Raw genomic sequence first — 115,343 nt, forward strand, 5'->3', positions numbered from 1 at the left:
CCCAAGAGTTCACATCGACGGCAAGGTTTGGCACCTCGATGTCGGCTCGTCGCATCCTGGGGCTGGAGTAGGTCCCAAGGGTTGGGCTGTTCGCCCATGAAAGCGGCACGCGAGCTGGGTTCAGAACGTCGCGAGACAGTTCGGTCTCTATCCGTCGTGGGCGTCGGAAAAGTGAGGGGAGTCATCTTCAGTACGAGAGGACCGAGATGGCTTGACCGCTAGTGCGCCAGTTGGGGGGCCTCCTCCAGAGCTGGGTAGCTACGTCAAGAAGGGATAAGCGCTGAAAGCATCTAAGCGCGAAGCCGACCCGAAGATAACTTTTCCCACTCTCAAGAAGAGTCAAGATCCCAGGAAGAAGACCTGGTGGATAGGCTGCGCGTGGACGCCTGGTAACAGGTGGAGCGGAGCAGTACTAATGATCGTACGGCTTGTTTCCCATTCTGTTTCTTCGCGTATGTGGTGAGTCCTTGTGGTGTGAGTGAGAGCGGTCTGAGATCGGACCTGAGCACGAGTGAGAGGACATCGCGGCACGGGGAGCGTGAGCAGGCCAGCGTGGCTCAGCAAAATTGAGGGAGTACTTCTTTGGCAGGTTACATCAGAACGAAAAAGGGTTCGCAGTGGAAGAATGATGCTGCGAACCCTTTTTTTGCTTGTCCTCAAATTCCTGATTCCATGTCATAGAGCTAAAACCATGATTATCGATATTCATACCCATATCTTTCCTCCTCATATTTGCGCTCAGCGAGCTTTGTACTGTGAGCGCGATCCCTGGTTTAATGAGCTGTACGCGAACCCTCGCGCTCGGATGGCCACCGCTGAAGATTTAATCGTTGAGATGAATGCTTCAGGTGTAGATGTCTCAGTTGCCTTCTCCTTTGGCTGGAGTGATCCCGGCTTGATTGAAGAGACAAATAGCTACGTTATCGAGGCTATGCAGCGGTATCCCGGGCGAATCTATGGCATGGCTGTGATACAACCCACCTCTGGCTTACGAGCTGTGCGTGAACTAGAGCGATGCGTGGCGGCTGGCATGCTTGGTTTGGGCGAGCTGATGCCGCATGGACAGGGCTATCGCCTCAGTGATATCACCCTGCTGACTCCTCTGCTTGAGGTCGTGCGCCACTATCAGCTACTGGTGCTCTCGCATTGTAGCGAGCCTGTTGGCCATCTCTACCCTGGGAAGGGTGATGTCTCTGTGCAGGATGTGCTTACTTTTCTCACGGCTTTTCCAGATGTGCGCTTTATTGCCGCTCACTGGGGTGGCGGTTTGCCTTTTTACGCCCTTATGCCAGAAATAGAGCGCGCCACAGCCAATGTATGGTATGATACAGCCGCAACCATCTATCTCTACCGTCCCGCGATTTTTAAGGCGGCGGTTAATATGGTTGGCGCTGAGCGTATTCTCTTTGCCAGCGACTATGGACTTCTGGGCCAGCGGCGAGTGATGAAGCATATTCGGGCGAGTGGCCTGAACGAGGCTGAGTTACAACTTATTCTGGGCGAGAATGCGCGACGCTTGCTGCGCCTACAAGCGGCTGATTAAACTATTTCTTCTGAAGGATAACAAGGTAGCAGATATATGCGTGTGGTTTCGTTAGGTAGTAGTAGTAGTGGAAATTCCCTCTATGTCGAAGCCGGACCAGGAGGGCGTACCAGGCTGCTGGTAGATGCTGGCCTGGGAGTACGTGTACTTCAAGCTCGTTTACGCTTGCTTGGCGTCGACCTCTCTCAGTTGCGTGGTGTACTGGTAACCCATGAGCATAGCGACCACGTGCTGGCTCTTCCTGCGCTGCTTCGCCGCTACCAGGTTCCTGTTATCACAAATGAAGAGACCTTCGCGGCTATTGAGCAAGGCCTGGCGGCTGGTGCGTGGCGCTCAGACTCAGGCAAACTGGTGGTATCTCCAACTGAGGCAGAGGGGGATGTGGTTATTCAAGAACAGAGCGAGACAACACTGGTTCAGGAGCAGTCCGGTGTAGAGATTGTGACCAGGATTCAGGAGTCTACCCTCGTCTATCGCCCGGCGAACAATGTGCCAGCCCTGATCCTGCCCACAGGCAAAACGACTACTGTGGGGGATATCGAGGTGACCTCTTTTCCTATCTTGCACGATGCTGTTGCTCCCTGTGGATATCTCTTGAGCGTGGGCGGTTGTCGTCTCTGTGTCGTGACAGATACGGGTGAGGTGACTCCTGAGATGCTCTCTATGATGGCGCAGGCGGATTTGTTGGTGCTGGAGTCGAATCATGATCGCCAGCGCCTCTTACGCGGCCCCTATCCGCAAAGGCTGAAGCAGCGCATCATCAGTTCAACAGGGCATCTCTCAAATGACCAGGCCGCGAATGCTGTTCTGAAAACGTGGCGTCCAGATAGTATACGCTGGCTCTGGTTAGGCCACTTAAGCAAGACCAACAATACACCCTCACTGGCCCTGACCAGCATGCGCGAACGACTACAAAATGCTGGCGCGAATCTCTCACAACTTCATATCACAGTCCTGCCACCCGGAATGGGAGGCATCTGGGACTCCACCCAGCTCTGGCATGCTCCTTCGCTCTGGGATCTCTAGGGAGCGCTGAAGTCTCTAGACACGTGTCGAAGAGGTCTGCATCAGTACCAGGCGCAGGCGCTCAATTTGTGGCTGGGCCTTGAGAGCCTCGAAAAAGCCCAGAGCGCGTTCGAGATGATAGCGGGCGCGACTCAGATAGCTATTACGTTTCTGAGCTTTATCGTTGTTTTCTTCGGCCCGGCGCGCGTATTGAATGCCGAGATAGTAGAGTGTGAGTCCCTGCTCCCAGGGCAGGTCAAGCGCCTCGCAGCGTGTCAACGCCTGCTTGAAGTAATCTTCAGCCAGTTTCCAGTTCTTCCGCTCCGTATACAGGCGCCCCCAGGCCCTTAGCGCAATTGCCTCACTTTTCCGTGCCCCCGACTCCTGGGCATGCAAGAGCGCGCGCTCACAAAGCTCCTCCTGTTTCTCTGCATCTTCCCCTGTGCTTACGAGTAGTTCCGCTAGTGTGGCGAGTGTCTCGGGTGTTGGTATGGGTTCACTGATGCGCAGCTTCTCTTTATAGTCCGCGGTGGCTAGCGTCCAGTCCTCACGTGCCAGGTGAATGGCATGCAACCGCGTCGCCTGGAGATTGCGTCCCTGTTCCTCTCCACGCTCCATCTGTTGCTCCACCAGGCGCTGGCACTGGCGATAATAGCGGTCTCCTTCTTCTTGCTTCCCCTGGCGATAGGCAATCGTTGCCAGCGTTTCCAGTGCCCAGAACTGCAATTTCTCGTTCTCTAGCTGATACTGGTCGATCAGAGCCAGAATCTCAATGGCGACCTGCCTGGCTTCATCCCAGCGATTCCACTGGCGCCAGGCGCGCATGCGTCCAACCATGCTTTCGAGCAGTAGAATGGGATTCTCCATGGTTTGCGCGTTGCTATAGGCCCGCCCAAACCACATCAAAGCAGCGGAGTAGTCGCCTGTTTCCTCATGTGCCAGTCCAAGCGATCCATAAAGATCGTAGAGTTCTTCGCGCTCGGTAAGCTGGCTTTCAAGCTGGTAACGACGATGTTGCAGTTCATGTGCTTCACGATATTTATTGTATTGCCGGTAGATAAAACTCAGCGCGTCCAGCGTTAGCGAGAGCGCGATGGGTAGGTTGAGCTTTTCTGCCAGATTTAAGGCTTCGTGCCCACTGGCAAGGGCCTGCTCCGCCAGGGCTACCTTCTGCGAAACGGGTGTTGCCTCCAACTGGCGAATATTCCAGAACGCCTGGTAGGTCAGGAAGTATACGCGTTCTTTCGCGAGCTGTTGATTGGTGTCAAGCAGGGCCAGTCCTTGATCGATATAGCTGCGAATTTCTTGTAGCGCGGGCGGGTTGCGAAACATGCCGCGCATGCGCGTACCTAGCTCGCCCAGCCGCTCATAGATATCTACCAGCTCAATGGCTTCAATGGCAATCGGCTCCTGAGCCTCGGTTACCAGGCGTAGGGATTTACGGTACTCCTGCCAGGCCTCATCGGCGTTGCCGCGTTGCCAGTGTGCGTCTCCCAGTTTAAAGTGCATTCGTACAAGCTCAAATGGCTCCGTCTCCCCTTCTTGCTGAAGTTCCAGGGCGTCATTGTAGGCCTGCAAGGCGCGTAGCGTGTAGTAGCTATGCAAGGCCTGGTCGCCCGCCAGTGTCAGGTATCTGATCGCGCGTTTGCGCAGCTCAGGGCGATCTATAATATGTGCCTGAGACCTGGCTCCGCTGCCGAACTCCAGCGGGTTATAGGTCATATTAATAGACCAGTTTACCAGGGCCTGTTGATAGTGATAAGCCAGCAGCTCGATGTAGGTATCGCGATCTTCTTGTGTCTTCTCCTCAAGCCATTGGGCCAGTACGGCGTGCTCACGCGAGCGGCGTGTGCGCGGAATATTGTTGTAGACCACGTCGCGAATGAGAACGTGCTTAAAGGCAAAGGTGCGGTCGTCAGGAATAATGTTGCGTGTATGCTTCTCGATTTCAGTGATAAAGTCGCGTTGGATGAGGGCGTCAAGCGCGCTGGTGAGCACTTCTTGTTGAATATCGGGTGTCAGTTCACGCAGTTGCGAGAGCCAGAAGGTGCGCCCGATAATGGACGCATGCTGGAGCACACGTTTCTCAATAAACTTGAGCAGGTCGATGCGGGCCGCGAGCACGCCCTGAATGGTGTCGGGCAGATGCGACATCGGCAGGAGATAGGGCATATTGAGTAATTCATCGGAATGCTCTAAGGGCGAGGCAAACTCACCAAAATCCATCTCGTTATAGCGCCCCAGCCGCCAGTAGTCCTGCCCTGTATTGGGATCGCTTTCATATATCAGAGTGCCCTGATCAATCAGCATGCGAATGATTTCTTCTACAAAGAAGGGGTTTCCCTCGGTGCGGGCCAGGATCGACTGGCGCAGGAACTCAGGGAACTCTTCCGTATTGAGGTGGGCATCAATGAGCTCACTACTTTCCTCGGGCGAGAGGGCATCCAGCTCAATTGTCGTGAAGTTACGGCGGCCTCCCCCCCATTCACGCCGCCGCTCAAAGAAATCGGGGCGAGCTGGGCAGAGGAAGAGAATCGGCACGTCAGTGACGCGGTCGGTCAGGTATTCCAGCAGGTCGAGAAGCGCCTCATTCGCCCATTGTAGATCGTCGACGACGATTATAAGTGGCTGCTCCTCTGCCAGTGCTTCCAGAAAGATGCGCCAGGCCCGTAGGAGGGGACCTGCCTGGTTGCTGATCTGCTTGGGACTGAGCTCTTTCCCTTTCTCTTTCTCGGGGCTACCCTGCCGCTCATCCAGGCCACGACCAACACTACGGATTATGGTGTTAACGATTTCGTCCGCCGACTCGGTGCGATGTGAACGTTGCAGGGCTTGTTTGATGCGCTCAGAGAGGCGGGCCAGGTATTGTTCATTGCTCTCGCTCTCCTCAATAGGTAGGAGTGAGCGCAGGATCTCGATGAGTGGCCAGTATGTGATGCCTTCGCCATAGGGAGGACAGCGTCCCTTGAGCACGCGGGGAACCACCAGTTTACCATAGGATGAAGCGCTCTTGACCTTTTCCTGCTCGCGCTTAATAAATTCTCTGACGAGTCGTGATTTACCGATGCCGGGGGAACCCAGGATCGTGATGAGATGTGGCTGACGCTCGGCGAGGACGCGCGCATAATTGGCATGAATCAAGGTCAGCTCAAGGGAGCGCCCTACCAGCCTGACCTGGCGGCCCTTGATGCCACGTGGGTGTTGATCTGTGGTTGAAAGGCCCTTGCGCTCATTTAGTACGACGCTGGCTGTGATTGGCTCAGTTTTTCCTTTGAGCTGTAAGGGCGCCATAGGGCGAAACTCGAAGACCTCGCGCGTCGTAAGGTAGGTGCGCTCGCCAACGAGAATTGTATCGGGCGCGGCCGCCTGTTGTAGGCGCGCGGCTACATTGACTGCGTCACCTGTAATGAGAAAATCCTGCCTCTGGTGCGTGTTACTATTTGGAATGGCGACCTCGCCAGTGTTAATGCCGATACGCATTTGCAGGCGCGTGGCCTGTGGATCGAGCCTGCAGCGTTGCTCATTGAATTGGTTGAGCGCTGCTTGCATGTCTAACGCGGCGCGAATAGCCCGGTCGGGATCATCTTCATGCGCGATAGGCGCGCCGAAAACCGCCATGACTGCGTCACCAATATATTTCTCGACGATGCCGCCATGTTTGCGGATTTGCTGCGTCATCAAGTTAAAATAGCCTGTCAGAATGGCACGCATATCTTCGGGGTCCAGGCGATCTGCCAGGGGCGTTGAGCCAGTGATATCGGCGAACATGATGGTGACAACACGCCGCTCCTCAGGTGGTAAAAGGAGAGAGGAAGTCGAGGATGCGGGCGCTGGTAGAGGCGCAGTACGGCCTGCACTTCGCGTCTCCGCCTGTATGGCTGGCATTGGCGCGGTAGGACCGCCCACGTTGGCCTTTGGCTGCGATGGCTGTAACCTGGTGCCGCATTCAATGCAGAACTTGGCGATGGGCAGGTTTACCGTCTGGCAGTTGGGGCAAACGAGCAGGCGATTCCCGCACTCAAGACAGAACTTCGCATTTGCTGGATTGATTGTCTGGCAGTTGGGGCAACGCATAAATTTCTTAACAGTCCGCATCTTCTGATCCGAAAACCCTGAGCGCGGAGCGCTAGTCACGGCAGTGACGTTGGGTTTAGGAATAAGATTATTCTGCTGATCTTGCAACAAGCTGGCGCCCTTCTGGCAAGCAAGGCGCACGTAGTAATATGGGTAGTAAGCAGGGTGTAGAAACACGCGCCAGCACCCATCAGCTTGTATTGTACAACACCAGGCCCCCAGAAGAAAGGCCTGGGATGAGGTGCGGAGACTTGGAAAGGGTTAAAGCTCTATTTGCGGAATAAAAGGTGAGCGCAAAGCGTTTATTCAAACTGCAATGCAACAGACAGAAGTAAGCAAAGTGCCAGGCATAATGGGAAAAAGTATCTTTTATGCTTGACGTTTCAAGATAAGTTCCGTACTATGGGGTCGACGGAAGGGAGTATATGTATGCGGCAAGACTTTTTAGTAGAGTGTCGTAACTATGATAAGACGCTACGTGGCTCGTGGAAGGCACACCAGTTGAGCGCTCAGACGCAAGTGGGGAACGAAGAGGCAGAGGCGGCGCAGGGTTCCTTGCGACTCTGGCTGCCGGCTGGTACACCGATGAATTGGGAGCGAGGGACACGCCCTCTGCGCTCACATTGTCTGCAATTCTTCTGGCCCGAGCGCTGGTACATGTTAAGCGCATTTTATGACGGCGAAAGCCTGATTCATACATACGCCACCATTATTCAGCCCGCTATTCTGGGATATGAGCGCCTTTCCTATGTTGACCTGGATCTGAGCATGCTGGTCAAGCCCGATCTCTCGTACGAAGTCCTGACCCAGGCCGAGTTCGAGCAGGCCGCGGATGCGCTTGGCTATGACGAGGAGACGCGTATCAGCGCCCTTATGGCTCTGCGTACGTTGAGTAGTACCATTCAGCGTAGCCTGGGCGTTTTCTCCGCCGTGCCTCATCGCCTAAAGTCGGACCTTCTTCAATCCCAGCATTCAAAGCATAGCTACAGCTAACGCCTTAAGTAAGTAATTCTAATAGGTGGTGTCGTAGCCGCGTACGCAAGTAGCTGCTACGACACCACACCACCTATCAGGCGAGCGCCGCAGGCGCGAGGAGTCATTGTAAAGAATGTCAGCCGAGAATACCCCTAAGCGGATCGATCATGTGGCTATCATTGTCCGTAACATTGAACAGGCACTAACCTTCTATCGTGATACACTTGGTATTGAGCCGCGCGAGATCAAAGAGGTTCCAAGCGAGCAGGTGCGTATCGCCTTTCTGCCCATGGGCGGTCCCGGCGGTAGCGAGATTGAACTAATTGAGCCTGCCGCGACCAATGCCAGCCTCCTCAAGTTTCTAGAGAAGCGTGGAGAGGGCTTGCACCATATCTGCCTGGAGGTTGAGCATATCGATAAAGCCTTGCAGGAGATGCAGACCCAGGAGGCGCCCGTACTCGATCAGCAGCCACGCCTTGCCGCCGAGGGCCGCGCGGTATTTATCCATCCCAAAGGCACCAATGGTGTCCTCCTCGAACTCCTAGAAAAAAATAAGTAAGAAGATGAGAGTGTGTTCGTTGATACGGGCTTTGCCCGTATCAACGAACACACTCTCATCTTCTTACTTAAAACATTTATAAGGGAATATTGCCGTGTTTCTTGGGTGGGTTGGAGTCGCGCTTATTTTTTAGCATCTCCAGGGCGTTGATCAGCTTCACACGTGTGTTGCGTGGTTCGATAATCTCATCGACATAACCGCGACTGGCGGCGATGTAGGGATTATTAAACTTCTCCGTGTACTCAGCGATCAGCTCTTTACGTCGCTGCTCCGGATCGTCGGCGCGCTCGATCTCATCCTTGAAGAGGATATTGACCGCGCCCTCTGCCCCCATGACCGCGATCTCAGCGGTCGGCCAGGCGTAGTTGATATCGCCCCGGACGTGTTTGCTGCTCATCACATCATACGCGCCGCCGTAGGCCTTGCGTGTAATAACGGTGATCTTAGGCACAGTGGCCTCACAATAGGCGTAGAGCAGTTTGGCGCCATGGCGAATGATGCCCCCATGCTCCTGTCCGACGCCGGGAAGGAAGCCTGGTACGTCAACGAAGGTAATGATGGGGATATTAAAGCAATCGCAGAAGCGAACGAAGCGGGCGGCCTTGTCTGAGGCATTGATATCAAGGACGCCTGCTAGCGCGCGCGGTTGTTGCGCGACGATGCCTACGGAGCGCCCATTCAGGCGAGCGAAGCCGATAAGAATATTCTGGGCGAAATGTTCCTGGACCTCAAAGAAATTGCCTTCGTCAACAATATGTTTGATCACTGCCTTCATATCATAGGGTTTATTTGAGTTATCAGGAATAATGCTGTCCAGGGCTTCCTCGACGCGGGTGGGACTATCGTTGGTGGCGATGCGCGGAGGATCCTCCATATTATTGGATGGCAGATAGCTGAGGAGCTGACGGAGCTGACGAATGCACTCTGGCTCGCTGGGACAGGCAAAGTGCGCGACGCCGCTGGTGCTATTGTGGATCTGTGCGCCACCCAACTGCTCGAAGGTCACATCCTCGTGTGTGACGGATTTGACGACATTAGGGCCAGTGACGAACATATAGCTCGTCTCCTCGACCATAAAGATAAAGTCGGTAATCGCGGGTGAGTAGACGGCACCTCCGGCGCAGGGTCCCATGATGGCCGAGAGCTGGGGGACCACGCCCGAGGCCATAGTATTGCGCAGGAAAATGTCTGCATAGGCGCCCAGGCTTACCACGCCCTCCTGAATGCGTGCACCACCCGAGTCATTGAGTCCGATGACGGGTGCGCCATTCTTCATCGCCATGTCCATGATCTTGCAGATCTTCTCCGCATGCGCCTCGGAGAGCGAACCGCCAAATACGGTGAAATCCTGGGAAAAGACGTAGACGAGACGCCCATCGACATGCCCGTAACCGGTGACAACGCCGTCGCCGGGAATTTTTTGCTCATCCAGACCAAAATCTGAGGCGCGATGGGTCACAAACATATCCAGTTCGTTAAACGTACCGGGATCGAGCAGGAGGTCGATGCGCTCGCGGGCCGTTAACTTGCCCTTCTTATGCTGCACCTCGATGCGCTTAGGGCCACCGCCCAGCTTAGACGCCGCTTTGGCCTCGGCCAGGTCGGCCAGTTTCTCCTGTGTTCCCTTGGTATGTGTTGTTCCCTGTGAGCTACGTTCGCTAGTGGTCATAAAACTCAATCTCCATTGATCTATGGCAAGAACAGTGCGTACGTATGGCAGTATATCACAGCCCTTTTTACAGAGGCTACTTAGCACACACTACGCCCTAACCTCGGATGAGCTACACACCAGTTTGTAGTAAGGAGCTAGTGGCGTGGTTTGCGGCTGACGCCGCAAACCACGCCACTAGCTCCTTATTATCCATCACAAAAAAGAGCGCCCCCGCAGGGGCGCTCTCAATCGGACGCAAGAGGAACTCACCGCTCGATGGGGGAGCGGACCAGGCTACCCCATTCAGTCCAGGAGCCATCGTAGTTACGGACGTTTGTATATCCCAGCAACTGTGTGAGAATGAACCAGCTATAGGCTCCACGCTCACCAATGCGGCAATAGGTAACTACTCGGTTTTCGGGTGTAATGCCCTTGTCTTCGTAGAGCTTGCGCAGTTCATCGGCACTCTTGAATGTACCGTCTTCGCGCGCACCAGTGGCCCAGGGAATATTCTTCGCGCCAGGGATATGCCCACCACGCTGGGCGCCTTCCTGGGGATAGTTCGGCATTGCGATCAGCTCACCGCTGTACTCACCTGGGGAGCGTACATCTACGAGGCGCAGGTCAGAATCCTTCAGTTCGACCAGGACCTGGTCGCGGAAGGCACGAATTTGCTCGTTTTCTTCCTGAGCTTGATAATGGGTGCGCTCGTAGGTGGGAACCTCTTTAGTATAGGCTTTCTCTGCCTTTTCCCAGGCCGCGCGCCCACCGTTGAGGATGCGCAGATCCTCATGCCCATAGAGCTTGAAGAGCCAGAAGGCATAGGCGGCGTACCAGTTGTTCTTATCGCCGTAGAGAACCACGGTGGTGTCGTTGGAGACGCCCCAGCGGCTCAACAACTGCTCAAAGCCCTCTTTATCCACAAAGTCGCGGCTCAAGGGATTCTGGACATCGACATTCCAGTCAAGTTTGACCGCGCCCGGAATATGACCAATTTCGTAAAGCAGGACATCTTCATCCGCCTCGATCAGGCGAACACGGGGATCCTGCAAATGATCCTCAACCCAATTAACGTCAACGAGTACCTCTGGATGTGCATACTCTGACATCGCGCTGGCTCCTTTGAAAAGTTGATTAAATAGATCAACAAAGTATTTTTCTCTTGAGCTAAGTATAAGTTCTGGCATAGGTAAATGTCAACCTTTAAAACGAGGTATTTTTGCGAATGCCCATCTGGAGTGAGGGAATAGCCGTCGGGAGGCCTCAAAGTGTTTACATATTGCTTCGGTTGATGCAGTGAAGCCGGTTTGCAGCCTGCAGGCTACAAACCGGCTTCACTGCATCAACCGAAGCGAGCGCCACAGGCGCGAGAGGTTAACTCAGTAATTTGCTCATAGCATTAATTAGTAGGACATAACCACTGTCATACCAACTGGTGCCCGGCTATAGTACCACTGTCCATCGCTGATGCGTGTATTGATACATCCATATGAGACAGTTGACTGGGTGCCATCTGGCAATGTATGGGGATCCTGCGTTCCAGGACCAAAGTCATTGTACTCTCGCCAGCCCGCGGTATGGATATAGATACTGCCAGTGGTGAGCTTGAGCGCGTAATCAACATGCTCAGGCGAATAGTAGTAAGGCGAACCAACTGGCCAGGGAGAGTAGAACGTCAAATTAGCTCCCTTGCTGAGGACAGTGAAGGTACCGGCTGGCGTGTATAGTTCCGGGCGTCCACTTGTGATCGGGAAGGAGCGTACGACCGCGCCATTCTCATAGGCGTAGAGATACTGAGTTGAGAGATTGACAAAAATGACCTTTCCAGTCGCGATGGGCGCGGCAGGAGCAGGGGAGGAGGAGGAGGAGGTCCCAGGACCTTCCCGCCAGTAGATGTCTGTGTGGGGGCAGGTGTAGTCTTCGTGTTGCTGAGACGACCACCATAAATATATTTAGGGTCGCTATTGCGGTCAGAGACGCGATACCATGTTGAGATGCCATTGACCGTTTCTCCCTGTACATTGCCATAGACAGTAACGGCGGTTGCAGGAGCATAACTGGTCAGGATGGTGCCACCCGTATTGGGGGCATTGCGCACGGTGGCGGTCCCCGTTGCATACATAGTGTAAGGATCTGTCCAACTAACCTGAACGGTCGTCGCGGGCGTCGATGGCTTAGTCAGGGTAACTGGTTTGCTTAATTTGACTGGAACCTCTTTCGCCTTTTGTGCCAGAGATGTGGCGGTTGGAGATGGCGCTATAGTTGCCTGAGGAGGCATTGTCTGCACCACAGCCAGCCAATACAAGAGAGAAGAGAGACAAGAGGATCATACACAAAAGAGGAAGAAAGTATTTTCTTCGCATGGTTATTTCCTCTAATTTCTATAAAAATATAGACGCATATAAATGTATGCAAGTTGTAGGAAAAATACAAACATGCAGATGTTATGAATTTACATACATCAATATTGACGTGGTAAAACCTGAAGTGTTACGTCTACATTACTTCTGGTGCAGATGGCAATCGAAGAGCCGTTGAGGCAAGTGGAGGGACTGATAATGATGAAGAAAAGTTGCACAAAAAGAGAGAGCTGCATAGGAGCAATTCTCTTTTGTGCAACTTTTCTTTTAGACCACGGTTTTGAGATACTGGCAGTTGTTGTGGACGAGGGCCATGATGCTCAGCATGGGGTTGACCCCCGAGGCGGCGGGGAAGAGGCTGCCATCGGCAACGAAGAGTCTCTTGACGCCATAGACCTCGCCGTGTTCGTTGGTAACCGAGGTCTTGGGATCGCTGCCCATGCGGCAGGTACCCATCTGGTGCGCGGTAAAGGTCATGTTGCGGTTGGGTCCCATGCCATGGCGCTCAATGGCGCGATCAAAGGCACGTAAGTCCTGTACGCTGACCGTGCCATCACTGCCTCGCTTCACGCCTGTGCGCTGATTATGCAGCGTCACGATCTCCCTGGCGCCTGCGGCGAAGTGGATGCGCGCGGACTGGCGTAACCCATGCATGAGGTGTTTGCGATCATAGACCGAGACGACATAGTTAATGATCGGCTCTCCATGGCGGTCAAGGGTAACACTGCCCTCGCCTTTGTCCCGCGAAAGCACGATAATGGTCGCGATATGGGCTGCTTGCGCCATCTGCTCGCGATACTCTCGCGCGGAGAACCACGGCGTTGCCAGTCCCAGCAGGCCAGGATGGGTGGGCGGTACCTCAAGCTTATAGCCATAGTTGCCATCGAGATGACCAAACTGATCCGAGTACGCCGACTGCATGACGCCTTGCCAGGGATAGACCTTGTCGGGATAGAGTCCCGCAAGTGTGGTCGTGGGGTGCAGGTGGAGGTGTTGCCCGATATGCTTATTTATCAGGCCTGAGCGCAAGAGAATCGCGGGTGTATTGAGGGTTCCCGCCGCTACCACGACCGTTTTCGCGTGCAGGATAAGCTCATAGGTGCGCCCGCTCTCTTTATTGTGTACTGTAGCCAGGACGCCCCTTACCTGTCCATTCTCCATCAGCACCTTATCGGCCTGGCAGTGGACGATGATGCGCGCACCCTGGTCGAAAGCATCCTGCAAGTAGGTCTTCATGGTCGACTGCTTAGCTCCATAGCGGCAGCCATAGCCACAGGTGCCACAGCGTTGGTCACAGCCAACGGTGTTGCGAGGGATGGCCTCCGTATGATAGTCCAGGGTCTTACAGCCATCATAGAGCAAGCGGTTCTGGCGGTTATGCGCGCTATTCTCTTTGTTAACTTGAATGCGCTGCTCAACGGCGGCGAAGCTCTCCTGGTACTGCGCATTCGTAAAGCGGCCGCGTAAGCCAGAGATGGCCTCCCATTCTTCGAGTACATCTATGGGTGTGCGAAACGAGGTCGTCCAGTTGACGACGGTCCCGCCGCCAAGCGTGCTCCCCGCCAGGACGACCATGCCCAGGTCCTTCGAGGTTAGCAGGCCGCGATTCAAGTAGAGCTCGGGTGTAGCCTGGGCCTCTTGCAGGGTAAAATTCGCCTCGTTGTTATAGCCACCCTTCTCCAGCACGATCACGCTCTTGCCCGCCAGGGCCAGTTCAGCAGCGACGACTCCACCACCCGCGCCTGAGCCGATCACAATGGCGTCGGCGTCCAGCGTTGTGTCTTCTGTAATGGCCAGGGGGCGGATGGGCTGTGGCGCGTCGGTTGGTGGTGATGGTGGCGCCGGAGTATAGTCGAGCGCCTCCCAGTTGGGATTACGGCCCTCTTCAGTTGGCGCGGAGAAGTAGATAAAGCCCGCCAGGCGCTTGATGGCTTGATAGCCCTGGCGCAACTTTCCCAGCGGGCTATTGGCCATCGCCAGGAGGTAGCGTGTGCGCTTTGCGGCAGAGAGCTCTAGAAACGCTTTAGCGCTACCAGCCAGGAGCAGCCCACTTATGGGACTTGCCATCAAGGCCAGCAACTGGCGAAACTCTGTTTGGGCCTCGGGAGGCTCCTGTGCCAGCGTCTCGGCGATCAGGTTAGCGAGATGAAGGTCATGAGCATTACGGCGATAGTAGGCTTGCTCCACCTCCGAACTGCCAGCTGGTGGTTCAAGCGAGGGAAATAAGGTCTCACAAACAGCCTCTAAAATAGCGAACTCTTTGGGTGCGAGCCAGCCCGCGACGCGGCTCTCGCCATGGGTTGTAGAGGAGATAGTCGTGGTCATGAAGTGCCTCCTTCATTGGAGTAGAAAGATGACCGTCGATGTTGACAATGAGCCAAGTATACCATATGACCAGCCAGCATAAATGCGAGCCATTTACCGAATTTTTCCATGATAACTGGAATAGCACCTGTGTATTGTCATATTTTCAGCGTTGTCAGAAAAGCAAAAAGGGAAACACCTATGATTACTGAACCGAAATTGGAGAATCGCAATGAGCAACACTATGTAGCGATTCGCACCCAGGTCACTATGCAAGAATTAGATACCGCGATCCAGCAACTCTGTAGGGAAGTGTTGGCCTGGATCGCGCATCAGGGCATAGTGCCAACTGGCGCGCCTTTCCTGCGCAATCTCGTCATCGATATGAAGGCGCTGCTTGATATTGAGGTGGGCATTCCAACCGTGAGTGTTGAGTCTACCAATGACCGGGTCAGGGCAGGAGTTCTGCCAGCAGGTTTGTATGCCTCGCTCGTCTACACCGGCTGGGATAGTGGCATCGAAGCCAATGCGGCGCTGCTGGACTGGGGAGCGAAGCAGAGCCTGGTGTGGGATGCCTGGGAAACGGAGCAGGGCCGGGCGTTCGGCGCGCGTTTGATGTCCTTCCTCACCGATCCAAACGAGGAGCAAGATCAAGCAAAATGGGAAACAGAAGTGGCGATTCGGCTGGCGGATCCTCACCCCCGATAGCTGGCTGTCACACATGTCAATGCGCAAGCGGGCTGACCTCCGTCTTATAGAGAGGCATCTATGCCTATGCTTGTTTCAGTTACAATACAAAACAATTGTTTGAACCAACCCGAATGGAGGAGCATGTGATGAACGAAAGAGCAAGTATCCAGAAGACGGGATTGTCGCAAGAACGTCTGGGTCGCTTGAGCAGCGTCTTGCACGGCTACGTCGAGCGTGGCGAGATCCCAGGGATGGTTGCCCTCATTCACCGACACGGTGAGGAAGCCTACGTCGAGACCATTGGCTGGCAGGACAGAGAAGCACAGATCCCCATCCAGCGCGATACGCTCTTTCGTATCATGTCCATGACCAAACCAGTGACGACTGTCGCTGCCTTAATGCTGGTAGAAGAAGGCAGGCTTCGCCTCTACGACTCGGTGGATGCCTGGCTTCCAGAACTGGCACACCGCATGGTGATGCGCGATCCGGATGGCTCGCCAGAAGAAGTCTATCCATCTCCCCGCCCGATCACGTTGCACGACCTGCTCACCTATCGTCTCGGCATTGGGTGGGGACCGTCTTCGCTCTGGTCGCACATCTTTGCTTTGTTTCCCTACCCGCCACATCTTGAGCAAACCGAACGCCTGGATCCCGACGCCTGGATGGCCCGTTTGTCCGCTCTCCCTTTGCTCTATGAGCCAGGGATGCGGTGGCTCTACGAGGTGGCCTCTGATCTTCTGGGGGTGCTGATTGCCCGCGTCACGGGCCAGCTGTTGGAAATGGTATTGCGTCAGCGCATCTTCGAGCCGCTGGGGATGGGAGATACAAGCTTTGTGGTACCTCCAGACAAACGCGACAGGCTGGCGGTGCTCTATGCGAAAACGGCCACAGGAGAACTCACCGTAGCGGATCATCCTCGCAGCACGGGTTGGGCTGAGCCATCGCTCTTCCCATCCGGGGGAACTGGCCTGGTTTCCACTGCTGACGATTACCAGCGATTCGGGCGGATGTTGCTGGGCAAGGGGAACCTGGATGGCGTGCGTCTCCTCTCGCGCAAGACCGTCGAAGCGATGACGACCGACTATCTCACGCCTGAGCAACATACCCATCCCTTTTTTGAATTTGATCGCTACGACGCTGACCGATCTGGGATGTGGACCAACCGGGGGTTTGGGTATGGGGTCGCGGTCAGGACCAGGCAGGTCGGTCTCGGACCAAGCATCGGCTCCTTTGGCTGGCCAGGAGCGTTTGGGACGACATGGATCGCGGACCCTAAAGAGGACCTGATGGCAACCCTTCTGCTTCAGGTTGGGAGTGACAACCCGTTCTACACGCAAGTTGGTGAGGATTTTGTCACGCTGACCTATCAGGCAATCTGCGATTGAAGCATACAGAACCTCTGGCTGGCATGGCGCGATCCTCATAATTTGCTCTATTCCACTGCTTTTATCGCCGCTCGATGCCTAAGCCACTTTTGATCGCCGAGAGATCATAAGCTCCGCCGCGTTGCTCATAGCCCCCGGTAAAGGGATCTTCAGCCAGAAGCATAGGAGTATCCAGGTCGATGAAGCGGAAGCCACCCAGGCCAGCCACAAAATGTGCCGAGGCGCTGATCGCCAGGCGTGACTCGATCATCGCTCCGACCATAAGCTGCGTGTTTGTGCTCCGGCAGAGCGCGGCGATGTCCAGCGCCTGCACGAATCCCGACTTCATCAGCTTAATATTGATTACATTTACAGCCCCCATACTGATCAAGCGCCAGGCATCGGCCGGGCTGCTGACGCTCTCATCGGCGGCGATGGGCACCGAGGTGTGGTTGGTAATATAGCGCAGGCCCTCGAAGTCGTCCTTGGCCACTGGCTGCTCCAGGAGCAGGGGGCGAATATCGCGATCATTCAGGGCTTCAAGGCAGAGTAGGGCCTCATTAGGGGTATACCCCTGGTTAGCGTCGAGGGTCAGACCTACATGGGGCGCACCACTGCGAATGGCCTCCACGCGGTCAACATCCTCACGCAGACCTCCACCCACCTTGACCTTAATGCTGCTAATACCCTTCTCGACCGCGTCCTGCGCCAGTTCGTAGCCGTGCTCAGGTGAGACCAGGGGGATACTCAAATCGGTCTCGACCGAGCTTGTGGCCCCACCAAAGAAGGTATAGAGCGGAATGCCATAGGAGCGGGTTAGCGCGTCGAGGATCGCCATCTCCATGCCAGTACAGACAGTGGCCTGGGCGTAGAAGTGGCTACGAATCAGCTTGGCGAGGACACGCCAGTTGGCCACATTCTGTCCACGCAGCAGCTCAGCACAGCCACGAGCTGCTGCCAGGGCTGTCTCTTGTGACTCGCCGGTACTGGGAGGGAAGGGTGCGCATTCACCATAGCCCACGCTGCCGTCCTGTAAGGTAATGGTGATAAGGACGTTGCTTGCGGCATCCACGCTCCCAGTCGCGATAGCGAAGGGTTCGAGAAGGGGAATAGTTAAAGGTTCAACGGTCACAGAGGTAATGGTGGTACGAGTCATGTGGGCTGCTGCCTTTCTGCTTGTCATTGATGCATGTATCCTGGTGTGTAGGTCGCTTGCTCGCCAGAGCATAGCAAGAAATATACTTTTTAGTACGTTGGGGACGGCTTAGATATGCTTGTATTGTATAACATCAGGCAGACTTCCTAATAGCCACCAGGAGCCAGGGGAGCGGGTTACCTATAGTTTATGTGAAGATAAGCGCTTCAGCCTTAAGGCTGAAGCGCTTATCTTCACATAAACTATAGGTAACCCCTACAAACCGAAGCTGGTGCGGTTGCGCTGGCGGTCAGCATGGCGCTCAAGAGCGAGCTCGACCAGGCGGTCAATAAGCTCAGGGTAGGGGATGCCGCTGGCCTCCCAGAGCATGGGGTACATGCTGATCTGGGTGAAGCCGGGAAGAGTGTTAACCTCGTTGATGTAGACCTTGTTGGTCTCTTTCTCCAGGAAGAAGTCGATGCGCGAGAGGCCGCTGAGGTCGAGCGAGGTGAAGGCGATGAGGGCCTGGTGGCGCATCTCTTGCGAGAGCTCCTGGGAGATTTCGGCGGGGATGATGACCTGGGACTTCCCGTCGACATACTTGGCTTTGTAGTCATAGAACTCGTTGTTGGGAACGATCTCGCCCATGACAGAGACGATAGGCTCGTCATTGCCCAGGACTGCGCACTCAAACTCGCGGCAGTTGATGTTGCGCTCAATGATGACCTTGCGGTCGTACTCGGCGGCGACATTGATAGCGTGTACCAGTTCGGCGCGGTCGTGCGCCTTGTTGATGCCCACGCTTGAACCCAGGTTGACGGGTTTGACGAAGCAGGGATAGTTCAACTGCTCCTCAACGGCGTTAAGGATGCTCTCGGGATCCCGCTCCCACTGATTGCGGCGGTAGACGAGATACTCCCCAACTGGCAGTCCCGCGCGCTCGAAGATCATCTTCATCTTCTCTTTATCCATGCCCAGGGCCGATCCCAGGACGCCGCAGCCGACGTAGGGGACGTCCGCCATGTCTAGCATACCCTGCAAGGCGCCATCCTCGCCTGTGGTGCCATGCATGACGGGGAAGATCACGTCGATGGCTCCCTGATTCTCTAGTTGCTCCTGGCTGCCATTGACCGGGATGAGACGGCGCAGGTTGGGGTCGCCAGTAAAGGTAACGGCGGTGCTCTGCTCTAGTTCGGCCTCAGCCTGGGCGCTTTTCTCGGCCTCGATCATGCGTGTTGGTTCGACGCCCAGCAGCCACTTGCCCGTTTTGTTGATGGCGATGGGAACGACCTCGTACTTATCAGAATTGATGTTTGCGATGACCGATTTGGCAGAGTTGAGGGAGACCTCATGCTCGCCGGAGCGGCCGCCGTAGATCAGGCCAATGCGGATTTTCTTCGCGCCTGGCTCATTATGCTGTGTCACGGGTGTGATCCTTTCGTGTGTTGCGCTGGAAATAGCTATATTTTACTCTGAGATCTGCTTGATCAGAGTATCCATGCCGAGGCCGAGGGAGGCCTTGATGAGCACGAGGTCCTCGCCGCGCACCTGCTCCTTGAGGAGGTCGGCGGCGGCACGCTTGGCGGCCTCAACCTCGGCGCTGTTCTCCAGGTCGGCACTATAGAAGTAGGCGTGATCCTGGGGCATGCCAGCTTCCAGGGCACCCTCGATAAAGAAGCGCGCTTGCTCACCTATGGCGACGATGTAGTCGACCAGGGAGGCCAGGGCGGCGCCACAGGTGCAGTGCTCCTCGCGTGCATACTGTCCTAATTCCAGGATATCACCCAGCACCGCCCAGCGTTTGCCGTGGGGCGCGAGCGTTGATCCATGCATGGCCTGGGCGATAGCGAGGATGGACTGGCGATTGGCGTTATAGGAGTCGTCAATCAGGGTGCTGCCATTGGGGCCGGGCTTGATCTCGCCACGGCGTTTGGCTGGTTTGAGTTCTTCGAGCGCCTGCCGAATAACCTCTAGAGGGAGGCCAGCGGCACAGCCTACCGCTGCTGCGGCCAGGGCAATCGCGATGCCATGCTCACCAGGAATATGCAGTTGAACGGGAACCTCCTGGTCCTGGTAGCTGAGCACAAAGCTGCGCCCAAAGAGCTGGTCGCCGCCAGGCTTGCTGGCGCGGACGTCGGCGCCTTCTCCCTGACCGTAGTAGATCACGCGGGCGCTGGTTTTGGTGCTCATGGCGCGCACATTGGGATCATCATAGTTTAGCAGGGCGATCCCATCGGGTGAGAGCACCTGGACCAGCTCACTTTTTGCGATAATGACCTGTTCCTGCGAGCCAAAATATCCTAGATGGGAGGCGCCCACATTGGTGATGACCGACCAGTCCGGGCAGGTGATGCCACTGAGCATCTTTAGCTCGCCCACCCATTGCGCGCCCATCTCCAGGACCGCGTAACGATGCTGGGGCTCCAGGCGTAGTAGCGTAAGGGGATAGCCGATCTCCGTATTATAGGAGGCTAGAGTCTTGAGTGTGGGCGCGTGGCGCTCCAGCACGGCGGCGATGGCCTCTTTGGTGCTGGTCTTGCCGTTGCTACCGGTGATGCCGATATAGGTGGTCTCGGGCTGGCGGCGGGTGCGCGCGCGAGCCGTGGCATGTAGGGCCGCGACTACGTCGGGAACCACGATCTGGAGAAAGCCCCCAGGTACATCCTCGACGGGATGTGTGCAGAGGGCCGCGCTGGCCCCGGCCTGGGCCGCTTTATGAATAAAGGCGTGTCCGTCGACTTTTGCGCCCTTGATGGCAATAAAGAGATCACCGGGCTTGACCTGGCGGCTATCGTGATGCGCCTCGGTAAAGGTCATAGCCAGATCGGGTGTTGTTGTGCTCACAAGCTGCACTTGCGCCTGTGCGTCCTGAGATTGCTGTAGGATGTCAGCGAGGGTGAACATAGAGAAGAAAACCTCCACAGCCCTATGGTTTTGGTGCAATTATATCATGCTCAACTAGTACCTTTGCACCTGCGGTGCTCAGGAATAAGTAAGGAGTAGGCTGTTTGGCAGGCGGAGCCTGCCAAACAGCCTACTCCTTACTTACTCTAAAGAGGTGCAGAAATTGCGAGTGACAATCCAATCAATTAGTATGATGTGGGATGAGGTACCGGGCAGTCACCCGGTACCTCATCCCACATCATACTAATTAAACATAAGCTACTTGACAATGATAAGTCAATGTGATAAAACGTAGTCAAGATATGTTGCTATTCGAAAGTAAGTGGCTTGACAAATGCAAGTTGTACATGCTAGAATGTAACTATCATAAAGAAAGTTGCTAACAAAAGCATATTTGCTTTTTTAGGAGGTATATCTAATGGCCTGGGAAATCGATCCTACACACTCACACGTCAATTTCTCCGTGAAACACATGATGTTCAGCACTGTTCGTGGTAGCTTCAAAGTCTTTAGCGGTAAGCTGCACATCGACGAGCAGAATCCTGCCGCCTCCTGGGTTGAGGCCCAGGCTGATACGACCAGTGTCGATACCAGCGATGCCAATCGTGACGGCCACCTGCGTGGTGCTGACTTCTTTGACGTTGAGAAGTATCCGACGATCTCCTTCAAGAGCACCAATGTTGAGCGCGCGGGCGACGGCTACAAAGTGACCGGTGACCTGACCATCCATGGTGTGACCAAGTCAGTCGTTTTTGATGCCGAGTACCTGGGTCAGGGCAAGAATCCCTGGGGTGCGACCGTGGCCGGCCTGAGCGCGACCACGAAGATCAATCGCCGCGACTTCGGCCTGACCTGGAGCGCCGCTCTGGAGACCGGTGGTGTGCTAGTCGGCGACGATGTCAAGATCGAGATCGACCTGGAGACTCAGAACAAGGGCTAATTCCCTCCTGAGAAGCAGAAAATAAAAAAGAGGCAGCGTGTGTTCTCAAACTTGAGAACACACGCTGCCTCTTTTTTATTTGGGAATCCCTCCTGCAAAAGAGGGCGTCGACATTGTACAATAGTAGCGACATCGGCCTTGAGAGGCGGTCATCAGTGTCAACGTAGACATTTGTAAGGAGAGAGTGGTATGAAAGCGGTCATTATTACCAGGGCGGGCGGCCCTGAGGTATTAGAGGTACAGGAGATCGCCACCCCCGAACCGATTGGGGACCAGGTCCTGGTGCGCGTGAAGGCGGCAGGTCTCAATCGCGCGGACATCTCGCAGCGTATGGGACATTATCCGGCGCCTCCAGGATATCCAACCATTATCCCCGGCCTGGAGTTCGCGGGTGAGGTGGCGGCGGTGGGCCCCATGGTGCGCCGCTGGCGTCCTGGGCAGCGAGTAATGGGGATTACAGGCGGCGGTGGACAGGCTGAATATTTGCTTATCCACGAGGGCCTGCTGGTAGAAATTCCCGAGAATCTGGACTTTATCCAGGCGGCTGCGATTCCTGAGGTATTCATCACTGCCCATGACGCCTTGTTTACCCAGGGTGACTTGAAGATGGGTGAGCGCCTGCTGGTACATGCCGCTGGTAGTGGTGTGGGGACGGCAGCGATCCAACTGGCAAGCGCTATGGGTTGTACGGTGTATGGTACCTCGCGAACCGCTGATAAGCTTGAGCGCGCCAAAGAGCTGGGCCTGGATGTCGGTCTCTCTACAGAGAATTTCGCGCAGGAAGTCAAGGAAATGACGCATGGCGAGGGCGTGCATCTCGTGCTGGACTTTATCGGAGGCCCCTATATGGAGGGGAATCTGGAGGCGCTCGGCCTTTGGGGTCGCCTGGTCTTCCTGGCGACACTGGGCGGGGCCGATGCCAATGTCAACTTGGGCAAGGTCATGGCCAAACGCCTGAGCATTCGTGGTTTTACCCTACGTTCACGCACCCTGGAAGAGAAACTGGCGGCTACGCGCCACTTTGCGGTCCAGGTTGTACCCTTGCTCGCCAGAGGTAGGGTCAGGCCGATTGTGGAAGAGGTCTTCCCCATTGAGCGCATCTCTGAGGCGCACAAGGTGATGCAGGCCAACCGCAACTTCGGCAAGCTAGTGCTGGCCCTGGGCTAAGCAAACGCATAAAACACAGAGAAGGGGAACCAGTCCTGGCTCCCCTCCTCTGTGTTTTATGCGTTTGTGTATTGCTGGATAATGAGCAGGTTGGTGGCCTGGTCGCGACTGGTGACCTGGGGGATTACCTGGCTACGGTTGATCTGCATACACAGGTCCAGGTCGGCTGCCAGGCCGGCGTTACGGACGGAGCGCGCCGATTTACAGTAATCGAGCAGGCGCGGCGGTGCATAGGTCTCGTAGAGAGCGAGAGCCGCGTAGACGCTATCGCCGAGAACAAGGTCGGGTTGTTGGGCGCAAAACTCGCGCACGAGATAGCCTGCGCATGTTGCATCATCCAAAGGGAAGCTGCCGCCTTCGCCAGCACATACAATATTGATTGCGCTATTATGTTGCCGTGCCAGGGCCAGGGCATGGCCTGTGATGGCATGGGCATTATTGAAGGAGCCAGCAAGGCGAAAGCTGGTCTCGGGACAGGCGAAGAAGGCACGGGTACCATTAGTCGTGGTTAGAATCAGCGTTCGCTCATCGAAGCTCTGGCGAAGAAATTGAACAGGCGAATTGCCGTAGTCAAAGTCAGGCAGGGGACGGGCATGGCGCTCACCACAGAGCAGGCTGCCAGGGTGAATACGCGCGGCTTCCCTGGCCTGTTCCAGCGTATCTGCGATGAGTACCCGGCTCGCTCCCTGTTCCAGTATGACGTTAAGAGACGTGGTAGCGCGAATGACATCAATAACGATATAAATGTCGCTGGCTGATTGACTGAGCGCGGTGACCTCCGCAGGGGTAAAGTAGATATGCAGCCTCAAAACTAATTCCTCCTGGCAAAACGAGAACGGGTCTCTCTATCCGCTGTGCTATGCGTGTAATTTTAGAGTGATATGTGTGGCATGAATAATCTGGTCTATGTTATTGTTTTTGTATAGAGAAAGAACTTTTATGTTTCAAGGTTGAAGCAATGGGTTATAAAGAGGTTGCACTATGCATATCAAGTTGTCACGATTGTTGTGGCGTGGTCTCATTCTGCGGTGTCCTATCTGTGGGAAGGGCAAATTGTTCCGCCGTCCTTTCAAAATGTATGATCAGTGTCCATACTGCGAGTTTCCCTATGAACGTGGGGAAGAGGGGTACTTTACCAGTTCTATGGCCATCAACCTTGTACTCAGCGAGTTCATCGTTGTCGGCTTTACCGTGCCTCTATCGGCCATGCGGACCGTGTCTTTAGCTCTAATCTGGGCCATTGGTATTCCTATGACGGTCTTGCTGCCATTCCTCTTCTTCCATCATAGCCGGAGTTTCTGGATGTCGATAGATCACTTCTTCAACCCGGTTTCACGTGAACACCTGGAGACACGCACACGTATCTTCGAGCTTTCGAGTAAAGAATAAGGATGTAGCCAGGGGAGGTATACCTCCCCTGGCTACATCCTTATTCTTTCTCTTTCTCTTCGGTGGCCTTCTTGTGGCGGCGAAGGTGGCGCTTGGCGGCTTCACGCTGTTCCTTGGCCAGTTCGTCCTGGGGATTGAGGCGCAAAGCTTGCTCGGCGCAGGACAGGGCCTCATCATAGTGCTTGAGGCTATTGAGGACATGCGCCTTTTCGCGTAGCGTCCAGGCATCATTGGCGTCTAGTTGCAGGGCCTGGTCGTAGGCCTGAAGGGCTTCTTCATAGCGCTTGAGTTCTTTGAGCGCGAAGCCCCTGCGTCCATGGGCGAAGGCGTTGTGTGGCTCCAGTTTAACGGCCTGGTCGGACTCATGTAATGCCTCCTCATAGCGCTTAAGCTCATTGAGCACAAAAGCTTTTTCACGATAGAACCAGGCATTCTTAGGGTCAAGCGCCTGCGCTTGATTGTATGCTTGTAAGACCTCTTCATAGTGACCGAGATTCTTGAGGGCGAAACCTTTCTGGACATAGGCATACATATCGTGCGCATCGAACTGGATTGCCATATTTGCCGCCTCGACTGCCTCTGGATAGCGCTTAAGAAGATTGAGGACGTGGGCCTTCTCGCGATAGGTCCAGCCATCGTGTGGATCAAGAGTCAGGGCCTGATCATACGCTTGAAGCGCCTCGGCGTGGCGACCGAGATTTTTGAGGGCGAAGCCCCGGCGACCATAGGCGAACTCGCTTTTGGCATCCAGCTCAAGCGAGTGATCAATGCATTTAAGCGCATCATCATAATGCTTGAGTGTGTTAAGGACATGCCCCTTTTCGCGCAGGGTCCAGGCGTTATTGGCGTCGAGCTGGAGCGATTGGTCGTAGGCTTGCAGGGCCTCCTGGTAGCGGTGCAGCTCTTTGAGTGTATAGCCCAGGTAGGCATACATCCAGCCATTATTGGTATAACCGAGCTTAATAGCGTCATTGAGTGCAGTCAGGGCCTCCTCATAGCGCTCAAGGTGATACAGCGCGAAGCCCTTGCCACCATAGAGCCAGCCGTTGGCGGGATCAAAGTGCAAGGCTTGCTCAAAATATGCCAGGGCCTCGCTATAGCGCTCGATGTCATTGAGCTTGTGCGCGGTTTCTCCATAGAGCCTGGCCTTATCTGGATCGAGAATAAGCGTGGGTTGTTGCGGGACCGGCGTAATGGGCGGTGGCGCGGGGGCTATCTCAGGCGTGGATGTTTGCGCCTGGGAATTAGAAGCACTTCCTGTAGCCAAGGCTGCTGGCAGACGGCGCGTCTTTTTAGAGGTGCTTGCGGCCTGGGGCTGGTTTTGTGCGTCGCCCTGCGTCGTATGGAGGGTACTCTCTGTATCCGCATTGGCTGAGACGGTTGGTGTGTAGCCTTGAGCGGGTGTAGAGGAGTCTGGCTGGTCTGCCATGATTGTGGGTGCGATGGCCGGGCCGGTGGGAGACTCTACCACGCGGGTAGGAGCCAGAGGCGGTTGTTGCTGGTTTGCTGGCTCTACCATAACGGTCGGAGTGAGTCCCTGTGGCTGAGCGGGTGTGGTGTAGATCGTCTGCGTCGTATAGCCTGCGTTGAGTGCCAGGAGGAAGTCCGCCACCGAGGGAAAACGCTGTTCGCGATCCTTAGCCAGGGTGCGTAGAATCGCTTGCTCTGTATAGGGTGGAATTGTCGAGTTTATCTGTGTGGGTGGGGTCGGTACCACCTTGGCATGCTGGAACCAGATGGTCTCGATACTGGTATCAGTGAATTGAAATGGCAGGCGCCCGGTGAGGAGTTCATAGGCCATGCAGCCGAGGGCGTACTGATCGCTTTTGATACTGCTTAAGCCTTCAAACTGTTCGGGGGCCATGTAGGCCGGGGTACCACTGCGGTTGGCGAGTTGAGTACGCGTCGAGGTAAGAGTTACGGCGATGCCAAAATCGGCGAGCAGCGCCTCGCCCTGGTCGCCAAAGAGGATATTCTCTGGCTTGAGGTCGCGGTGCACCACCGATTGTTGATGCGCATAGTTTAGACCATCGCCGACCTGGTTGAGGATGCGCAGCGCGTCGGCGATGGGAAGAGGTGTCCCCTGCTGCTTGAGCAGGAGATCGCGTAGCGAGCCGCCCACGGCATAGGCCGCAACGAAATAGGGTACACCTTCATCGAGTCCCGCGTCCTGCACAGGCAGAATATGCGCATGCTTCAGACGGCGTAACAGGCGTGCCTCATCAAAAAACTGCTGCTCGGAGGCTGGATCAGTCAGATTAGTATGCAGAATTTTGAGGGCGACCACAGGTTCATCGGCGAAGATAACATGTTTGGCCTGGAAGACGCTGCCATATGAGCCGCGCTGTACCTCAGCCTGAACAAGGTAGTTTCCAACTTGACGCCCGACGTAGCTCTCCGAATTCGCTTGCGTATTGCTCATAAAGACTTCTACTCCTGGTTAATATATGGCCAGTCTTGCTCAGGTGTGCGAGATACTCAACATATCCAGGTTTATTATAGAGAGGTGTTACTTATCAAGCAAGAGGTCAAGTTTCACGCCTGCGACGCTCATGGGTAAGGGGATGTTGGTGCAGGTAGCGAGCTTGCGAGCCAATGAGAGAGAAAGATTGTCATGTGCTCCATGTGGCGTGATATGATACAGGTCATGATCGGCAACAGCGTTGTTGTTTCTTACGCCAAGTGAGATGTAAGGAGGCATGTATGACGCAGGCGAAAACCCCAAATATGCTAGATTATGAAGCTGAGCGCCGCGCGTTCGCGCTTGAGGTTCCCGAGTATTTTAATTTCGCAACCGATGTGATTGGCAAATGGGCACAGGACCCGCAGAAATTAGCGATGTTATGGCTGGGACAGGATGGGGAGGAGCGACGCCTGACTTTTGTGCACTTCGCGGAGGCATCGAGCCGGGCGGCGAATGCCTTCTCACTGCTGGGGATCCGCAAAGGCGACACCGTGCTGGTCATGTTGCCCCGCGTTCCCGAGTGGTGGGAGAGTGTGCTGGGATTAATGAAATTAGGTGCCATTCCTATCCCCTCGACTACTCTGCTCACAACGAAAGACATCCAGTTTCGCATCAAGGCTGCGGAGGCGCGTGCCATCATCACAGACAGCGAAGGAGCCCAAAAATTTGAGGCGGTGCGTGATCAGTGCCTGACCGTCACCCAGGCAATTCTAGTAGGTAATGATGAGCCTGGTGAAGGCTGGCACAGCTACGCGCATATCACAGGCAAGGCCCTGCCGGATTTTTCAGGCCCCAAGACGCGTAGCGACGACCCCTGCCTGATCTATTTTACCTCCGGAACCGTGGGCAACCCCAAGATGGTGCTGCATACCCAGGCCAGCTATCCCATTGGACATACCATCACAGGGAAATACTGGCTCGACCTGCATGAGGACGACCTGCATCTCAATCTCACTGAAAATGGCTGGGCAAAAGCCGCCTGGTCCAGCTTGTTTGGCCCGTGGAGCATGGGTGCGGCCATCTTTGTCCAGGACGCGCGCGGAAAATTTAACGCGCTGGAGACCCTGGAATTGCTGCATACCTATCCCATTACCACCTTTTGTGCCGCCCCTACGGCCTATCGTATGCTGGTATTGGATGAGCCACTGGCCTACTTACAGTCCCATCCACCAAAGGCGCTACGCCACTGCGTGGGCGCGGGCGAGCCGCTCAATCCCGAGGTCATTCGTCTCTGGGAAGAGAAGACGGGCCTGACTATTCGTGATGGCTATGGCCAGACGGAAACGGTCTTGCTCTGTGGCAATTTTCCTCCTCTCACAGTCAAGCCTGGCTCAATGGGCAAGCCCTCGCCAGGTTTTGAGATCAGCATCATCGATCACGATGGCAGCGAACTTCCACCACATAAAGAGGGCGATATCGCGGTACGTATCAAGCCCGAGCGTCCGCTGTGGATGTTCCAGGAGTACTGGCGCAACCTTGAGGCGACTCAGGCCAGCATTCGAGGCGACTGGTACATTACCGGTGACCGGGCCTATAAGGACGAAGATGGCTACTTCTGGTTTGTTGGACGGGCGGATGATGTGATCATTACTGCCGGTTATCGCGTTGGACCCTTCGAAGTTGAGAGCGCTCTGAAAGAACATCCAGCCGTCGCCGAGTCGGCCGTTGTGTCCAGCCCTGATCAGATGCGAGGCGAGATCGTCAAGGCATTCGTGATCCTGGCCCCAGGCTATGAGCCAGCGGACTCCCTGGCGCGCGAACTACAGGAGCATGTCAAAAACGTCACCGCCCCCTATAAATATCCCCGCGAAATCGAGTTCGTCGAGACACTCCCAAAAACCATCTCCGGCAAGATCCGGCGCGTGGAACTCCGCGAAAGAGAGCGCAACAAAAAGAGCTAGGCTGTATGTAGAGGCATAGAGTCATGCGCGTCGGTCAATATCTCATGGTCCCGGGTAAGTTGGGTGCAGGGATGCCGGAGGCATCCCTGCACCCAACTTTTACTAAATTCTCATGTATCCTGAGTGGGAGAATGCACGTTTATCTTTGCAATAAAGCGCGAATTGTTGAGGAGAGAGGGGAAGCGCACATCTAGAAGGGAAGAGGTGCTATATGTTAACGCGAAGCCTTACGCTTAAGACGCTCCTGCGTTCGCTAGGAGTGATATGTCTTCTTTTAAGTGTGTATTGGACTGTGCGCATTGTCATGGCAAACGCGGGTTTGTTGCGGGTGAGCATTCCTATTGTCGTGCAGGATGTCCTGTGGTGGCGCGACACTATGCTGGGCGATTGGATGACCGGCGTTCCCTTTGGAGGTGTTCTTATTTATCTAGGGATAGGGATTGGCTTATTGGGCATCAGTTCCGAGCGCCCGCGCCTGGCATTCTGGTTGCTCCAGGTCGCCGTCTGGTGTGTCGGGATCAACCTGCTCTACCAAACGCCGGGGAAGCGGGTAACCTACGCATGGGGACATCTACTGGCGCTTGTGGTGCCAGTCAATATATTCTGGGGGATAGTCACCCTGGCAATCTCACTGTTATTGTTCATCGGTTACATTCCTTTGACGCGGTTCTTGCGCCATGTATATGCGCATGCACATGCGCAGGTGTACCTGGAAAGTGGTAGCAACGGCTAGGATTCGGTGAACGTTTCTCCATTGTAGATGTATGCCCTCGTAGATATAATAGGGGAAACAGGTTACAGCTATTTTAGTGTTTTGCGTTTGTATAAGTAAGGAATGCGTATTTCTATGTTACGGCGATTCTTGCGCTATCGGTCTGTGTGGTGTGGTCTAGGGGTGGTCTGCCTGGTGCTGGGAATACTCGGAGCGATAAACGTTGTGCTGGCGCGTTCGGCCCTGCCTTCGGTGAGTTTCTCCTGGATTCTGTCAGATCTCCTCTGGTGGCCGGGATATATCCGTGGCCTGGGCTTTGGAGGCGTGCTGACGTATATCGGTATCGGCATCTTCCTGCTAGGCATAAGCTCTGGACGTGGGCGTGTGGCATACTGGTGCCTCCAGGCTGCGACCTGGTGCGCAGGTCTGAACACCTGGTACCAGCATGCGGGAAGTTGGGGACCCGGCGCCCTGGATATTATCATGCCAACAAATCTGCTCGGATGTGTGATAACCCTTGCCTGCTCGCTTGCGCTCCTGGCTGCATATGTCCCCATAACGCGCCTATTTAGACGTCTCCTGGAGGCAAACTCGGCCGAGAAGGATCTTGAAGCGGCTAAGACCACGGCAGAGGCTTAGCTTTCTGAATTGTCTCGTGATCTTTATGTATCGCTGCTCGCCAGTAGATGCGTCAGGATTGCGGGATTATTTTGGGCGCGCTCGATAAAGGTGTCTACTTGCTGCTGACTTAGGGTCCCATTGTCGACCTCGGGTTGCAGGTTGCTATGGAGTGTATCACTGATCAGTTGTTGTAACTGCGTGCTTGAGACACCATGATTGCTGGCGACCTGCGCGATATCTTCTCCACCTTGCAACTCCTGGATCAGGTCCTCTGGCGAGGTATGCAGGTCGTTGGCCATCTGTGTACGTATGGAAGAGAGATGCTGGCGTAGCACGAGCGGCATGGAGTGGCCTGGAAGAAATGGACTCTGCCCACCTGTATTGTTTGCCGCGTGCGGAAGACCGGGAAATTGTATGATGCCCGGACGTTGTGCCCCGTTGGGATGTGGATAGAGGCTATTGAGCCTCGGTATGAAGGCAAGCGTGACGACCGCTATCAGAATGAGAGCTGCCACCAGGGCCGCCGTGGTGATATAGAGCCATTTGCGTATGTGCTGTTTGGCTCTCCTGGGTTGCGGCTGCCAGTAGGGGTAGCGAGCGTACTCCTGGTAAGGGGGGAACGTGGGGTGAGAGGCATAGGGGTCTTGCGCGGTTACAAAGGAACCTTCCTGGTCTGGGTGAGGATAGACTGTCTGGGTCTGCTCGCTATAGTAATTGCGTTGATAAGGGTCCAGGCTGGCGTGTGGCAGCGTTGAAGCGGGAAACGGCGCCTGGTGGTCCTGGTATATTGCCTCTTCATGTGGCTCAGAAGATCTTTGTGGCTGGTGTGGATTATGACTGTGCGGTTGCTGCTCCATGAGACGACTCTTCTCCTCTAGGTAGATGCCTGTTCTTTTTCAGTATAGATCTGAGCCGTATTGGATTATTTGAGTATATGTAGTCACAAAAAAAGAGACCGGAACAGCTCCGGTCTCTCGCGTGAAAAAGGTTACTAAGGAATGGGTAGCAAAGGAAGTGGGTTATTTGGTCTTTTTGCCCTTCCCAACGTGATTGATTACCATCTTTAGGTAGTTGGGGTGCTTGCCCATGGCGGTTGTGAATTGGTCAACCTCGCTCTGGGTGAGCTGCCTCTGGCTGACACCTTGTTTGAGCACGGTCGTCACGGCATCCTGCACGTCTTTTTGCAGGTCCTGCTCAGAGACACCCTGGGCCTTGGCGATATCGACCAGTGTCTTGCCGGATTTGATATCGTTGGTGAGCTGGTCTGAGGTCAGCTTCAGATCTTTCGCGAGTGCGTTTACCAGGTCAGTGCGATGCTGTACCAGGTACTGGCGAACGGCTGAGGACTGGGCGCCCTTCCCGTTATAGCCGCACCACTGGTGCTTGCCTAGGTTCTGCTTGAGCTTATCTGCCTGGGCCTGGGTGATTTTTCCATCTTTCACCATCTGGTCCAGGATATCCGACACGCTCTGCTGGCGCGCGTTCTTGAGCTGATCAACAGAGATGTTCAGGCGCTTGGCCATATCTTGCTGAAACTGCTGGCAATATGTAGCATCGCTGGTAGTCGTAGTCGCGCCCTGGTTGATAATGCTACTGGCGAATGCCGATAGTGGTGTAAAGAAGAACGCGCCAAAGAGAGCCGCGACTACAAGGGCCAGGCTCCCCATGACGACAAAGATTGTTTTCTTCATAGCGTAAATTTCTCCTCTGGATGATGTATATCTATTTACTTCACTTTTTATTAGGCATTCTCAACGTCGATACATGCATATTCTATGACGCAAAGATGAACGAAAGCTCTTGTGGGTTTCAAGATTTGCTCAAGATTGCACGTGGGCGGATAAAAAGGCCTTTTTTTCTGTTGAGGCTATGCTAAGATACTGTGTAAAGCGAAAGAATTATGGTGGCTATTGCCTGGTGGGTTTTGGAGTAAAGAGCCATGGCGCAGAAGATTCTGATCATTGAAGATGAAGAAGGTATTATCCATTTACTCAACCTCTATCTAAAGGATGCGGGCTACCTGACCATTGTCGCGCGCGATGGCGCCGATGGCCTGGCGTTGCATGCTCGTGAGCACCCGGATCTGGTGGTCCTGGATATTATGTTGCCCGCCATCGATGGCTTTGAGGTCTGTCGGCGCATCCGGGCCTGGTCACAGACTCCCATTCTGATGTTGACCGCGCGTAGCGCCGAGGACGACCGCATCAACGGTCTTGAATTGGGCGCGGACGACTACTTGCTAAAACCATTTAGCCCGCGTGAGCTGGTCAGTCGTGTGCGCGCCATACTACGCCGTATCCCATCGAGTCAGGAGGCTACGCCAGCTTCTAAGGCGACGAAAGAAGATGAGAAGTCGGTTCTGCGCTTCCCAGGACTCTCGGTTGATCTGCTGGCACGGCGAGTGGAGGTGCAGGGGCATGAGGTCGCGTTGACACCAACCGAGTTCGATCTCCTGGCCTTGATGGCCCAATCGCCCGACCGCGTCTTTACACGCGAGATATTGATGAATAAAGTTTGGGGCTATGACTATCTGGGCGATGGACATACCATCGATGTGCATATTAGCGCCTTACGTAAGAAGATTGAGGCGGGAGAGCAGCAGCGCTACATCAAGACGGTGTGGCGTGTAGGCTATCGCTTTGAGATAAAGGGTACGCGTTAGGACGAAGAGCATGCTTGTTTGAGTAGTACCGGGAGAGAGCGATGACGCAGAAACGTATGAGCTGGTGGCAGAGTATTCGCTGGCGCCTGGCCCTGGGATCGGTAGGGGTCACGATGCTGGCGATGATCCTGCTGGTGGCAACGGCGATTCTGGCTATACTTTACTACTATGATAGTGACCAGAAAACGCAGTTGAATGAGCTATCGGAGACCCGTGCCCAACAGATTGGGCGTGAATATAGTCATCAACTCAGTATTGGCGAGACCAGCGCCGCCGCCCTACAAAAAGCTTCTGTGATGACGCTACCAGTCGCGCCCTTGAAGAACTTACAAGACCAGACTTTTGTGAATGTGGTGTTGGGAGCAAACAATCGAATCGCCTATCCTACGCAGTCAAAAGTGTCATCCAAACAACTGATGCGTACCGCGCAGATACGTGCCATCTATGCCTTTATTACCAAGTACCTGGATCCTAGCCAGAAGGGCAGCGATATTACCCGGTTCCGCAATGATCTTGCCCAGGCGCAGAATGGTGACACCGTCACAGATACTCTAGGTAACAAATTGTTGCCACAATCCTTTATTATGCGGCCACTCTTCGCTGATGGGGACTCACACCACGAGGTTGTGGGTGTGCTTTTTGTCGCCCCCCGTTCGACTGTAGAGCAGTCTTTGCCACAATACATCTCAAATGTGGGGAGTGTGATGCTGCTGGCGCTGGTGGTGGTGGCTCTGCTGGCTGCGCTAGGGGCCATCCTCTTCGCGCGTACGATTACGCGCCCCCTGGAAAAAATGACGGTCGCGACACGCCAGATGGCCGTAGGCGACTATAATGTCCGCGTACAGGGGCAGGCGATGGGCGAACTGGGCGAGCTGGCAACTACATTCAATGAAATGGCCTCTCAGTTGCACCAGGACGTGGAGACCCTGCGCGAGCAGGAGCTTTGGCGCCGCGAGCTGATCATGAATATTACCCATGACCTGGCGACGCCGCTCACCGCCATTGCGGGCCTGGGCGAGGCCATGGTCGATGGTATTAACCAGAGCCGCGAGGATTACGAGGCGACGGGGCGTATCATTGTACGCGAAACGCTACGCCTGCGGCGCCTGGTGAAGGACTTGCATGTCATGGCCAAGGTAGAGGCGGGGGCCCTCCACCCACAACGCACCTCGCTACGGATGGCGGCCCTGGTCGATGAGGCGATAGCGGTCCTGGCCCCCGAATTTGAGCGTGTGGATGTGGAACCGTTGAATAATATCTCCTTTGAACTTCCCCAGGTCGAGGCGGATGCGGATATGATCACGCGTGTTGTCTCCAATCTCTGTGACAATGCGCTCCAGCATACGCCGTCGGGAGGGCAGGTCGTGGTCGATGCCCAGGTGCAGGGAGCCGAGTTGCTGATCTCAGTCACCGATACTGGTAAGGGCATCCCCCCTGAGTTGCTTGCGCGCATCTTTGAACGCTTCTATCGCATCGATGGTTCACGCCAGGCACAGGGAGGCGGGGGAAGCGGTCTGGGGCTTTCTATTGTGCGCGCGATTGTCGAGGCCCATGGAGGGCGTGTCTGGGCTGAGAACGCCCCTGGCATGGGGGCGCGCATTATCTTCACCTTGCCCCTGGTAGCCGCTGGCCAGCCCTCCTTTGCCGACGCCACTACGCAACCCCTCCAGAAAATTGGTCTGCTGGCGGCATCCCAACCTGGTGCTCTTCCCCCAGAGAACTAGCTGGCAAAATGCACGTTGATACTTGCCGCACATAGTTCGTGAAGTGTAGTATGGTGCGCTCTGGCAGCCGCAGGCTGCCAGAGCGCACCATACTACACTTCACGGCGAGCGCCACAGGCGCGAGAAGTCAAGCTAAAAATGCGTACATCGAACTCGCTGGACTGATAATGATATACTGTGAAAAACCATGTTATGGCATATGTTTGTATGTCGATTAGTTTCAGGATAAAGTATGACGACGCCTATTTCTACTGAGTATGAGGGGAAACTGTCGGCGGGATTGGCGCGCCTGGCCCGTGTGATCAATACCGAAAGTGAGCCTGAGCCTATCTACGAGGCGATTCTGCGCGAAGCGCAGTCCCTGGTAGCTTGTGAACAGGCTCATTTGTATATCTATGGTTATGGCCTTGATGGACAGGCACACCCTTCGTTTCTGGTGAACCTGGCGGCTGCCGAGAGCACTACCAGCGCCCCATCGGTCAGGGTTGAGGTCTTATCAGCCGAGCGGGCAGCGTGTCTGATGGCTGAAGAAGAGCTTCTGGTACGAGCGGTAGCACTGAGAGAAACCGTGACCGGCCTGGTGAAGGGAAGCCAGGAGAAGACACTCGGCGTCTTCCCTTTAGAGGCACGTGGACGGCTTCAAGGCTTGCTGGCCTTAAGGCAAACTCGGTGCCTGGTAGACGATGAGATCACTGTAGGGGCGCGCCTGGGAGAACTGGCCGCCACGGCGCTCGCGCTTCTCGCCTCGCAGCGACACCAGCAAGAGAGTGAGGTACGCTTCCTTTCCAGGCTCGCGCATGAGTTACGCTCTCCCTTGAACGCGATAAATGGATACCTGGATCTCTCGTTAAGTGGAGTAGGTGGCGAGCTAAGCGAGCAGCAGCGTGAGTTTATGCAACGTGCGCGTGTAGGAAGTGAATATTTATATGCTTTACTTGAGGATCTACTCCTGCTGGGGCGCGCCAACACTGGCCAATTGCGGCTTCGCAAACAGGTAACACACCTTTCCGAGCTAGTGACGAATGCGCTTGAAGATCTGGAGTTGACGCTTGAAGATGCGGAGATCCAGGTTAGCACACAGCTGGCGGACTTGCCGCCTATATATGCCGATCCCATCCGTCTTCAGCAGGTCCTGCGCAACTTTTTCTCCTATCTCGTGGCACAGGCCCGACCCCAAGATCAGTTGCTTCTGCTAGCCTCTGTGGAGGCTGAGGGCGAAACACCAATTGAGGAAGATAGACCAGAGGAAAATGGGCGCTGGCTGCACCTGGAATTAGAGGGCCCACTGGGAGATCACCAGGAGACCCAAGAGAGTGAGAAGGGGGTTCTCGCTTCCGAAACGCTACGTGCCCTCGCCATTGCTCGCCTGATTATAGAGCAGCATGGTGGCGTCTTGGCTCAGGAGGAGCGCGCTGGTGGGCGATGCGCGTTGTTGGCGCGCCTGCCCATCGTCTTATCCTGAGCGAGGATGTGCTTGCCCCCTCACGCCTGCGGCGCTCGTTACGTTTGGTAGTGTGATGCGGATTGGCAGCCACAGGCTGCCAATCCGCATCACACTACCATGCCTAATTGCTATGGGGAGAGGATTTATAATAGAGGTGAAGGGAAATTTGAGGGCGTGAATTGGCACGTTTTCGTTATTGGGTAGACAAAAGGCGAAAGAGGAGAGATTGCTGGAGGAACCCTTGACGCGTGGTATTTCGCGTGTTATTCTCAAGTTATCCCATCGTGTTTCTTGGCAGCAGCAAATGCCAGGAAAAATGCGCGGTACTGTACTTGCTTTTCATCAGGAGAAGGAGACCGACTGTGGGTATGCTAAGGATCATGTCTCGTCGTGGTGATGATCGCATCATGTGGGACCCCAAAAAAGTTGAAGCGAATGATCCCGAAGCGTTGGCTGCCGTACATGAGGCGGAACGCATCTTCGAAGAAGCGCGTGTACGTGGCGCAACTGCATTCAAAGTTGTCGAGTCAGGTCCTGTAGAGCGTATTGATAAGTTTGACCATACCGCAGAGCAGATCGTTCTCGTGCCGCGTGTCGTCGGTGGGTGAGGAGAGAGCTGCTTATGTTGGAAACGCTGAGTTTGTTTCTCGGCATCTGGCTGCTGTTTCTTCTACTGGCGATCTATTACCTGTCGCAGTCGCCTGACGGACGGGTGGGACGTTTACGCGAGACAGTAAGCGAGCACCTCTCGGCTGAGAGCAGAGCGAAGGCCCTGCTCCAGGAGATGCTCTCAGAGGGTCAGTATCAACAGCTCATAAAATGTGGCTATCTCGAGGTATCGAGTCCATCGTATGATAGCCGCATTTACCGTATACCTGGCTCTGGCGGCCTGGTAAAGGTCTATGAGCGAGGCTGCGCGGTTATGGAGTTGTGTTTGCAGCCAACTGAGCCCCTCCCCGATGGCGATGTCGTGGTAATGCACAAACTGATGATTGAAGCGAACGAAGAGGAGTATCTGCAAAAAGCCAATCATTTTGCGCCTGGCATTATCTCTCTGCGATGCCAGCACCTCTAGCGCATTTCAAGGAGTGGGGAGATAGCTATAAGCAAAGAGGAGGGATGGGCATGTGGCGGGGCAATTGCCCCGCCACATGCCCATCCCTCCTCTTTGCTTATATTAAATATTCTTGCTAAACTTTGTAAAACAGAATACGTATATAGATTGAGAGAAACAACAGAGGCTTTAGTAGCGATTTTTATTTTATTGGCTTAAGTGCAATTTTATGAAAATAGGTGCGTTGGCATAAAGTAAAAAGCCCTCAAAGATTGGTCAGGGAGGAAACTGCCAGGTATGACTGAATGTCCAAATTGTAAAGCACCTGTGCGTGAGGGAATACGTTTCTGTAGCGCATGTGGTCAACGGTTGCAAACGCAATCCTCTACCTCAGATGCGCCCACTGTCCCCGCTTCTGGCGGATTTTCCACCGTTGCTCATACGTTATTGTCGGGTATGCGGCTACAGGGCGGGCGTTATCTCGTCAAGAAAGTGCTGGGTGAGGGAGGCATGGGGGCAGCCGTCCAGGCAACAGACAATCGCCTGGACGATAAACCGGTCGTGATTAAAGAGCTTATTTCAGATTCGACGGATGATGCCCGCTTCCAGGATGATGTGCGCAATTTCAAGCGCGAAGTGGCGATGCTTGCGCATATAGATCATCCGCTTATTCCCAATGTGACCGATCACTTTCAAGAGGGATCGCGCTATTTTATGGTTCAGGAGTATGTGGAAGGGGAGACGCTGGAGGAACGGATTACGCGTCTGAACCAGCCATTGAAAGAGCGCGATGTCTTGATTTATGCGTTGGAGGTGCTAGATGTGCTCGATTACCTGAGCCAACAGACGCCCCCCATCGTGCATCGCGACATCAAACCCGCCAACATCATAATCGGGAGTAAAGATAAGAAGGCGCACCTGGTGGATTTCGGCATCGCACGCGCGGAGGTGATGCGTAACGCCCAGCGTAAGCAAACGACCGCGCTGGGAACACCTGGGTATGCACCTCCAGAGCAGTATCAGGGGAATGCTGATCCCCGTTCTGATTTGTATGCGTTGGGGGCTACGCTACACCATTTGCTCACAAATCGCGATCCCCGGCACTACGCGCCGTTTAGCTATCCGCCTGTACGAACCCTGAATCCACAGCTCTCGCCTGATATTGAGCGCGTATTGGCGCGGGCGCTGCTCAATGATATGACGCAGCGCTACCAGAGCGCCACGGCGCTGCGTCAGGACTTTGTCTCGATTCTACAGCAACGCTTTGGTGTCTCGGATAGCCTGGGCCACTATGGTGTGACCTCTTCAAGTTCGTTGCCTGCCTACTCCGCGCCTACTACGGTAGGTACACCACCAGTGAGTCAGAGCGGTGGGCTAGCGCCAGTGGGGCCGAGCGCTTCTGGTGCGACCCCACCGACAGTACGCATGGCACCACAGGGGGGAACAAGTGTCACGCCGCCTGTCCTGCCACCTGTGCCACCTGTATATGGCCCTTCCCCCTATACGCCACAACCATTAGCAGCGCCAGGCTGGACGGGTCCGCAGCTGCAGCCCCGTCGTCGCCAGCCCTGGTGGCTTTTCTTGCTGCTCCTCTTGCTTGTCTGCCTCTTGATTGGTGGGGGTGTGTTTTTCTACCAGGGCTTGTTACAGGGCAAACATACGACCAAGGAGCCGAACAAAGCTGGTTTGGGTGTGACGCAAATAGGCAATGAATTGATTGGTGTAAGCGATGGAAGCTATAGCTTTGATACGGGGCGGGCCAATGGGAGCTTGATGACGCAGGCCGCGGAGCGGTATCATCAGGGGGATATTGGTGGTGCGACCTCTCTCTGGAGCCAGGCATCGGCGCAAGTTACTTCAGATGCCGAGCCGTTGATCTACCTGGAGAACCAGCACGTCGCGACGGTCCCCCATATCACCCTGGTTGTCGCGACTATGCTCTCGGGTGATGGCTCATCGGTGGGAGCGGGCCGTGATAACCTCCAGGGGCCTACCTGGCGCAAAAGGAGTTTAACGATGGCGCCAAGTTGAGCGGAGGCCTCAAGGTGCGGCTACTTATTGCGAACTCTGGCAGTAAATCGACGTATGTTAATCAGGTGGTCGAGCGTATCAAGAACATCGCGGCAAGCGACAAGACGGTGGTTGGAGTTATGGGCTGGCCTTTTAGCTCGCGCGCGATCGGCGGAGCGCAGCTATTGGGTGAGGCTCATATCCCTCTCCTCTCACCGACCGCAACCAGTGACCAGCTCACCGGGATCTCGCCCTATTTCTTCCGTGTTGCCCCAACAAACAAAGCGGAGGCTATCGCGGGCGCCAGGTATGTAGCGAACACGCTGCACGCGAAGAGCGTGGCGGTGTTTGTAGATGTGGCTGAATCCTATAGTCAGAGCCTGGCACAAGACTTTGAGCGCCAGTGGCAAAGTGAGGGCAATAAACTTACCACCGAGGCACGGTATACTACTGGCGATGGAGCATCGATCATAAAGGCTTTGCCAGGAGTGCTGGCAACACATCCCGATGTGATCTACTTCGCGGGACACTCGGCTGATGTGAACGTTCTCCTACTGAATCTGCCCTCGGGAAATATCCAGGTTATGGGTGGCGATGCGCTCTATGAGCTTAATGGCTATACCTCTAGCGCGCGTGCTGGCTTTAACCGGCTGCGCTTTACCGCGCTGGCCTACCCTGATGAGTGGTCGGTGCTTGGTAAGAGAGACCAGACCCCAGGCTTCTTCGCGGCTTATAGCGCGACGTATAATCCCAGCCGCAATCCCCCACCGTCAGTCTATGGGTATACACGTCCGAGCAGCGATGTCATGCTCTCATATGATGCGATGACGGCGCTGCTGAAGGGGGCGGAGAATATCTTGAAGACGGGCAAGACGCAGATCACGCCAACTGACCTGAAGAATGGCCTGGCCCAGATCAGTGGCTCTCATGCCTTTCAAGGCGTAAGTGGACAGATTAGCTTTGGCCCTAACGGTGATCCGGTGGATAAGGCCGTTGTGATTTTGCATGTCTCAAATGATGGGTATATTCAGATGGAGAGTGGCATCGAGGGGCGTTTCTCTCTTCAATAGGAGAGAGAAACGCCCCTCGATGCCCTTAAGCAGCGATAAGGCCTCTTCATTTGACGCTGAGGGCAAGTTTGCGTGTATTATGTATATATTATCGTTCCGGGTCGTGGTGATGCGGAGGAGAAGATATTTCAAGATTGTATTCAAGCAAGATCATCACAGGACGTTCTTATTACAGCTCGCGGGAGCAGTAAATGCCCCGCGTTCATTTGCAAAGTGGTAGGCAGAATTCCATGAAATGTCCTTTTTGTGGTACGGATAATGTTCCCGGCGACAGTTTTTGTAGCAATTGTGGTGGTTACCTCGATTCCTCCGCGCCCAGTTCCGTGAGTAGTGGAGGGACGTCGAACACCGCGACGATTGTCAGTACTGGCCCTACGACAGGTGGTGGCCTGGCAAGCTCTGGCTCTCTTATCCCTAACGCAAAGCTCCAGAATGGTCGCTATGTCGTCGAGCAGGTTCTGGGGAGTGGTGGTATGGGGACCGCTGTGCTGGCGAAAGATACACGCGTCTCTAATAAGCGTGTTGTCATCAAAGAGCTGGTCTCCGATAGTAAAGACCCGGTGCAGTTCCAGGAAGATGTACGCAACTTTGAGCGCGAAGTAGATACCCTGGCCAATCTTGACCATCCATTGATCCCCACGGTGACAGATAGCTTTCAGGAGGGGACGCGCTACTTCATGGTTCAGGAGTATGCGCCTGGCGAGAATCTAGAGACGCATATCGACCGCCTGGGCAAGGCCATGCCTGAACGCGAGGTTCTGACCTATGCTGTGCAGGTGTTGGATATTCTGGATTACCTGGGGCAGCAGACGCCGCCGATTGTGCATCGCGATATCAAGCCCGCCAATATCATTATTGGCAGCAAGGATAAGCGCGCCCACCTGGTGGACTTTGGTATTGCGCGCGCCGACGCGGCGAAAAACGCGAAAAAGCAGACCGCAGCCCTGGGAACGCCAGGATATGCTCCACCTGAGCAGTATCAGGGGAAAGCCGATGCGCGCTCAGACCTCTATGCCCTGGCGGCGACCATGCACCATCTCTTAACGAACCGCGATCCGCGCAATTATGGCCCCTTTAGCTATCCGCTTGCGCGGTCGGTCAACCCGCAGGTCTCGCCCGAGACGGAGCAGTTGCTAACAAAGGCCTTGACAATTGATCCGTTCAAGCGTTTTCAGAGCGCTGCTGAGATGCGCCAGCGCATTGAGCAAATCTTGCGCGACCGCTTTAACATGACGCCTGACACGAGTATGTATATGTTCTCGACGTCGGGTTCGATGACCATGCCTGCGGTGAGCACGACGCCTGCGCCTGCAACTCCTCCGCCACCTCCCGTCCAAAATCGTGGACAGCAGCAGGGGGCGCAGCCTATGTTCCCGCCACCCAGGGCGGTGCCTCCTCCTCCACGGCGTCGCTCTGGGAGTGGCCTGGGGCGCGGGCTGGCCATCCTGGTTGGAGTCGTGGTCCTGATCCTGCTGGTCATCTTTATCACGCCCTTTCTCTTTAAAGGGAGTTCACCCAACACGTCAACGAATAGTCCCGCAGCCTCGCCAGTCGCGACGCAAACCGCTGAGGTCAAGTCCAATGGCATCGGTGTGCAGCAAATTAACAACGAACTTATCGGCTTAAGCGATGGCACAGTGGCCTTCGATACCAACCGACCTGATGGTAATTTGAAAGTAGAGGCCGCCCAGAAACTGAAGGATGGGGACTCATCGACGTCCCAGTCATTACTGCACTCGGCACTGGCTCAGGACACCACTGATGCCGAGGCCTTGATCTACCTGGAGAACCAGCATGTAATGAACTCAGGCTCGCCCTATGTGACGCTCGTGATTGGCGCGACCCTGACGGGGCAGAATAAAGATGTCGTCCAGGCTGGTCGTGATGCCTTGCAGGGCGCGTATGTGGCACAGAAGGAGTTTAACGCCAATAATGGCGCGAAACTCAATGGGACGCTGGTGCGCGTGTTGATCGCCAACGCAGGCTCCTCCTCAACGAATGTCGCTCAGGCGGCCAGGCAGATTGTGCAATTCTCGCAAACGGATAAGTCCCTGGTCGGGGTCATGGGATGGCCCTACAGCGGTTACGCTCAGAACGCGATTGGTGTCTTGAGCGCGGCAAAAATTCCTATGCTCTCGTCTACCGCTTCGAGCGATGACCTGACGGGAGCTTCGCCCTACTTCTTCCGCGTCGCTCCACCCGATAGTGTGCAGGGACAGGTAGGGGCGCAGTATGCGCTGAATAAGTTGCAGGCGAAGAATGTGGCGGTCTTCGAGGATCAGAGCGATGCCTATAGCCGTAGCCTCGCGGATGCCTTCACGCAAGCGTACCAGAAGCTTAACGGCAACGTGATGGGTCCCTATCAGTATACCAAGGGCGACCAGGCATCAGTAACTTCGCAACTCCAGAATCTCGCCAATGAGTCGACGGTCCCCGACGTGATCTACTTCTCGGGCTACTCGGGCGACGTGGCTTTGCTGATGAACCAGGTCGCGGCTAATAGCAAATTTGCCAATACCAAGATCCTGGGTGGAGATGCCCTCTATAACCTGGGAGGATATAGCAATAGTAGCAGCCGTGCTGGCTTTGATCGCCTGCGTTTTACGGCCTTTGCCTATCCCGATGAGTGGGAGGTGTTAGGTTATGGTAAACAGAAGCCTGGCTTCTTTAGCGAGTATAGCGCCATTTTTGACCCGCATCAACAGCATAAGGGAGCTTACGGCTTTTCACGCCCATCGTATAATGTCATGCTGGGCTATGATGCGACGCTCACGCTGATCAAGGCGGCAGGAAATGTAGTAAGTGCGGGTAAGAAAACCTTCTCTGGCGATGATATACGCCAGGCGTTACTCAACATCAATGGCGGCAATGCCGTCCAGGGTGTGAGCGGGCAAGTCTCATTAGGCCAGGATGGTAACCCGGTCGACAAAGAGGTGGTGATCCTCTATGTCGATGCGCAAGGCTTTATCCATATGGAGAATCAATCGGGAATCGGCAAGTTCCTGGCAAACTCCTAGTATTGATTATTCCATGATTTGCCTCTAGATAAGAGTATGAGGGGGGCATTTGCCCATGCCCCCCTCATACTCTTATCTAGAGGCAATCTTACTGTTTTTTCTGCGAAGAGGCTGGGAGGCGTTGGATGATCTCTGCCTGCTCCAGGCCTTCAATCTCAACGATCTTTTGTCGCCCGGTTGTTCCGCGTATAAGCGTGATGGCGCGTTTGGGCAGCGATAGTGTCTCTGCAAGCAGTGCGATCAAGGCGGCATTGGCTGCCCCATCCACTGGGGGAGCAGTGAGACGCGCCTTGATCGCTCCCTCTTCCCATTCAAGTGTATTTCTGTTGCTGCGGGGAATAACCCGAACTGGCACCTGCATAGCGTGGACCTTCCTGACCGTTGCGGTTACCAGTTGGGAGGAAGCGCCTGTAGCAACAGGATCTGGATGATATAGAGCAAGAACCAGGCCAGGATGAACGAGATGTCGAACATCCCAATAGGTTTGACATAGCGGCGAATAGGCACAATAAAGGGATCGGTCACCTTGACGAAGAAGCGAATGAAGGCGTTGCGCTCATCGAGGCCGAACCACGAGGCGACAGCGCGTATCAGCATCGAGAGGAGCAGAAAGCCGATGCCATATTGGACGATGATGTTAAGAATGGGAAAAGGTAACATATACTATTTACTCCTGAACTGTACGAACATCAATCAGCGTGAAGCCCATTACCTGGCGACGAGTAATGCTTGTCACGCGCACACCCTGTAACTCGGGTAGCGTTGTGAAGTGGCGTTGGACATATTCACCAACCGGACGGGCTGCGGCCCAGCCAGCAAGTGAGGAGACCGCGGCGGTTGCCAGGCGCGTGCGGCGTTCGCTGGCGGCCATACCAAGCAGGGTTCCCAGCGTGACCAGCGAGATGCCTACAGAGAGATTGGTTCCGCAATTGGGATGGATTGCTAACTCTTTCTCGCCCGCTTGCAGGCGATGCAGGGCCTCATCAGCCGCGCGGCGAAGCTCTCCGAGGTCGACATCACCAAAGACGATGAAGCCATTAGGATTGGAATGGGCGGCCACGTTTAGCTCAGGAATGCGCTGGCTCAGGATGGTAATAGTCGCATGCTCAAGGGCATGATTCTGACGTGTACGACGACTAAACAATATACTCTCAAAGTTCACTGCGAGCCTCCTTTACGTGTATGCTCGGGCGCCAAAGATTGCCCGCCCAATGCGAACAATGGTGGCTCCTTCCTCTATTGCGATGACATAGTCATTGGTCATGCCCATAGAGAGTTCAGTACAGGTTGGACCCAGAATCTCATCGCGTAGATGATCGCGTGCCTCGCGTAAGGCGCGGAAGAAGGGGCGAACCTCTTCTAGGTCCTCGACCTGTGGCGCGACCGTCATCAGGCCACGTATCTCCAGGTGCGGCAAGGTTGCGACCTGGCGCGCCAGGTCAGGGAGATCAGTGAGCGTGACTCCGGTCTTGCTAGCCTCACTCGCCACGTTGACCTCTAGCAAGATCGGCAGACGACCAGGTTCTTGATCTTTTACCTCCTCTGCCAGCAGGCGGTCAAGCGTCCTGGCGAGATGCAGGCTATCTACACTCTGTACAATATCAAATGCACTCACGACTTTGCGCGCTTTATTCGTTTGCAGGTGTCCAATCATATGCCAGACCAGGTCTGCTGGATGAAAGACCTCTATTTTGCTTAGGGCCTCCTGCACACGATTCTCGCCAAAATGCCTTATACCTAGATTATATGCTATCTGTATCATTTCTAGAGGCTTCGTTTTGGAGACCGCCACCAGGGTAACCTCTGAGGGCTCGCGCTGAGCGGATTGAGCCGCTTCCGCGATCCTTTCGCGCACATGCTTGATGTTGGCGCTCATCTCTGCTATTTGTTGATCGGGTGCTTGATGCTCTATCACGATGACTGCTTTCAGCCTTTCCTCTTGAAATGTCTAGTGTCTATATGTCAATTACGTTCGAGTTGTACCCCTGGTTCTATCAGGAAGATTTTTTCTTGAGTAAGGTGCTTGCAATGCGGGCGAGCACGTATTGCAAACACCTTATTCTCCTTGAAGCGCGATGAAGACTGCGAAGCGCCCGGTTTTCCCCTGCTCCTTGCGGTGTGAGAAAAAGCGCTCAACATGGCAACTAGTACAGAGGTTCGCCGCCTCAATATGCTCCTCAAGCAGGCCAGCCAGGAGTAACTGGCGGCGGTGCGTCTCTTGCAAATCGAGACGCAGGCTCTCGCGACCCTGTATATCGATTGCGCTAAAGGTCGCTGACTCGCGGACAAGCTCACGATATTGGGGAGCTGTAGGTGCAACGTCGAATAGCTCACGACCCATAAAAATTGCGCGTACCTGTTCAGAGACCTCGTAGCAGCATGCGCCAATCGTGGGTCCGATACCCGCGAGGATGTCTTCTGGCTGGCTGCTAAAACGCTCGCGCATCGCCTCAATCGTCGCGGGTCCAATTCCTCGTGCTGTGCCGCGCCAGCCCCCGTGCGCGATGCCGGTGACCTGTTTGACGGGATCATAGAAGACAAGAGGTGTGCAGTCTGCGAACGACATGGCCAGGCCAATACCTTGTTCATGAGTAATGACGCCATCGCCCTTGCGAATCGTCTCAGGCGCCCAGCCTGGTTGATAGTAGGAGACCTGGCCCCAGTCGGTACGCCAGGGGTCCTGGTAGGTAAACGTATGAATATCTGCTTCGTGGACCTGCCAGAGCGTCACACAGGGTCGGCCCTCCATATTCATGGCTTGCAAGACCAGTTGGCGATTCTGGATAACACTCTCCACAGAATCGCGTAGTGTGCTGAGAACCGGTGTAGAGGTGTTGAGTCCGGTAAAGGGGGCCTCACTCACGCCGCCTGCGCGCGTAAAAACACCATGGATTAGATTGGGATAGGGGGTAAAAAGTTCAAATTGCAGGTAGTGTAGGTCGCCAAACTGCTGCTCAATCAAGGCTCTATCCTTTATGCTCTAACAAGAAAAGTGCCAGCCTGTTCCTCGCTATATGTGTGGCGCACTTCTCTTATTTCTTATTCGGCCTCTGCTTTATGCTTCTTCATTCTAGCACATCCATCAGCTGCCTCAATCTTTCGCGCTAGAAGCGTTGTAGGGTCCAAGCTGGCTTGGACTATGGTCCATCAGGAGGTTGGGAGGGCTGTGTGGGGAGAGGCATGATGGTTGATGTTGAGTCAGACTCGGAGGGACCTGTCGGCAGAGGCGTGATGGTTGATGTTGCGTCAGACTCAGAGGGGCTTGGTGGTGGTGTGTATTCGGCGTCAGGATTGCGGTCCTGGACGTTGCAGCTATGGGCACTGGTATCCAGCGCAAAGACGCGATTGAGGAGTGGCTGGAGCGCCGCGCATTCTGGGAGTATCACCGCCTGTGTGGTATCAGTTGTGGCGTCATAGATATCTTGTGCTATGCCATAGTCTTGCTCATTCTGCCCTGGCCCAAGCGTGATATGCTCAATCGTGTGTGGATCGAGGGTGCGCGCGAAATTGGCCAGGTTGAGTAGTTCGTTTGTGTCCAGGTCAGTATAGGTGTCGCCCTGCATATCATTGAGAAGGCTGGAGAAATGTGCAATGACATTGGTCAGGGTCAACTTCTGGCGTAATGCCTCCAGCACCTGTTGTTGGCGTTGATTGCGGCCAAAATCTCCAACCAGGTCGCCATGCCGCGAGCGTACATACTTGAGCGCCTCGGTTCCCGAGAGATGTTGTGGCCCGGGTGGCAGGTAGAGGCGAGTGTAATTGTAAGCATTGTTGTCTGCCTTGTCTGGATCGGCCTGCTGTCTAGTGTCATCTGGGTAGGCATCATCCACAATGGGGTGGCGCACCTCGATATCGATTCCTCCCATGGTATTGATAAGCTTAGCAAAGCCATCTAGACCAATCCAGGCGTAGCGATCAATTTTGATACCATAGTCTTCCGCAAGTGTTTTCTCTGTCAGAAGGACACCATCTTCGAAGCGATTGGCATGCTGTGTACCCAGGTAGAAGGCCTGGTCAAGCTTATACATCCCATTGGCTTCTGGCACCCAGACCCAGGAGTCACGTGGGAGTGAGAGCATCGTAACATGATTGTGTATGGGATCCACACGTACGACTATCACAACCTGCGTTAGTACCTGGGGGAAAGTGTATTTGGCATCATTATCGCTCCCCAGGAGGAGAAAGTTCCAGGCATGGCCCTCAATACTCGTAGCCTTGTTGACGGGACGGAGAAATTTTGCCAGCTGAGCCTGTAACGGGTTGCCAAGCTGAAAATAGCCAGCCACGCTGATGAGTACAGCAAGCAGAAAGAAGGTTAAAAAGACATATGAGCCGATATGGTTTTTTTTATATCGTCTGGGGGCTTGCTTTTGTGGAGACGTAAGCTCAAAATTAAACACTGAAGGGTGTTTGAACTGGTGAGGCTGTGTTTGTCTACTGGTAGCTTGTATATGAGGCTGTGTTTGTCTACTGGTAGCTTGTATATGAGGCTGTGTTTGCCTACTGAGTGCTTGTATATGAGGCCGTGGTGTCTGCTGTAGTTGTGAGCTGAATTGCATATGATCCGAAGGATACTGCTTCATAAACACTTCTCAGTTCTAGCTTGTAGTAATACGGCCCGAGGGTAGCCCTGGCTCGACAAACGCCTATGCCATCAGGTATTTTTTACACCCATCCAGCCGCAACGCACTGTACGCTAAGAGGCGGAACAGCTCTGGCGTCATGGACGCTTCTTGACGAAAACTTGCCCATATTTATAGTATAGTGAAGGGGAGTATTGATATTCTCCGGGGTATTACGAGGAGGAATGTTGAGATATGGATTTAGCACAGATACAACAGGCATTACAGGCGGAAGGATTGGCGGGGTGGCTCTTTTATGATTTTCGCGGCTCCAATCCGATTGCCTATAAGGTGCTCTCGCTCTCCACGCGCGAGTTCTACTCGCGACGCTGGTTCTATTTTATTCCCGCGCAGGGCGAGCCCACGGCCTGCGTAAGCTCAGTGGAGTCGCATGTGCTGCGCTCACTGCCGGGAAAGCGGCTTGTGTTTCGGACCTGGCAGGAGTTAGAGACGCACCTGGGAGCACTTCTGCCAAAGGGAGGGCGTATCGCGATGGAGTACTCTCCGCGCAACGCCATCCCTTACATCTCGCGTGTCGATGCTGGAACGATTGAAATGGTGCGCGCCTGCGGCGTCGAGGTGGTTGGCTCTGCGGACCTGGCACAGTACTTTGTGGCGCGCCTGACGGAGGCGCAGGTGCGTGGGCATCGCGAGGCAGGCCGCCGCCTGATCGCCGCCAAAGATCAGCTCCTCGCCGAGCTGAGTCAGGATCTACGCGCCGGTCGCGAGCTGCACGAGTATGGGGTACAGCAGCGCTTTGTCACCTTGATGCGTTCCATGGGCATTCAGCTCAATGGTGGCTATCCCATCGTCGCCGTGAATGGCAATGCCAGCAATCCGCATTATGCACCAGGTGAAGAGCACAGCAGCCCTATCCTCCGTGGTGACCTGCTCTTGCTGGACTTCTGGGGCACGCTAGAGGGCGAAGAGGATGCTGTCTTTGGTGATTACACCTGGATGGCCTTTGCTGGGAGCGAGGACGAGATTCCCCAGAAGCAGCGCGAGGTCTTTGAGGTCGTGCGCCAGGCTCGTGACTCCGCCATCGCCTTTATTCGTGAGCGCCTGGTAGCGGGGACGCGTGTCGAGGGGCGCGAGGTCGATGATGTGGCGCGCAACGTCATCGCGAAGGCAGGCTATGGCGACTACTTTGTGCATCGCACTGGTCACAACATTACCACTATGGACCATGGCGATGGCGCCAACAACGACAACTTCGAGACCATGGACTCACGTGCCCTGCTCGCTGGCACCTGCTGCTCCATTGAGCCCGGAATCTACCTCCCCGAGTTCGGTGTCAGAAGCGAGGTCGATCTCCTCATTCACGAACACGATGTTGAAGTAACCGGCGTCCCCGCGCAGGAGCGCCTGACCCCCCTTTTATAGTCGATGGAGAAAGGGTATGGGGGCGAACTGACTATGCCAGTTCGCCCCCATACCCTTTCTCCATCGACTATTGAGATTACAACTCTCCTCACATTGGGGCGTATAAGATAGTGATGACCGCAATGCAATAATCATTGATCCCGTTCGACAAGAATGTTTGCGTATAGAGCGAGATGTATTGCTATAACTGGTCGTGGATAAGCTCAGAAACAGCTACAAAGATCCTCTACATTGTGAGCACAGCCAGACTGGAGGCTTCGACCCATGGGCGACGAATATCGCGAAAACGACAACTATAACTACGATCCGCATACCCACGAACAAAAGGATGGGTTTCAGGGATCTTCCGATGATTTAGATAAGCGCATTGAGGATATCAAGCGCCTGGTGGTGCAGGGGGCAAACGAGGCTCAGCAGCGTATCAAGCGCGTTGTTGACCGGGCCGGTGGCTACTGGCAGCAGTCACAGACGACACCTATGCCTCATCAACCCTCAAGCGTTGAAGAGCACCGCATTCGTCAACTTGCTAACATGTGGAGCAACCAGAACTGGCGCGTCGCGCGCGAACTGGGCACCTATATGGATGTGCGTTCCCTGCGCACCGACGAGGTCTGGGAAGTCACGCTGGAGACGCGCTGGGAGACTCGCACCATGGAGATTGTCAACGAGCCATATCAGGGACGCAACGTTGGTATGCCGCGGCCCTTGCTGCCAGTCTGGGACTACCAGTTGGCAGATGTGGTGGGCTTAAAAGCCCCGCTGACACGCACACGCTTGAATGATCTCGACGAGGTGGTCTCCTGTACCAACTGCAATAGTACAGGGCATGTGCTCTGCTCGAACTGTAATGGACGTGGCTGGATCGTCTGTCCCGAGTGTAAGGGGCGCACCAAGAAGCGTTGCACAACCTGCCGTGGGCGCGGTTATATCTCTGATGTCGCACCTGGCGGCGAGAAAAAGCCCTTCTTCCAGCGCCAGGCCGATACGCTGATGCGTTCAGTTAGTGGTAAGTTCTCCGATGCGCTGGATGGAATTCGTCAGCAGGGCGTGCCTGTTCCTAACCCCATGGATACTGATCCCGCGAGCAAAGGTCCTGTTATCCCCTGCCCCGATTGCGTCAAGGGCGAAATGCCCTGCACCTGTGGCAATGGCAAGCGGGTCTGTGATGTCTGTGAAGGCGCGCGCATGGCACTCTGCAACAATTGTGCGGGCACAGGGAAACTGGTACGCCATCGTGAGATTGTGCGTAGCTTTGACCTGCGTACGCAAGCGCGTATCGTGGGAGAGAGTGTTATTCCCTCGCAATACCTGGAGAAATCGCATGGCGACTTGGTCTATAGTGCCGAAATCACGGAGCCGCTCTACGCTGATGCCCCCCTGACGAGGTACCAAACGATGTGTGGCGCTCTGCGGTGGAGATGATCAACGGAGAGCAGCGCCAGGATAAGCCAGGTATTGATCCTCAAACGCAGTCGCGCCCCACGCTCCAGGTCGTGGAACTGGTGCGCATCCCCTACACCGTCGTGGACTATCACTATGCCGACCAGGATTATACGCTGTATATCTACGACAACGAGGGAAGCGAGAAGTTTTACGCCGACTCCTATCCTGTACGCTGGGATCGCATAGATCGCCTCTTTAAGGCCATCTCCAATGACCTGCTGACGCCAGCCCCGGGCACAACTCCTGGCGCGCCAGGCACGCCCACATCCTCCGAGGAGAGCAATCGTGGCTATAAAGCCGAGCGTACAACCGGGGGCTACCGGGTGCCCATTGAGTTTTCGCCCTACGAGCCCGAAGAGGAAGAGGGCGAGAAAAAGCCCGAGAAGCCCGATGACAGCCAGGGCTTTAACGGCAACGACTATCGCTATCGCTAAGCCATAGACTCGCTGCATTAGCATACTCAGACCACTGTATAGTGTGATACGCACCATACAGTGGTCTTTTTGTTCTGGGGTAACTTACTCAGATCTCTTCTCCTGTACGAGGGGTTTCAGTGTCTGCGACGCTTCGCCGGGGTCAGCGTGTGTGGTTGCAAGGCTGGCTCCGCCAGCCTTGCAACCACACACGCTGACCCCGGCGAGCCACGAAGTGGCGAGAAGTCATCTACATGTGACGTTTTCCGCGTCTTCCCGATAGTTATGAATGGATAAGTTCGTGCACGGACAATACTCCACAGAGATATTAGGGATTAAAAATGCGGCAATCATTATTTACGGATGAGAATGTAGATTCACTCACGTCCAGTCTCTATCAGCAGTACGCACAGGCGCTCTTTACCTACCTGCGTTTGCACCTGCCCTTGCGCGAAGATGCGGAGGACATCCTGGTAGACATTTTTGTGGCGGCCATGGAAAACACAACGTTCAAAGGCCTCGCGCCAGGTCAGCAGCGCCAATGGCTCTGGCGTGTCGCCCACAACAAAGTCGCTGATCACTATCGTTCAGCGGCGCGCAAACGGCAGATGTTGACGCTTGAAGAGGTTCAGGATGAACTTCTAGAGGATGAAGCGTTCGCACCGGCCTGGCTGGCCGAACGTAGCGAAGAGTATCAGCGCTTACAGGCACACGTCCAGAGACTACCAGAGTTGCAGCAGAAGCTGCTCCATCTGCGCTTTGTCAATGGCTTACGCAGTGTGGATATCGCGCGCATGCTCGGCAAGCGTGAAGGGACTGTGCGGATGTTGCTCTCACGTACGCTTAATCTATTGCGCTCTACCTACGAGAAACACTGAGGTGGCTTACTATGACAGAACACAATAACCAATTTACACCCGAGGACGTAGATGCGCAGATTGAACACTTCGCTGGCTCATCACGCGAGCAATCGCGCTTGTTGAGCAATGCGCATAGTCCTGATGAGAGACTGGTCGCGGATCTGCAACTCATGTATCACCAGGGGGCGCCTCGGGCCATAGCTGATGAGGACGAACAATCGCTTCGGCATGCCTGGGAGCGTATCGCAATGATTGCTGCTGTGAAACAGGCCAGGAGGCCTGGGCGCCAGGCGCGCCCGAATGCGAGGAACGCAGTTATGACTCAAGCAGATAAGCAACCAAAAAACGTCATGAACTTATTCGAAAAGCGCACATGGCAACAGCGTATCGGGCTGATTGCTGCTGCCTGTGTGATTGTGCTAGTCGTGGGTAGCATGGTGCTACTCTTTAATGCCGCGCGTATAAAAAATACCAGTACCGTCTCTGGACCGTATCTTAGGCCTACAGTGACGCCGACTATTGCTAGCAACTCATCCATTAAATTGAGCAAGAACGTGGGGAAGGTTGTGTACACCTGGAATGGGCCCCAGCATGGCCAATTAGAAGACTTTTATGACCTGGCCTGGTCGGAGGATGGCAAGCGTATCGCCTCTGCGGCTATGAACGTTGCCGTCTGGGATGCCACGACAGGACAAAATAGCGTTTTGCTTGATCCTGTTCAAGGAAGTCAGTATGGAAGTGGAAGTATCCTGGCTGTGAAGTGGTCACCCAATGGCAAATATGTTGCCTCTACATATGGTGGGCAGATCCTGATTTGGAACCCTGCGACAAAAACGATACTTCAGAAGCTAACCTATCCGGGGGTTCCCGTTGCCAGCACAGCCACCAGTAATAGCAAGTACCTCAATAGCTATGCGCCTCTGAGTGGCGGTGTGATGATCTACAATTTTGCCTGGTCGCCGGATGGAAAATCTATTGTCGCGGCTAACCCCTTCCACAATGGAACAGCGGCAAGCGAGTCCATGATCATCTGGGATGTGGCGACGCAGAAGGTCACAACCAGAATCATTGGCCACACAGATGATGTGAGCAAGATTGCCTGGTCGCCGGATGGCAAATATATCGCTTCGTCCGCATATGATGGCACAGTGCGTATCTGGGACGCGCAGAACGGACACAGCGTTTATAAGCTTAACGCGCCTGGTAAGCGAGATTATGCTGCGCTCGCCTGGTCACCGACGAGCAAGCGCTTGCTGATTGGCTTTAGCGGTGGCACGCTGGAGAGCATCGATGCTACCAATGGTACCCATCCTCTGAAGTACAGCATAGCAGGTGGTAATACCATTTCTTCTGTTGCCTGGTCACCGGATGGCAAGATGATCGCTGTGGCTGGTAAAGGAGTGAAGCTCTTTGATGCGCAGAAGGATGCGCTACTCTATACCTATAGCGGCGACGCCAACGGCACCCGCTGTATGGCCTGGTCGCCGGATGGCAAATATATCGCTACAAGCGCCTATACGGGCGAGGGTAGTAGCAATGCGAGTGTAAAGGTGTGGATCGCAAAATAGTGAGAGAGAACAAGAGAGGTGGTATAGCTGTAGAGCTATACCACCTCTCTTGTTCTCTCTTGAATTTATACTGTGGCGTGCTCGCGTTGCTGGAAGTAGGCTTCAAGCTCCTCCAGCCGTACCTGTGCCTGTTTGCTGTCGATATCCTCGCCCTCGGCGCGCATATCTTTTATGGTGATGACGCCATTCGCCAGTTCATCGGCGATGATGAGGATGGCGTACTCGGCCTGTGAGTTGTTGGCCTGCTTCATCTGGGCCTTGCGGCTGCGGTCACCGTAGCTCATCTCGGTACGTAGGCCGGCCTTACGCAGGCGCGCTGTGACCTGGACCGCCGCGTCCTTGAGCTCTTCTGTGCGGTCGAAGTAGACGACGAAGATCTGGGCTTTCTTCTCGGCAGGTAGCTCAACACCCTGGCGTTTCATCTCCAGGATGATGCGCTCAATGCCCGCGCCAAAGCCGATGCCAGGCACATGCGCGCCCCCTAGCAGCTCGGCCAGGCCATCGTAGCGCCCACCACCATTGATGGAGAGCTTGCTATCAAACTCCGAGATAAACTCAAACACGGTATGGCTATAGTAGTCCAGGCCGCGTACCAGGAGGGGATTGATCTCGTAGGGGACCCCGTAAGCATCCAGGTAGCGGCGCACGGCGGCGAAATGCTGCTGCGCACTCTCGCTCAGGTGATCAATCGTCTTGGGCGCGCTGGCGATTTTTGCCTGGTCCTGCGGCTCTTTACAGTCAAGCAGGCGCAGTGGGTTCTTCTCAAAGCGCACCTTGCAGTCCGCACAACACTCCTCGAGCAGGGGGCGATAGTACTCTCTGAGCTTCTCGATGTACTGGGGGCGGGACTCCTGGTCGCCGATGCTATTGAGTTGGACGTTGATCTGTTTGAGGCCCAGGCGAGTATAGAGCTGGTAGAGCAAGGCGATCATCTCTGCATCCAGAACGGGATCATTCTCGCCGAGTGCCTCGCAGCCAAACTGGTGATGCTCGCGATAGCGTCCAGCCTGTGGTCGGTCGCGGCGGAACATAGGTTCGCTTAAATAGTAGAGCTTGACTGGCTGAGGTAGTCGCGACATACCATGCTCCAGGTAGGCGCGCACAACACCAGCCGTGCCCTCCGGGCGCAGCGAGAGGTTCTGGCTGCGGCCCTCTTTGTCGGCGCGGTCGTCAAAGCTATACATCTCTTTTGAGACGATATCAGAGCTCTCGCCAGAGGTGCGCCGGAAGAGCGAAGTCTCCTCCAATAGCGGGGTCTCGATGCGGTGATAGCCAAATAGCTCTGCGATCTCCTGGGCGACCGCCTCTACATACTGCCAGTAGGGTTGCTCGTCTGGCAAGACATCTCTAAATCCTTGTAAGGCTCGAAATTGTTCTGACATAATGGCTCCTGCTCCTCCACATACAAACGATTGGGGCTATTATAGCAAATTCCACCGTGAAAGGCACCTGCTTTGCTGGAAAAGGGAAAGTGGGGAGTGCAGAGGGGCGTCAGCCCCTCTGCACTCCTTTCCCCTCCCGCCGCAGGCGCGATGTATCCCTTTCAAACGAAATTGAACAGAGCACTAGGATTATGTGATCCAGTGACCTGTGACAAACTGGGTGAGGAGGAGGAAGAGCAGGCAGCCTGAAATAAGCAGGTAGTGTAAGTGAAAGGCACGGCTCTGTCCGATGTTCGCCAGGATAATGAAAGCTGGGAAATCCATGAGCAGGTAGCGCGGAAAGGACTGGAGGGGGAAATCTCCAACGACTGGAAGCAGTTGGATGAAGAGGAAGAGGGCTATGCCGAAGAGGAGATAGCTAGTATGGCGTCTGGAGAAGCGCCAGGGGCCAACTAGACCAAGTAATAGAGCTCCAAGCACGAAAAGATTGCAGCTTAGATCGAATATATTGCGTAATCCCTGGAAGCTGAGGAGGCCAGGGCCGGTTTGTATGGCCTGAAAGGCACGTAGGGTTGCGAACCAGGGGAGCTGGGGAAGGCGTGTCCACACTCGCGCCTGCACATGTGAGAAGGCCAGCCAGTCGCCGAATTTATGGTAGCAATAGAATGCATAGAGTCCGGGTCCAAGCACAAACAGGCCTGCACTTAAGCCATCCAGCCGAAGACTTCGTGGTCTGAAACGAGAGTGCTGGAGATACTCATAACAGAAAGGGAGCAGAAGCAGGATGCCAGCTGAGCGTGTCAGGCTGGCTGCAAAGCCAAAGAGGCCAGCCCACCACCAGTGCTTCTTGCGCATGGCATAGAAGCTGAGCAAGGCCAGACAGAGAAAGAGGGACTCGGTATAGACCGCGCCAAAGAAGAAGCCCGTGGGGAAGAGCGAGAGATAGAGAACGCTACGTCGTGCCAGTCCAGGGAGAGATGCGAATATAAAATCCTCCTGGACGAGACGATAGAACACCATCAGCAGCACGAACCAGGCGAGGTGCGCGATGACCGTGCCCGCGAGGTAGGGCGAGGGAATAATGGGTCGTGTCAATCGGATCAAGAGGGGATAGAGTGGAAAGAAGGCCGAATGCTCGATCTGACTATAGCCCTGGATCGCAATGTGTTCATAGTACAGACTGTCCCAATGCTCCCAGGAGTGAGCCAGTACTGCCCATGATGCTGCTCGCCCGGAGAAGTCTGCCAGGGTATATAGGAGGCTATAGCATGTGCCGACAAAAAACGCGACATGCAGGGCCAGGTAGAGCGGGACAACTTCGCGCCCAGCCTGGTACCATGCGAGCAGGTGCCCGGCCTTCTGCCCTGGGCAAAACGGGTCTCTATAGCCGCGTGGGGCGTGGGGACTACCCGTCTCACTGCGCCCCAATCCCTTGTGTCTGCTAAAGCGGATAAGCCTCATAGATCGCCTTTCCCCGCTTCTATTGGCCTGTTAAAAGATATATAGCCTCTGTGGGAAATGTAGCGAGAAGGTAAAATGATGTGTTTGTATATGTTGCTGAAAGGATCTGAGATATAGCTAAATACGTATAGTTAATAGACAGCGAGCATGGAGAAATTCTATATTAAAAAGTGTGAATTTATCTATGGTTTTAAGCACAACATATTATATCCACGGGCGTGTACAGTTGGCCTTTCTTATAATAGAAATAAGTTCTAGCTAGAAGACGGCGGTGTGATGTGTCGCAAAAATTTAAATCTCCATTTGTCGTACAGGATGGTCTCGACTCCGATGATTCCTCCGGCGCCATCTCTCTGCGAGAGGCCAGGCGTTCGGCTTATAGCCTGCCTTCAACCTGGCTATCCGGTTGCTTATTGTTTATCGCTGCCTTAACATTTAACCTCTATCGTATCGGTACGCCCAGCGTCTGGTTTGATGAGGCCTTCTCGGTTGAGTTGGCGGGCCAGCCATTGCCTCTCCTGTGGCGCCTGGTATCGACCCAGGAGCCAAATATGGGGCTTTATCATCTCTTCTTGCATGGATGGTTATCTGTAGCCAACGCGGCGGGGTTTCTTCAGACAGAGGCGGTGGTGCGCCTCCCTTCCGCGATCTTTGCCGCCCTGGGCACGGTTGTAGTCTTTCTGTTGGGACGTCGGGTGCGTAGCAATAGCGCAGGTATTGTTGCGGCGGCTCTATACCTGTTGAATGATTGGCAACTGGTGTATGCACAACAGGCACGTGCCTATAGCTTGCAGGTCTTACTGCTCTGTCTCTCCTGGTATGCCTTGCTCAGCATCCTGGCACGACCACGAGCGACGAAGTGGTATTGGATCATCTACGTTAGCACGAGCGTCCTGGCCATCTATACACACCTGTTTAGCGTGGTCATTCTGGGCACTCAGGTACTAGCGCTGGCGGTGGTATGGCTCTTTCCCGGACTTTTTGCTACAGGTGAAGCGCGTAAACACCTGCGTTCTCACATTCAGGTCTTCCTGGGATGTTTTGCCCTGGTACTTGTCTTGAGCCTGCCCATGCTCTTGTTGAGCCGGACTGCTGATAAGACCGGCTGGTTGCCGCAGGCACGTCTGAGCGACCTCCTCTACTTTTGGCATTCTGTCAGTGGCAACAGCAAGTATTATCTACTGGCTATGTTAGCGATGCTGGCGATTGCGGTAGGCCTGGTGTTCTGGAGTCGTCTCGTTGCTGGGCGCGGGCAGCGTGTGGAAGAGGTAGAGTCTCATGTCTATTACCAGACATTATGGGGTTGGCTGCTCCTGTGCTGGTTGCTGGTGCCGATTGTGAGTACTTATCTCATTTCGCAGGGTTCGATCCGTCTCTTCTCGGCACGTTACCTGATTGTTGTAGTACCTGCTCTGACTCTTGTGCTGGCTTACGTGATCGGAAACATACGCTGGCGCCTTCCACGCTTTGGCCTGGCGCTGGTGCTATTGGCTCTGGCGGTTATGGTCGTGCCCTTCTATTATCGCAGCGCACAGGTAGAGGATTGGAATAGCGCAACCGCCTGGGTGCAGGAGCATTTTCAAGACGGTGATGGCATGATCTGCTATGATAATAGTGTCCAGCAAGGGTGCCAGGTCGCTGTGGAGTACTACCTTCACGCGTATCCCGGGCCTGCCCATTTTGAGGTGGGGGCGCCTGGTGAGTTCTCCTGGGAGAATATGGGGCCAGCGCGCACCGCGGGACCCGATGAAGCTGTGGACCCAATGGCCTTGCAGACCTTCGCCTCCAGACATCAGCGCCTTATCTTTATTGTGGGACGCCTACCAGATGATGCCGCCGCCAACAAAACTAGCATAGCTTTGAACTGGTTACAGAGCCAATACCACCTTGAGTCGTCCTTTCAGAAGCGTACAGTACAGGTCTATCTCTATACAGTTCGGTAGGAGTTGTGACGGCCCATGGCCGTCGGCATGATAAGATAATACTATTGAAGTGAAAGGATTGGCTGGTGATACAGGAGAGCCCGGCCACTGGCAAGGTAGGCGTGAAGGTCAGAACAAACTATAGCCTCTCGGTGGTTATGCCTGCGCACAATGAAGAGGTCGCAATTGCAGAGACGGTGAGGCAGGTACTCGACGCCGTTACAGAGCGGGTAGAGGATTTTGAGGTGATCGTTGTCAATGACGGGAGCGTGGATCGGACGCGCGCGCTCCTGGAAGCTATGGCCGCCCAGGAGCCTCGGCTACGGATTATAAACCACGAGGTCAACCAGGGGTATGGAGCGGCCCTGGTCAGCGGTTTTGAGGCAGCAAGCAGAGACCTGGTCTTCTTTATGGATTCCGATGGCCAGTTTGATATTCATGACCTGGCTCGTTTCTTCCCTTTGATCGAGGAGTATGATGCTGTCCTGGGCTATCGCCTGGATCGCCAGGATACCTGGATGCGTAAGCTAAACGCCTGGGGTTGGAAGATGCTGGTCTCATTCGTCTTTAAGCTGGAGGTGCGGGATATCGATTGCGCCTTCAAGCTATACCGGGCACGTTTCTTTCGTGAGCAGCGCCTGGAGACGCGCGGGGCAATGATCAACACCGAGATCCTCTATAAGCTTAAGCGCGCAGGCTATACCTATACCCAGGTGGGTGTACACCACCTCCCACGGCGCGGAGGCAAGGCTACTGGTGCCAAACCGAGTGTAATTGTGCGGGCCTTCCGTGAACTCTTTACCTATGCTCGCAAATGGCGCCAGGAAGAGCAACTGGCCAGGCGCGAGCAGTAACAGGCTTGTTCCTGTGTGGTAGGATACGAGGAAGAAGGTTTTATCCCTCATAGTCCAGGAGCCAGTGATGTCTGTTTCATTTGCCGAACAATATGCGAGCCTCTTGAAAGATGTCTTTCGCGAGCAGGCGCAGCAACAACTTGCGCAGGGCGCGGATGCGCTGACATGTGCCGATATGTATGCCGAGCAGGGCAAACCTGATTTTACCCTGGCCTTTTTGCTTGCATTCGATGCTGAAGACGAGGTCAAACGCGAGATTTTAGCACGTTCATATGAGATGCGGGCCGACTTCTCGGAGGAGCAGGCCAGGAAGTTTTCCGAGGAGTTTCATCGTTCTTTCCCCCTGATCGTCCAGGAGGCGCAGAAAGATCGATCCTCCGCCCAGAAGATCCGCCAGGGGCAGAAATTGCGCCGGACCACGCACCTCAAAGCGCTGCGTATGAACCCATAATGGGCCACACAAAGAGAAAGCCGGTGCACTTGCAAGTGCACCGGCTTTCTCTTTGGGCTTCTCAGATGTCTAGGCGTTCTCGCCCTCGTCTGAGGTCTCCTCGTCCTCCTCGATTGCGTCGGGGGCTACCTCTTCAACCTCACTTATGGCTGTTGCCTCACCCTCGACCACTTCGGCCTCGGCCTTTTCCTCGTCATCGGTCTTCTTGCCGTTAGCTACAGCGACGGCGACGACCTTGTCATCTTCGGCGAGGTTCATCAGAGTAACGCCCTGAGTGGCGCGACCTGCCTGGCGGACCAGGCTCACATCGGTACGGATAACCACGCCGCTGGCCGAGATGAGCATCAGGTCGTTATCCTCTTCAGTGACCATGCGAGCCGAGGCAACCTTGCCAGTCTTCTCAGTGACCTTGGAGGTCAGCACGCCGCTACCACCACGATTGTAGACGGGATACTCATCGATGGGGGTGCGCTTGCCATAGCCGTGTTCGGTGACGACCAGCAGCTCGCCTCCAGGGATGACCGGGTTTAGGGAGACAACGCTATCGTCGTCTGCCAGGCGGATGCCGCGTACGCCGCCACTGGTGCGCGAGGCAGAGCGGAGCTGGTCAACGCCAAAGCGAATGGCATGGCCATGCGAAGTGATCAGCAAGACGTCTGCCTCGGGGCCAACGAGCTTGGCGCCAATCAGTTCATCGTCATCCTCCAGGTTCATGGCAATCAGACCTGAGCGGCGGACAACCTCGAAATCACTCATCGCGGTCTTCTTGACCTCGCCTTTCTTGGTGGCGACGACCAGGAAATCGTGAGTGTGTCCCTTGGGGACGTAGACAATAGCAGTGACGCGCTCACGCTGTTCAATCGAGATCAGATTGATCAAGTGCTCGCCACGAGCCGTGCGACTGGTATCGGGTAGCTCATATACGCGTAACTGGAAGACACGACCGCGATCCGTGAAGAAGAGCAGGCTATCATGCGTATGTGGAACGAGCAGGTGGCGAACCGTATCGTCCTCGCGTGTTGCCATGCCAGTGACGCCTCGTCCACCGCGACGCTGCGCGCGATAGGTCCCAGAAGGCAGGCGTTTGATATAGCCCTTCTCGGTCAGGGTTACCACGACCTCTTCGTTGGGAATCAGGTCCTCGTCCTTGAAGTCGCGGACCTCGCTCTCTTCGATTTCTGTGCGGCGAGCATCGCCAAACTTCTCTTTGAGTTCCTTGAGGTCCGCCATGATGATGCCGCGGATCTCGTTGATATCGCTCAGGAGCTTGTGGTAGTAGTCGATATGCTGCAAGACATCCCTGAGCTCATCCTCTACCTTCTGGTGCTGTAAGGCGGCCAGGCTGGCGAGGCGCATATCCAGCACCGCGCGTGCCTGCTCGTTTGAGAAGCCGAAGGTTTGTTGCAGTTCTTCGGCCAGGCCAGCCGTCTCGCGCCGTGAGCCGCGAATAATATTGATAACCTCATCCAGGTTATCCATGGCGATCTTCAAGCCCTCTAAGATGTGCTTGCGTGCCTCGGCCTTGCGCAGCTCAAACTGGGTACGTCTGGTGATGACCTGCTCGCGATGGGTAATGTAGTGCTGCAAAAACTTCTTGAGCGTCAGGGTTTGCGGCTGCGAGTCGACCAGGGCCAGCATGTTTGTGTTAAAAGAGCTCTGCATGGCCGTATATTTAAAGAGGGAGTTGAGAATGCTGCGTGGATTGGCGTCGCGCTTGAGTTCGACAACCATGCGCATCCCCTGGCGGTCCGACTCGTCGCGTACCTCAGAGATACCCTCAATTCTTTTATCGCGAGCCAGTTCAGCGATCTTCTTGACCAGGTCTGCCTTATTGACCTGGTAGGGAAGCTCGGTGGTGATAATGCTGGCGCGTCCGCGCTCGTTCTCTTCAATATGGGTGCGGGCGCGGATCACGATGCGACCTCGACCGTTGGCATAGGTATTGCGGATGCCTTCGCGTCCCTGAATGAGGCCACCGGTTGGGAAGTCGGGGCCGCGTACGATACGCGCCAGGTCTTCGGTCGTGGCTTCTGGATTCTCAATCAGGTGGATAATGCCATCACAGACCTCGTGGAGGTTATGAGGCGGAATATTGGTGGCCATACCTACCGCGATGCCCGTTGTACCATTGAGCAGCAGGTTGGGCAGGCGAGCTGGAAACACCAACGGCTCCTGGGTCTGGTTATCGTAGTTGGGACCGAAATCGACGGTATCCTTATCGATATCGCGTAGAAGCTCATCGGCGATAGCCGCCATTTTAGCTTCGGTATAGCGCATGGCGGCGGGTGGATCGTCGTCTTGCGAGCCAAAGTTGCCCTGACCCAGGACGAGGGGATAGCGCATCGACCAGGGCTGAGCCATACGCACCAGAGCTTCATAGACAGAGGCATCGCCATGAGGGTGGTAGCTTTTGAGCACCTCGCCCACGGTACCAGCGCATTTGCGATACGTTTTGTTGGACTGTAGCCCCATCTGCTCCATGGCATAGAGAATGCGTCGATGCACGGGTTTTAAACCATCGCGTACATCGGGGAGCGCGCGGGCTACAATGACACTCATCGAGTAGTCGAGATAGGCTCCCGTCATCTGCTCGACGATGTTGACTGTTTTGATATTGCCTAGTTGCATAAAACATCCTCACCCAGAAAAAATCAAGACATAGCCAGATGGCGATATCGGAATGAAGTGCTGGTGTATAACGACTGTGTATCAGTTGCAGCTCTTACAGGTTTAGGAGGGGATTTAGAAAATTTGATCCTGCCTACGTTTATAGTATAGCACATTTGGGGCATAGTAACGAGTTTTTGCCCTTAGGTAATGGTACGTTATTAAGTTGGATTCGTGTAGGCTTTTGGAAACAAATTTGGTATATTATGCCCTATGTTTTAGAGATATCGTGTGGTATGATTTAATGCAAGAACGGAAATTGCGGGAGAGTCATATCACCTGTAGTCACAAAGAGGGCGAGTAGTGTTGCGTCCATTAACACTGATGCCATAGGGGAGTGACGAACATTATGTCTTTGCCATTTACTGAAACGCAATGCTTCTATGTAGCAATTCTGGCATTTATCGTCATCGGGTTTCAACGCGGCTGGAAGAGGGAACTGGTCTCGCTTGTGTTTGTGCTCCTGGCCATTTTCCTGGTGCGCCCCGACAGTGGAAAATCGTTTAGCGATTTTCTGAATCGCCTTCCATCCGTCTTTGGATTTCTCGTAACAGGAAACACCACAGGAACCCCTACGACTCCGACGACGAACTTTCTCTTAGGCCCCTGGGGGCTATCATATTGTTTGCCGCGGTCGTGGGACTTGGCTACTTCATTGGGAATAAGGCATTCCCAAGGCCAGGCGCGCCAGCGGAGCGCTTTATTGGCGTTATTCCGGGGATTGTCTCGGGAGCCTTTATTATGGCCTTCCTCAGCAGTCTGATTCCTAAGGGCGCCAATGGGCAATCGTTTCTCACGGTTGCCGTCCAGACACCTGATCCTGGCAATTTTGTGCCTATTCTCTTCCTCATCGCCATCGTCGCGGTCATTGTAGCCCTGATCGCTTCACGAACCAAGAAGGCTGGTGGGGGAGCCAAAAAATAGCGGGCGTTTACGCTGTCGTACCATAATACTATAGGCTCCGCTTCAGGGCGCCTTTTAAGATCTTATTCCGAAACTCAACCCCCATTCGGGGACAAGCGCGCTCAGGGTTTTCGGATCAGAAGTAACTCGCGTTTGTGGCACGTTGCTCGGAGATGGATGCAATGAGGTGAAGAATGGCTGAAAAAATCAGGGAGAAGGCCGCTAGCGCCACAAAGCAGGATCCCTGGGCTTCTGGACGCCAGCGTTTTAACTTGCAACAATTTCGGCGCAAAGGCCGAAAAAACAAATGGACCTTTTCTGGGCAGCAGCCCGATGAAGAGGTCCGTTTGGTTGTGCGCCGTCACTGGTGGTTTCTGATCCAGCCGGGCGCGCCAGTCATTGGCCTTGCCCTCCTGCTGGTGCTCCTGCTCTGGGCCTCGACGGTCCTTCCAGGGGATACCACTCTCTGGTGGGCGATCAATGGCCTGCTCTTCCTCTGCCTGCTGGGAGTGGGAGGCTGGTTTGCCTATCGCCACCTGGTCGCCTGGTGGTATGAGACCTATATCATTACCAACAAGCGCATTATCAATGCGCGTGGTCTCTTGCAGCCTACACGCCAGCAGACGCCGCTTGAAAAGGTAGAGCAGGTAGGTACAGGCGTAGACTCGATGCTGGGCCTTTTCCTCGGCTTTGGCACGGTTCACGTCTATCTGGCGGGTGGCGACCTGGTCATGAAGGAGGTTCCCCACCCCAAGAAGGTGCGTGACGCCATCCAGGGGATCACGGACGAGATCAAGGCCAAGAAGAAACCTGAGCCCCCGATTCCGCAGGTGGAAGATCCGGCCCTGGCCAATGTGCTCAAAGAGCTGGCCAAAGGGAAGCCGGTCCCCGAGCTACAAAACGCGGATGCTGACCTGCCGCCGCTGCGAGGCGAGGAGGGACGCTTCCAGGGTCCCAGGCGCACCTTTGGTGGTGTTCTGCGCATCCCGACGGATGTGCGCTATACCTCCGGTGAGTATACCGTCAAGTATGTGCAGCGTTCACGCTATGTGCTCTGGCGTAATGAGATCATTCCCGCGGCCGTGCTCCTGGTTGTGTTGCCGCTGACTTTGCTAATGCCCTCGTTTAACCTGGTGACCGGGCCATTTCTGGGCTACTGGCTCTTCTTTATGGGCGTGGTGGTTCTGGGCTTGCTGGTCTCGATGGGCCTCATCTACATGAATTATGTCGATGATGTCTATATCCTGACCAATAAGCGTATTATTGATATCAATCGTTACTTCGTCTTCTTCTTCGAGCGGCGTATCGAGACCGAATACAAAAGCATTCGCGATGTCAAGGTCATGGTGCCCAATCTCCTTGAGCGCTTCCTGGATATTGGAAATGTCTACATTGAGACGCCGGGCAATAATCCAAACATCATCCTGGAGTCGGTTGACCATCCCTTTGTGTTGCAGGATGAGATCTCAGCTATTCGTGGACACAAAGAGAAGGTGGATAAGGCCAAAAAGGAGAATGAAGACAAGAAGAATATGGAACGCTGGTTCGGCACCATCCTCAAAACAATTGAGGATACGACCAGGAATCGTGGCGCGCCTGACTTGCGGCATAAAGACCTGCTGACCGCGATGGAATATGCCCATGAGTATGGGTTGGAGGTCTCGGTCTGGGGCGAGGCTGAGCCTACCAGCGCGATGCCGCCGGGCTATGTCTTGCATCAGAGTCCGCCGCCAGGAACCATCATGGAGGCCGGCAGTTGTATCGAGGTTGTCTTGAGCACGAGTCTGCGTACGCCTCTTGCCAACCAGGTCCAGTCCTATTAGCCATAAAGAAAGAAGAGCGCGCCCGGTTCAAGACTGGGTGCGCTCTTCTTTCTTTTAATCTATGCTCTGCGAGTGTTGAGGGATCTATGCGGGCTAGAAGTGCCACGCACTCGATATGATACGTCTGGGGGAACATATCGACAGGCTGGGCCGAGACCAGGCGATAGCGTCCACCCGTGCAGAGTGTCGCGATATCGCGTGCCAATGTGCTGGGATCGCAGGAGACGTAGCAGATGGCTCGTGGGGCCATCGTCTGGAGGGCCTGCAAGGCCTTGGGATGACAGCCGGTGCGTGGTGGATCGACCAGGGCCAGGTCGATACGCTCACGGCGATAATGAAGCTGATTGAGCACACGCTCAAGCGTTCCCTCTAGCGAGGTAATATTGTTCTGGTTATTGAGCGTAGAGCTGGCACGGGCATCCATAACCGCGCTGGGTTGGGATTCCACTGCCAGCACGCGTGCGGCACGTGTGGCCAGGAAGGTGGAGAAGAGCCCGACACCGCTATAGCCATCGAGGACGACCTCGCTACGCTGTGGTTCGAGCATGGCCAGGGCGCGCTCAACGAGAACCGCGGTCTGCGTCAGGTTTACCTGGAAGAAGGAGTCCGCTGAGACACGGAAGTGCCGGCCTAATACTACATCATTGAGAAATTCCTGACCCACAAACACACGACCATAGCGTCCACCCACGCGCTCAATGATCACGCCAACCATGGCGGGCGAGATGGCCATAAGCTCTTGCGCGAGTTGCTGGGGATCCTCAATCATCGAGCCTGGGCGAGCATGCACTGTGAGCAGTGTAGGCACGGCCTTGATGGTGTTAATGAGGCCTGGATTCCCGCTGCTCGCCTTGCCGATGGCGCCACGGATGGTAAAGCCCTGGATCATCTCGCCGCGTGTATCGCCAAAATAATCAATAATTTTCGCGCGTACCAGTTGATAGATATGGTCGAGTGCCGGGTGCAGCAGAGGGCAGGTTGGCAAATCTTGAACTTCGTGGCTATCCGTAAATTTCTGCCCAATCTCACCGCGTGGTCCAATGGTGAAGAGAGCGATATTGCGATAGTGCCAGGGAGGGAGCGTAGGTGGCATCCCGATGGTAGGATGGACCAGGGCATCAGGCTGTTTCCCAATACGCACCAGGAGCTGGCGAACAATATGGGCCTTCCAGGTGAGTTGAGCCGGGTATGCAATATGCTGCCATTGGCAGCCGCAGTCGGTCATGAGTGGATAGGCTGGTTCGACGCGCTCGGGCGCAGGGCGGATGATTTCAAGCAGCTGCGCTCGGGCATGTCCCCTGCGTTCCTCAACAATCTCGACGCGCACCCTTTCGCCTGGAATACCTCCAGGAACGAAGAGGACGCGCCCTTCATAGCGGCCTACGGCGTCGCCTCCGTAAGCAAGATCGGTCAATTCAACATCAATACTCATGTTCACCTCGGCGGTCACCTGGCGACAGTTTTGTCGCTGATGTCCGTCCCATCCTTCCAGCGTGATTTTCAGTGTAATTTCTAATGGTGCTCAATCTATTACTACGTAACCCCAGGGGAAGAGTCTCGCAAAACGAAAAGGACTCGCGGCTGAGCAGATATACTGTAACATACTCGCGAAACAAGGGCTAGTCTTGCACCTGGTCCGACTTTGTATGTAGCTGTATCAATATAGTACTGATTGGAGAATCCTTTCCTCAACCTCTTCCTCATATTGTGAGTGATCTCTTCCTTCCGCCACTGCATAGATAACTACTTCTCCGAAAACCCGGAGCGCGCTTGTCCCCGAATGGGGGTTGGGTTTCGGAATAAGATCTAAGTATTTATAACTTGAAAAGCTCAGGGCATTAGAGCGGTAGGGGGTGTTTAGGTTGACTATAGAGCCGAGTGCCAAAGCGGCTTAGCAGGACCGCACCCAGGCCAAGTAGCCCGGAGAAGAGCGAGACCAACCAGCCAATATAGGGGATTGACCCGGCCAGGGTCAGAACCGTGATACCCACTACGACCTGTACCAGACGTGTGTTATAACGATGCTGTGGCGCAAACTTATGGAAGAGCATCGCCCCGATATGCCAGCCAATAGCTACGGTGCCAAGAGCCCAGGCGGTCAGAAGCCCAACAAAGATAATAATCGCCAACGGTATAGAGACGATAAGGGCAATCAAGACCGCGAGAACGGCCGGGGCCAGGAGTACACTTAGTAATCCCAGGACCAGGCTACGACGCGTTTTGGTTGTCGCCGTCGTGCGCACCAGCATCACATGTTCTGGCAATAATACTGTGAGTAATACACTTAATACGAGCCATGTCAAGAGGGACCAGAAGCGTATATCGGGTCCCAGGTCGCTAATAACGAGGAGTCCCACACTTTTGGTGCATTCAAGGACAGAACCATGTAACTGGGATTGAGGGCCGGAGAACCAGTGCCCACCGCAGAGACGGATATCCCCGTTAACACGAGCATCGCTTTGCATGGTGACGTTGCTGCCATAGGTCGTGACCTGTCCATCCACATAACCATTGATAATAAGGTCACTGCCAAAGGCCACCACATCACCCCGTACAAGGCCCTGAATGATGATTTTTCCGCCAAACGCGGTTATATTGCTGCAAATCACCTCCCCACTATTCACGACCACGATAGAGCCAAAGAACGCTTTATGATAGGCTCCAGTACATGAGGGGGATGGAGTAGATGGCTGCGGTTGATGTTCGGCCGCGAGCGCGCGGTCAGACTCACTGTGCCAGGCTATCAGGCCACCCGCGAAGAGAAGGAGCAGGAGGAGGTAGTGGCGTGCGATGGAAACAAGGCGTGCAAAAACAGGGTTACCTACAACGTTGTGCTTCATACAGGAACTCGCACTCTCTTGATCATGCTCTTACGCGGCAGAAGATCATACTATTGATTGCTCAGGCTTCACGCGGGGGCGCATTAAATGGAACCACATCCCCAGCATGACAACGACCGCGAGTGAGGTGCCAGTGAGTAACCAGCTATTATGGGTGGTCAGATTGACGCCTTCCTGGATATACTGCACCAGGATGACCAGGACCTCTATAATACCACTCAAGGCAGACAACATGGGCGCAGCGAAGTCTGACTGAATGAGTAAGATCGCGAAGAGGAGCAGTGGCACACAGCTCAAAGCGAAAAACGTGAGGGCTGCCAGAACTGTGCCAAAGGGGCGTATACGCGAAATGCGCGAGCGCTGCTGCTGGCGGATATCTTCAAGCTGCTGGCTGACGCGAGCGCGCTGGTGAATCGCCTGCATGATCTGATCAGTAGAGACGCTGGCAAAAGCGAGCTGTGGCTCGGAGGCGTGAACTGCTTGTGCACGCTCAAGTTCCTGCTCGAAAGCGCGGCATCCCTGGCACTCGGCAAGGTGTCGTTTGAGTTCGCGTATTCTGGCTGGTTCTAGCTTGCCGTTGCGCTGAGCCTCCAGCCCTGCTCTAGCCTCGCTGCAACGCATCGGGTGAAACCTCCTCCTGCGTAACTTGCTTCTTGAGATGGCGACCTAACAACTCACGAGCGCGGTGCAGGCGAGCCTTCACGAGCGCAGGCGTTAGCTTGAGTGCTTGCGCGATCTCTTCGTAGGAGAAGTCGTACCAGTAGCGCAGCACAATCACCGCGCGATACTTGCTAGGGAGCACCTGGAGATAACTCTGGATCTCATCATGCTGTTCACCCTGTATCGCCGACTGCTCAGGACCAACATTCGCGTCCACGATCCACTCCAGGAAAGGCACATCCTCCAGGGGAAGAGCCAGGAAGCGGCGGCGGCGCAGTTGGTCAATCGCCAGGTGTGAGGCGATGGAAAGCAGCCACGTGCTAAACTTGTGCGCGGGCTTATAGGTTGCCAGCTGAGTGTAGGCGCGGACAAAGGTCTCCTGGGTGATATCCTCGGCCTCTGTCGTGTTGCCAAGCATACGATAGGCCAGGTTCTGGACCGCGTCCTTATAGCGTTCAACCAGGGAGGCAAAGATGTTCTGATCGCCCTGGAGAACGAGTGAGACAATCTGCAAGTCGCTCAGCGTCTCCGCCTGAGGCGACGCCCAGGCCTGGCTTGCGCTAGTCTGGCTGCTACCAGCGACGCTCTGTGCGCCTGCTGGATTGAGTGCTCCGGTTTTATGTGTTCTATGTGAAGTTGTTTTGGGTGCCGCGACTGAACCGATATTTCCCAACACGTGGGAAGCGTTCACCGTCGAATCTAACATTGGTCACCGCCCACTACTTGCGTTCTAAACAATACAATCAACAGGTAAGGTTACGAAATAAGCATTGCCACTTTAAACTCTACGAGCGATGTCTAAAAAAGTTGTAATCTTTTAAGCGCAGTGTAACATGACTGAGCCATCGTGACAAGTAGGAACCACTATCATGACATACTATGACGCATTATTTTATGAAATTTCCTTCATTTCAAGAGAGTTTCGCCTGCTCGTATTGTGCTTACACTTCTATATTTCGGCAAACACTTTTTCATTTTTATGGCTCAGGCATCCTCGAAGTTTAGCCTCGCTATATATGTAAACGCAAAAACTTCGTTTCATCAAATGAAAACAGTAGGCTGAGGGCAGTTTATTTCGCAAGTTTGCCACTCGGTATAGGCAGGCAAAGTCAGGGTGTGGTGGGAGACTGGCAGAGCCAGCCTCTCACCACACCCTGACCATTTACATTGATTGCGAAGGATTTCTCATTGGCGATATCTCCCAGGATGGGGTTTTCGCTGGGAGATCCTGGGATGGAAGAGGGGCGCTTGTAGGTAGTTGCGATTTGGGTGCGCCAATCGCGTGAACTATCGGCGCAACCTCTGGCATGTTCGCGCATGATGGCGGCAATTTGAAGCCTTGACCAGCTCGATAGCGTACGATGGCCTCGCCCAGGTCGATAAGCGCGTTGTGCAAGATGTCCAGGCGTCTCTTCGCCAGGCCCAGGCTTGTCAGGCGGTCGGCCAGGAGATTCAAGCTGCTGGCAAGGCTCCAAAGCACGCCGCGCTGTAATTGTGCGCGGGCGCGTAGATTCCCATTTGCCAGGCTCGTTTGAACCGCTTTAAGGTGGGCTATGCCCTCTTCGAGTTCCTTGTTGCGTTCCGCGATGTGGTGGGCCTGCTCTTCAATTTGTTGCAAGGAAGCGGCCTGCAACTGTGAGAGACGCTCATTCTCGTGAATGGTTAGAATCTGACGCACTAGCACCAGGCAGATGACAACAATGGTCGCGAGCATAAGCACAAAGCGAATGTGTGCTTGAGCCGGGTCAGAAGAATTCACATTGAGGATCAGCACTATGAACAGGATGAAGATAAGGGTATAAGGGAGTAACTGAACCGGGCGAAAGCCTATGTAGGTAACGCGATTTTGTCGCCGCGCCTCCAGCGTTTCCTGTGCTGTTCGGGGGAGATTACAACGCAGATAGGCGGCTAAGCCAATCGTGAGCATGCCCAGAGGCCAGCCCAGGTCAACCCATGTGCCATCGACATAGGTTCCCGCGTTTTGCTGCAGGTTAAAGATAAAGTCCGATGTAGCGAACAGGCAGAGACCCAGCCCAAGAGCAAACAGGCTAAACCTGCGCGCCGTTGCCTGGTAGACCTGGCTGTGCCCACGCATCAGTAAGAAGATCACGCAACTGAGAAGGGAGACATCAGCGGCTGGATAATACAGGCTGATGAACTTCGCCAGGCTTGTCGTGGCTGGTGATTGCGCGATGGCTCCGAGCAGAAGGTACCAGCTAATAGCGAGCAATGCGCCCATTGCAATAAGGCTATCCAGCGCGACCAGTGTTCGCTCTAACCTGCCTTTAGCATTTGGTTGCAGCACGAGACCGATAAAGCAAAGCGCTGGAAAGAACATATAGCCCGCGTCGGCCAACGATGGGAAGGGGGGATCGCCGATAGCGGAATAGTAGCGCCAGAAGCTTTCTCCCAGCCCCCACATGGCCTGTGCGAGGCAGACGAGTATCCAGCCTGCCTTCTCATATCCTATCCAGGCTTCGGAGCGCTCGGCAGAGATATTAAGGGCGCTTTTGCGGATAGAGAAGAATGTCAGACAACTTCCTACGATTGCTCCCAGTAAAGGGGTGAACTTGTACAGGCTGACCCCTGGGGAAGCGTTTTCGCCAATATGTAAAAGGATGGTGAGCGCTATAATCAGTTCCAGTCCGATGATAGCTGTGACTGTCCTACGTAACGACATGCTATTTGTCTCCTTGTTCATCGCAAACTGCGTGTGTGATACCTGGGGCTGTGTGCGTATGCATCAAAGGCAAGGGCCTGACATACTCATATGTGGATGACCGTAAGTACGGTGAGACCACACATGACTATTCCAATGCCGAGCTTTTGATTGGCCATCAGCCTCTCACCCAGGACCAGAACTCCAAATAAGACGGAAATTAAAGAGTAATTAGAGGAGATAGCGGCAATCATGCCAGGTTTAATGGTTTGGGCCGCTATGCCAAAGGTAACGATCGCCAGGCATTCCAGGATGCCAGCTCCTATGGCGAATAGGATGCCGGCAGGTTTATGGAAAAGCGTGTTCACGCTCATAAAAAGGGTCCTGCCCTCTTTGCTGAATGGGTAGCGCACGAGTAAGAGTATCGTGAGCGTGAATGAACTAAAGACAAAGGTGAGGAATACGGGTGTGAACCAGCCGTGAAGCGGCGAGGAGGCTCCGATGCTGATATCCACCAGTCCAAAGGCGATGGGCGTGATGCAGGCCCAGCGAACGCCCTTCCCGGCGAGTAGCGCTTCGGGCTTTTTCTTGAGGAGCAAATGTATGTTCCGTATGTTGACCGAGGCAAGGAACACCCCAATGATAATGGCCCCAATGGCGAATCCATCAAATAAGGTAATATGCTCTTGCAGGAAGAGAGTCGAAAGAAGTAAGGTAAAGACCGCACTGGTAGAAGAGAGCGGGCTTGTGATCGCGATTGGGCCAAGCTCTAGAGAGCGGTACAAAGCAAGGTAGCCTATGACAGTGAGTACGCCTGTGCCCGCGCCGATGAGGAGATCCGATGCTGAGATGGCAAAGGTATGAGATGGGTAATGCCAGAAGAGAATAGCCAGGGTAAAAATCAAGGTAAGCAAGCCGCTGAAATGAGAAATAATGGTAGTGGTAAAGGTGGTTAAACGTCTCGTGGACAGCGTTGCGATGGAATCCGCTATGCCCCATAGAAGAGCGACCCCTCCTCCAAGCGCAATTCCTATAAGCTGCATATTATATTTTCTCCTTTTACTGCATCTGTTCTCTCTAAGTGGTTTGGTCGCTAAATCCAGGGGAGATGCAGGAGGGTCTCCCTCCTGCCGGAGTGTGGGGTGTCCCCACAAATCTTTCTCTCTCTTACTTAGCGACTGTACCACTAAGGCTTGCTGTAGATGAGCCTTTATACCGGTGTAGTGGAAAATTGAGAATAGACGCTTCGCTGCATATTCTCCCCATATGTGCATTGTCGCGAAGTGAAGGCATAAAGTCTTCCACGGCTAACAAGGCATTTTTATTTCAATATTTTCATGCATATGGGCGGCGCAAACGGGAAAAAGACATGCTTAGCACCAGGTGCGCTTCAGCTATAAAAGCTCCAGCTAAACCAGGAAATATTGGTATCGATCTTCCCCCTCAGCATACTCTTATTTCCTGCTAGACTTGCCTGGCGGTATTATCTATTTAATCGGCAGTAGTGTCCCTAGTTTGTGTTGAACTTGAGCAGCATGTATATGCCATAGCTGTTATATAGCAAAAAATATGTACTTCTATGTACCTATTTTATAGAAACGTATTGATTAGTTAAAAATAACATATAGTTTGACAAAAATTTCTAAGTAACGTTGCGCTTTTAAAGCCGACTATGCATGAGGATAATATGTTGTTGCTCACGCCTGTAAATTAAGGTTTGTTGAATCTGCTCACTCTCCACCTGTTCAATAGGAGCAGAGATCTACTTGAAGGATTATCGCGGTGCTGAGGCCAGGCGGGAGCACACAAACTACTCTCCCATTGGGGATTTGAACCTGCCGAGTAAAAGGAAAAGGAGCAAGAACAAGGATAAATAGCGAGCTTAGCCAAATAATCGATTTTACTAGGACAGGAGATTGGTATGTCTCCTGTCCACAAGAACAACCTATTTTAAGGCGCATACCGTTTGAGGGCCTCAGCGTTATCAGCTTTCGTCTGAGCACGTTGTTCAGGTGTCACGCAGACTGTATCACCGACAAACGACTCACGCCACACATAGCCGGCGCGGCAAGAAGCTTCTCCATATGCCCCTTGCGGATTGACGCGATACTGAGCCTGAATGTTGTCCGCCTTCGCCTGAGCGCGTTGTTCAGGTGTCACACAGACATGGTCACCTTCAAACGCTTCGCGCCATACATAGCCCGAAGCGCACGTATCGGGTCCATATGGGCCGACTGTGGCCTTGAGTGTTGCCGCGTAGCTTGAGGGATGACTAAAAATCCCCATGATCAGTAACAGACTTGCCAAACCAATGAGTGAAGTCAAACAACGTTTGAACACCTTGTCCCTCTCTTTCTCTTAGGGAACTCTTTTGAAACTCAACATCGCTTGAAAGAAGGTTCCACCAGTTGCAGTGCGTTTTCAACTAGCGTGGTCTGTCTCTACGTAACCCTCTCTCAGGACGGATGCTTTTCTCTCCCCTCAGAACGAATAGATTGTTTCCAATGTTTCGGCTGTGATAAAGGACAAGGAGATTCAATTTCATTGGAGCGCTCTGACTTCTCTCGAATGGACAATATGTTAATTGCTTTCTGACCCGCTATAATAAAGCATTGCACGATACGCTTTTTGGTTATGTACTAGCTTTTGTAAATATAGTTTTGAACTAACTGCGATTAGTCGAAGCAATGCCAGTTTCTCGCGTTTATGGTATTCTTTGAGGAAGACACCCCCAGACTTGCAAAAGTGGGGGTGTCTTTTTATAGCTTGCCATTGGTGCCGATGGCTGGGATCTATTCGACTTATTTGTGAGTGTTTGTTGTTGTCTTCCCGGTGCTTGAAATCTGGCTTTGATATTTCTGGGTGCTGATGACTTCTTGTATAAGTTTGTGTGTGTCGCTGGACTATAGATATGCTGGTGTAATCGCTTATAGGCTTTATGGCTTACTGTACATGCTTTTGCCATTGTTCATGCTTCTGTGCCTCGTCTTCGTCGCGAAAAGCCAGCTCAATGTAAAGATCTTCATCGCTCTGTTTGAGATGGGTATGTATAGTGACAGAAAGTAGGAGGCTCTTGCTATTAAGCACGACGAGACAGGCTCGAGGTGTCGGAGGCGTACAGCGCGCATATTCGCAAAAAAACAGCAATAAATGATAAATAATGTGGAAGGGCTGCTTTTCACGATTCAGAAGGCGCTGCCGCTGATGCCAGATAGCGCATCGATAATTGTAGATGCATCCATCATTGCCAGCAAAGGGTTGCCAGAAAAGAAGTAACCTACCAAAACGACGCTGGTTTGCTCAACCAACATGGCAACGTTTAGCCTGGAGATGAAGGACCAATGGAAGAAATGATGAAGAAAATTTTCTCTGTGGAGGAGCAAAGAAATGGCTGAGAGTAGGTTGATTGCGCTGGTGTTTGACGGTGAGCAGGAAGCGGAACAGCTGTGGCTGCGGACTCAAGAATTAAAGAGAAGTGGTCTCATTCCACCTGGGGATGCAGCGATAGTTATCATCCGGCTGGATAGCCAGGTCATCGTGCAAGAAGTGGTAGATCCCACAGATGGAGACGCTTTTAACGCCCAAACATGGGAATATGTCATCAAAACGCTGCTCTCTGGGTGGGGTAAGGGCATTGATGATTGGTTTGTCCAGCAGGTGAAGCAACACCTTCTTCCAGGGACATCCGCTCTCTTTCTCTTGGTAGATCCGTCCAAGGCTCAAGATGTCGTTCACGCTTTAAGCGGTTACCCAGGTAACCGCTTCTACAGCGCGCTGTCAACAGAAGATAAGGCAAGGATTAGAGCGGCTGCTGGGCAGGCATAGTCGTCGATGAGCAAAGCAAGGCTGACAATCACCGAGTGCTGGGGTTCGCCTCATGATGAGGCACGTCTCCTCAGGTGGCGGGCGAATCGGCAAAGAGAAAGCTGCCTGTAAAGAGACTTCACAATCGGTTTCGTTGGGGGAGATGGGAGAGTTGAAGTCCACGCCGCGAGAAACTAGGCGCTCTTCTGATGCGGTTGCATTGGCTTGTTAAGCGGAAGGAGATTTTATTTTGTCCATTGGTGGTGACTCAAATGTATATGATCTCAACCTCTAGGATGTCAAAACGGATGTCAGAATTTCTAATGTATGGCTTGCTGTGTGATTGCAGTTCTTTCTGTTTGGTGGAGGTGGTGTATGAAAAATTTTTATGATGGGCGTGTTCTCTCTTTTGCAGAACGCCAAGAAGCTGCTCGAAGGGCGTTGTTGGAGTGGGTCGGGTGACGTGTCTATTCTGCTGGCCCTCAATACATCGGCTATGCCTTGTTCAGTCAGTGGATGCCCGGGGGTGGGTAACGCTTCTGTTTAACACGGCCGAGGGTCCTACAATCTATCCGGCGAGAGTGCGTGTGGATGTGCTGGGTGAGACGGTCACAATTGTTGATGACTAGACATCAAACTAACTGATTACTCTGTGTAGCTCAGGTGGCGGAGCACTGTCAGTGCGCGGAGTTGCAATCGCGTACAGAAGTCACTGGTTCGAGTCCAGTCGCGGGGTCCTCACTTTTTCCCATACTTTGTCTCTACACCCAGTACGCTGCTCGCAGTATGGGTTAAGTATCCATGTTTCACTGAACTCGTGTCCTGTGATGCCCTGCGTCACCGAGCGACAGGCTACACCACAGATTGTTGGCTTTCCGCAGATGACACAGGGAAGTTCTTTATCAAATGTAAGTTCAACACAGATCTCATCCATATCTTTCCCTTTCTTTCTTTTAGGATATGAACCAGGGAAAGGTGATCCTACTTGACCTCATGGTGCAACGGCTAGCATAGGAGACTTTCAATCTCCTGACGAGGGTTCGATTTCCTTTGAGGCTATTAGTGTGCTGTAACGCTCGGCAGTGCCTGCGAGGTGGAGCAGTGGAGTGGCGGACCTGAGGGCGGCGGTTGTGCGCGGCGGTGGGGCAGGGGTCCCCGCCGCGTACAACCGCTCCGGGTCCTTTCCTTGAACGTGGCGGCGAGCTGTTCAAGCTGGCGCGCGAAATGGGCCATAGCACCGTCAAGGTGACGGAGATCTACCTGAAGGATTACCGCAGTGCTGAGGCCAGGCGAGAGCACACAAACTACTCCCCTATTGGTGATTTGAACTTGCCAAGTAGAAGGAAAAGGGGCAAGAACAGGGACAAATAGCGCGGTTAGCCAAATAATCGATTTTTCCTAGGACAGGGGATTGGTATGTCTCCTGTCCTAGAAGTGCTTTTCTAACCCTGGGGATTTCCCAAAAAATGACAAAAAAAGAGAGCCTTCTGGCTCTTTCGTGGGAATTTGTGTTTTTGCTGAGACCGCTTGAGAAGCGGATTTGTGAGAGAGGTAGGGCGAGAGGGACTCGAACCCTCACGGCCTCTCAGCCTGGGGATTTTAAGTCCCCTGCGTCTACCATTTCGCCATCGCCCCGTGTGTGCCACGATAATAGCACGTTCAGCGGCTTTAGTCAATCATATTTTGGTTCTTTCCTGCAGTGATAGACGCAACACATCATGCGAAACCCCCGCTTTACCTCTTGACCTGGAGCGCGCTCCAGGTTGTACAGTTCCCTCTGTTCCCCTTCTCTCGACTGGCATTTTCCTGACAAGGGAGCCAATTGGGGAACATTACTTCTGATTAGACCTGATCGCAGGGCTTCTCGAATGCTTCCCTTTCGAGAACGCTGGCGCTCACCCTGTTTCGTCTTTTCATATGTACAAAGGAAATGAAGAGTGATAATACTCAAAGTATCTACGCGCTTCCCTCTTCTGGAGGCGTTTCGCTCCCGCTCGTTTGCGCTGATCTGGACAGGCCAAAGTATCTCACGCCTGGGGGATGGCGCATTTAATATGGCTCTTGCCTGGCAGATACTCCTCATGACCCACTCTGGAACCGCTATGGGAATAGTGCTTGCCGCAACAAGTCTTCCTCAAGTGTTTTTTTTGCTCCTGGGTGGCGTTGTTGCTGATCGCTTTTCACGCATACGTATTCTGCTCTGGTCTGATGGAGTTCGAGCGTTTGCTGTTCTCCTGATCGCTGTTCTTGGCTGGCTTCACGTCCTTCAATTGTGGCATCTCCTTGGCCTGGGCCTCTTCGGGATCGCCAAAGGCTTTTTCTTTCCAGCCTATCAAGCTCTTCCACCTCAACTGGTCGAGCGTGACGTACTTCGCTCAGCCAATTCTCTCAATGGCTTGAGCCGTCAGATCGGTGATGTGATTGGCCCTATGGTTGGGGCAGCTTGTGTCACGTTAGCTGGCCCTATGGCCGCCTTTACCCTGAACGGTTTCTCGTTTCTTCTCTCTGCCGCTTGTATACTCATTACTCTATCTTGGCAGCCACTCGCGACCCGTCAACGCCTGAGCCGAGTGGAGACCCAGAAACAGGAGGACATACAAACCACATCTTCTGCCAAGAAAAGGATGCTTTGGAACGACACCCACGAAGGATTCGGGTATGTCATGGCTTCTTCCTGGCTCTGGATCTCCATTGCCATTGCTGCGTTGGGCAACATTAGTATCGACGCTATGGATATTTCCCTTCCCAAGCTCGTTCAAGATACATATCATGCAGGTGTCTGGCTCGTCGGAACCGCCGGGACAGCTAATGCCCTTGGCGCTATTGTGGGATCCATTATTATTGGGCAACGACGCCAACTTCGTCGCCGAGGGATACTTGCGTATCTCAGTCTGCTCTTGACCGGCGGGAGCACTATGGCCATTGGTTTTCCATGGCCGACTGTTTGGTTCCCCTGGGCTGCCTGTGGCTGTAGTGTCTTCATTGGTCTGGGTCTGGGAACCTTCGGGGTCATTTGGGTCACCGTGTTACAAGAACTGGTGCCTGAAGAAAAACAAGGACGCGTTTTCAGTATTGATGCATTGGGCTCCTCCTGTCTTCTTCCTATTGGCCTGTCTCTGGCAGGTCTGGCGACCGACCGATTTGGACCTTCCTGGATGTTTCTGGTTGGAGGTGGCGTCTTGTTCCTCCTGACTGCTTCAGGCCTTCTGGTTCGTGGTGTACGTCAGTTGGATTAACTCTCTTTCCAGGCAGATGTTGCAGAAAAAGTCTGGGCATCACTTGACGTGGAGTATACTCCAGGTTGTATAGTTCCACCATGAACACAGAACTCTCTATCCAACAGGTGGCCCAACAGACAGGTTTAAGTATCGATACCTTGCGCTATTATGAGCGCATTGGTTTGCTTGAACCTGTCAATCGGGCGTCAAGCGGGCATCGTCGGTATACTCAGAAAGATATTGAGTGGATTGGTTTGCTCATCCGGTTACGCAAGACAGGCATGCCCATCGCACAAATGATCCAATTTGCCCATTTACGCCGTCAAGGACCACAGACCACCACTGAACGCCGTGTCTTCCTGGAAAATCATCAGCGTGCCCTAGAAGAGCAAATGCGACAAATGGAGCAACATATGGAGGCACTCCAGCAGAAAATTATCCGATACAAAGAGCGGGAAATGCTCCTTAGCGCATCGTTGACTCCAGTTCTGGAAACATAAGGGAACACGAGCGAGCATCCACCTGCCTTTAGCGGACAACTCGTGGCATATAGCCAGGAAAAAAAGAAAGGATGGATGTATTCATGACCATGCATTATGGCATCACTGTTCCGCAAGGCTGGCGGATGGATCTGGTTGGCATCCATGATCCTCTTGAGGCATATGAGATGATGACACGCGTCGCCCAAACTGCTGAAAGGCTCGCCTATCATTCCATAGCGTCTGAAAGCATACGAACAGGCAGGCGCACCAGAGATTATTCTCTTCTTCTGGGATCCTCCATCTTCGTATGCTCCCATTCGATCCTGAAAGGATATCTATCACGTGAGCACCAATCAATCTTTTCGTATTGTCCATAGTAATGATATTCATGGACGCATTGACGGTCTCGCCCGTATGGTGACCCTTGTGAAACAGCTCCGTGCTGAATATGCCCCCTTTCCCGTGCTCTATCTTGATGGCGGAGATGTCGAGGACTCCTCCGTTCGTCTGAGCAACCTGACAAAAGGTCGAGCGATGCACCAGCTGCTGCACGTTGCTGGGTGCGACGCTGCAGCTGTGGGTAATGGTGGTATTTTGCATTATGGCTATCAGGTTCTTCCTGCCTATCGCGCAGCCTCTTGTTTCCCCCAGTTGCTCGCAAATCTTCGTTTGCCGGATGGCTCCATTCCCCCAGGAGGGCAAGCCACAGCTCTCCTCCAAGTTGGTGCAATACACCTGGGAATAATCGGCCTTTCAGAGAATCTGCATCAATTCTATACAACCCTCTATGGAATGCAGGAGCGCTCTCCAGTGCCGCTTGTTCGCGAGTTGGCAACGCAACTTCGCCAGGAGGGGGCCGATTGTGTGATCCTCCTCTCACATATGGGTCTGGGAAATGATCGTATGCTGGCCGAGCAATTGCAAGACGAGATTCCCCTGATTATCGGCGCCCATACACATGATGTACTCATGGGAGGGGAGCATGTCGGTGATGTGTTCATTGTCCAGACGGGGGCATATGCACAATACCTTGGGTGCCTTGATCTGCACTGGGATGGATCTCGCCTCCAAATCAAACAGGTACAAATGCTGCCGATCACTGAGGCCCTCCCACCTGCCCCTGAGATATATGCAGAGGTGACGCGTATCGAGGAAGAGATGGCTCAGACACAAAGCGAAGAGATGCGTGAGATACTGGCAGAACTTGCCGAGCCGCTCACCTTTGCCGAGGATCGCGAATGTGGGACGGCAAATCTCATGGCAGATATGTTACGAGCACGCATGAACGCTGATGTCGCTGTCATCACGTCGGGGGCCGCCTTCTCCGCTCCACTTGATGCAGGTCCTCTCACACGTGAGCGTCTCTACGAAGTCTGCTCCTCTCCTGCCAACCCGGGTGTGGTTACGATGACAGGAGTGCAATTAAGTACCATGATTGCCTATGGCGTGAATCCAGAGACGGCTGCTCGGCGTCCACGTCCGTTCCATGGACAGGTACAGGGATTCCTTCATCTCAGTGGCGCAACCATAGAGAAGGGAACGATCCTGGTCGCCGGTGCGCCACTCCATCTTAGTAAGACCTATCGTGTTGCTGGATCTGACTGGGAGCTTGGTCCATATGGCGGCTATGCCAAACCGGAGTGGAATCTTCATCCCACCTATGAGATGCCAACCATTCTGCGCGAAGCTCTTGCGGACTACTTACGCAATCAGAAAACACCAATAACACTCCTCATGGGACGACTTGGGTCCCTACGTGACTGAAAGGGCACCTTCTGAGAAGTAGTGAGGGGGGGATACATCTTTTTGCATCAGGCAATGGTGCATGTGAGGGATCAGCTAAGGCGATGTGCCGCCCACTCTCTACCCCAGAGCAGCACATGCTGCTTCATCGAGAGAAGTGTATCAGAAATCTGAAACGCTGTTCAAACAAGCGAACTCCCTAATTGCTTTAGAAGAGCCGTCATTTTTGACGGCTACGCCGATATTTTATTCTGCCTGATTGTTGAAACATTCATTAGCGCTGAAAACGTGAAAAATCCTAGCTGGCGTGTCAAATATTGACGCTGGTGAACGACTGGGGCATAATATGAGCCGTGTTGAAGTGAAGAAACATTCATAGAGAAGAAGCGACCAGGTACGGAAATATGACTAACACTGGAGAGAGCTTGCACACATCCTCTGAGCCGCGTGTGCACGGCTATTATGATGTTATCGTTGTGGGCGCGGGACACGCGGGCTGCGAGTCCGCGCTGGCCAGCGCGCGCATGGGACTCAAGACCCTATTGCTCACGATGAATCTGGATAGCGTGGCCTTGATGCCCTGTAACCCTTCTATGGGTGGACCGGCCAAGGGACACCTGATCAAGGAGATTGATGCCCTTGGCGGCGAGATCGGGCGCAATACCGACCGCACCTTTATCCAGATGCGCCTGCTAAATACCAGTAAGGGGCCAGCGGTTCAGGCCTTGCGCGCGCAGTGTGATAAGCAAGCCTACCGCCTGGCGATGAAGTTTGTGCTGGAGAGCCAGCCAAATCTCGATCTACGGCAGGCGACGATCTTGCGCTTGCTGAGCACGCAGCGCGAGGATGGGCGGCATGTGATGCATGGTGTGGTGACCAGCAACGGTTGGGAGTATCATGCGCGCTCAGTGGTGATGACGACGGGCACATTTATTAATGGTCGCCTGGTGGTTGGCGAGAAGACGCAGCCAGGCGGGCGCGCCGGCGAAGGTCCGGCGCTAGGTATCTCCGATTCGCTGCGTGCACTGGGCCTGGAGATGCGGCGTTTTAAGACGGGTACGCCCCCGCGTATCGATGCACGCACAATAGATTTCGGCAAGACGGAGCGCCAGCCTGGAAGTACTGTCCCGCTCTATTTTTCGCAGGATACAGAGGCGCGCGAGGATATCCAGGTACCCGGTGGGAAGCCAAACTCGGTCTACCCTGTGCTGGAGGAGGACCTGCGCGGCTGGCGTCCGCAGTTGCCTTGCTACCTGGTGCGGACAACCGAGCGCACCCATCAGATTATTCGTGATAACCTGCATCGTTCTCCCCTCTATACTGGCATCATCGAAGGGGTTGGGCCGCGCTACTGCCCCTCTATTGAGGATAAGATTGTGCGCTTCGCCGACAAGGTCTCGCACCAGATCTTTCTGGAACCAGAGGGCTGGCGTACGGGCGAGGTCTATGTCCAGGGCATGAATACCAGCCTCCCCGAGGATGTGCAGCTGGAGATGCTGCGCAGCATTCCCGCGCTGGCGAAGGCGGAGATCATGCGTGTTGGCTATGCCGTCGAGTATGACTATGTCTTGCCCACACAGCTCTTCCCTACGATGGAGACCAAGCCCGCAGCGGGCCTCTTCCTGGCGGGCCAGATCAACGGTACCTCCGGCTATGAGGAGGCCGCGGCTCAGGGCATCATGGCGGGCATTAATGCAGCCCTCTATGCGCGTGGCGAGGATGGCTTTGTGCTGGGGCGACATGAAGCCTACATCGGTGTCTTGATCGACGACCTGGTGACGCGTCCCATGAGCGAGCCCTATCGCCTGCATACCTCGCGAGCTGAGCATCGGCTCTTGCTGCGCCCTGAGAGCGCTGATCTGCGCCTGGGCGATCATGCCTATCGCTTGGGCATGATTGGAGATGAGCGCTATGAGCAGGTAGTGCGTAAGCGAGAGGCCATCCAGAGTACCCTGGAGGTGTTGGAGGGCGTGAGCTTTACCTCCTCAAGGGTTACAGAGCAGCACGCCGAGACGCTGGGAATTGCCCCGCTGGGACAGAAGATGTCCGCGAAAGAGCTATTGCGGCGCCCAGCCGTGAAGTACTTCCAGGTCGCTCAACTCTCGCAACGTATGGTTGAAGAGCACACAAACATGGATGGCGCGGAGTCTACATCCAGGATCTTTATGGAACTGACCGACCTGCCGGAGGATACTGCTGAAGAGGTTGAGCTCCAAGTCAAGTATGAGAACTATGTGCGCAAGCAGGAGCAATTGGTGCGCCGCACCTCGCGCCTGGAAGAGATGCGTATTCCGGAGAACCTGGATTACCGCGATGTGCAGCACCTGCGTACGGAGGCGCGCCAGAAGCTGCTTAAGACGCAGCCACGCACGGTTGGGCAGGCCTCACGCGTAGAGGGAGTAACCCCCGCGGATATAGCCATTTTGATGGTGTATATCCAGAAAGTACGGGCTTTAAGGCTGTAATCTTGACATAAACCTATAGTACTGTGTACCATACACAGGCATAGGGGTTATAAAATACTAGTAAGAAGAAAAAGCAGTAACATTAAACATTCTCCTCGAGTGGTGGTACTGCTTTTTTTCAGCAACCATGTTGGGGAGATCGCTGATGGAAGGGAGTAGCGACGTTATACCCACGCTCATAAGCGCAGACTACCCAATGGTTAACCTGGTTCACATGGGGTAAATGGCAATTACATGATAGGTAATTGCCTATATGTTAGATGGACATTGGGAAGTGCCCACAGCCCACAGCAGTGTGCACGGCAACCTGAAAGACAGGAGAGGGAAGACTGTGTACATTCTCGTCGTAGATGACGACCGCTTTGCCAATACGCTGGTGCAATTTGTACTGAGCAAAGAGGGATACGAGGTAGAAACGGCGGATAACCCTCGCGGGGCCTTGCAAATGATTCAGAAGCGAGAACCGGACCTCTTGATTCTGGACGTCACGATGCCGTATATCAATGGTTTTGAGTTTTCCGCCAAGCTAAAGGCGGAAGGCTATGAGATCCCCCTTATTTTTATGACGGCCCAGGACACAATTGAGGCAAAGCTCCAGGGGTTCAACATTGGCGCGGATGATTACATCTGCAAACCTTACAATCACCAGGAACTGGTCGCGCGTGTACAGGCCGTTTTGCGCCGGATCAAAAAGAGTGGCAAAACGGGCAACCAGAGTATCCGCGGCGGGCAGATAGAGCTCTTCCCGGCCGAGCTGAAAGTCGCCGTAACGGGGAAGCAGCCCGTTACCCTGACTCCCACCGAGATGCATGTTTTGCGTGTTTTGATGCATAGCGCGGGCCAGGTGGTGAATAGAGATCAATTATTGGCTGAGGTCTGGAACGATAACGAGAACAACAGCAATATCGTCGATGTCTACATCCGTCGCTTGCGCGTCAAGCTGGAGGACGATCCAGACAAGCCACTCTACATTCTCTCAGTGCGTGGCGTTGGCTATAAGTTTGTAGGCAAGTAAAGATGTAGGGATGTGCTCATTTCTTTCGCGTTCGAGTGAAGGGGAGCTGGCTTAAACAAGAACGTGAAGACATTGGAAATGTAGGGGGTCAGGGTGCGGAAAGATATGTCACAAGAAGGGTCAGGAACGCATCGAGAAGAGGAGACATATGACCTGGCGGTCGTGTCGCCTCGCCGGGGGCGCCGCAAGCGTGATGAGGCGGTGCCGTTAGAGCGCGAGCTGGTGCTTACGTCTTTTATGACGCACAGCCCGGACGCGCTACTAGTTCTGGATAAAGACTTTTGCCTGCGCGACAGCAATCCAGCGGCCAGGGAGATGTTGCGCTTACCTGGAGGCAAGCCGGGGACGCTGTGGAAATGTCGCGAAATGTTACGCTGCAAGAACCTGAACCGTATGGAGCTGTGTGGAACTTCGAGCTGTCCCCTGACGCGGGTCCTGCAACAGGATGAGTCGCTGCAGAACGAAGAACTGCTGGTCGGGGCAAAGGAGGAGATTTTTTGCGAGGTCTCCACCAGTGTAACTCCTATTCGTATAGCCGAACAGCCGTACGCAGTTTTGGCTCTGCGCGACCTCTCGGCCCTCAAGGTGGCGAACCAGGTGCGCTCGAATTTTGTCTCAATGGTTTCACATGAGCTGCGCACACCCTTAAACTCGGTCCACGGCTTTATTGAGCTTCTCTGGCAGGGGCATATGGGCGAATTGAATGATGAGCAGCGCCTCTACCTGGGATACGCTCAAGAGGGGGTGCAGCAGCTTATCTCAATCGTCGAAGACATTTTGTTTATGACGCGCTCGGACCTGGGGCAGTTTGAAACTAAGCAGCAAGGCGTACAGTTGCTAGAGCTGGTTCGCCTGGTGGCGCAGAGCTTACAGCCGCAGGCGCTGAAGGCGGGGGTTGCGTTCGTCCTGGAGATTGCGCCCGAGACCCCCCTCTTGTATGTTGATCCACAGCGCATCAAGCAAGTCTTAAATAACCTGATCTCCAATGCCATTAAATATACGCCACCCGGTGGCTCGGTGACTATTACAGCCAGCGTGCATGATGCACACTTTCAGATGATCAGTGTCACCGACACCGGCTATGGTATTCAGGTTGAGGATCGCCCACATATTTTTGAGCGCTTCTACCAATCCAACCATAGCCAGCAATCGAAAATGGGTGGGTATGGCCTGGGCCTCTCAATCGCCAGGTTGATCGTAGAGCAGCATGGTGGCACCATCAGCTTTGATACCGTGGTAGGCAAAGGTTCGTCTTTCTACTTCACACTGCCCATCCTGGAAGGGGCAAAGCGCCAGAAGGCCGCGAGCCGAGAGTAGGTATTTTTTGTACATTTGTGGCCACGCGTCTACATATCACGTCGCCACTTACTATGACCACAGGGTAGGTTGCTCAGGCGCTTCTGGCTCGATCCAGGTTTTGTCTTTGGAGAGCTTATCGGCCTGGCGCGTTGGCTCCGGCAGACGGTAGCCTTTACTACAGGCCAGAACGTAGCGGATGCTGGTCTCCAGGCTAATGAGATGCCCTGGCGAGATAATCATGGGGTTAACACGTGTGCGCGTGCGCACCATGGCACCAATGACCTCCTTCTTATAGATAAGAGGAACCCAGGAGCCCGCCTCTTCGCCGAGAGCCTCTTTATCGTAGTGCCCAACCAGCAGCGACTTGGCGCAGCCGATGGTGGGGATATTGAGCCAGAGACCCAGGTGCGCGCCAATGCCGATGCGCCTGGGGTGAGCGATACCCTGACCATCTACCATGACCAGGTCGGGTTTCTGGCGTAGTTTGCGTATGGCGCCCAGGACGCTAGGCGCCTCGCGAAACGAGAGGAGACCCGGTACATAGGGCATTTGTATCGGCTCCTCGTAAATGTGCCGCTCCACAATCTCCAGGTCGGGGAAGGAGAGGAGCACCACGGCCGCCTGAGCCATATTATGCTCTTCGTGGATGGCCATATCAACTCCCGCGATGTAGCGTACCTCGCCTACCTGATCCTCCAGAATAATATGCTGCGCCAGTTCATGTTGCAGGGCGATTGCCGCCTCCGGGCTCAGATTCCATGGGTGCGGTATCTGCATATGCCTTTCCCTTCTCTGCGTTGTGAATACTATGTGCTATCGGGCCTCGGCGATACAAATCAGGCGTGGACTTTCTAGCTGGTAAGGCGCCAGGTCATAGTCGCCATAGATATCCTTTACCTGAAAGCCTGCCTGCTCCAAAAGGAGTTCAATCTCTCCACGTTCGAAGAGGTAGTGATGTGTCGTGACGACCGTACGTTGAACGGGTCCGCCCTGGTGATGCTGATCATAAAAGTGTGTTAGCTCCAGCAGGTGACGATCATGCGAGGCGGCCGGGCTGACAAAGTGGGAGAGCCAGGTTTGGTCATCGGATTGCCAGGTTCCCTGGTGTAGCATTTGCCCGCTCATACCCTCCATATAGCGCAGGTCGCCGTTGCTAATATCCAGAATGAAAGTGCCACCGACCGAGAGATGGGCACGAATGGCGGCCAGGGCCTGTTTCTGCTGGACGCGTGATGTAATGTGTGCAAAGGAGCCAAGCGCGATAAAGGCCAGGCGATATTTCTGCTCCAGCTGCAGAGTGCAGACATCTTGCTGTACCAGGGTACAGTGTTTGCTGAGACCAGCGTCATCTAATGCCTGGCGTGCGAGGTCCAACATTTGCGCTGAGGTATCGACGCCCGTAACCTCGTAGCCATCCTCGGACAGGGGAAGCAGGACGCGGCCACTGCCGCAGGCCAGCTCCAGAATCTTGCCGCCGCAGAGTTCAGCGAAGTTGCGATACATATCGAAATCTTCGCTGAACTGAGCGTGTTCGGCATCATAAAAAGGCGCGATCAGGTCGTAGTTATTCATTGTGTGAAAACCCTTGTACTTCTTCTCCGAACACCCTGCGCACGCCTGTCCCCGAATGGGGGAAGCGCTAGACACGCCAGTGGCGCGCGCCCCCGAATGGGCGTTGGGTTTCGGAATAAGATCTTAGGGCGGGGAGAGATGCTAGATGCCATCGGCCTCCACAATCTTCCAACTGCCATTTATCTTATTAAGCGTGAGGTGAACAACGTACACTTTGTTAGTACGTGTGACCGTTACCGCAATTTTCGCGACGGTATTGTTCAATGATACCAGACGGGGGTTGCTACTTTCAATGCTTCCCAGCTGTTGATCGGCGCTTTGTGCGGCACTTGTAAAGGTCTCTTCGTCTGAAATCTGAGTTGTGCTCCCATCATCTTGCGTGATAGAGAAGCTCGCATCTGGCGATACATAGGTATAGGCCTTAGTATAGTCCATTGTCTGCAATGATTGATAGTAGAGGGTGACCCTGGCCGGTGCCTGTACGGTGTCAGACTGGACCAGGCTGATACCCAGGTAGCCAATGACGCCACAGATACCACATCCCAGGAGGGTCACACCTCCCAGCACGCCCAGCGTAATCCAGAGCCACAGCAGCGACGACTTCTTGCGTGGCGGCGGCATAACCGGGTAGGGATAGGGTGGCATGCCTGGAGCCGGGAATGGACCCGCCGGTGGCATCGCGGGTTGTGGGTAGGGATAGCCCTGGTAGGCAGAGGGTGGGGCCTGATACTGCCCAGAGGGAATATGTGACGGCGTGGCTTGCGCAGGCGTTGTAGATGGTAGAGGTATATCAGTGGACAAGGTTGGCTCATTGGGATCAAAGGACATAGAAATACTCCCTTTTCTTATAGTGGGATGTGCTGTGTCGAACGCGGAAATGGAAATATATGCTCTATTGAAGTGCATGCATGTAGAGACAGTATAGTCAGGTGCAGCCAAATTTACAAGCATCAAGCGGGCTGGCGTCAATGTTTTGCAAGGGCGTTTCCAATCCCATAGGCGCCCGATTTATCGCGTGCAAGGCGATGTATCGCACGAATACAGCATATGGGGTGCCGTTCCAGAACGCTCTGATGCCCTCGGGCAAGCCGCGCCACACCATCTCATCGGTCGCGACTCTATATTCGTGCGATACATCGCCTTGCACGCGATAAATCGGGCGCCTATGGTTCCCGTGCAAAACTTTGAATTACACTCGCTTCAAACAAACTGGCAGGAGGAAAAGATCACATGCGCGCGTTAGTGTATGGAGCGCAAGGCCTGGCCTTAGAACATAACTACCCACAGCCGCAGCCTGGAGAGGGCGAGGCACTGATCCGGGTTGTGCAGGCGGGCATTTGCAATACAGACCTGGAGATTACGCGAGGGTATAAAGGCTTTCAGGGAGCGCTGGGGCATGAGTTTGTCGGGGTGGTCGAGACGATCCAGGGGCTTGACACACGCGCGCAATATAGCCATCTGCTGGGTCAGCGCGTAGTTGGTGAGATCAATATTCCCTGCCGTGGCGCGCAGTGCTGGTATTGCCGCCAGGGGATATACTCGCATTGCCCTCGACGAGCAGCGCTGGGTATTGTGGGCCGGGATGGCGCCTTTGCCGACTATCTCACCCTGCCCGTTGAGAATCTGCACCTGGTACCCGACGAGATCAGCGACGAGGAGGCGGTCTTTGTGGAGCCGCTCGCGGCAAATTTTGAGATGCTGGAGCAAGTGCATATCACGCCCGGTATGCGCATGCTGGTACTTGGCGATGGCAAGATGGGGCAACTGGCGGGCCAGGTCCTGGCTCTGAGCGGGGGCCAGGTCTGGATGGTAGGAAAACACGAGGAGAAGCTGGCCCTTGCGCGTAAGCGAGGCATTACAACGCTCACCGTAGCCGAGGCCGAACGCCTGGTGCAGGAGGGCGAGCGCCTCGATCTGCTGGTGGAGTGTACTGGCTCGGAACAGGGCCTGGACATGGCTTTACGCCTGGTGCGGCCACGAGGAACCGTTGTACTCAAGAGTACTGTTGCGGAGAAAGGCGCGCTGGATCTCTCCCGTATCGTCGTTAACGAGATACGCGTGCAGGGATCACGCTGTGGACCCTTTGAGCCAGCCCTGCGAGCCTTGCACCAGAAGCGCATAGATGTTGGACCTCTTATCAGCGCGCGTTACACTTTAGAGAACGCCGAAGAGGCCTTTCGCCAGGCTGAGCAGAAAGGTATGCTCAAGGTTCTGGTAGAGATCCCCCTCTAAAAAGAGATAGATATTCATTTTGCACGCAATCAAGTGCAAAATGAATATCTATCTCTTTTCTCTGAGTGCCACAGGCGCGAACAATCGCGGAAGGCAGCATGCGCTTCTTTTTAGCCGCGTAGGAGCGACGAGGCGCCGTCGATCCAGATCTCGGTACCGCTGATATGGCTGGAGACATCTGAAGCCAGGAAGAGCGCCAACTGGGCTACCTGCTCTGAACTGGCGGACTCGCCATCGGCCAGGGGCGTTGAGCCTTCAGGGAACTCGGCAGGAATTTTTACCTTCTCGACATCGCGCTGTTGCGTATTCGCGTTGATTTCGGTGTCGACCGCTCCCGGGCAGATGACATTGACGCGTATTTTGCTGCGACCCAGCTCAACTGCTAGCATCTTGGTCATGGCAACCTGGGCCGCCTTGGTGCTGGAGTAGGCCGTGGCGCCAGTATTACTGAAGATGCGCGTTCCATTGACCGAGGCCGTTACGATGATCGAGCCACCCTGCTTTTTCAAAGAGGGGACAGCGCTCTTAATCGTCAGGAAGGTGCCCGTCAGGTTGGTATTAATTGTCTTCATCCACTCGTCAACTGAGATCTCTTCAATGGGCGCCCAGACACCATTGATACCCGCGTTGGCGAACACGATATCCAGTCGGCCCCAGCGCTCAATAAGCTGCTGTACGGCGCGCTGCATGTCCTGCTCCCGCGCCACATCGGCGGTTATAGCGATGGCTTCATGCCCCTGGGCTGTAATCTCCTTAACGGTCTGCTCGATCTCGTCGCTGGTATGACTGAGCACGCCAACTCTGGCTCCTTGTTGGGCGAAGAGCACCGCAGTGGCCTTGCCGATGCCGGAGCCCGCTCCAGTTACTAATGCGACTTTCCCTGAGAGTGTCACTGTTATCTCCTCCTCTATGCGATAGAATCTTCACAAGATGCACGCTAAGCACGCGCTCCAGGTTTCAATCAGGGCCAAACAGCAAACATCGACACTTGATAAGCCAGCTTTGGGCTTGAATGCTTGAACTTGTACACCTTTGGGGCATGTGAAACGTGTTTTTCATAAGACGTTGAAGCCTTGTTCGTAGAGCTTTGATCTGTTATAGCTTTCTTAAGTACGAAAGCTCCAACGCTGCATCGATAAATAGGAATTAAAAGATCGCGACTTTTTGTTGAGTTTTTACCCGATGGTTGGTATGTGGTTGAGGAGGAGTTCCGCGCACCTGTCTCGTGCGGCATGTATTTGAAACTGGGGAAAGCGTTGTTAGGGGGTGGGGCCACCGACATGCCGCTGGGTTCTACACGCTGGCTCTGATAAGAGAGACGCCACGAGGGCGCCTCTATGCTTTGTCATGCCATGAAGCGATCCGCGGTTTCCTCTACGCTCAAAGGAGATGTTGTTATGTTGACCTTTGCATTCACGCAAGTGAATGTGCCAACAGCGAATCTCGGCTGGGTAGATTACCTGATTATTGGTATTTACTTTTGCGTGACGCTGGGCATTGGTTTCGCGCTCCGAAGACGCATGCGCTCTTCCGAGGACTTTTTCCTTTCTGGTCGTTCGCTTCCTAGCTGGGTAACAGGCCTGGCCTTTGTGGGCGCGAACCTGGGCGCGCTCGAAATCCTAGGCATGGGCGCCAATGCCGCGCAGTACGGCTTTATGCAGGCCCACTTCTACTGGATTGGCGCTATTCCGGCCATGCTGTTTGTGGCCATCTTTATGATGCCATTCTACTATGGCAGTAAGACACACTCGGTTCCAGGCTTCCTCAAGCTGCGCTTTAACGAAGCCACCCGTGGCTTTAACGCCATTTCTTTTGGCGTTTTGACGATCCTGACTTCTGGAATTAATATGTATGCCGCCGCGCTGGTGTTTAACGTCCTGTTTGGCCTGGACCTCAACATCTGCATCTGGATTTCCGCGGCCTTTATCATGGCCTATATTCTCCTTGGCGGCCTCTCGTCCTCCATTTATAATGAGACCCTGCAATTCTTCCTGATTGTCCTGGGCCTCTTACCGCTTACTCTGATTGGCCTGAACCATGTAGGCGGTTGGGCGGGTCTCCAGGCCAAGGTGAATAATCCCGCCTTCTTCCACCTGTGGCAGGGGACGGCCGGGAACAACAATCCCTTTGGTGCCAACTTCATTGGCATCGTGCTGGGCCTGGGCTTTGTCCTGAGCTTTGGCTACTGGTGTACCGATTTCCTGGTCGTGCAGCGCGCGCTGGCGGCTGAGGATGAGGCGGCTGCCGAACGCACACCCTTGATCGCGGCCTTCCCCAAGCTCTTCTTCCCCTTTATCGCTATCGTTCCTGGACTGGTCATTTTCTCGCTGATGCCGCACCTGGGCCAGGGTGGCGGCTTCCAGAACTCCTATAACATGGCGATCCCATACGCGATGGTGCAGTTCTTCCCCAGTGGCCTGCTGGGCCTTGGGCTAACGGCATTGCTGGCATCTTTTATGTCTGGTATGGCCGGTAATGTGACCGCCTTCAATACCGTCTGGACGTATGACATCTATCGCTCATATATCAAGAAGGACGCGCCTGATAGCCACTATCTGTGGATGGGCCGCATCATTACCGTTGTCGGTATTGTGCTGAGCGTCGGCACAGCTTACCTGGCGGCAAGCTTCAACAGTATCATGGACTATGTTCAAGCTCTCTTCTCCATCTTTAATGCGCCGCTGCTGGCGACGTTCCTGCTGGGTATGTTCTGGCGTCGCACGACTGGTTGGGGTGGTTTTGTTGGCCTGGTGGTGGGGACGGCGGCTTCGATTAGCCTCTGGCTCATGGAGCAGTACCATATGATCTCTATGGGGAGCAGCCAGGGGTCGAGCATGTGGCGCGCTCTGATCGCCTGGTCGGTTTGTTTCGTGGTGACCATCGTTGTCTCGCTCGTTACCAAGCCGAAACCCGCTAGTGAGCTGAAGGGCCTGGTCTACAGTATGACGCCGAAGCGTGAGGTTGTGGAGACGGTCTGGTATAAGAAACCTCTGGTACTGGCTGGTATCGCCCTGGCGATATTCGTGGTCTTAAACATCATCTTCTTCTAGCCAGCGAAAGGACGCAATGATTATGAGTCAACAAGATGTGCGCAACATGGAAAAGTCGGGCGAGACACATCGGCTCTCTATCGCCTTAACTATTGGCACGACCATTGGGGTTATCGGGCTGGTGCTCCTCCTCTATGGAGCATTCGGCACAGGTGCCGAGTATAACCGCAGCGATGGCTTCAATATTAACCTGTGGTGGGGGCTGGTAATGCTCATCGTAGGCGCAGTCATGGCAGGAGGCAGCTTCCTGTCAAGCCGTAAAAAGCGCTAATCTTGATGAGAAAAGTGGGTCGGTCGGGGTATACACCCCGACCGACCCACTTTTCTCATCAAGATTATTATTTATCGCGCTCGGACTGGTGCAACGCGGCCTGCGCGGCAGCCAGGCGTGCGACGGGAACGCGGAAGGGCGAGCAGCTCACGTAGTCGAGGCCAACTTCGTGGCAGAAGGTGATGCTTTCAGGATCACCACCATGCTCACCGCAGATGCCCAGCTCAATATCCTTGTTGGTGTGGCGTCCCTTGGCTACGGCCATGGCGACCAGCTGGCCCACGCCCTCACGATCAAGGGTCTGGAAGGGATTGGTGGGTAGAATCTTAACCTTGTCCTTCTGACCGGGAACATCCAGGCCATCGACATACTTGAGCAAGAACTTGCCCTCGGCGTCGTCACGGCTATAGCCGAAGGTGGTCTGTGTCAGGTCGTTGGTACCGAAGCTAAAGAAGTCGGAGACCGGTGCGATCTGATCGGCGGTCACGGCGGCGCGTGGAACCTCGATCATGGTGCCAAATTTGTACGCGATGGCGCCACCAGATTCGCGCGCAATCTCCGCGGCGACGCTCTCCAACTGCCTCCGGACCTCGCGTAGCTCATTGACGTGGCCGACCAGTGGGATCATAATCTTCGGCTGGAGCTTCTTGCCCTCGCGCGCTAGCTCGGCTGCGGCCTCCAGAATGGCGCGCGTCTGCATGATGTTGATCTCAGGGAAGAGCAGGCCGAGGCGACAGCCGCGTAAGCCCAGCATGGGATTCATCTCACGCATAGAGCCGACGGCTTCGAGCATGGCCTTCTTCTCTTGCAGCTCCGCCTCATGTCCGCCCTGGGTCTCCAGGCGAGTGACCTCGACCAGGAGCTCTTCATAGGAGGGTAGGAACTCATGCAGCGGTGGATCGATCAGGCGAATAACGACCGGGTAGCCCTCGCCTGTTGTGGGGCTGACCATGGCCGAGAAGATGCCCTTAAAGTCGCTGCGCTGGAAGGGTAGCAACTGATCGAGTGCGGCCAGGCGCTCCTCGGGGCTGCGTGCGAGAATCATCTTCTGCACGATGGGGAGGCGCTCCTGCTCCATAAACATATGCTCGGTGCGGCAGAGGCCAATGCCCTCGGCTCCAAAGGCGACGGCGCGCTGTGCATCGCGTGGGTAGTCGGCATTCGCCCAGACGCCAAGCCTGCGTACCTTGTCGGCCCAGCCCAGCAGCGTCTGTAAATCTTCCTCCCTGGCGAAATCGGAATCAACGGTCTGAATGCGACCCTGGAAGACCTCGCCCGTCGCGCCATCAATCGAAATGTCGTCGCCCTCGCGAATAACACTATTAGAATTGTTGACGCGGAAGAGGCGCTCGCTATCACTGACGCGGATGCCCTCACAGCCAGCGACACAGGGAAGACCCAGCCCGCGTGCCACAACGGCGGCGTGGCTGGTCGCACCACCGCGTGCGGTGAGAATACCCTTGGCAACGAGCATGCCATGGACGTCATCGGGGCTGGTTTCCGGGCGCACCAGTACGACGGATACGCCGGATTTGCCCAGCTCCTCGGCGCGATCCGCGTCGAAGACAGCTTTACCGTAGGCCGCACCCGGCGAGGCGTTCAGGCCCTTTGCGAGCAGGCGACCCTCCGTCGTGGCCTTTCGCTTCTCCGCTTCATCAAAGCGGGGCAGGAGCAGCTGGTAGACATGCGCGGGTTCAACGCGTTGCAGGGCCTCTTCAGGCGTGATCAAGCCCTCGCGCACCATATCCACGGCGACCTTGATCGCAGCTCTGGCGTTGCGCTTGGCTGAGCGTGTTTGCAACATGTAGAGCCGACCATGCTCGACCGTAAACTCCAGGTCCTGCATATCGCGGTAGTGCGCCTCCAGGCGTTTGGCGATCTCCAGGAATTGGCGATAGACTTCGGGCAGGTCTTCGTGCAGGCGGCTGATTTTTGATGGCGTACGAATACCGGCGACCACATCCTCACCCTGGGCATTAAGCAAATACTCGCCAAACATCTCGTGCTCGCCGTTTGAAGGGTTGCGGGTAAAGGCCACACCTGTGCCGCTATCACTGCCCATATTGCCGAAGACCATGCTCTGGACATTGACGGCGGTTCCCAGATTGTGCGGAATTTTGTTGAAATTGCGGTAGTCGATGGCGCGTTTGTTGTTCCAGGAGGCGAAAACGGCCTCGATTGCCTTGCGCAACTGCTCATAGACGTCTGTGGGGAAGGGCTGTCCCGAGGCTCGCTCCGCGACCTGCTTAAATTCGACGACCAGCTCTTTAAGGGCCTGAGCGGGAATCTCGGCATCCGTCTTTGCGCCCGTGCGCTGCTTGTAGGTTTCCAGGATGTGTTCAAAGTCCTGGGGATTAGTATTCAACACGATCTTACTGAACATCTGAATGAAGCGGCGATAGGCGTCATAGGCGAAGCGCTCGTCCTGGGTTAGGGCTATGAGGCCCTGTACGGTTTCGTCATTGATACCCAGGTTCAGCACCGTATCCATCATACCGGGCATAGAGAACTTCGCGCCTGAGCGTACCGAGACCAGGAGTGGATTCTCCCGACCCCCAAACTGTTTACCCGTCTGTGCTTCGACAATTTGCAGCGCGGCGAGGGCCTGGTCCCACATACCAGCGGGGAACTGTTTCTGTTCCTCGTAGTAGGCATTGCAGACCTCAGTTGTGATTGTAAAGCCGGGAGGAACAGGCAGACCAGCATTAGTCATCTCGGCCACGCCAGCACCCTTACCACCGAGGAGGGCACGCATGGAGGCGTTGCCCTCGCTAAAGAGATAGACCCATTTTCTTGGAGACTGTTTGACAGCCTCCTCCAATTGTGTGTGTGTGATCTGTTGCGTCATGAAGATGTGTCCTCCACTTGTGCTTGTGACCCTGGCATGGCCTGTCTTCTGTCACATACTTCTGATCCGAAAACCCTGAGCGCGCTTGTCCCCGAATGGGGGAAGCGCTAGACACGTCAGTGACGTTGCCGTGTCCCCGAATGGGGAGGTTCCGGAATAAGATCATCGACAGGTCAAGAAGAAGGCGTACCTTTTCCTGAGTGCCAGGACCCTGGTCGCGCTACAAATCGCGACCAATGACTACGTTGTCAAAACAATATTACGTGCCCAGCGTAGGACTGTGCGAGCGCTCTGAATATAGCTACTCGCTTCATCGGCACTGATGACCTCATCGGCCTCTTCAGGAGGGGTGTCGGCGTAAAACGCCTCGGGATGGAACGGCGAGAGCCGGGCCATCTCCTCTTGAATCGAGTCCGGTGCTCCAACCTGTGCGCCCAGTGCGCGCAAGTCATGATTATATGGAGAGCGGCGGCCAATGTTGAGCAAGCTTACAGCTTGCGCAGCCTTTTCCGCCACCTGGTTGCAGTAATCGGCGCAGGCAAAATGACGGCCCAGGCCAATTTCAAGTGTGGCTGTGGTCATATCCTGTGCGGCCTCCGCGAAAAGTCCTAATGCACCCTGAACATCATGGTCCGGGTATACCTCCCTGTCCTCCTCATCCTCCTCACCTCCGAAGGGCGCAGGCGATGCCGCCTCTGCATGAACAAATGGTTGCTGGGTCTGATCCTGTGACTCTACTCCACCCAGGAGGAGAGCTTCTAGATCGCTTTCAATGGAGTCATGATCGCTGTATCGATGGTTGGGCATTTCATGCATGTTAGACATGGTAAGTGTTCCTTCTACAGGGTGCCGAAACGTTGGCACGTTTTACGAGGTGTTGTATAGCATTGATTATTAAGTGATGCTATCCCGAACATAGTATTCCTAATCAAGCTAATCTGTCAATGGCTGTAGGAGCATCTTTCGATATGTTTAACGAGTATCAGTTTAGCTAATACTTGTTTGTCATATTGATGTATGTATATGTAGATGAAGGAAATTTTTTGTGTTGACGGATGTAATGAAATAAATTGCGAGAAAAGCGGAAAGCTGCATAACTGTATATCAGGCTGTTGGCAGCAGGAGCGTTTTGCGCTTCACATACGTGTATCTATGTATGTTGATATAAAAATGGTTATGCGTGAAAGTGAAGGTGCAAATGAATATAGATGAATCGATGTCTGTTATGGCACAGCCCATGGTGATCGGTGTCTTTGAGAAGCGGGAAAAGGCCGAGGAGGCATTGGAGGATTTGCGCCGGGCGGGATTTACGGATCAGCAAATAGGCTTTCTCTATCGTCATCTTGATACTCAGGAGAGTGAGAAAAAGATCTCGACCGAGTCTGCAATTGGGGCAGCGGCAGGCGCCATCGGCGGTGGCGCCTTAAGCAGTGTCCTGACGGTTGCAGCAATCTCAGCCATCCCGGGTGTGGGGCCTGCCATCGCGGGTGGAATCATCTTTGCCGCGTTGGGAGGGGCCGCCCTGGGAGCTATGGCGGGTGGCTTTGTGGGCATGCTGATTGGTATGGGAGTACCCGAAGACGAGGCACATTACTACCAGGGAGAATTGGAGCATGGCCGCACCATTGTCACAGTGAAGAGCAATGAGCGCTATGATGAGGCGCGGCAGGTGCTGAAGCAGCACGGCGCCTATGACGCGACCGAGCGCATGGCGCAATTGCAGCCGGGTGATACGCAAGCTCAGTCCTCGCTCCCGGCGACAAGTTTCCACGATGAAGACACAGTCGAGCGTGGAACGCCTGAGTACAATCAGAATGTGCCACTTGAAGAGGCTGATACCATCAAAGTCGAGAACTACCGCCCACCAGTGCGCTAACAATAACAGAGTAGCCGCGTACGCCAGGAGCGGGCCCGCTCCTGGCGTACGCGGCTACTGGTGCTACGCACTGTGGCGTACGCGGCTACTGCTGATACCAGGGGGGATTGAGGGTCAGGATCTGGTGGTAGATGGGGCAACTGTCCTGGTGCGCTCCGGGCAGATAGCCTGTGCTCATGAGAAATTCATTGACGATCTCGCCACCCGTAAAAACAAAGTTCTTTTTGAAGAGTTTGACCCACTGCTCCTTATTTAGAGGATGATGAAGCGTGAGCCAGTTCGCGAAGGAGCCATGCTGCTCGCGCAGGACGACGAGGCGGCGCGCATTCTCAATCACCGCGCGCACCTTCAATCGATTGCGAATAATGCCTGCATCACTGAGGAGCCGTTCTTCCTCCTGAGAGCCATAGCTCGCAACTCGATCAAGATCAAAACCGTCGAAGGCGCGTTGAAAGTTCTCCTTCTTCTTTAAAATAGTCTGCCAGGAAAGACCTGCCTGGTTGATCTCCAGGGCCAGGCGCTCGAAGAGGGCGGCGTCGGTGGTGAGGGGAAAACCATACTCCTGATCATGGTATGCCTGGTGCAGCGGATGCTCGCGGGCAAAATCGCAATAGCTCTGAGCCATAGGTTCGTGTGTCCTCTTTTCTCTCGACCAAAGGTCCTTCATTGGGAAGTGCCTATCTATTTGTTACGCAATATGCTCGTTTGTAGCGTAAATACTTCGGCTTTTTCTGTCAAGACAGGACTAAATGCCTGATAGCGAGTAGGTAAAAAGTCATTATTTCCTGTGCCTGGCGCTCTGCTGCGTTGGAATAGAGTGAAAGCGTATAGACGCCGAAGGTTGACGTTGATAGTGGAGAGGATGCGTGGTGTAGGGTCCATGCTTGCATGGACTTAGATAGAATCAGATATCTGTATTTGGGACGACGAAGGAGCTGCAAGCATGTTAGCAAGTATTCGTGATCTTGCGATCATGGGTGTTATTTTCTTATTATTTTTGATCGTCGCAATTATTGCCCTGGTGCGCTGGTCAAAACGGATCAAGTACATCCGAACGTGCGAATTATTGGACCTTGAGCACGAGCTTGAGAAGATGCAGCGTGAGGTGCCGAATTACGCGGCGGCTCTGGTAATCGTTGATGTGGCTGTAGGAATTATCTTTCGCTCGAAGATCTCCCTGGTCCTCCTGGAGGGTATAGGTGTCGTCAATATCGTCTATTTGATTGTATTGCTTGTAGGCGTCGTAGGGTGGAGAATGATGGCGAGGCGTTGGCAGAAGATCCAGGAGCAGTTGCCGATCCAGGAGATTCGTGCGCAGATGTCGATGCAGGCGCAGATAGGCGAGCAGGACATGGGGCTTCAGCAGCCCTGGCAGGCTCTTCCTGCTCCTATGCAGTGGCCAAATGGCCAGATGGATGGCTCGCAAGGGATGTGGCAAAACGGGGTGGCCCCTGAGGCGCAAAACCAGTGGCCAACGGGTGGACAGATGGCGATGCCGCAGGGCCAGTGGCAAGGCCAGCAGGAGTTCGACCAGCAGAATCAGTGGCAGGCCACTCCCATGCCCTCCTGGCAGCAGAATGGCTCTGGCCAGAACTGGTAAAAAATTAAGTACCCAGATAGAAAAAGCCGCGCTCCTCGTCGAGGAGCGCGGCTTTTTCTATCTGGGTACTTGGGTTTCATTGCTCAGCCGTAAAAGTAGCCACACTCCAACGTGAGTATGGATAGGTAATATCAATTCAATCCTGTGAAGCAAACCTCCTGGGTATATTGTTGTGTGTCGCGGGCGTGAGTGGTGAAGGCTTCACAAGTTCCTGGAAAAAAGGAGTAAACAGCGGTATGTTTCCATCGATGGTGGTTCCTGCTATACTACAGGTGCGCCCTGAGCTATGTCTGGAAGAGACTGAGCAACGAGAGAAAGTAGCAGCCAGCATGCCTGTGGAAAAATCCGCGGATCGACCAGGAAATAGAGCGTTTAGCGATGAACTGGCCCTGGAAAAACTCTATGAACAGTTCCGACGCCCCATACATTCCTATGTCTATCGCCTACTTGGAAATATGGAAGACGCTGATGATATAACACAAGAGGTGTTTATACGCGCGTGCAGTGCCTGGGATGGACTCTATGAGCGTGATCATTTGTCGTCCTGGCTGTATCGGATCGCGACCAATTTATGTGTTGATCAACTGCGTCGACGCAAACGTATCTCCTGGTGGCCCCTTTCACGCCGCTCGCGCCAGGCCGAAAATGACGATGACGTGAGCGATGATGCCTCCCTCCTTTTAGCCGATAGTGGTGGTATCCCAGAGATCGCTGAACGTGAGCATATCCGCCTGACCCTGGCCAACATGCCCGAAGAGTATGCGGCGGCGCTTGTGTTACATGCTGCGCAAGGGGTCCCCTACCAGGAGATCGCAGCTATTATGGAGATCTCACCCAATGCCGCCGCTACGCGCATTTCCCGAGCCAAAAAGATGTTTATGGAACAGTACAAGCGATTGAATAAGAGTAATGCGAGTATGCAGGAGCGGCGAAAATGAATGACATTTTTCTCCCTCCCCTTCCTGCGGGACATGAAACCGATTCCCGGGCCTGCGAGATTGTCCACCTCTACCTGGCTGTGTGGGATGATCTGACGCCAGAGCAGCGACGAAGCGTCGCCTTGCATGTGCGTGGGTGTGAGTCGTGTACACAAGAGATGCGCCAGGTTCAGCAGGCGACCCGCCTGGTCGCCGACCTCCCTTCTTCACAGCCCTCCGAGCGTGTTGATGCCGCGGTTCGGGCCGCGATAGCCGCGCGCGCACAGGGGCGCGGCAAAACGAGTGACGAGTCGCGCCCGGTAGCCTTTCCAGAGAGACGCCGTGCGCACGCGAGAGCACGCTGGCGCCCTGCGATGTTGGTGGCGGCCGCGCTGATGGCTCTGGGAGTGTTACTGGTCTCTTACCTCTTCTTTCTACGCTCTGCGCAGGAGTTTCAGATTCCATCTCAGGTAAGCTGGAACGGCTATGTGCTCTACCATATCCAGACTCAGCAGACAAGTGATGGTGCATCCTATCAGGTCAAGACCTACCATGATTTCACCAATAATATGTTCCATGTCGAGACGGTTATGGATGATAAGCTGGATGTCGTAGCGGTAGGCAACGCCCAGCATGGAGTCCTGGGCAAAGATATGATGAATCACGTGGTGCAATGGGATGCTGCCAACTGGGTCGATAGCGACTCTATGTTTGATCTGCAAAAACTACGGGCGGATATTGCGGCGGGGCGCGCCAGCTACATCGGCAAGGGAACCTTCCAGGGACGAGAGGTCTACCAGATTCGCTACCAGAATGGCGATATTATTCTGCTGGATATGCATTATATGCCCGTCAATGTGCTGGAGCAGAAATCTTCATCCAGCGAGAAGCCGATGTATGATACCCTTGAAGTGCTCACGCAGCAGCAGGTCCCTGAGAGCCTCTGGGACATGCAGGTACCCCCTGGCTTTAAGATGGGCGAGTTACCGCAAAAGCCTTAGATTTGTCCGAAAAGTTTGTAGGGCCCATGCCAGCATGGGCCCTACAAACTTTTGTGGTATTACCGGGCCCTGTTTCTGTGCCGTTACGCGATAATCAAGGACTTGAGATCAGGCTCTCTATTGCGGCGTGCAATACCACGTGCAGCAGGCTGGATGAAAGAAGAATCCCCCTTGCTTTAGCAGGGGGAGTGTCGAACGAGTGCGACACGGACCGATTGCATATACATAAGAAAGCGCAAAAGGTGATATGATGAGGACATCAAACTTTGAGGGGAGAAGATTCATGTCAATCTGGTCCGAAGGCGATCTGCAGCTCGATGATGTTCGTATTCATTATTACCGCACGGGCGCTGGAGAGAAACCGCCGCTGGTGTTGTTGCACGGCTTCAGCGATAATGGGCTGTGCTGGAGCGAGGTGGTGCAGGAATGGGCGAGCGACTTTGATATCATTCTGCCCGATGCGCGCGGGCATGGGCTCTCCAGCGGCTCGGCGAGCGGGAACTATCGGCAACGGGCCATGGCGGAGGATGTGGTAGCGCTCATCCAGGCGTTGAACCTGGGCTCGGTGCGGCTGGGCGGGCATTCGATGGGGGGCGGCGTGGCAGCAGTGGTGGCCAGCGAGTGGCCTGAGCTGGTGCGGGCGGTCGCGCTGGAGGATGCTGCGCTGTTTGTACCACGCGAGCAGCCGACAAGTTCACAGGAGGAGGGCCAGAGGCACCATGGCTGGTTGTTTGAGGTGCGGACACAGAGTCTGGAGGAGCGCAAGGCCGCTTGTCAGAAGAATACCGGCTGGTCGGAGGTCACAGTAGAGCAGTGGGCCATCTCGAAAGACCAGCTCAATATGGCCATCCTGTCCGCCGGCCCTGCGCCCGTCATCGGCGAGCGTTCGCCTATGGAGGTCCTGACCACCATTTGCTGCCCCCTGCTGCTGGTGACAGGCGACCCCACTCGCGGTGCCATGATCACGCCGGAGCAGGCCGCACAGATCCTGACCACACAGCTCCGCGCCCGCGAGCTGCATATTCCCAATACAGGGCACTGTATCCGCTATGATCAGCCGCGGGCGTATGCGGAGAGCGTGAGGGAATGGCTACGGAATGTATGATCCGCCATGGGCTGCGAGTTAGCCGAATGACGCAGCAGGCCCCTACAGATTTGCCCCTTCTCGGTCATAAAAGATAGAATAAGATAGAAGTTTGCTAGACCCTATGGCCACATCGGCGTGGCATTAGAATGAGGAGAACTCGCATGACCGAAGAACATATTCCGGTAATCGTAGGCGCGGCAAGGACGCCGACAGGCAAGTTCCTTGGTAGTCTCGCCAGTTTTACAGCCCCCCAGTTGGGAGCTATCGCTATAAAAGAAGCCGTAAAGCGCGCAGGAATCGACCCCAGTAGCCTGGATGAGGTCATCATGGGCAATGTCGTGAGCGCGGGCATTGGGCAGGCGCCGGGCCGCCAGGCCGCCATCCACGCGGGCCTTCCCGATGATATTCCAGCCTTCACAATCAATAAAGTCTGTGGCTCGGGCCTCAAAGCCGTCATGCTGGCGGCGCAGGCCATTCGCGCGGGCGATGGCCAGGCCTATATCGCGGGCGGCATGGAGAGCATGAGCAATGCCCCCTATCTCTTGCCCAAAGCGCGTACTGGCTACCGCATGGGTGATGGCAAAATCATTGACGCGGTGGTCCGTGATGGCCTCTGGTGCGCCTTTGAAGATATCCATATGGGCAATGAGGCAGAGATCATCGCCGAGAAGTTTGGCGTCACGCGCGAGGAGCAGGATCAACTGGCGCTGCGCAGTCACCAGCGCGCGGCGGCAGCCACAGCCGAGGGCCGCTTTAAAGAGGAGATCGTGCCGGTTGAGGTGCGCCAGAAGAAAGGTTCTTTGCTGGTGGAAAACGACGAGCCTATTCGCAGCGATACCTCACGTGAGGCGCTGGCGCGTCTCTCACCAGCTTTTCTAGAGGATGGTACGGTGACCGCAGGCAATGCCCCTGGTCTAAGCGATGGAGCCTCGGCGACGGTCGTTGTTGACCAGGCCTTTGCGCAGGCGCAGGGTCTGCCTGTCCTGGCCCGAATTACGGGCTATGCCTCGGCGGCCATCACACCACGCTATATCTTCGCGGCCCCCACGCGTGCCATTCGTCGTCTACTGGAGCGCACTGGCATGCAGTTGAGCGACTTCGACCTGATCGAGGTCAACGAGGCCTTTGCGGCCCAGGCGCTTGCCAATGGCAAAGAGCTAGATTGGGATTGGGAGCGCGTGAATGTCAATGGTGGCGCCATTGCCCTGGGCCACCCCATCGGCTCCAGTGGCTCACGTGTCTTGATTACCTTGATTCATGAGTTGAAGCGCCGAGGTGGCGGTCGCGGCCTGGCAACGCTCTGCCTGGGTGGTGGTGGCGCGGTCGCGCTCTCCGTCGAGGTGTAGTTTTTTAATGAAGTAGCGTAAATAAATGTGGTGCAGGCTCTGCCTGCACCACATTTATTTACGCTACTTCATTTTCACATGCCATTGGCGTAGGCGTACCAGGAAGACGGTCCCCAGCCCTCCCAGGAGCAGTGCGAGCACGGTCCAGCCATAGACTACGCTATACGAGGAGTGAGTGATACCCAGCCCAAACAGCGGGAAGATCACGATCATGGCCAGGCTAAAGAGTCCCGTTTGAAACGAGAGGACAGTGGCGCGCTGAGCCTCGGGACAACGCTGGTTGATATAGGTGCTGAGCGCCGGATAGAGCACGGCGGTCGCGGCCTGGAAGAAGATCAGGAAGCCCAGTAAGCTTGGGAGCATCTGCGGCTGCATCATTAAAAGCAGACCTGTTGCCTGGGTGAGGACAGCCAGGGGCAGCAGCCAGCGTTCTGGAATCTTACGCATCATCACGGGCACCATGGCCGTAAAGAGAAACTGGCTAAGATTGCTTAGGGCAATGATAAAACCGACCGCACTCAAGGCGAAGCCCAGGCCATGTAACTGAAGCTGGACATAGAAGTAGATCGTGGTACCACAGCTCTCGGTCAGCCCTGAGATCAGGATCAACCCCAGGATCGCAGGTGTGTTCCAGACGATGCGCAGGCCAGCACCCAGATGTGCCAGGACATTGATGCGCTCCTCCGGCTGGCGCTCTTCAATACCCTCTGGCAGCAGACAGAGAGGCAGGATGGAGACCAGGCAGATAAGCGCGCGACAGATGAATGGCAGTGTCTGCATGATGCTGCCCAGGTAGCCTCCAAGTGTGGTACCCACCATCTCACTTACCAGGCTGACCATCAGCGTCCAGCTCATGAGTTTGCTGTAGAGTTGCGATTGGCGTTGCGCATCGGCATAGCCAGTTAGCGTCCAGAGCAGCGCGTCATTGGCCCCGCCCAGGAAGGCGAAAGAGATGCCCGAGAGCGCGAATGCCAGGAGCATAAATGGTGCCGTGGGATGGAGATAGAGCAAACTATCAATCGCGCTAATCAGACAATAGAGAATCAGGCTTTTGCGGCGTCCCAGCAAGTCCGCGAAGATCCCGGTTGGCACTTCGGCGACGAACTTGGCAATATGAAAGACCATCTCAAACAGGCCGATCACAAAGGGGCTATATCCCTGCGCTGCCAGGTAGATCATCCAGATGGCGCTGGTCAGGAGCACACGTGAAGACGCGGTATAGCCAAAGAAAGCAGCCAGCCAGCGCCGCCAGGGACGCGGCTCAAGCACACTGGTAGCTAAAGTGTTTCCCTCCGCTGAGGATTCCATAACAGAGTCATTCATAGGTTCAGGAACTCCCTCTCATGAGATAACAAGTAAAAGCAAACTACAATGGGTCCCTCTTGTGAAAGCAAGTCAACAGACGTGAGAGAGTACCTGGCGCGGATGGCTACACGGGCAAGGGCAGCATAGAGCACACGCGATGTCCCATGGAAGGGCGGGAAAAGGCTAAGAAACAGAGGACGAAAAAGTAGCCATGCCAAAGGCAGCAGAATCTACCGCAGAACAGGAATGTCCTGAGAGTGGAGGCTCGGCGCTACTTCTCGCCGCATAAGCGCTACGCCAGGCTTATGCGGCCACCACATGGCCGAGGATTGATGGAATGAGGTGATGATGGGCCAGTCGCCCGGCGCTGGCGCGCGCGGTGACCTGACGCATATGCTGTCTCGTCATATACCTGAGAATAACATGCCTCCATGCAGACGTCAAGAGGGCTTCGACACTCCCCTCCGGATAACGCAAGCACCCCTCCAGGTGAGGTGTGTGTGATGGCGGCCTGGTGGAGCCAGGCCGCCATCACACACACCTCACCCCTCTTGCCTGAGGCGTATGGTACAATAGGGATGTTACAACTATGAAATGAATCGTCTATCTGCGTTTCAAATATGCCATTGCCTTTATGCATATGAGGAGAGCTTGCGAAGATGCTTGAACAGAAATCGACAGAGCCAGAGTTGCCTGAGGTCGAACAAGGGACGCTCTTTGATAAAGAAGAACTTGACCGTTTGCACGTGCAGCGCACACAATGGGAAGAGGGCCTCGTCAAGAAGTCGGTGGAGCGCATTCCCGAGCGAGACAACCTTATCACCACCTCTGGTGTGCCTATCGAGCGACTCTATACACCTGGGGATGTGCGGGGACTGGATTATCAGCGTGACCTAGGCTATCCTGGCGCCTATCCCTATACGCGTGGCGTTCAGCCAACCATGTATCGCGCCAAGCCGTGGACCATGCGCATGTTCGCGGGCTTTGGCACCGCTGAAGATACCAATAAGCGTTTTAAGTATTTATTGCAGCAGGGTCAGACAGGCCTCTCGGTGGCCTTCGATATGGCGACCCTCTACGGCTATGACACTGATCATCCCCTGGCGGCGGGCGAGTTTGGCAAGTGTGGCGTCGCTATCTCCTCGCTCGCGGATATGGAGGTGCTCTTCGAGGGGTTGCCCCTGGATAAAATCACCACCTCTATGACCATCAATAGTCCTGCCTCTGCCATCTGGGCCATGTATATCGCGAACGCCGAGAAGCGCGGCTTCTCCATGGCGCAACTGGGAGGCACGCTCCAGAACGATATCCTGAAGGAGTATATCGCGCAGAAGGAGTTCCTCTTCCCGCCAGAACCCTCGATGCGCCTGGTGACAGATACCATCGAGTTTGGCACGCGCCATATGCCGCGCTGGAATACCATCAGTATCAGCGGCTACCATATCCGCGAGGCGGGCGCGACCGCTGTGCAGGAGCTGGCCTTTACCCTGGCCGATGGCCTGGCATATGTTGATGCCGCCCTGGCGCGTGGCCTGAAGATCGACGAGTTCGCGCCCAGGCTCTCCTTCTTCTTTGATGTGCATAATGACTTCTTCGAAGAGATCGCCAAGTTCCGCGCTGGCCGCAGGCTCTGGGCGCGCTTGATGAAGGAGCGCTATGGCGCGAAGGACCCACGCTCTATGATGTTGCGCTGTCATGCGCAGACGGCGGGCGTCTCCCTCACGGCCCAGCAGCCTGAAAATAACATTATCCGCACCACCATTCAGGCCCTGGCAGCGGTCCTGGGTGGCACCAACTCGCTGCATACCAACTCGCTTGACGAGGCCCTGGCTCTGCCCACAGAGAGCGCGGCCCTGATCGCCTTACGCACGCAGCAGGTCATCGCTTCTGAGAGTGGCGTGACCAATACTATTGATCCCCTGGGTGGCTCATACTTCCTTGAGAAATTGACCGAGCGCACCGAGAAGGCTGCGCTGGAGTATATCGAGCGCATCGATGCCCTGGGTGGCGTGCTGGCTTGTATCCAGAATGGCTTCTTCCAGCGCGAGATCGCCGAGTCCGCCTACCGCTATCAGCAGGAGATCGATCAGCATAAGCGCACGATTGTGGGCGTGAATGATTACGCCATCGAAGAGCATATCAAGGTACCGACGCTCTACGTGGACTACGAGGGCGAAAAAGCCCAGATTGCGCGGCTGGCACGCGTGCGTCACGAGCGTAACAATCAGGCGACGCAGCGGGCTTTGGAGAATCTGAAGCGTGTCGCTGAAGGCACTGAGAATACTATGCCTGCCATCCTTGAGGCGGTAAAATCTTACGCCACGCTTGGTGAGATCATGGATGTCTTCCGCGACGTCTTTGGCGATTATATGGAGCCCGCTGTCTTCTAGCGTGCCAGTTGTGTGCATGTCGGCAGCGTGAACAGTGATGAGAACCAGGGGCGTAAGATGGTGTACCTGTTTGATCTGGAGTGGTACAATGTCTTGCGCCCTTTGTATATATCTTCTTCTCCGAACACCCTGAGCGCGCGTCCCCGAATGGGGGGTGGGTTTCGGAATAAGATCTATAGAAAAAGAAAGAGATCTGGATGCAGCAATACTCTGGCCTGGAGAAAAGGCGCGGTCTGGCAGAAGACGAATTGAACGCTGTCGCGCACCTTATAGAACTCTGTTATCAACACGATCAGTCGTGGGTGAGGGTGAACGTGGGCGATTTGCGTCATCCAGCTGGCTTACTCTGCCAGAGCTTCCTGTACTATGAGGATGCTCTCCTGGTTGGCTACCTGGGAGTTGAAGGGTTGGGAGCGAGTGTGCGCGAGGCAACGGGTATGGTTCATCCCGCGTACCGCCGGAGAGGTATTTTTCGCCAGCTCCTGGCCGCGGCCCGACTGGAATGCGAGCAACAGGATATCGCCAGGCTGCTCCTGATTACTGAGCAGGGATCGGAGAGCGGGAAGGCCTTCATCGCTTCGACTGGTGCGCGCCTTGAAATGGCTGAGCATGAGATGATCTTGCAGCAATTTCAAGATCACTATGTGCTCGATGATCGTTTGCTGGTGCGCCAGGCGGAGGATGATGATCTAGAGGGCTATTTGCAGGCGGTCTCGACGAGCTTTGGTGAAACGGTTGAGCGCAGGCGCCCCCTCGTGACGCTCTTCTGGCATAATCCCAAGTTTCGCTTCTACCTGGCGACCTTTGGCGAGGGCGAGGTAAGTTGTCGCGAACCGGTTGGCTGTTTGCGCCTGGATGTGCATGAGGCCGAGGGACGCATCGGCATCTATAGCGTTGGGGTCATTCCCGCGTACCGGGGGCGTGGTTATGGGCGCCAGATGTTAGAATCTGTGCTGCGTGACATTCCTGAGCGTGAGCAGAAGGTGATTACCCTGGACGTGGAGACTGACAACACGCCCGCGCTCCATCTCTATCGCTCCTGTGGCTTTCGTGTCGCGCGCACCTACGCGTACTACGCCCTGGACCTGGTACCGGCTGGCACATTGTCACCGGTGGAGTGATAGGCTCACATAAATAATAACGCTACTCTAGTAGCGATGAGGCAGGAAATATCGTTATGCATTGGTTAGAATTGACTGTTACGACTCATCCCGACGCTGTCGAATCGGTAAGCGAGCTGCTCAGCCGCTATACAACCGAGGGGATTGTGATTGAGGACCCGATTGAGCTGCTTGAGGATGGGCAGGCGTATCGCGTGCGCCAGGGAGAACCCGTACAGGTACATGCCTATACGCCCATTGACGGGACCGAAGAGGAGATTAGCCAGCGGGTGCGTGAAGGTCTCTGGCACTTTGCCAGCATTGGCGCCCATTTTGTGGGAGAACTCCAGACGCGTGCTGTCAACGAAGAAGACTGGGCCAACGCCTGGAAAGAGTACTATCATGTAACGCTTATCGGTGAGCGGCTCGTAATTCGCCCTTCGTGGCGCCAGTATACGCCCAAGCCCGAAGAGGTTGTGCTAACACTGGACCCTGGCATGGCCTTTGGGACCGGCCTGCATCCCACCACGCGCATGTGCCTGGAGCAACTGGAGAAACGAGTCACGCCTGGCATGCGTATTCTTGATGTAGGCACTGGTTCTGGCATTTTGGCGATTGCCGCCGCCAAACTTGGGGCTGAGTTTATTCACGCCATCGATAATAGTAGTGTCGCAACCGAGAGCGCAAGCGAGAATGCAGCCTTAAACGAACTTGCAGAGCGGATCAAAGTTGAACTGGGCGAGCTGACGCCCGAGAGCGCCGGGCAGATGAAGGGGCAGTACGATATCGTCGTTGCCAATATTATTGCCCACGTCATTGGTGCCATCGCACCACAACTCGCAACAACCGTAGCGCCAGGCGGTCTGCTGGTCGTGAGCGGCATCATCGAGGCCCGCAGACCAGACGCCGAAGGCCCGCTCCTGGAGACAGGTCTGGAACTGGTGGAAGAGACCATGATCGAAGACTGGCTAGCCCTCGTCTTCCGCAAACGCGCCTAACATATGGTCCTCGTTTATTAGAAAGTGTTCTCAGCGTCTTCGTGGCTTGTCCATCAAATGTGTCGGGTCCATGCTGACATGGATCCTACAACAGTCCGCTGAACGGGTCATGGTATGTGGTGTGAGGCTGGCAGAGCCAGCCTCACACCACATACCGAATAAATATAAAGAGGTTGTATGCATCGTTTCTTCATTGAAGAGGCGCAGGTCGAGCCTGCGCTGCTCAGGCAGAAGGGCATGGCCATTCTCTTACCCGAGAATGTCGCGCATCAGGTGCGGGATGTGTTGCGCCTGGCCCTGGATGAGCGCCTGGTGCTATTGGACAACAGCGGCGAGGAGACGCTCTGTGCCGTCAAAAAGAGCGTGCGTGGCGAGGTAGTGGTCGAAGTTCTTGAGCGCCAGCGGGGAAAAAGCGAATCGCCGGTAGAGGTGATGCTCTGCCAGGGCATGCTCAAATCCGCGCGCTTTGAATGGATTCTGGAGAAGGGGACAGAACTGGGGGTCTCGGCCTTTCTTCCGACCACCTGCCAGCGCTCCACTGCCGGCCTTGAAGAGGCAGGGGTCTCCAAGCAGAAACGCTGGCTACGCATTATTCAGGAGGCATCGGAGCAATGTGGGCGCGCGCGCGTCCCCACATTGCTCCCTGTACGCCCCTTGATGCATGTGCTTGGTAATATACCAGAAGGGACGCTAGCGCTGATGCCTTGGGAGGAGGAACGTGCACAGACGCTGCGTAGTGTCTTGCGCGAGGCCATGACCAACTACGAGGAGGCACCAACGCGGCGCCTACGCGTTATGCTCTTTATCGGTCCCGAGGGCGGCTTCATGGCCGAGGAAATCATGATGGCGCGCCGGCATGGCGCCAAGATTGTGACACTGGGTGAGCGTGTGCTACGCGCCGAGACTGCCGCCATTGCGTCAATTGCCAACATCATGTATGAAATCGAGACAACCCTACGCTCCCGAGGGACGACCAAACAGCTCCCCATTCAGGGGTAAACAGGTATGAGTAGCTGTGCCAGTGGGGTGTGCGTCATCTTTTGCACGATGTCTCCCATAGGCACCCGATGTATCGCGTGCAAGGCGATGTACCGCGAGAATACAGCATGAAGAGCATCTTTTCAGAACACTCTGACGCCCTCGGGCAAGCCACATTACGCTCTTCCATCGGTCGCAACTCTGTACTCCTGCGATACATCGCCTTGCGCGCCGTAAACGGGGCATCTATGGGATTGGAAGCGCTCTTGTAAAAATATTGACGCACACCCGCACCTGCGCTTTTTGTTGACCATACACGCACCTCGTGCTAAGATAATCTAATACAGTTCACTTTTATTCACCTTTCTGTTGAGTATTTGAGCAACCAATCATGGAACATGTAGTACCTGGCGCGTTGCGGCGCCTGCGAGCCACGGATATTATCAGCATGGCCGGGCTGGCGGCGGCGACACGTGGGCAGGAGTACGCGCGCCTGGACGCGGTACAGGCGACCAGGCGCGACGAAGGTCGCTTGAGTGGTATCGTCGAAATCGCGGCCTCTTCAGCCAGCGAGCCAGGTCCAGAGGAAGAAGACGCCTTCTCTTTCCCCGAGCCTGATGCTGGCAGTCACTATGTAACAGTAGAACTGCAAGGTGCAATGCAGTGGCAGAGTTCCTGTACCTGTGAGGCCCCCTCAACGGCGCTGTGCGAACACGCGGCAGCCCTGTTATATGAGTGGCTTGCCCATCCAGGGCTCTTCCGCCCGCTTGCCGCGCAAGCAGCTATGGAAAATAGACCACAGAAAGAACGCTTGCAAGACCTGGTAAACGATGCTGTCGCCGCTCAGCTTCCCACGAGTAAGGCTCCCCGAGAAAAGCCTTCCTCACGCACAGGTGGCGCTTTCAGACCGATATTGCCTCCGCAACACACGCTGGTGCAGGTCGGGGGTATGCAGAATATTCTCCCACAATTGGGGATCAGCGAGCTACGCAGTATAGCGCGTGCATATGCGATAACGGCGGGGAATATGAATAAGCCTCAACTGATTGAGGTTTTGCTGGAGCAGGTCGCGCGTCCCGAAACAGTGAAAAAGGTCGCGGCAAGCCTGGAGAAGACTCTACGCCAGTTTCTGGCCGCGATAACTCTCTACGGATCAGCCATCCCCGATGAGGAGCTACGCGCCCTCTACGATCGTTTCTCGCTGGGGCAGCCCGCGCACTACCAGCAGGCGCTTGTGTCCCTTCAGAGTGAGGGATTGCTCTTCCGCACCAGCCTGAACAGTGTCTCGCTTGCGCGTGGAGCGCAGGGCAGCGGTCAGCTTGAGATCGGCTGGTTTGTGCCCCTGGAGGTGCGAGCAGCCTTGAAGGTAACCGTGCCGATGACCCCCTATACGCTGCCCGCGGGCGCTCAGGAAGGCTCTGAACGCGGCGATCAGCCGCGCGTACGCAGCATGGAACCTCTGCGCCTACTCTCCGAGTTGCTGTTGCTTGCTCGCCTGCTTGATGGTACAAGTCTGGATGAGGAGAGTGCCTGGTTAGATTTCTCAGATACCCTGCTGGCAGAGTTTACAGGCACGACACGCGCCTCAGATGGCTCCTTCTTGCTTCAGTCCACAAGCGATCAGCCGCCTGAAAGTCTCATCGCTCGCTTGCGTGAACGTTTGCCACGCTCTCGTACTTTCCTGCGTTTTGCGCTGCGCCTGCTGCGTGGCGGCAATATGCTTCAGCGTGCTGATGACGATCGCAACCGCCTTCATATTGCTGATTCGCTGGCGGAGAAACTGCTGGGCGAGGCCCAGGTGCAAGAGGCCCAGGAGCTCTTCATGCTCTGGCTAAAACACTCCTCCACTGATGAGTTGCTGGGGTTGCGCGAAGATGGCGTCGACCTGCGCTGCCGCGCGAACGCATTGCGTCAGCCGGTCTTGCGTATGGGCGAGTTGGAGATTGAAAATAGCGAGGCGCGCCAGTTATTGGTCTCGCTCCTGGCTCAGGTAACGCCTGGACAGTGGATGCATTTTGGGGCCTTCGCGCGCTTTGTGTATCGGCTGAATCCCCTGTTTCTCCAGCGGCGGCAGCGCTATTTTGCCTCTCCACACTGGTGGCTGGAGGACGACAATCCAGATAAACCGCTCAAACCCTCGCAGTTTAAAGATTGGCAGCGGGCAGAGTACCACTACCTGGCACAGTTAATTCAAGGGCCACTCTACTGGTGGGGAATTTGCGATATTGTAAGTGCGCCTGATGGCGCGTTGCTGGCTTTTCGCCTGACACCACTGGGCTGCTGGCTCTTACAGGGGAACGGCGTTCCTGGTGAGCTTGAGCGAGGACGAAGACGGCGCCTGACGCGCCTGCTGGTGGTCGTAGACGCCCAGGAGGTGCTAGTTCCGGCTCACCCGGCGGCCTGGAACCTCATCAAGGTGCTGGAACGTTTCGCGCAAGCCACGGGCATTCAGCGCAGCTATCTACGGTATCGCTTCACGCCACAAGCGCTTAGCAAGGCGTTGCGTGCCGGTGAAGATACCAACGCTCTCTTCAAAATTCTGCGCTTGCTTGCGCAGCGTCAGCCAGAATTGGCAGACGCGCTTGCGCAGGTGACTGCTCGCCTGGAGCGTTTGCAGAAGAGTTATGGGCAGGTACGCTTCTATACTCATGTCCCTCTGCTTGAGGTCGCAGACCAGGTCGTTATGCGAGAGCTTGAGGCGACGACCTCGCTGAATGAAGTGGTGGCACGCCCGTTGAGCGAGACGATGGCCCTGCTCCATGAGGGGGGGGCTGCGCGCTTGAGCGACGAATTGAAGCGGCGTGGAAATGCTCCTCTTGTGCATGAGAAGGATAACTATGAAGCCTCGTGACGTAGAATTGCTAGAGACCGTTCCTCTCTATCACCTGCACACGCTTGCCAGGTCCCGGCAGATTCCCTTGACCGGCGCCACGCCTGAGGCCAATGTCAGCGCAGATGCCAGCGCATCGGCTGAATTAGGAGAGGTCGCACGCCAGCTCTTTGATGCGGATGTCCTGAGCACGCTGGTGCGAACCCTGGGCGAGGGTGAGTGGTTGATCTTGAGAGAACTGGTGCTCTGTGGTGGGCGTGCGAATAGTCGTGACCTGGCCTTTTACTGTCACAGTGCCGGACTGCTTTCTACACGGCAACAGGCGGGAGAACAACCCGGCGAAATGGGGGTTGTGAGCGCTTATGGCATAGATAATACACACAAGCCCATAGCCTATCCTCCTGCGCACCCGCATGGCCCATTCGAGCAGGCCATACGCTCTCTCTTGCTGGAGGGCTTGCTCTTTTGGAGTAAACAGACCAGCTTCGCGGGCCGGGAGTATAGTAGTGGGACCCATGACGGTATGCTTATCGTTCCGCCGAGCGTAGAGACCGCAGTCCACGAGGTTGCAAAAGAGCGTGATCTGGGGGCAGAGCCATTACTGCCGGCAGTGCCAGAGAGTGGAACAGATGCACGGATGCGGCTTTTACAGCGCTGGCTCTATTCCTACTGGTCTGTGGTGGCGGAGGCCCGCGAGGGGTTGCCATTGCTCAATAACGGCCTTCTCTCTCGCTCGGCGCTGCGTAGCGTGTTGGCGCGCATGGCTGAGGGTGAGGACGACGTAGTGCGTAATGAAAATGAGTCGCCCCGTTTACTCTTTCTGCGCCTGCTGGCGATGAAGGTAGGGTTGCTACGTGAGCAACAAGGGATACTTCAGGCCGCCCCTGCCGAAGCGTATTTCGCGTTACCGTTTTACGAGCGTGCCAGGCAGTGCTATCAACTGGCGGTTGAGGGTTCCTTCTGGAATGAGATGGCCTACCTGCCTGCGATCAATGTCAAGCCGGGTCCAGAGCTGCTCGCAGAAGCCCACCAGGAGGTGGTGCGTTCGCGCCAGGTCGTGCTTGAGCGTGTGTTACAGGAGACCCCAGGGATATGGATAGACCTGCCCACCTTTGTCGCGCGTACCAGGCTCTATGCTCCCTCGCTCCTCTTTCCTCGCCACCAGGGATCACGTATGGATCGCTATTCCAACGAGTGCAACCCCTATGGCTGGGATTTTCGCTTACAGCGTGGCTGGCTAACGCATCGCGAAGGCTGGTATCTTGTCGAAGGTGGCTTTATTCGTGCCGTGATTGAGGGTGTGCTGTCGTGGCTTGGTATCGTTGAGGTGGATGCCAGGGAGCATCCAGACACGTTTCGTCTCTTGCCCGCGGGACGGGCGCTATTTCGTGCAGACGAGCAAGCACTAGAACAGCCTGAGGGGCGCTTGATTGTGCAGCCAAATTTCGAGCTGGTTGCCATGGCACCTGTCTCGGAGTCCCTCTTGCTCGCTCTGGATCGCTTTGCCGAGCGAGAGCAGCTTGAATATGTCGCGCACTATCGCCTGACCAGGGCCAGCGTCACGCGTGCGATTCAGCGTGGGTACTTGATTGAAGATATGTTGCGGACCCTGGAGGTGGCGGCAGATGGGGCTTTGCCCCAGAATGTACGCTATACCCTTCTGGAATGGGAGCGCCAGGCCCGGCGGGTTGAAATCTGGCGTGAAGCCACGCTGATGGAGGTAGCGGATTCAGCCTTGTTAGATGCCTTATTGGGAGAGCAAGAGACGTCTTCGCTCTTTGGACGACGCTTATCGTCCACCCTGGTGGAGGTTGCTCCTGGCAAACTGTCCGAGGCTCAGCAAGCATTATGGGAGCGCGAGCAGCTTCCAGCCGTGACACGCGCAGGTACGCCCAGGCGAGAAGATGGGGAGGAGAGGCATGAGCCACAGTGGCGCTTGCGCGAAGATGGGCTACTCCAGCCACTTTATGGCGTGCTCAACTTCTATCTTGTGCGCGTTGCCGAGCGCTTTTGTGCCTATGACGAGGCGAGAGGCGGCCTGTGCCTGACCGAAAGCTCGGTACGCGCCGCGCTCAAGCAGCATATGACCCTGGATGAAATCATGGATTTCTTGCGCCGCTATTGTATTGATGACATTCCAGGGTCGCTTGTACTACGCCTCAAACTATGGGGCAATGGATATGAGGGCCAGCACCATATTGGCGTCGCCCGCGCACCGCTATTGATCCTCCCCGAGCAGGTCCTGAACGACCTGGAGGCAGACGAAGAGATCCACAACTTCTTGCAAGAGCCCATCGCACCAGAACAACGCCTCGTTCACATCTCGGAACAACACCTGGAGCGCGTCCTCCGCCTCCTCCGCGAGCGCGGCTTCACCACGGACTAACAAGCAAAGCCGAAAGGTGCAAGGGCGAAATCAACGAACATGGGCGCCCAATTTATGAAAACGTCATGCTCTATGAGCGCACCACTCCCGATGAGGTTCTATATGGCCTCAGAAGATTCCACTGGCAAATTTTGTCAAGTTGTCCGAACTAGCTTGTGAGAAATACCCGAATTATTAGTAGAAACACGAATTGTTGGTGTGGGATCCAAATTATTGGAGGGGAATCGAATTATTGGTAGGAACTCGATTTATCGCGCGCAAGGCGATTTATCACAGCGATACCGCTTTGCAGCTTTTGCACTATAAAGCTAGCCTTGTCCTTTGATAATTCCTCGCTGCCTGACCAGGGGCTTCAGCGCGTCCGAATGCGCCACACCGTTGCTTCACTTACTTGGTCTCCGAGGTGAGGCATTGTCCAAGTATGCCAGGGAGTGGATCGTCGCAATAGAAGATACCCTGATCATGGATGCTTAATTAGTTACGCTCCATCAGTCTTTGAGCGTATTCAGAACTTTCCATAAGGTTAGCAATTTCTGTAGATTTTTATATGCTATGTTGAATACTTGCTCATGTCAGGCGCGGACACCTTCCTGGGCATCCCCTCCATGATCAATGACTGAGGCACCCTCACCAGCGACAACACCAGTGGCTGGGACAAGCTCTGGGCCGCGGGCGACCTGACCCTGAACATCGGCATGGACGTCTCCATATTCACCGGCTTCGGCGAAGAGTCCCGCGTGGCCGAACTGGCCACCAAAGGTGGCGAAGAACTGCTGGCCCACACCACCGAAGAAGCTATTGTAGGATAAGCGTTCATATGAGGCGCGAGACGCCCCGTCCCTTCATATGTAGACGCGTACATTAGCAGCGTCGTGCCACT

At 54.8% G+C, this 115,343-nt stretch carries 90 protein-coding genes, 3 tRNA genes, 1 rRNA gene and 1 pseudogene (1 of these 95 cut by a window edge); 56 read left to right on the forward strand and 39 right to left on the reverse strand.

The features are described from left to right. The 3 genes from JMJ04_RS12260 to JMJ04_RS12270 all read left to right on the forward strand — a co-directional run. Nucleotides 1-436 (forward strand): 23S ribosomal RNA (locus tag JMJ04_RS12260) (it extends 2,531 nt beyond the left edge of the window). 255 nt (nt 437-691) lie between these two features. Continuing rightward, nucleotides 692-1,543 carry an amidohydrolase family protein gene (locus JMJ04_RS12265; RefSeq protein WP_201370769.1) on the forward strand — a complete coding sequence of 284 codons (852 nt, stop codon included), beginning with the start codon at nt 692-694 and terminating at the stop codon, nt 1,541-1,543. A 36-nt stretch (nt 1,544-1,579) separates the two neighbouring features. Then, nucleotides 1,580-2,569, forward strand: coding sequence for an MBL fold metallo-hydrolase (locus JMJ04_RS12270; protein WP_201370770.1), 990 nt, complete (start codon nt 1,580-1,582; stop codon nt 2,567-2,569). Between the two features lie 15 nt (nt 2,570-2,584). On the opposite strand, the gene JMJ04_RS12275 is transcribed toward JMJ04_RS12270, so the two are convergent. After that, the gene (locus tag JMJ04_RS12275) at nt 2,585-6,730 is read right to left on the reverse strand and encodes an adenylate/guanylate cyclase domain-containing protein (RefSeq protein ID WP_201370771.1); all 4,146 of its coding nucleotides are present in this window, start codon (nt 6,728-6,730) and stop codon (nt 2,585-2,587) included. A gap of 321 nt (nt 6,731-7,051) precedes the next feature. Between JMJ04_RS12275 and JMJ04_RS12280 the strand changes: the two genes are divergently transcribed. Together JMJ04_RS12280 and mce are read left to right on the forward strand one after the other, a co-directional pair. Next, a complete protein-coding gene (locus JMJ04_RS12280) occupies nt 7,052-7,615 on the forward strand; it encodes a ribonuclease FAU-1 family protein (RefSeq protein ID WP_201370772.1) in 564 nt (187 codons plus the stop codon). 115 nt (nt 7,616-7,730) lie between these two features. Further along, a complete protein-coding gene (gene mce / locus JMJ04_RS12285) occupies nt 7,731-8,156 on the forward strand; it encodes a methylmalonyl-CoA epimerase (RefSeq protein WP_201370773.1) in 426 nt (141 codons plus the stop codon). Nucleotides 8,157-8,232: 76 nt separating this feature from the next. Here mce and JMJ04_RS12290 read toward each other — a convergent pair whose 3' ends face one another. From JMJ04_RS12290 to JMJ04_RS12305, 4 genes are all read right to left on the reverse strand, one after another. After that, nucleotides 8,233-9,825 carry an acyl-CoA carboxylase subunit beta gene (locus JMJ04_RS12290; protein WP_236037994.1) on the reverse strand — a complete coding sequence of 531 codons (1,593 nt, stop codon included), beginning with the start codon at nt 9,823-9,825 and terminating at the stop codon, nt 8,233-8,235. A 248-nt stretch (nt 9,826-10,073) separates the two neighbouring features. Beyond that, entirely contained in the window at nt 10,074-10,916 is an 843-nt protein-coding gene (locus tag JMJ04_RS12295; RefSeq protein ID WP_201370774.1) for a sulfurtransferase, read from the reverse strand. 294 nt (nt 10,917-11,210) lie between these two features. Continuing rightward, nucleotides 11,211-11,759 (reverse strand): L,D-transpeptidase, encoded by a 549-nt coding sequence (locus JMJ04_RS12300; protein WP_201372366.1) that lies wholly within the window; start codon nt 11,757-11,759, stop codon nt 11,211-11,213. A gap of 675 nt (nt 11,760-12,434) precedes the next feature. Then, complete coding sequence (locus JMJ04_RS12305) at nt 12,435-14,492, reverse strand: GMC family oxidoreductase N-terminal domain-containing protein (RefSeq protein ID WP_201370775.1); 2,058 nt, start codon at nt 14,490-14,492, stop codon at nt 12,435-12,437. A 180-nt stretch (nt 14,493-14,672) separates the two neighbouring features. Here JMJ04_RS12305 and JMJ04_RS12310 point away from each other — a divergent pair, with 180 nt between their 5' ends. Both JMJ04_RS12310 and JMJ04_RS12315 read left to right on the forward strand, forming a co-directional pair. After that, nucleotides 14,673-15,179 carry a GyrI-like domain-containing protein gene (locus JMJ04_RS12310; RefSeq protein WP_201370776.1) on the forward strand — a complete coding sequence of 169 codons (507 nt, stop codon included), beginning with the start codon at nt 14,673-14,675 and terminating at the stop codon, nt 15,177-15,179. A 128-nt stretch (nt 15,180-15,307) separates the two neighbouring features. After that, nucleotides 15,308-16,546, forward strand: a complete 1,239-nt coding sequence (locus tag JMJ04_RS12315; protein ID WP_201370777.1) for a serine hydrolase domain-containing protein — start codon at nt 15,308-15,310, stop codon at nt 16,544-16,546. 61 nt (nt 16,547-16,607) lie between these two features. Here JMJ04_RS12315 and JMJ04_RS12320 read toward each other — a convergent pair whose 3' ends face one another. The 3 genes from JMJ04_RS12320 to JMJ04_RS12330 form a co-directional block, all read right to left on the reverse strand. Next, on the reverse strand, nt 16,608-17,681 hold the full coding sequence (locus JMJ04_RS12320; RefSeq protein ID WP_201370778.1) for a dipeptide epimerase: 1,074 nt from the start codon (nt 17,679-17,681) through the stop codon (nt 16,608-16,610). Between the two features lie 255 nt (nt 17,682-17,936). Then, a complete protein-coding gene (locus JMJ04_RS12325; protein ID WP_201370779.1) occupies nt 17,937-19,085 on the reverse strand; it encodes a D-alanine--D-alanine ligase in 1,149 nt (382 codons plus the stop codon). A 42-nt stretch (nt 19,086-19,127) separates the two neighbouring features. Beyond that, nucleotides 19,128-20,564 (reverse strand): UDP-N-acetylmuramoyl-tripeptide--D-alanyl-D-alanine ligase, encoded by a 1,437-nt coding sequence (locus JMJ04_RS12330; RefSeq protein WP_201370780.1) that lies wholly within the window; start codon nt 20,562-20,564, stop codon nt 19,128-19,130. A gap of 418 nt (nt 20,565-20,982) precedes the next feature. Here JMJ04_RS12330 and JMJ04_RS12335 point away from each other — a divergent pair, with 418 nt between their 5' ends. Together JMJ04_RS12335 and JMJ04_RS12340 are read left to right on the forward strand one after the other, a co-directional pair. Then, a complete protein-coding gene (locus JMJ04_RS12335) occupies nt 20,983-21,504 on the forward strand; it encodes a YceI family protein (protein WP_201370781.1) in 522 nt (173 codons plus the stop codon). A 189-nt stretch (nt 21,505-21,693) separates the two neighbouring features. Beyond that, nucleotides 21,694-22,671, forward strand: a complete 978-nt coding sequence (locus tag JMJ04_RS12340; protein ID WP_201370782.1) for an NAD(P)H-quinone oxidoreductase — start codon at nt 21,694-21,696, stop codon at nt 22,669-22,671. Nucleotides 22,672-22,727: 56 nt separating this feature from the next. Here JMJ04_RS12340 and JMJ04_RS12345 read toward each other — a convergent pair whose 3' ends face one another. Continuing rightward, a complete protein-coding gene (locus JMJ04_RS12345) occupies nt 22,728-23,480 on the reverse strand; it encodes a 2-phosphosulfolactate phosphatase (RefSeq protein ID WP_201370783.1) in 753 nt (250 codons plus the stop codon). A gap of 172 nt (nt 23,481-23,652) precedes the next feature. Here JMJ04_RS12345 and JMJ04_RS12350 point away from each other — a divergent pair, with 172 nt between their 5' ends. Continuing rightward, the gene (locus JMJ04_RS12350) at nt 23,653-24,060 is read left to right on the forward strand and encodes a DUF983 domain-containing protein (RefSeq protein WP_201370784.1); all 408 of its coding nucleotides are present in this window, start codon (nt 23,653-23,655) and stop codon (nt 24,058-24,060) included. A gap of 40 nt (nt 24,061-24,100) precedes the next feature. Here JMJ04_RS12350 and JMJ04_RS12355 read toward each other — a convergent pair whose 3' ends face one another. Continuing rightward, nucleotides 24,101-26,482, reverse strand: a complete 2,382-nt coding sequence (locus JMJ04_RS12355) for a protein kinase domain-containing protein (protein WP_201370785.1) — start codon at nt 26,480-26,482, stop codon at nt 24,101-24,103. Nucleotides 26,483-26,763: 281 nt separating this feature from the next. Between JMJ04_RS12355 and JMJ04_RS12360 the strand changes: the two genes are divergently transcribed. From JMJ04_RS12360 to JMJ04_RS12370, 3 genes are all read left to right on the forward strand, one after another. Beyond that, a complete protein-coding gene (locus tag JMJ04_RS12360) occupies nt 26,764-28,425 on the forward strand; it encodes an AMP-binding protein (RefSeq protein ID WP_201370786.1) in 1,662 nt (553 codons plus the stop codon). A 211-nt stretch (nt 28,426-28,636) separates the two neighbouring features. Beyond that, entirely contained in the window at nt 28,637-29,158 is a 522-nt protein-coding gene (locus JMJ04_RS12365; RefSeq protein ID WP_201370787.1) for a hypothetical protein, read from the forward strand. A 114-nt stretch (nt 29,159-29,272) separates the two neighbouring features. Beyond that, on the forward strand, nt 29,273-29,776 hold the full coding sequence (locus JMJ04_RS12370; protein ID WP_201370788.1) for a hypothetical protein: 504 nt from the start codon (nt 29,273-29,275) through the stop codon (nt 29,774-29,776). A gap of 23 nt (nt 29,777-29,799) precedes the next feature. On the opposite strand, the gene JMJ04_RS12375 is transcribed toward JMJ04_RS12370, so the two are convergent. Together JMJ04_RS12375 and JMJ04_RS12380 are read right to left on the reverse strand one after the other, a co-directional pair. Further along, nucleotides 29,800-30,615 carry a hypothetical protein gene (locus JMJ04_RS12375; protein ID WP_201370789.1) on the reverse strand — a complete coding sequence of 272 codons (816 nt, stop codon included), beginning with the start codon at nt 30,613-30,615 and terminating at the stop codon, nt 29,800-29,802. Between the two features lie 162 nt (nt 30,616-30,777). Then, entirely contained in the window at nt 30,778-31,449 is a 672-nt protein-coding gene (locus JMJ04_RS12380; RefSeq protein WP_201370790.1) for a hypothetical protein, read from the reverse strand. 248 nt (nt 31,450-31,697) lie between these two features. Between JMJ04_RS12380 and JMJ04_RS12385 the strand changes: the two genes are divergently transcribed. The 8 genes from JMJ04_RS12385 (at nt 31,698) to JMJ04_RS12420 (ending at nt 42,739) form a co-directional block, all read left to right on the forward strand. Beyond that, nucleotides 31,698-32,420: a response regulator transcription factor gene (locus tag JMJ04_RS12385; protein ID WP_201370791.1), complete on the forward strand. Its 723-nt coding sequence runs from the start codon at nt 31,698-31,700 to the stop codon at nt 32,418-32,420. A 41-nt stretch (nt 32,421-32,461) separates the two neighbouring features. Then, nucleotides 32,462-34,144 (forward strand): sensor histidine kinase, encoded by a 1,683-nt coding sequence (locus JMJ04_RS12390; protein ID WP_201370792.1) that lies wholly within the window; start codon nt 32,462-32,464, stop codon nt 34,142-34,144. Between the two features lie 232 nt (nt 34,145-34,376). Further along, on the forward strand, nt 34,377-35,606 hold the full coding sequence (locus JMJ04_RS12395) for an ATP-binding protein (protein ID WP_201370793.1): 1,230 nt from the start codon (nt 34,377-34,379) through the stop codon (nt 35,604-35,606). 350 nt (nt 35,607-35,956) lie between these two features. Next, the gene (locus tag JMJ04_RS12400) at nt 35,957-36,196 is read left to right on the forward strand and encodes a hypothetical protein (protein WP_236037995.1); all 240 of its coding nucleotides are present in this window, start codon (nt 35,957-35,959) and stop codon (nt 36,194-36,196) included. 14 nt (nt 36,197-36,210) lie between these two features. Continuing rightward, nucleotides 36,211-36,663, forward strand: coding sequence for a hypothetical protein (locus JMJ04_RS12405; protein ID WP_201370794.1), 453 nt, complete (start codon nt 36,211-36,213; stop codon nt 36,661-36,663). A gap of 276 nt (nt 36,664-36,939) precedes the next feature. Further along, nucleotides 36,940-38,673, forward strand: coding sequence for a protein kinase domain-containing protein (locus JMJ04_RS12410; RefSeq protein ID WP_201370795.1), 1,734 nt, complete (start codon nt 36,940-36,942; stop codon nt 38,671-38,673). A 14-nt stretch (nt 38,674-38,687) separates the two neighbouring features. Beyond that, on the forward strand, nt 38,688-39,722 hold the full coding sequence (locus JMJ04_RS12415) for an ABC transporter substrate-binding protein (RefSeq protein WP_236037997.1): 1,035 nt from the start codon (nt 38,688-38,690) through the stop codon (nt 39,720-39,722). A 230-nt stretch (nt 39,723-39,952) separates the two neighbouring features. After that, the gene (locus JMJ04_RS12420; RefSeq protein ID WP_201370797.1) at nt 39,953-42,739 is read left to right on the forward strand and encodes a protein kinase domain-containing protein; all 2,787 of its coding nucleotides are present in this window, start codon (nt 39,953-39,955) and stop codon (nt 42,737-42,739) included. 88 nt (nt 42,740-42,827) lie between these two features. Here JMJ04_RS12420 and JMJ04_RS12425 read toward each other — a convergent pair whose 3' ends face one another. The 6 genes from JMJ04_RS12425 to JMJ04_RS12450 all read right to left on the reverse strand — a co-directional run bounded on the left by JMJ04_RS12425 (nt 42,828) and on the right by JMJ04_RS12450 (nt 47,139). Further along, complete coding sequence (locus tag JMJ04_RS12425) at nt 42,828-43,100, reverse strand: DUF167 domain-containing protein (RefSeq protein WP_201370798.1); 273 nt, start codon at nt 43,098-43,100, stop codon at nt 42,828-42,830. Nucleotides 43,101-43,126: 26 nt separating this feature from the next. After that, nucleotides 43,127-43,399, reverse strand: coding sequence for a YggT family protein (locus tag JMJ04_RS12430; RefSeq protein WP_007907793.1), 273 nt, complete (start codon nt 43,397-43,399; stop codon nt 43,127-43,129). A 7-nt stretch (nt 43,400-43,406) separates the two neighbouring features. Then, nucleotides 43,407-43,901: a DUF6391 domain-containing protein gene (locus JMJ04_RS12435; RefSeq protein ID WP_007907791.1), complete on the reverse strand. Its 495-nt coding sequence runs from the start codon at nt 43,899-43,901 to the stop codon at nt 43,407-43,409. 12 nt (nt 43,902-43,913) lie between these two features. Next, nucleotides 43,914-44,654, reverse strand: a complete 741-nt coding sequence (locus JMJ04_RS12440; RefSeq protein ID WP_201370799.1) for a YggS family pyridoxal phosphate-dependent enzyme — start codon at nt 44,652-44,654, stop codon at nt 43,914-43,916. 141 nt (nt 44,655-44,795) lie between these two features. Beyond that, nucleotides 44,796-45,701 (reverse strand): peptidoglycan editing factor PgeF, encoded by a 906-nt coding sequence (pgeF, locus tag JMJ04_RS12445; protein WP_201370800.1) that lies wholly within the window; start codon nt 45,699-45,701, stop codon nt 44,796-44,798. A gap of 175 nt (nt 45,702-45,876) precedes the next feature. Next, on the reverse strand, nt 45,877-47,139 hold the full coding sequence (locus tag JMJ04_RS12450; RefSeq protein WP_201370801.1) for an LCP family protein: 1,263 nt from the start codon (nt 47,137-47,139) through the stop codon (nt 45,877-45,879). 417 nt (nt 47,140-47,556) lie between these two features. On the opposite strand from JMJ04_RS12450, the gene JMJ04_RS12455 reads away from it, so the two are divergent. The 5 genes from JMJ04_RS12455 (at nt 47,557) to JMJ04_RS12475 (ending at nt 53,028) form a co-directional block, all read left to right on the forward strand. After that, entirely contained in the window at nt 47,557-48,744 is a 1,188-nt protein-coding gene (locus JMJ04_RS12455; protein ID WP_201370802.1) for a M24 family metallopeptidase, read from the forward strand. Nucleotides 48,745-49,008: 264 nt separating this feature from the next. After that, complete coding sequence (locus JMJ04_RS12460) at nt 49,009-50,166, forward strand: DnaJ-like cysteine-rich domain-containing protein (RefSeq protein WP_201370803.1); 1,158 nt, start codon at nt 49,009-49,011, stop codon at nt 50,164-50,166. Then, on the forward strand, nt 50,142-50,621 hold the full coding sequence (locus JMJ04_RS12465; protein WP_236037998.1) for a hypothetical protein: 480 nt from the start codon (nt 50,142-50,144) through the stop codon (nt 50,619-50,621). The genes JMJ04_RS12460 and JMJ04_RS12465 overlap by 25 nt, the downstream gene beginning before the upstream one ends. A 320-nt stretch (nt 50,622-50,941) precedes the next feature. Further along, nucleotides 50,942-51,478: an RNA polymerase sigma factor gene (locus JMJ04_RS12470; RefSeq protein WP_201370805.1), complete on the forward strand. Its 537-nt coding sequence runs from the start codon at nt 50,942-50,944 to the stop codon at nt 51,476-51,478. 11 nt (nt 51,479-51,489) lie between these two features. Further along, nucleotides 51,490-53,028, forward strand: coding sequence for a WD40 repeat domain-containing protein (locus JMJ04_RS12475; RefSeq protein WP_201370806.1), 1,539 nt, complete (start codon nt 51,490-51,492; stop codon nt 53,026-53,028). A gap of 65 nt (nt 53,029-53,093) precedes the next feature. On the opposite strand, the gene hisS is transcribed toward JMJ04_RS12475, so the two are convergent. Together hisS and JMJ04_RS12485 are read right to left on the reverse strand one after the other, a co-directional pair. After that, nucleotides 53,094-54,410, reverse strand: a complete 1,317-nt coding sequence (gene hisS, locus JMJ04_RS12480; RefSeq protein ID WP_201370807.1) for a histidine--tRNA ligase — start codon at nt 54,408-54,410, stop codon at nt 53,094-53,096. 189 nt (nt 54,411-54,599) lie between these two features. Then, nucleotides 54,600-55,871, reverse strand: coding sequence for a mannosyltransferase family protein (locus JMJ04_RS12485; protein WP_201370808.1), 1,272 nt, complete (start codon nt 55,869-55,871; stop codon nt 54,600-54,602). A 278-nt stretch (nt 55,872-56,149) separates the two neighbouring features. On the opposite strand from JMJ04_RS12485, the gene JMJ04_RS12490 reads away from it, so the two are divergent. From JMJ04_RS12490 to JMJ04_RS12500, 3 genes are all read left to right on the forward strand, one after another. Then, a complete protein-coding gene (locus JMJ04_RS12490; protein ID WP_201370809.1) occupies nt 56,150-57,814 on the forward strand; it encodes a glycosyltransferase family 39 protein in 1,665 nt (554 codons plus the stop codon). 65 nt (nt 57,815-57,879) lie between these two features. Next, the gene (locus JMJ04_RS12495) at nt 57,880-58,647 is read left to right on the forward strand and encodes a glycosyltransferase family 2 protein (RefSeq protein ID WP_236038000.1); all 768 of its coding nucleotides are present in this window, start codon (nt 57,880-57,882) and stop codon (nt 58,645-58,647) included. A gap of 67 nt (nt 58,648-58,714) precedes the next feature. Continuing rightward, nucleotides 58,715-59,098, forward strand: a complete 384-nt coding sequence (locus JMJ04_RS12500) for a hypothetical protein (RefSeq protein WP_201370810.1) — start codon at nt 58,715-58,717, stop codon at nt 59,096-59,098. A 69-nt stretch (nt 59,099-59,167) separates the two neighbouring features. Here the strand turns inward: JMJ04_RS12500 and gyrA are convergent, their stop codons facing one another. After that, nucleotides 59,168-61,726, reverse strand: coding sequence for a DNA gyrase subunit A (gyrA, locus tag JMJ04_RS12505; protein ID WP_201370811.1), 2,559 nt, complete (start codon nt 61,724-61,726; stop codon nt 59,168-59,170). A gap of 660 nt (nt 61,727-62,386) precedes the next feature. Between gyrA and JMJ04_RS12510 the strand changes: the two genes are divergently transcribed. Together JMJ04_RS12510 and JMJ04_RS12515 are read left to right on the forward strand one after the other, a co-directional pair. Beyond that, nucleotides 62,387-62,689 carry a hypothetical protein gene (locus tag JMJ04_RS12510; protein ID WP_201370812.1) on the forward strand — a complete coding sequence of 101 codons (303 nt, stop codon included), beginning with the start codon at nt 62,387-62,389 and terminating at the stop codon, nt 62,687-62,689. A 173-nt stretch (nt 62,690-62,862) separates the two neighbouring features. Next, nucleotides 62,863-64,491 (forward strand): PH domain-containing protein, encoded by a 1,629-nt coding sequence (locus tag JMJ04_RS12515; RefSeq protein WP_201370813.1) that lies wholly within the window; start codon nt 62,863-62,865, stop codon nt 64,489-64,491. Here the strand turns inward: JMJ04_RS12515 and rlmD are convergent. From rlmD to JMJ04_RS12550, 7 genes are all read right to left on the reverse strand, one after another. After that, nucleotides 64,409-65,923, reverse strand: coding sequence for a 23S rRNA (uracil(1939)-C(5))-methyltransferase RlmD (gene rlmD / locus JMJ04_RS12520; RefSeq protein ID WP_201370814.1), 1,515 nt, complete (start codon nt 65,921-65,923; stop codon nt 64,409-64,411). The two genes, JMJ04_RS12515 and rlmD, sit on opposite strands and share 83 nt — an antisense overlap. A gap of 406 nt (nt 65,924-66,329) precedes the next feature. Beyond that, nucleotides 66,330-67,331, reverse strand: a complete 1,002-nt coding sequence (locus JMJ04_RS12525) for a DUF8173 domain-containing protein (RefSeq protein ID WP_201370815.1) — start codon at nt 67,329-67,331, stop codon at nt 66,330-66,332. A 45-nt stretch (nt 67,332-67,376) separates the two neighbouring features. Continuing rightward, entirely contained in the window at nt 67,377-67,952 is a 576-nt protein-coding gene (locus JMJ04_RS12530) for an acyl-[ACP]--phospholipid O-acyltransferase (RefSeq protein WP_201370816.1), read from the reverse strand. After that, complete coding sequence (locus tag JMJ04_RS12535) at nt 67,933-68,697, reverse strand: sigma-70 family RNA polymerase sigma factor (RefSeq protein WP_201370817.1); 765 nt, start codon at nt 68,695-68,697, stop codon at nt 67,933-67,935. Before JMJ04_RS12535 ends, JMJ04_RS12530 begins: the two co-directional genes overlap by 20 nt. Before the next feature lie 456 nt (nt 68,698-69,153). Further along, nucleotides 69,154-70,671: a hypothetical protein gene (locus tag JMJ04_RS12540; protein WP_201370818.1), complete on the reverse strand. Its 1,518-nt coding sequence runs from the start codon at nt 70,669-70,671 to the stop codon at nt 69,154-69,156. Nucleotides 70,672-70,757: 86 nt separating this feature from the next. Then, nucleotides 70,758-71,693, reverse strand: a complete 936-nt coding sequence (locus tag JMJ04_RS12545; RefSeq protein WP_201370819.1) for an EamA family transporter — start codon at nt 71,691-71,693, stop codon at nt 70,758-70,760. 907 nt (nt 71,694-72,600) lie between these two features. Further along, complete coding sequence (locus tag JMJ04_RS12550; protein WP_201370820.1) at nt 72,601-72,975, reverse strand: hypothetical protein; 375 nt, start codon at nt 72,973-72,975, stop codon at nt 72,601-72,603. A gap of 834 nt (nt 72,976-73,809) precedes the next feature. Between JMJ04_RS12550 and JMJ04_RS48665 the strand changes: the two are divergent. The 4 genes and pseudogenes from JMJ04_RS48665 to JMJ04_RS12565 form a co-directional block, all read left to right on the forward strand. Then, a pseudogene (locus JMJ04_RS48665) lies at nt 73,810-73,914 on the forward strand (oxidoreductase); the annotation flags it as partial. Nucleotides 73,915-74,037: 123 nt separating this feature from the next. After that, nucleotides 74,038-74,475 carry a DUF1269 domain-containing protein gene (locus JMJ04_RS12555; RefSeq protein WP_201370821.1) on the forward strand — a complete coding sequence of 146 codons (438 nt, stop codon included), beginning with the start codon at nt 74,038-74,040 and terminating at the stop codon, nt 74,473-74,475. 627 nt (nt 74,476-75,102) lie between these two features. Then, nucleotides 75,103-75,190, forward strand: a tRNA-OTHER gene (locus tag JMJ04_RS12560). Nucleotides 75,191-75,441: 251 nt separating this feature from the next. After that, nucleotides 75,442-75,513 (forward strand) — tRNA-Glu (locus tag JMJ04_RS12565). Here the strand turns inward: JMJ04_RS12565 and JMJ04_RS12570 are convergent. Together JMJ04_RS12570 and JMJ04_RS12575 are read right to left on the reverse strand one after the other, a co-directional pair. Then, complete coding sequence (locus tag JMJ04_RS12570; protein WP_201370822.1) at nt 75,514-75,753, reverse strand: hypothetical protein; 240 nt, start codon at nt 75,751-75,753, stop codon at nt 75,514-75,516. A 253-nt stretch (nt 75,754-76,006) separates the two neighbouring features. Next, nucleotides 76,007-76,089 (reverse strand) — tRNA-Leu (locus JMJ04_RS12575). A 302-nt stretch (nt 76,090-76,391) separates the two neighbouring features. On the opposite strand from JMJ04_RS12575, the gene JMJ04_RS12580 reads away from it, so the two are divergent. The 6 genes from JMJ04_RS12580 (at nt 76,392) to JMJ04_RS12605 (ending at nt 84,694) form a co-directional block, all read left to right on the forward strand. Then, the gene (locus tag JMJ04_RS12580; protein WP_201370823.1) at nt 76,392-77,690 is read left to right on the forward strand and encodes an MFS transporter; all 1,299 of its coding nucleotides are present in this window, start codon (nt 76,392-76,394) and stop codon (nt 77,688-77,690) included. Nucleotides 77,691-77,770: 80 nt separating this feature from the next. After that, nucleotides 77,771-78,172, forward strand: coding sequence for a MerR family transcriptional regulator (locus JMJ04_RS12585; protein ID WP_201370824.1), 402 nt, complete (start codon nt 77,771-77,773; stop codon nt 78,170-78,172). A gap of 324 nt (nt 78,173-78,496) precedes the next feature. Beyond that, nucleotides 78,497-79,918, forward strand: a complete 1,422-nt coding sequence (locus JMJ04_RS12590) for a bifunctional metallophosphatase/5'-nucleotidase (protein ID WP_201370825.1) — start codon at nt 78,497-78,499, stop codon at nt 79,916-79,918. Between the two features lie 383 nt (nt 79,919-80,301). Beyond that, nucleotides 80,302-82,362, forward strand: coding sequence for a tRNA uridine-5-carboxymethylaminomethyl(34) synthesis enzyme MnmG (gene mnmG / locus JMJ04_RS12595; RefSeq protein ID WP_201370826.1), 2,061 nt, complete (start codon nt 80,302-80,304; stop codon nt 82,360-82,362). A 331-nt stretch (nt 82,363-82,693) separates the two neighbouring features. Next, on the forward strand, nt 82,694-83,377 hold the full coding sequence (locus JMJ04_RS12600; RefSeq protein WP_040442483.1) for a response regulator transcription factor: 684 nt from the start codon (nt 82,694-82,696) through the stop codon (nt 83,375-83,377). A gap of 105 nt (nt 83,378-83,482) precedes the next feature. After that, nucleotides 83,483-84,694, forward strand: coding sequence for a sensor histidine kinase (locus tag JMJ04_RS12605; RefSeq protein ID WP_201370827.1), 1,212 nt, complete (start codon nt 83,483-83,485; stop codon nt 84,692-84,694). 51 nt (nt 84,695-84,745) lie between these two features. Here JMJ04_RS12605 and nfi read toward each other — a convergent pair whose 3' ends face one another. The 3 genes from nfi to JMJ04_RS12620 form a co-directional block, all read right to left on the reverse strand. Then, a complete protein-coding gene (gene nfi, locus JMJ04_RS12610) occupies nt 84,746-85,453 on the reverse strand; it encodes a deoxyribonuclease V (protein WP_201370828.1) in 708 nt (235 codons plus the stop codon). Between the two features lie 36 nt (nt 85,454-85,489). Next, the gene (locus JMJ04_RS12615) at nt 85,490-86,248 is read right to left on the reverse strand and encodes a class I SAM-dependent methyltransferase (protein WP_201370829.1); all 759 of its coding nucleotides are present in this window, start codon (nt 86,246-86,248) and stop codon (nt 85,490-85,492) included. A 141-nt stretch (nt 86,249-86,389) separates the two neighbouring features. Next, nucleotides 86,390-87,076 (reverse strand): nuclear transport factor 2 family protein, encoded by a 687-nt coding sequence (locus tag JMJ04_RS12620; protein WP_201370830.1) that lies wholly within the window; start codon nt 87,074-87,076, stop codon nt 86,390-86,392. 402 nt (nt 87,077-87,478) lie between these two features. Between JMJ04_RS12620 and JMJ04_RS12625 the strand changes: the two genes are divergently transcribed. Then, entirely contained in the window at nt 87,479-88,480 is a 1,002-nt protein-coding gene (locus JMJ04_RS12625) for an MDR/zinc-dependent alcohol dehydrogenase-like family protein (RefSeq protein ID WP_201370831.1), read from the forward strand. Nucleotides 88,481-88,590: 110 nt separating this feature from the next. On the opposite strand, the gene JMJ04_RS12630 is transcribed toward JMJ04_RS12625, so the two are convergent. Continuing rightward, nucleotides 88,591-89,373, reverse strand: a complete 783-nt coding sequence (locus tag JMJ04_RS12630) for an SDR family oxidoreductase (protein WP_201370832.1) — start codon at nt 89,371-89,373, stop codon at nt 88,591-88,593. Between the two features lie 504 nt (nt 89,374-89,877). On the opposite strand from JMJ04_RS12630, the gene JMJ04_RS12635 reads away from it, so the two are divergent. Together JMJ04_RS12635 and JMJ04_RS12640 are read left to right on the forward strand one after the other, a co-directional pair. Further along, complete coding sequence (locus JMJ04_RS12635; RefSeq protein ID WP_201370833.1) at nt 89,878-91,530, forward strand: sodium:solute symporter family protein; 1,653 nt, start codon at nt 89,878-89,880, stop codon at nt 91,528-91,530. A 22-nt stretch (nt 91,531-91,552) separates the two neighbouring features. Further along, on the forward strand, nt 91,553-91,801 hold the full coding sequence (locus JMJ04_RS12640) for a hypothetical protein (protein WP_201370834.1): 249 nt from the start codon (nt 91,553-91,555) through the stop codon (nt 91,799-91,801). A gap of 67 nt (nt 91,802-91,868) precedes the next feature. Here the strand turns inward: JMJ04_RS12640 and ppdK are convergent, their stop codons facing one another. Then, complete coding sequence (gene ppdK, locus JMJ04_RS12645) at nt 91,869-94,649, reverse strand: pyruvate, phosphate dikinase (RefSeq protein WP_201370835.1); 2,781 nt, start codon at nt 94,647-94,649, stop codon at nt 91,869-91,871. 240 nt (nt 94,650-94,889) lie between these two features. Further along, nucleotides 94,890-95,474 carry a HEPN domain-containing protein gene (locus tag JMJ04_RS12650; protein WP_201370836.1) on the reverse strand — a complete coding sequence of 195 codons (585 nt, stop codon included), beginning with the start codon at nt 95,472-95,474 and terminating at the stop codon, nt 94,890-94,892. 373 nt (nt 95,475-95,847) lie between these two features. Between JMJ04_RS12650 and JMJ04_RS12655 the strand changes: the two genes are divergently transcribed. Next, a complete protein-coding gene (locus tag JMJ04_RS12655; protein ID WP_201370837.1) occupies nt 95,848-96,525 on the forward strand; it encodes a hypothetical protein in 678 nt (225 codons plus the stop codon). Nucleotides 96,526-96,610: 85 nt separating this feature from the next. Here the strand turns inward: JMJ04_RS12655 and JMJ04_RS12660 are convergent, their stop codons facing one another. Next, on the reverse strand, nt 96,611-97,150 hold the full coding sequence (locus tag JMJ04_RS12660) for a DNA-3-methyladenine glycosylase I (protein WP_201370838.1): 540 nt from the start codon (nt 97,148-97,150) through the stop codon (nt 96,611-96,613). A gap of 318 nt (nt 97,151-97,468) precedes the next feature. Here JMJ04_RS12660 and JMJ04_RS12665 point away from each other — a divergent pair, with 318 nt between their 5' ends. The 5 genes from JMJ04_RS12665 (at nt 97,469) to JMJ04_RS12685 (ending at nt 102,476) form a co-directional block, all read left to right on the forward strand. Continuing rightward, on the forward strand, nt 97,469-98,125 hold the full coding sequence (locus JMJ04_RS12665; RefSeq protein ID WP_201370839.1) for a hypothetical protein: 657 nt from the start codon (nt 97,469-97,471) through the stop codon (nt 98,123-98,125). A gap of 236 nt (nt 98,126-98,361) precedes the next feature. Further along, nucleotides 98,362-99,063 (forward strand): RNA polymerase sigma factor, encoded by a 702-nt coding sequence (locus JMJ04_RS12670; protein WP_201370840.1) that lies wholly within the window; start codon nt 98,362-98,364, stop codon nt 99,061-99,063. Beyond that, nucleotides 99,060-100,043: a zf-HC2 domain-containing protein gene (locus JMJ04_RS12675; protein ID WP_201370841.1), complete on the forward strand. Its 984-nt coding sequence runs from the start codon at nt 99,060-99,062 to the stop codon at nt 100,041-100,043. The genes JMJ04_RS12670 and JMJ04_RS12675 overlap by 4 nt, the downstream gene beginning before the upstream one ends. A 283-nt stretch (nt 100,044-100,326) precedes the next feature. Then, nucleotides 100,327-101,148, forward strand: a complete 822-nt coding sequence (locus JMJ04_RS12680; protein WP_201370842.1) for an alpha/beta fold hydrolase — start codon at nt 100,327-100,329, stop codon at nt 101,146-101,148. Between the two features lie 143 nt (nt 101,149-101,291). After that, nucleotides 101,292-102,476: an acetyl-CoA C-acetyltransferase gene (locus JMJ04_RS12685; protein ID WP_201370843.1), complete on the forward strand. Its 1,185-nt coding sequence runs from the start codon at nt 101,292-101,294 to the stop codon at nt 102,474-102,476. A gap of 63 nt (nt 102,477-102,539) precedes the next feature. Here JMJ04_RS12685 and JMJ04_RS12690 read toward each other — a convergent pair whose 3' ends face one another. Beyond that, nucleotides 102,540-103,799 (reverse strand): MFS transporter, encoded by a 1,260-nt coding sequence (locus JMJ04_RS12690; RefSeq protein ID WP_201370844.1) that lies wholly within the window; start codon nt 103,797-103,799, stop codon nt 102,540-102,542. A 641-nt stretch (nt 103,800-104,440) separates the two neighbouring features. On the opposite strand from JMJ04_RS12690, the gene JMJ04_RS12695 reads away from it, so the two are divergent. From JMJ04_RS12695 to JMJ04_RS12720, 6 genes are all read left to right on the forward strand, one after another. Beyond that, nucleotides 104,441-106,171, forward strand: coding sequence for an acyl-CoA mutase large subunit family protein (locus JMJ04_RS12695; protein WP_201370845.1), 1,731 nt, complete (start codon nt 104,441-104,443; stop codon nt 106,169-106,171). Between the two features lie 197 nt (nt 106,172-106,368). Beyond that, nucleotides 106,369-107,292, forward strand: a complete 924-nt coding sequence (locus JMJ04_RS12700) for a GNAT family N-acetyltransferase (protein WP_201370846.1) — start codon at nt 106,369-106,371, stop codon at nt 107,290-107,292. Between the two features lie 56 nt (nt 107,293-107,348). Beyond that, nucleotides 107,349-108,269, forward strand: a complete 921-nt coding sequence (prmA, locus tag JMJ04_RS12705) for a 50S ribosomal protein L11 methyltransferase (RefSeq protein ID WP_201370847.1) — start codon at nt 107,349-107,351, stop codon at nt 108,267-108,269. A gap of 177 nt (nt 108,270-108,446) precedes the next feature. Next, the gene (locus tag JMJ04_RS12710) at nt 108,447-109,268 is read left to right on the forward strand and encodes an RsmE family RNA methyltransferase (protein WP_201370848.1); all 822 of its coding nucleotides are present in this window, start codon (nt 108,447-108,449) and stop codon (nt 109,266-109,268) included. A 370-nt stretch (nt 109,269-109,638) separates the two neighbouring features. Next, the gene (locus JMJ04_RS12715; RefSeq protein ID WP_201370849.1) at nt 109,639-112,098 is read left to right on the forward strand and encodes an SWIM zinc finger family protein; all 2,460 of its coding nucleotides are present in this window, start codon (nt 109,639-109,641) and stop codon (nt 112,096-112,098) included. Beyond that, nucleotides 112,085-114,463 (forward strand): helicase-associated domain-containing protein, encoded by a 2,379-nt coding sequence (locus JMJ04_RS12720; protein WP_201370850.1) that lies wholly within the window; start codon nt 112,085-112,087, stop codon nt 114,461-114,463. The genes JMJ04_RS12715 and JMJ04_RS12720 overlap by 14 nt, the downstream gene beginning before the upstream one ends. 572 nt (nt 114,464-115,035) lie before the next feature. Here the strand turns inward: JMJ04_RS12720 and JMJ04_RS12725 are convergent. Further along, the gene (locus JMJ04_RS12725) at nt 115,036-115,245 is read right to left on the reverse strand and encodes a hypothetical protein (RefSeq protein ID WP_201370851.1); all 210 of its coding nucleotides are present in this window, start codon (nt 115,243-115,245) and stop codon (nt 115,036-115,038) included. Nucleotides 115,246-115,343 lie beyond the last annotated feature (98 nt).

This window comes from Ktedonobacter robiniae, assembly GCF_016587375.1.
Classification (GTDB): domain Bacteria; phylum Chloroflexota; class Ktedonobacteria; order Ktedonobacterales; family Ktedonobacteraceae; genus Ktedonobacter; species Ktedonobacter robiniae.

Excerpts from the sequence above, each read along its gene's own strand:
- JMJ04_RS12265 (WP_201370769.1), top strand. The coding sequence starts at position 692 with ATGATTATCGATATTCATACCCATATCTTTCCTCCTCATATTTGCGCT.
- JMJ04_RS12270 (WP_201370770.1), top strand. The coding sequence starts at position 1,580 with ATGCGTGTGGTTTCGTTAGGTAGTAGTAGTAGTGGAAATTCCCTCTAT.
- JMJ04_RS12280 (WP_201370772.1), top strand. The coding sequence starts at position 7,052 with ATGCGGCAAGACTTTTTAGTAGAGTGTCGTAACTATGATAAGACGCTA.
- mce (WP_201370773.1), top strand. The coding sequence starts at position 7,731 with ATGTCAGCCGAGAATACCCCTAAGCGGATCGATCATGTGGCTATCATT.
- JMJ04_RS12290 (WP_236037994.1), bottom strand. The coding sequence starts at position 9,825 with ATGACCACTAGCGAACGTAGCTCACAGGGAACAACACATACCAAGGGA.
- JMJ04_RS12295 (WP_201370774.1), bottom strand. The coding sequence starts at position 10,916 with ATGTCAGAGTATGCACATCCAGAGGTACTCGTTGACGTTAATTGGGTT.
- JMJ04_RS12305 (WP_201370775.1), bottom strand. The coding sequence starts at position 14,492 with ATGACCACGACTATCTCCTCTACAACCCATGGCGAGAGCCGCGTCGCG.
- JMJ04_RS12310 (WP_201370776.1), top strand. The coding sequence starts at position 14,673 with ATGATTACTGAACCGAAATTGGAGAATCGCAATGAGCAACACTATGTA.
- JMJ04_RS12315 (WP_201370777.1), top strand. The coding sequence starts at position 15,308 with ATGAACGAAAGAGCAAGTATCCAGAAGACGGGATTGTCGCAAGAACGT.
- JMJ04_RS12320 (WP_201370778.1), bottom strand. The coding sequence starts at position 17,681 with ATGACTCGTACCACCATTACCTCTGTGACCGTTGAACCTTTAACTATT.
- JMJ04_RS12330 (WP_201370780.1), bottom strand. The coding sequence starts at position 20,564 with ATGTTCACCCTCGCTGACATCCTACAGCAATCTCAGGACGCACAGGCG.
- JMJ04_RS12335 (WP_201370781.1), top strand. The coding sequence starts at position 20,983 with ATGGCCTGGGAAATCGATCCTACACACTCACACGTCAATTTCTCCGTG.
- JMJ04_RS12340 (WP_201370782.1), top strand. The coding sequence starts at position 21,694 with ATGAAAGCGGTCATTATTACCAGGGCGGGCGGCCCTGAGGTATTAGAG.
- JMJ04_RS12350 (WP_201370784.1), top strand. The coding sequence starts at position 23,653 with ATGCATATCAAGTTGTCACGATTGTTGTGGCGTGGTCTCATTCTGCGG.
- JMJ04_RS12355 (WP_201370785.1), bottom strand. The coding sequence starts at position 26,482 with ATGAGCAATACGCAAGCGAATTCGGAGAGCTACGTCGGGCGTCAAGTT.
- JMJ04_RS12360 (WP_201370786.1), top strand. The coding sequence starts at position 26,764 with ATGACGCAGGCGAAAACCCCAAATATGCTAGATTATGAAGCTGAGCGC.
- JMJ04_RS12365 (WP_201370787.1), top strand. The coding sequence starts at position 28,637 with ATGTTAACGCGAAGCCTTACGCTTAAGACGCTCCTGCGTTCGCTAGGA.
- JMJ04_RS12370 (WP_201370788.1), top strand. The coding sequence starts at position 29,273 with ATGTTACGGCGATTCTTGCGCTATCGGTCTGTGTGGTGTGGTCTAGGG.
- JMJ04_RS12375 (WP_201370789.1), bottom strand. The coding sequence starts at position 30,615 with ATGGAGCAGCAACCGCACAGTCATAATCCACACCAGCCACAAAGATCT.
- JMJ04_RS12380 (WP_201370790.1), bottom strand. The coding sequence starts at position 31,449 with ATGAAGAAAACAATCTTTGTCGTCATGGGGAGCCTGGCCCTTGTAGTC.
- JMJ04_RS12385 (WP_201370791.1), top strand. The coding sequence starts at position 31,698 with ATGGCGCAGAAGATTCTGATCATTGAAGATGAAGAAGGTATTATCCAT.
- JMJ04_RS12390 (WP_201370792.1), top strand. The coding sequence starts at position 32,462 with ATGACGCAGAAACGTATGAGCTGGTGGCAGAGTATTCGCTGGCGCCTG.
- JMJ04_RS12395 (WP_201370793.1), top strand. The coding sequence starts at position 34,377 with ATGACGACGCCTATTTCTACTGAGTATGAGGGGAAACTGTCGGCGGGA.
- JMJ04_RS12400 (WP_236037995.1), top strand. The coding sequence starts at position 35,957 with ATGCTAAGGATCATGTCTCGTCGTGGTGATGATCGCATCATGTGGGAC.
- JMJ04_RS12405 (WP_201370794.1), top strand. The coding sequence starts at position 36,211 with ATGTTGGAAACGCTGAGTTTGTTTCTCGGCATCTGGCTGCTGTTTCTT.
- JMJ04_RS12410 (WP_201370795.1), top strand. The coding sequence starts at position 36,940 with ATGACTGAATGTCCAAATTGTAAAGCACCTGTGCGTGAGGGAATACGT.
- JMJ04_RS12420 (WP_201370797.1), top strand. The coding sequence starts at position 39,953 with ATGAAATGTCCTTTTTGTGGTACGGATAATGTTCCCGGCGACAGTTTT.
- JMJ04_RS12425 (WP_201370798.1), bottom strand. The coding sequence starts at position 43,100 with ATGCAGGTGCCAGTTCGGGTTATTCCCCGCAGCAACAGAAATACACTT.
- JMJ04_RS12430 (WP_007907793.1), bottom strand. The coding sequence starts at position 43,399 with ATGTTACCTTTTCCCATTCTTAACATCATCGTCCAATATGGCATCGGC.
- JMJ04_RS12455 (WP_201370802.1), top strand. The coding sequence starts at position 47,557 with ATGGATTTAGCACAGATACAACAGGCATTACAGGCGGAAGGATTGGCG.
- JMJ04_RS12460 (WP_201370803.1), top strand. The coding sequence starts at position 49,009 with ATGGGCGACGAATATCGCGAAAACGACAACTATAACTACGATCCGCAT.
- JMJ04_RS12470 (WP_201370805.1), top strand. The coding sequence starts at position 50,942 with ATGCGGCAATCATTATTTACGGATGAGAATGTAGATTCACTCACGTCC.
- JMJ04_RS12475 (WP_201370806.1), top strand. The coding sequence starts at position 51,490 with ATGACAGAACACAATAACCAATTTACACCCGAGGACGTAGATGCGCAG.
- hisS (WP_201370807.1), bottom strand. The coding sequence starts at position 54,410 with ATGTCAGAACAATTTCGAGCCTTACAAGGATTTAGAGATGTCTTGCCA.
- JMJ04_RS12485 (WP_201370808.1), bottom strand. The coding sequence starts at position 55,871 with ATGAGGCTTATCCGCTTTAGCAGACACAAGGGATTGGGGCGCAGTGAG.
- JMJ04_RS12500 (WP_201370810.1), top strand. The coding sequence starts at position 58,715 with ATGTCTGTTTCATTTGCCGAACAATATGCGAGCCTCTTGAAAGATGTC.
- gyrA (WP_201370811.1), bottom strand. The coding sequence starts at position 61,726 with ATGCAACTAGGCAATATCAAAACAGTCAACATCGTCGAGCAGATGACG.
- JMJ04_RS12515 (WP_201370813.1), top strand. The coding sequence starts at position 62,863 with ATGGCTGAAAAAATCAGGGAGAAGGCCGCTAGCGCCACAAAGCAGGAT.
- rlmD (WP_201370814.1), bottom strand. The coding sequence starts at position 65,923 with ATGAGTATTGATGTTGAATTGACCGATCTTGCTTACGGAGGCGACGCC.
- JMJ04_RS12525 (WP_201370815.1), bottom strand. The coding sequence starts at position 67,331 with ATGAAGCACAACGTTGTAGGTAACCCTGTTTTTGCACGCCTTGTTTCC.
- JMJ04_RS12530 (WP_201370816.1), bottom strand. The coding sequence starts at position 67,952 with ATGCGTTGCAGCGAGGCTAGAGCAGGGCTGGAGGCTCAGCGCAACGGC.
- JMJ04_RS12535 (WP_201370817.1), bottom strand. The coding sequence starts at position 68,697 with ATGTTAGATTCGACGGTGAACGCTTCCCACGTGTTGGGAAATATCGGT.
- JMJ04_RS12540 (WP_201370818.1), bottom strand. The coding sequence starts at position 70,671 with ATGTCGTTACGTAGGACAGTCACAGCTATCATCGGACTGGAACTGATT.
- JMJ04_RS12545 (WP_201370819.1), bottom strand. The coding sequence starts at position 71,693 with ATGCAGCTTATAGGAATTGCGCTTGGAGGAGGGGTCGCTCTTCTATGG.
- JMJ04_RS12555 (WP_201370821.1), top strand. The coding sequence starts at position 74,038 with ATGGCTGAGAGTAGGTTGATTGCGCTGGTGTTTGACGGTGAGCAGGAA.
- JMJ04_RS12585 (WP_201370824.1), top strand. The coding sequence starts at position 77,771 with ATGAACACAGAACTCTCTATCCAACAGGTGGCCCAACAGACAGGTTTA.
- mnmG (WP_201370826.1), top strand. The coding sequence starts at position 80,302 with ATGACTAACACTGGAGAGAGCTTGCACACATCCTCTGAGCCGCGTGTG.
- JMJ04_RS12605 (WP_201370827.1), top strand. The coding sequence starts at position 83,483 with ATGTCACAAGAAGGGTCAGGAACGCATCGAGAAGAGGAGACATATGAC.
- nfi (WP_201370828.1), bottom strand. The coding sequence starts at position 85,453 with ATGCAGATACCGCACCCATGGAATCTGAGCCCGGAGGCGGCAATCGCC.
- JMJ04_RS12615 (WP_201370829.1), bottom strand. The coding sequence starts at position 86,248 with ATGAATAACTACGACCTGATCGCGCCTTTTTATGATGCCGAACACGCT.
- JMJ04_RS12620 (WP_201370830.1), bottom strand. The coding sequence starts at position 87,076 with ATGTCCTTTGATCCCAATGAGCCAACCTTGTCCACTGATATACCTCTA.
- JMJ04_RS12625 (WP_201370831.1), top strand. The coding sequence starts at position 87,479 with ATGCGCGCGTTAGTGTATGGAGCGCAAGGCCTGGCCTTAGAACATAAC.
- JMJ04_RS12635 (WP_201370833.1), top strand. The coding sequence starts at position 89,878 with ATGTTGACCTTTGCATTCACGCAAGTGAATGTGCCAACAGCGAATCTC.
- JMJ04_RS12640 (WP_201370834.1), top strand. The coding sequence starts at position 91,553 with ATGAGTCAACAAGATGTGCGCAACATGGAAAAGTCGGGCGAGACACAT.
- ppdK (WP_201370835.1), bottom strand. The coding sequence starts at position 94,649 with ATGACGCAACAGATCACACACACACAATTGGAGGAGGCTGTCAAACAG.
- JMJ04_RS12650 (WP_201370836.1), bottom strand. The coding sequence starts at position 95,474 with ATGTCTAACATGCATGAAATGCCCAACCATCGATACAGCGATCATGAC.
- JMJ04_RS12655 (WP_201370837.1), top strand. The coding sequence starts at position 95,848 with ATGAATATAGATGAATCGATGTCTGTTATGGCACAGCCCATGGTGATC.
- JMJ04_RS12660 (WP_201370838.1), bottom strand. The coding sequence starts at position 97,150 with ATGGCTCAGAGCTATTGCGATTTTGCCCGCGAGCATCCGCTGCACCAG.
- JMJ04_RS12665 (WP_201370839.1), top strand. The coding sequence starts at position 97,469 with ATGTTAGCAAGTATTCGTGATCTTGCGATCATGGGTGTTATTTTCTTA.
- JMJ04_RS12670 (WP_201370840.1), top strand. The coding sequence starts at position 98,362 with ATGTTTCCATCGATGGTGGTTCCTGCTATACTACAGGTGCGCCCTGAG.
- JMJ04_RS12675 (WP_201370841.1), top strand. The coding sequence starts at position 99,060 with ATGAATGACATTTTTCTCCCTCCCCTTCCTGCGGGACATGAAACCGAT.
- JMJ04_RS12680 (WP_201370842.1), top strand. The coding sequence starts at position 100,327 with ATGTCAATCTGGTCCGAAGGCGATCTGCAGCTCGATGATGTTCGTATT.
- JMJ04_RS12685 (WP_201370843.1), top strand. The coding sequence starts at position 101,292 with ATGACCGAAGAACATATTCCGGTAATCGTAGGCGCGGCAAGGACGCCG.
- JMJ04_RS12690 (WP_201370844.1), bottom strand. The coding sequence starts at position 103,799 with ATGAATGACTCTGTTATGGAATCCTCAGCGGAGGGAAACACTTTAGCT.
- JMJ04_RS12695 (WP_201370845.1), top strand. The coding sequence starts at position 104,441 with ATGCTTGAACAGAAATCGACAGAGCCAGAGTTGCCTGAGGTCGAACAA.
- JMJ04_RS12700 (WP_201370846.1), top strand. The coding sequence starts at position 106,369 with ATGCAGCAATACTCTGGCCTGGAGAAAAGGCGCGGTCTGGCAGAAGAC.
- prmA (WP_201370847.1), top strand. The coding sequence starts at position 107,349 with ATGCATTGGTTAGAATTGACTGTTACGACTCATCCCGACGCTGTCGAA.
- JMJ04_RS12710 (WP_201370848.1), top strand. The coding sequence starts at position 108,447 with ATGCATCGTTTCTTCATTGAAGAGGCGCAGGTCGAGCCTGCGCTGCTC.
- JMJ04_RS12715 (WP_201370849.1), top strand. The coding sequence starts at position 109,639 with ATGGAACATGTAGTACCTGGCGCGTTGCGGCGCCTGCGAGCCACGGAT.
- JMJ04_RS12720 (WP_201370850.1), top strand. The coding sequence starts at position 112,085 with ATGAAGCCTCGTGACGTAGAATTGCTAGAGACCGTTCCTCTCTATCAC.